Here is a 115,343-nt window from a genome sequence, read left to right as displayed (position 1 = left end):
TTCCGATAACCGGTAAACATCAGAGTCGAATTGTAAGGAGGCTTTATATGTTTGTTCGATTTCTTTTTTTACTTGCTGTTCAATTTCCTTTTTCAATGAATTCAATTTATTTTGATCAAGTATTTCATTTGTTTGAACGACTAATTTAACATTTATATCGAATTGCACCTTGTTATTTGTAACAACGGGGGTAATTTCTGGATGCACCTCGTCAACTGTTGTCGTTGTATATGGTTCTCTAGACTCCCCCCATTTAACAGTTACATCTGAACGTTTTGTTTTATCAGTGAGCCATTGTACACCGTTTATATCGTCCCCTAATAAATTGCCCTTAAAGCCAGAATCCCTATTTAGAATGCTGATGCCTTTAAATTTATAAACAGGATCTGGTCCATCTTCCTTCGACCAGTTTTCACTCATTTCAACAAACGGTATTTTTGCTTCATAGCTAGGTTCATTTAATTGAATCATGAGTTCACGAAATTGTATGGGCTGTACCCTGGATGATTGACTAAATGAACTGAGTGGATCTGAAAGCTTAGAGAGAGTAATGGATTTATTAATAATCGGTGTGATGAGCAAAACTTCGTCAAGAGGTGAATCTGACATATAAGCCCAAGTCGTATACCTCAATTCACGATATCTAATAAATGAATCTATAATGGGTTCAACTTTGTTTTCCTTTGCAATATTTTCAGAAAAAACAACATATCTTAAATGGCCTAAAAAAACGCGCTCATCCATCGATTGATACAAATTGAAAAAGGCTTCATCGAACGTCCGCCCTTTTGCAACTCCAACTTCTGCTTGAGTTGCATCAGGATTTGGCTGTTCGCTTTTGGCAATATTGGTAAAAGCAACGATTTGTGCATATATAACAAACTGTTCATCTTTATAATCCATTCCCAGTCCGTGAATATAATACATTCTCTCAGCTTGGTTGGTATCCCAACATCCAGAAAGTAATAGCAACAATGGAAAGAAGAGGAGCTTTTTCATTTTTTATTTTCCTTTTTTTTATCTTTTAAATTTAATAAATCTGATCTTTTATTGTTCGAATTTGGTGGTGGGCGGAAAAAGGACATCTTAAAATTACTCCAACTTAAATTAGCAGGTACACTCAAATAAGGCACACCAAAAACACGAATATTCGCTAGATAAACTAGACATATATATATCGATAAGAAAAATCCAAAAAGCCCAAAAATTGATGTAATAATAATAAATGCGATTCGCAGTATGCTTATAGTAGTAACCAAAGATTGATTGACAAGTGTAAACGTAGCAATTGTTGAAATTGCAATAATTACGATCATAGCGGGGCTCGTAATCCCTGCCCGAATGGCTGCATCCCCTATTATTAATCCACCAACAACACTAATAGTTCCACCTAATATACTTGGTAGGCGCAATCCAGCTTCGCGAAATAGTTCAAACATTAAGAGCATACCTAGCATTTCTAGAGCTGAAGGCAACGGTGAGCCGGTATTTGCTTGTACTACGGTTGCAAGCAATTGAATTGGCAACTGTTCTTGATGAAAAGTTGTTAAGGCAAGCCAAAAAGCAGGAAGTAAAAGTGAGATTAAAATGCTCCCTAGACGTAATAACCTTTCCAAGGAGGTGAAGATTGGCGGATAATCATTATCCTCTCCAGATTTGAGTAATAATAAAATATTAATGGGTGTGATCATTGCGTATGCAACGCCATCTACCAAAATGATATAGCGCCCTTTAGTAAGAGATTGCATCGCAAAGTCGGGTCGACCTGTCGTATCATTCAGCGGAACAAGATATGAAATTTTATTAAAGCTTTCAAGCAATAATTCACCACTTAGGATAACATCGGTTTCAACTGATGAAAGCTGCTGTTTTATTTGTTTTAATATAGATAAATCCGCAATGTCATTAAAATATAAAATCGCTACCTTTGTTTTGGAACGTGTTCCGATTGTCAATTTCTCTACAGATAACAAATTCGTTGGCAGTCGCTTGCGAATAAGTGCAATATTTACACCTAAATCTTCAATGAAATTATCACGGGGTCCCTTTATAAGTACTTCTAGATTAGTTTCTTCTGGACTTCGATTCGGCTTATTTTCAATATTACTGCATAACAAAATCTTTAAACTTTCAATATAAATAAGGATAAATCCACTAAATACATTCGTAACAGCCTCTTGTAAATCTTCAATTTTTTGTAGCTGTGGAAGATGCAACTTTTGCATTAAAATGGCTTCATCAAATTGATCCTTTTGATGGCAGACAACTTTTAATCTCGGTACGACTACTTCATTGAATAAATGATTATCCGTCATTGCCTCACAAGTTATAAGCATTACATTAGTCGCTGGAAATTCTAATGTTTGAAAGCGAATATCAGCACAATTATCAAATTGCTTTTTTAAGGTAGCTTGTTCAATCATCATTTCCCACCTTTCGCTTTGGTTTACGGTTTACTAATATAAAGAGAATAATTGAAAGTAAGAAAAAGAAAATTGTGGTGCTTATTAAAAAATATTGCCCCTTCCATTTACTAAATATACTGTCATCGAGTAAAAAAAGAGGTAGCGAAAGGAAGACGAAAATTGGCACAATATACTTCCATATTTCTTTCTTTTGTCCGGTGAAACCTATTAATTCAATCGCTATGAACAAGATAAAGCTAATTCGGACAAAGGCTCCTGTAAGCCACTGGTAAATCGAGAAAAAATCTACATGGTTAATATAACTGCCAATGGAAGCGATACGCCATTCTTCATAAGCTGGATAGCGCTGTTTTGCTGCTTCAACTGGTCCAAACTCCGCAATAGCTCCCATTAATGGTCCCATTGTTAACCCTAAAAGTAAAAGTAGCATAATTAACAAATGACTATATTTTAGCTTGGTTTTAAAGTGTTGCTGAATAAATAGCAACAAATAGATTTCTACAAAGCCTGAGGCAGGATATAGCATGGATGCAAAAACCGGTGTAAACCCATGCTCAAGAAAGGGCATTAACAATGAATAATCTTTTACCTGAATGTTAACAAAGGCAACAAAAAAACCGAGAACTACGACAACGAATAATACGATAACATTGACCATCGTTATCGTTAAGATGGAAGATGTAGCAAGTAAAAAACAAACAAATGTAAAGAAGAAAAATAGTAATAAAAAGGGTGTATTGATTAAAAAAGTTGTAGAAACCCACTGTAACGTTTCGTGCATCGTAATGGCAGCCATTAAAATTAGATAAAAAACGATGACATATATAAGAGCATTACCAAACCTTGGATATCTTTTTATTAAATATTGCCGAACAGATTCATCTTTTAATTTCTTTAATGTTAAAAGAGGGAGCAGTAACCAAGGAATAATTAATAGTGTTGCTATTAGTACCGATATCCATGCATCTCTACCTGCACCGTTAAGCAGGGAAGGGATGATTGTAACGTGATTTTTTAATCCGATAAATGTCATTGTTAAAAAAATAATATGTAAAAGACTGATAGAGCCAATTGATTTCATAAATTTTCCTCGCATTTTTTATACAGTAATAACCAATTGAACCAACTTTTATTCTGATGAATAAAAAGAGCACTAGCTATTTGCTAGTGCTCTTTTGGCTCGATTTTTACATAACTTAAAACTTTGCGATTGTCATCATACTTAAATGTTCGGATTTGGCTTTCACGATTCCGGCCACCGTTATCATGAATTGTTAAAAAAAGCTCTTCATCTTTAATTTCATAGCCAATCAACGGTACCCAATGATACTTGTAGAGAGGGTTATAATTTTTTAGGAACTGTCCGGTAAAGTACACATCAAACTTCATCGCAACCGGATTCCCCAAGCGTAATTGTTCAATTGCCTGGGTTAAAGTACATTCTTCGACACACCAATCATCTCCAAGAAGTCGACGTAAGTTTCTGATCATCCGCCATTTAAAAAGTCCAATTTTTGTTCCACCTAATAATTTATAAAATTCATTTACATCTTTTGTACGGATCGTCTCATCTTCGCATAAGTAATTCAAAATAACGTGTGCAGTCATCGGGCCGCATGCTGAGTTTTGATATTCAGGTCGGATGTCCGAACTATATTGTGACCTGCCATTAACATTTAATAATACCCGCATACTTAATACCTCCATTGTGTTATAAAATTATCATATACCCAATTTTAAAAAAAATAATCCTTAATGATTTGAAACTAAAAATAGTACAGCTCCGTCTAACGGTTACCAAAATAAAAAAAGGGGGGGATTATATGCAGCTTGAGCAATTTGTCAGAACACATGGCGAGGAATTACTTCGGCTTTCCTATACATATGTCAAAAATAAAGAAATGGCAGAAGATATTGTGCAAGATGTGCTTTTAAAAGCATATGAGCAGCAAGACAAATTTCGCGGTGATGCGAGTTATCGAACGTATCTATATCGTATGACAATTAATCGCAGCTATGATTATCTCCGCAGTTGGAGCTATAAAAATACTGTTTTAACGAATAAAATCCAGGAAATTTTCCAAGTAACCAAATCCACTGAACAACAAGTGTTCGAGCAAAACGATAATCGCCTATTAGGTAATGCAGTGCTCGATTTGCCAGTAAAGTACCGTGAAATTATTATTTTGTTTTATTACAAAGAGTTGAAGATTGATGAAATTGCAGAGCTCCTATCAATTTCAGATAATACCGTAAAAACAAGACTAAAGCGTGGACGTGAAAAGCTAAGAAAACAATTAGAAGGTGGTGAATGGGTTGACGAATTCTCAAGTGAAACGAGCAATAGATGAGACAATCGGGAACGAACCGCTGATGAATGAAGCATTTGTTCAAAAGGTGCTGGATGGCAAGAAACGGAGTAAAAAGAGAATGCCCTTCTTACAACCTGCCTTCATATTCCTACTTTTTTTACTTGTTGGAACAATACTCTACTTTATTCCACTGTCAGACGAACAATTAGCGGTGGACACAGAAGAAGAGGATGTGTATTTAGCAAAGCCTGAGCATTTAAAAGATATGTTTATTCAAAATCGTAAAGAGAGCAGAATCATGTATGTGTTTAATAATGGAACACTTCATTATAAGAGTGATACACGCATCTATTTAGAAAAGCCGAAATCAGAAAATGAAAAACCCTATTCGGGGGAATTAATCGAGGAAACGTATACAAATATTCAGATCGAAACAAAAGACAATCAATATTTCATTACCGGTGATGATAGCTTTAGCTGGACATTAACCCGTACCGCTCCACGTATTTTAGTAGATGAAAAGGGTAACGAATATATCATACCTTATGCATTTGAAAATAAGCCTCAACTCAGTGATGTTCTACTAGACGATGAGATTCAATCGTTGGGGATTTATAAGATTGGTGGTATTGGGACATATGCCTATATTTTAGAAAAAGATTTAGGAGAGATTACTGAATTATTCAGCCAAGCAACAGTGTATGAAGAGTTCATTGATTTAGAGAGATCGGAATATATGATCAATATTGAATATAAAAATGGTGAGAAAGGAAGACTGGAGCTTTGGTTAAAGGAGGGAAATAAAGAAGGCTTTGTAATAAAAAATGATGTAATCAATAATACATGGACAACATTTAAAATTCCTAAAGCATTAACAGACCATTTCTATCAATTAGCCGAGAAAATCAAATTAATTGATTCCAAATAAAAAACAAAAACTACCTCAACCTTTGGGGTAGTTTTCGTCTGTTTAAGTCTAGCTACATAAACCAACTGAAGTATTTTCATACTTCGCATCATCTAGCGCCTTTACCATAAAATGTGCAACGCTTGCTCTTGGAATCGTGCTTGATCCTTTCGGAACTGTATCAAACGCTTCTTTGTAATCTGTTTTTAAAGGGTCGTCTTTTAATCCCATTGGACGAGCAATAGTATAGACAACACCTTTTGATTTGTAATAGTTTAATGCTGCTCGGTGATCTGCCAAAGGATTTGCCAACATTTTCATCATCATTTTCCCCATAATACCCGGGATTTCACCATCGACACCTGCTGAAGCACAATAAACTAAACGCTTCACACCAGCTTTTTCCATTCCATCTGCAATGTTTTTGCCCATTGTTTCAAGCTCGTTTGATTTTTTCATACCTGTGCTTGAGCCTAAGCATGAAACGATTGCTTCATGGCCAACAATTGCATCTGCCACTTGCTGAGCTTTAAATGCATCGCCTTGGATAATGTTGACACCAGATGTTTTTAATTTTTCGGGTGTACGAACAAAAGCTGTAACACTATGTCCGGCTGCAACAGCCATTTCAACAAAATGCTGCCCGACGCCACCTGTAGCACCAAATACTATAATTTTCATGATTAATGTCCTCCTTTTAATGCTGCTGTTTGAATCTTAACGCCTTTCCACATAAATGTAAAAATAATCGTTAAAACTAAAATGATTAATCCTGCAATAAACGGATATAAAATATCTATGTCATATAACGCTCCTGCAAGAAGAGGACCCATAATATTTCCAATACTCATATAAGCATTGTTCATACCCATTGCAAAACCTTGCTCATTACCCGCCATTTTTGAAATTAATGTCGTTAATACAGGACGCAAAATTGATGTCGCAAGGAATATTAATAACGAAATTGCAAAAAACATTGTGTAGCTTCCTGCAATTATAGAAAGGAAAAATCCAGAAGCTGTGACAATTAAAAATAACTTCAGTACATTTACTTCCCCAATTGACTTTACAAGTCGATCGACAACGAATAGTTGCATAATAACACCGATTAATCCAGTTGAAGTAATCATAAAGGCAATCTCTTGTGGGGTTGCACCAAATTTATCGTCGACATACAGACCAAGAACGGTTTCGTATGACATTAAGCCGAAGCTCATAATCAGTGTAATAACTAATGGAATGAAGAAAGGCTTTTTAACTGATAAAATAATATCTTTTATCATTGATTGATTGTTATCGATAAGCTGAGGAGTTGCTGTTTCTACAACCTCTTCCAAGCTTTCTTTAAGCGTAAAGTATGATACTACAAATGCTAAAAGACCGACGATTGCGGATACTAGAAGCGGCGTTTTTAAACCGAAATCCGCTAAAAATCCACCGATACCAGGACCAATAACTATACCAAGAGACATCGAAGCAGAGATAAAGCTATTTCCCTTTGCACGCTGATCCATCGTCGTAATATCTGCAACATATGCATAAATTGCCGGAATTAAAAATGCACAACCAATCCCACCAATTGCGCGTGATAAGTAAAGGAGCCAAATAGAATCGGCGAAGTAAAAAAGAAACATCGAGATTGCTAATGTTAGTAGTCCGATATTAATAAGCGGGCGACGACCATATTTATCTGCCCATTTCCCTCCAATTGGCGATACTAAAAATTGTGCAAATGCAAAAATGGCAATAATTAATCCTGCAGCTGTTCCGCCTTGCCCAATTTCTTTTAAATAAGAGGGGATAATCGGAATAATAATTCCAAAGCTCCCAACAGCAATAAACATGTTAAGCATAAGTAACGCCAATTTTTTTCTTTGATCTGAAGTCATAAAAATTCCTTTCTTACTATTAAATTCTGCCCGGCGAAATTAAAAAAATCCATAAAAAAATCCGTGAAATCCGCCGAGGCATATTTTCTACCAACTCACGTTGAATAAGAAAATTTTCACGTACTCAATTGTAATCGGAAAACTACATTCTGACTAGGTATTTACTTAAAAATAAGATGAACCAAAAGCATGTAAACTTTTGGATTCATCTTAAAAGAACTACTAAGCCTGTGCGTTTAGAAATTCTTCAACTTGTGCCGGTGATTTAGCATTAGCACTATGCAAGTGAGCTAACTTTTCACCATCTTTGAAGATTAGTAGTGATGGGATCCCCATTACTTGATATTTCTCTGCTAAGTCCGGGAAGTTGTCACGGTTAATTGAATACCAATCATATTGATTATATTCTGCAATAATAGGATTGATGAACATATCCATACGTGTGCAATCCGGGCACCAGCCGGCAAAGAATTTAATGATTACCGGTTTTTCTTTACTTGTTAGTTCTGTAAATTGTTCAATTGTTGTAATTTCTTGCATATTAATCACGCTCCTTATAGCACATTGTACACGAAACAAGTAGATTACGAAAAGTAATTTAACTTAAGATACGTTCTTACTCTCAATAAAAATATAAGAATAATAATTTTATTTAAAATTGTGAGAAAATTATTGCGTAAATTATCAAAATAATCTACACTAAGGACAGAAAAGCTGTTTGAAGTTTTTTTTTCATTTCAAAATGAATGACTGTTCATTCAAGGGAGAAGGGGGAAGTGCTCGTGTCTTACAAAATTCAAAAAGTAGCGGTTTTAGGTTCAGGGGTGATGGGGTCAGGTATTGCAGCTCATTTAGCAAATATCGGGATTCCTACTTTATTATTGGACATCGCACCACGTGAACTTACAAAAGATGAAGAGGCAAAAGGTCTAACACTTGATTCAAAAGCTGTAAAAAATCGTTTTGCTAATTCAGCGATGCAAAAATTACTAAAGCAAAAACCAGCACCACTTTCAGCGAAAAAAAATCTAGCATTAATTACACCGGGGAACTTTGAAGATGATCTAGAGAAACTGAAAGATGTGGACTGGGTTATCGAAGTTATCGTAGAAAAATTAGATATTAAAAAAGGATTATTTGAAAAGATTGACGCTGTGCGTAAGCCGGGGACAATCGTTTCATCAAATACATCAGGGGTAAGCATTAACGCAATGGCAGAAGGGCGCTCAGAAGATTTCCAAGAACACTTCCTTGGGACACATTTCTTTAACCCGCCACGTTATTTGAAATTATTGGAGGTTATTCCGGCAAACACTACAAAGCCGGAAGTTGTAAACTTCATGAAATCGTTCGGTGAGGATGTATTAGGTAAAGGTGTTGTAATTGCGAAAGACACACCAAACTTCATTGCCAACCGTATCGGTACATACGGTCTAATCGTTACGATGAATGAAATGGTAGCGCGCAATTATTCAGTAGGAGAAGTAGATTCAGTGACTGGTCCTATAATCGGACGTCCAAAATCTGCGACATTCCGTACATTGGATGTAGTAGGTCTTGATACATTTGCACATGTTGCAAAAAATGTATATGACCAAACGACAGGTGCTGAGCAAGCAGTATTTGAAGAGTCACCAATTTTAAAGAAAATGGTTTCGAATGGTTGGTTAGGCGCAAAATCCGGCCAAGGCTTCTTCAAAAAAGAAGGAAAAGAAATCTTACAATTAAATTTATCTACATTTGAATATGAGCCAAATAAAAAGCTTGTTGCACCATCTCTTGAAATGGCAAAGCAGGCAAAAGGACCGGGCGGCAAATTAAAAGTATTAATTTATGCGCAAGACCGCGTAGGCGAATTATTGTGGAATTCATTTGCACCAACATTACTTTACTCAGCGCAGTTAATGGGCGAGATTGCAGATGATATCGTAGCAATCGATAATGCGATGAAGTGGGGCTTCGGTTGGGCACAAGGTCCATTTGAAATGTGGGATGCAATCGGTGTTGAAAAATCTGTAGCAAAAATGAAAGAAGAAGGTCGTGAAATTCCAGAGTTCGTGAGCGGATTACTCGATCAAGGCTTCTCTACATTCTATACAGAAATCGATGGCGATTTAGCATACTACGACGGTACGGAGTATGTAAAAGTACCAGTAAATGAAAAGGCAATTGATTTAAAACGCTACAAGAAAAAGCATGGCGTTATTAAATCAAATTCAGGTGCAAGTTTAATAGATTTAGGTGATGGAATTGCATTACTGGAATTCCACTCAAAATCAAACGCAATTGGCCTGGATATTGTACAGATGATTAACTATTCGGTTGATGAAGTTGAAAAGAACTTTAAAGGTCTTGTTATCGGTAACCAAGGTAAAAACTTCTGTGTAGGAGCAAACCTTGCAATGATTTTAATGGAAGCACAGGACGATAATATTTTTGAACTTGATTTTGTTATTAAATCATTCCAGCAGGCAATGCGCCGTATTAAATACTCAACAAAACCTGTTGTTGCGGCACCATTCCAAATGGCATTAGGCGGTGGTGCAGAAGTATGTTTACCAGCTGCACATATTCAGGCGTCGGCAGAAACATATATGGGTCTTGTAGAAGTAGGCGTCGGGTTAATCCCAGGCGGCGGTGGTAACTTAGGACTTTATGAAAAATTCATTAAGGGCTTACCTCAAGGTGTAGAAGTAGACTACCAGCATATTGCTAATAAAGTATTTGAAACAATTGCAATGGCAAAAGTTTCGACATCTGGGGAAGAAGCGCGTGAAAACAATTTCCTAAACTTCGCAGATGGAATTTCTGTTAACCCGGATCATTTAATCTATGATGCGAAACAAGCAGCACTAGCATTAGCTGAAGCGGGCTATACACCTCCTGTGAAAAGAAAAGTAAAAGTAGTCGGTGCGCCAGGTTATGCAACGTTACTATTAGGTGCACAAGGAATGTTCGATTCTGGCTACATTACAGAGCACGATCTTAAAATCGCTAAAAAGTTGGCATATGTCATCGCAGGCGGCAAAGTCCCATACGGAACTGAAGTGTCAGAAGAGTATTTATTAAACTTGGAAAAACAAGCATTCCTAGAACTAGTAGCAGACCAAAAGTCACAAATGCGTATGCAACACATGCTAGTAAAAGGAAAGCCGTTACGTAACTAAATAAAACCACTATTTTAAAAGCGAGGAACTTTGTTTCAAGAATTGAGTTAATTGGAGTGGAGGTTCGACTCCAGCGGGAAAAGCGTGACGCCTGAGACTACAGGCTCAGGCCACGCCCGCGGAAAGCGTAACCGGAACGGAAATTAAACGGACCATATTCGAAACGAATATTTACTTTCAATACTTTACTAGCGAGTAGCTTACTGTTACATGCTAGCTAATCACAAGGGGGAAACATCATTATGCGTGAAGCCGTTATCGTTGCAGGAGCACGAACACCAATTGGACGTGCGAAAAAAGGAACTTTGGCAAATACTAGACCCGATGACTTTGGTGCAGTAGTAGTAAAAGAAACGTTAAAACGTGCGGGCTATGAAGGTCCAATAGACGATTTAATTATGGGATGTGCAATGCCTGAAGCAGAGCAAGGAATGAACGTTGCCCGCTTAGTAGGAGCATTGGCAGGTCTACCAGATACAACACCAGCTTTAACAGTAAATCGCTTCTGTTCATCAGGATTACAAACAATCGCATATGCAGCTGAGCGTATTATGCTTGGCCATTCAAAGGCAATCGTTGCAGGCGGTACGGAATCGATGAGTATGATTCCGATGACAGGCAATACTGTGCGCTTAAATCCTAAGTTAGCTGAAGATGCACCGCAATATTATATCGGAATGGGGCACACAGCTGAGGAAGTGGCAAATCGCTACAATGTAACTCGCGAAGACCAGGATGCTTTTGCTGTACGCTCACATGAGTTAGCTGAAAAAGCGATTAAAGAAGGTAAATTCAAAGATGAAATCGTACCGGTAGAAGTTACAGAGTACTATGTCGATGAAAACAATCAATTAAAAGAAAAGACAATAATTTTTGATACAGATGAAGGGGTTCGTCCAGGAACTTCAGTTGAAACGCTAGCAAAATTACGTCCGGCTTTCAATGTAAAAGGTTCTGTAACAGCGGGGAATGCTTCACAAACTTCTGACGGTGCAGCAGCAGTATTAGTAATGGATCGTGAAGAAGCAGAAAAACAAGGGATGAAGCCACTTGCTAAGTTTTTAGGTTTCGCTGTTGGCGGAGTTCCACCGGAAGTAATGGGTATCGGACCAATCGTAGCAGTACCAAAAGCATTGGAAATTGCAGGAATAACTCAAGACCAAGTAGATCTGTGGGAAATTAATGAAGCGTTCGCATCACAATCAATTCAGGTAGTACGTGAATTAGGGATCGACATTGATAAAGTGAATGTTAACGGTGGTGCGATTGCATTAGGTCATCCGCTTGGAGCAACAGGTGCAATCCTAACAGTAAAACTGATTAACGAACTAAAACGTCGCGGCGGAAAATATGGTGTTGTAACGATGTGTATTGGCGGCGGAATGGGTGCAGCAGGGGTATTTGAAGTTCTTTAATTGTCTGGGGAAATAATAAGGTGTTGTTTGTAGTGAAGGTTCGACTCCAGCGGGAAAAGCACGACGCCTGAGACTACAGGCTCAGGCCGTGCCCGCGGAAAGCGTAACCGAAACGGAAAACAACGCAATAAAATCACAAAGGAAACTAGGGAGGAATTTATTATGGTACAAACAACAAACATTATTAAAGGTGGCGGCTTCTTAATCGAAGATGTGGATATTAATCGAGTAATTACGCCAGAAGATTTCACAGACGAGCAAAAAATGATTGCTCAAACAACTTCTGAATATGTAACAAACGAAGTATTACCAGTTGTTGAAAACTTAGAGCATCACGAATTCGACCACTCAGTACGTTTATTAAAAACAGCGGGCGAACTAGGTTTACTTGCAGCTGACGTACCAGAAGAATACGAAGGTCTTGGCTTAGACAAAATTTCTTCGGCATTAATCGCTGAAAAAATGTCTCCAGCAGGCGGGTTCTCAATTACTCACGGTGCACATGTTGGTATCGGTTCGTTACCAATCGTATTATTCGGTAACCATGAGCAAAAAACTCAGTATTTACCGAAGTTAGCTTCAGGAGAGTTAATTGCAGCATATGCATTAACAGAGCCAGGTTCAGGTTCTGACGCATTAGGTGCAAAAACAACTGCAAAATTAAATGAAGCAGGTACACACTATGTATTAAATGGTGAAAAACAATGGATTACAAATGCAGGCTTTGCAGATGTATTTGTTGTATACGCTAAAATCGATGGTGATAAATTTACAGCTTTCATCGTTGAACGTTCATACCCTGGAGTTTCTGTTGGTCCTGAAGAAAAGAAAATGGGGATTAAATCTTCTTCTACTCGTACGTTAATTTTAGAAGACGCGCAAGTACCGGTAGAAAACTTACTAGGTGAAGTAGGACGCGGTCATATTATCGCATTCAACATCTTAAATATTGGACGTTATAAATTAGGGGTAGGTACAGTAGGTGCATCTAAACGTGCATTTGAATTAGCAGTAGCTTATACAAACCAACGTCAACAATTCAAAACTAAATTATCAGATTTCAACTTAACAAAAGAAAAGATTGCATCAATGGCTTCTCACATTTATGCATCAGAATCTTTAAACTATCGTACAGTTGGTTACTTTGAAGATCGCTTGAACCAATTATCAGACGAAGAGCAAAAAGACGGTAAAGCAATAGCTGGAGCGATCGCTGAGTATGCTATTGAGTGCTCGATCGCAAAAGTATTCGGTTCTGAAACTTTGGATTACGTAGCAGACGAAGCAGTTCAATTACACGGTGGCTACGGATTTATGGCTGAGTACGAAGTAGAGCGTATTTACCGCGACTCTCGTATTAACCGTATTTTCGAAGGTACAAATGAAATTAACCGTATGATCGTGCCAGGCACATTCATGAAAAAAGCGCTAAAAGGTGAATTACCACTATTACAAGTAGCGCAGGAATTACAAAATGAACTACTAATGCTTATGCCGGAAGAAATCGGTAATGAAGCATTAGAGCAAGAAAAATATTTAGTGAAAAACGCGAAGAAAATCGCTGTACTTGCAGCTGGTGCTGCAGCACAACGTTTCGGTGCTAAATTAGATGCGGAGCAGGAAGTGCTTGTTAACATTGCTAATATTGCGAACCAATTATATGCAATGGAATCAGCAGTAATCCGTACACAAAAAGCAATTGAGCGTGACGGAGAAGAAAAAGCGGCACAAAAGATTCTTTACACACAAATTTTCTGCCAGGAAGCATTTGCAGAAATCGAAAAAGAAGCAAAAGAAACATTAATCGCTTCAGTTGAAGGTGATGATGCACGTATGATCTTATCGGCATTACGTAAATTAACGCGCAACAACCCTTATAACTTAATTCCGAAAAAACGTGAAGCAGCAGCGAAATTAATCGACGCTGAAAAATATGTAGTATAATAAATAGAATGAAATCGGATGCAGGGCCCGCATCCGATTTTTTTATGTTTTAGGTAAATGAATTTTCTAATTTAAATCGGAAGTTCTAATAAGAGTTGCACTTCTTCTAAAATATCTTTAAAAGTTTCAAATAAATGAATGATTTCTTCTAAAAAGCATTCAATATGTTCTAATATCATCACAAATCTTCTAATATAAAATTAATTAAGAATATAACCCCCGCAATGCAATTCCAATTTTGATTTGTTTTTCTATATCCGTTACAATAAGGGAAAATGAATGGTAAAGAGGAGTTCTTTTATGACAGTGAAATTTATCCAATACCCAAAATGTACTACATGCAAAAAAGCACAGAAATGGCTAGATGAAAATGGTATTCAATATGAAAATATTAACATCGTTGAAGAAACGCCTTCTAAAGAGCAACTTAAAGCGTATTATGAAGCTAGTGGGTTGCCTTTAAAGAAATTCTTTAATACTTCAGGTATGAAATATCGTGAGCTGGAACTAAAAGACAAATTGCCTTCGATGTCTGATGATGAGCAATTAGAGCTATTAGCTTCAGATGGTATGTTAATCAAGCGTCCAATAGTGACAGATGGCAAAAAATTAACATTAGGTTTTAAGGAGTCTGACTTCTCAGAATCGTGGAAATAAACCGGTATTCACGTTGTATTTCCGAACGAAATATGGCAAAATGAAGTTGAATGTACTACATAATAACTGGAGGTTTTTTAATGAGCACACCTAAAGAGTTACTTTATTCAAAAGAGCATGAGTGGGTTAAAGTTGAAGACGGCAAAGCAACAATCGGAATTACAGATTTTGCACAAGCTGAATTAGGGGACATCGTGTTTGTGGAGTTACCGGAAGTAGGCGATGAAGTTTCAAAGGATCAGCCATTCGGTAGTGTAGAATCTGTTAAAACTGTTTCGGAACTTTATGCTCCAATCTCAGGTAAAGTTGTTGCGATTAACGAAGAACTTTTAGACAACCCAGAATACGTAAATGAATCTCCTTACGGTACAGCTTGGATGATTACGGTTGAAGTAACGAACGACGAAGAAGTTAAAGAATTAATGGATGCAGATGCTTATACTGCATTAATTGAACAATAAATGTTTCAACACCAAAGCCTATTAGTTAAAGGTTTTGGTGTTTTTTTGCTATTGTATAGATAGCCGTAATTGATGAAAGGAAGCGTATCTCTATGGGAAAATGCATTGTAGTTGAAGGACGGGCCGATAAAATGAGGTTAATTCCTTTATTGGCTGAAGAAGTCACGATAATTTGTACTAATGGAACAATAAGTGAAGTCAATTTAATCGAATTACTAGAAGACTATGAGCATTATGAAATTGTGACAATGTTTGATGCAGACAAAAATGGTGAAAAGTTAAGAAAACTAATGAACCGGGCATTTCCTGAAGTAACTCAGCTAATTATACCTCGAGAATATGTAGAGGTAGAAAAGACTCCCAAACTAATTTTACGGAACTTATTAATACAAGCAAAATTTTTAATAAAAGAAGGATGACTTAAATATGGAACAATGGTCAAGAGAGCAGTGGGAACAAAATATACAACAATATGATCAAACCGCATTTTTCCTATACACCCCAATGTGCGGTACTTGTGAACTTTCGGAAAGAATGCTGAAAGTAGTTGAGAAATTACTACCAGATTTACCACTAGGTATGGCAAATATCAATTATATTGAGGGGTTGGCCAACGATTTGAAAATCGAAAGCGTACCTTGTTTAATTGTTTCTGACAATGGAAAAGTGTCAAAAAAGTTATATGCATTTAAATCCGTACCATTTTTGTATGAAATATTAAAAAAGTAATTGACGTCTTCTCTTTAGCATGATAAAGTAACAGACATAATAATAAAACTTAATAACGTTGCTCTTATAAAGAGAGGTGGAGGGAAGTGCCCTATGAAGCCCGGCAACCAGCATTTTATGCAAAGGTGCCAATTCACACAAAGTTTAAACTTTGAAAGATGAGAGAACGGTTTACCGTATAAATTTTTATGTGAAACCTTTCTACTTGTCGTGAGTAGGAAGGTTTTTTTGGTGTAATTTTATTTTCGAAGATGCGAAAAAAACACTAAAAACATTATATTGAAATTACAGGTAGGTTATTTCAAGAGAAGGGGTACGACGCATGATTGATATACAAAATATCACGAAAGTATATAACACAAAAAACGGTGAGCTTACAGCGGTAGACAATGTTAGCTTATCGATTGAAAAAGGAGAAATATACGGTATTATCGGCTACAGTGGTGCTGGTAAAAGTACAATGATCCGCCTATTAAATGGTCTGGAAAAACCTTCAACAGGTTCAGTTATTGTAGGTGGACAGGATATTTCTAAAGCATCAGGGGCAAAGTTAAGAGAAGCACGCCAAAAAATTAGTATGATATTTCAGCACTTTAATTTACTTTGGTCGCGCACAGTCGAAGAAAATATTGCATTTCCTCTTGAAATCGCTGGTGTTTCCAAATCTCAGCGTGCCAAACGAGTGGAAGAGCTGATTGAACTAGTAGGTCTAAAAGGAAGAGGAAAAGCCTATCCATCACAACTTTCAGGTGGTCAAAAACAACGTGTCGGCATAGCCCGCGCATTAGCGAACAACCCGGAAGTTCTTCTATGTGATGAAGCCACTTCAGCACTTGATCCAGAGACGACGGATTCTATTTTAGAGCTATTACTGGATATTAATAAAAAGATCGGCTTAACAATTGTACTGATTACACATGAAATGCATGTTATTCGCAAAATCTGTAACCGTGTGGCTGTTATGGAAGCAGGAAAAGTAGTGGAACAGGGAGATGTTCTGCAGGTCTTCCAACACCCACAAGCGCCGATTACCAAAAATTTCGTTTCGCAAGCTTCTGGAGAAACGCAGGAAATGCAGGCGTCACTAGAGCAAATTTTAGCCAATTACCCAGCAGGAAAAATTGCCAAATTAACATTTGCGGAGGCAACGACAGAACAGCCGGTAATATCTCAGATGATTAAGCAATTTGACATAGTCGTTAATATCGTTCACGGGAAAATATCCAATACAACAGCCGGTTCATTCGGTACGCTATTTATTCATATCGATGGTGAGCAACACGAAGTAGAGAAGGCATTAAACTTCTTAACAATGCAGGAAATTCAAACGGAGGTGATTGAGCATGCTTAATCAATTATTTCCGAACGTTGACTGGGGTAAAATGCTCGACGCAACATATGAAACTGTTTATATGACAGCTGTAGCGACGGTCATTACATTCATCCTCGGAATTCTAATAGGAATTGTATTGTTTTTAACAAGTGACAACCAGTTATGGGCAAATAAAGTCGTTCACTTTTTGACTGGGTCGCTCGTAAATATTTTCCGTTCGATTCCATTTATCGTATTAATTATTTTATTAATACCGTTTACAAAGTTTTTACTTGGAACGATTCGTGGTGCCAATGCAGCATTACCAGCACTTATTATCGGTGCGGCACCATTTTATGCACGCATGGTATTAATCGCACTAAGAGAAATTGATAAAGGTGTTATCGAAGCAGCCCGTTCAATGGGAGCTAAAACATCAACTATTATTTGGAAAGTGTTAATTCCGGAAAGCTTACCTGCATTAATTTCCGGTATAACAGTAACAGCAGTAGCATTAGTAGGCTATACAGCAATGGCTGGTATTATCGGTGCAGGCGGCTTAGGGAATTTAGCGTTCCTTGATGGATTCCAGCGTAATCGTACTGATGTCACGCTTATGGCGACAGTTTTAATTTTAGTTGTAGTATTTATCATTCAATATATTGGTGACTTTATTACAGTAAAAGTGGACAAACGATAGTTCGTGACTTACAGGTCATAATTATATAAGCCAAAGTTTTTTGAGCAATAATAAACGCAATCTTGAAAGAGTGCGCGTTTATACATTTAATTTACAGAATATAAAAATTGTTCGGTTAATAATGGCTAAAAATTACAAATAGAGAATAGGGGTAAAACAGATGAAAAAATTATTATCAGGCATTATTTTAGGAGCTTCAGTATTAGCATTAGCAGCATGTGGTGGAGATGAAGATACATTAAAAGTAGGCGCGTCAAATACGCCGCACGCGGTAATCTTAGAAAAAGTAAAACCAATTTTAGAGGAGCAAGGCATTGAGCTGGAGATTGCTACATACACAGATTATGTCCTTCCAAACCAAGATTTAGAAAACGGTGATATCGACGCTAACTACTTCCAACATATCCCTTATTTCGAAGCTCAAAAAGCAGATTTCGATTATGACTTTGCAAATGCAGGCGGTATTCACATCGAGCCAATCGGTGTTTACTCTAAAAAATACAAATCTTTAGAAGAGCTTCCTGAAGGGGCGACAATTTTACTGTCAAACTCTGTAGCAGACCATGGACGTATGCTTTCATTGCTTGAAACACAAGGTTTAATTACATTAGCAGATGGTATTGATAAAACAAAAGCAGAAACAAAAGACATTGTAGATAATCCGAAAAACTTTGTATTTGATGCAAACACTGCAGCAGAACTATTAGTGCAAATGTATGAAAATGAAGAAGGCGATGCAGTGTTAATTAACTCGAACTTCGCAATTGATAATGGAATTAACCCATTGGAAGATTCAATCGCAATCGAGTCAAGTGAATCACCATATGTAAACATTATTGCTGTGAATTCTGGTGAAGAGGATTCTAAAGAGATTAAAGCATTAGTAGAAGCATTACGTTCAAAAGAAATTCAAGACTTTATCCTTGAAGAATGGGGCGGCTCTGTAGTACCTGTTTCAGGTGAATAAAATACTTGGAGTTGCTTAATTAGGCAGTCATTGCAAAGAGATTAGCTGAGAGGATTCTCAACTAATCTCTTTTTTTATTGGAATCTTGTTAAACGTGAGTAAAATTTAGACACAAAATCTACAAATACTTTTTCAGATGGGGCGAGGTCACGGGTCGATGGTGCAATTATGCCGACTGTCCGTCTTATGGATGGGATTGCAATAGGTACTTTTACTGTCATACGAGGTGTGGAATCGTATAAAGAGCTTTCTGGTAAAAGCGTAACACCAATTCCAGCTGCTACAAGTCCTTTTAAAGCATCCATATCTTCTCCTTCAGAAGTAATTGTTGGCATAAAACCTACAGAGCGACAAGCGTCGACTGCTACTTTATTTAATATATATCCTTCTGGGAAAAGAACAAATTGATCACTTCGTAAATCGACTAAATTAATTTTATCCCTTTTAGCCAATGGATGTGTTGCGGGTAGTAATGCATGAATACTTTCGCTAAATAAAACCGTCGTATTGATTGATTCGTCTTTAGGGGGTAAAGGGCCGAGTAACGCTAAATTAAGTTCCCGATTTTTAACGGCTTCGATTAAATATTTATAAGAACCTTGGCGTAAATGGAAAGCGATATCCGGATATTCTTTTTTGAATGCGGAAATGACTGATGGTAATACATAGCTTGCTAGACTAGTTGGAAAACCAACTTTAATCACCCCTTTTGCCGGGTCTAGGTATTCTTCCACTTGTTTAGCAGCAAAGTCAATGGCCTTTAGTGCAGTAATGCTGTGTTCCAAAAAAGTTTTACCAATCGGTGTCAGTTTGACGTTACGTCCAATACGCTCGAAAAGTGCCGCTCCAAGCTCTTCTTCCAAATTGGCAATTTGCCTGCTGATTGCAGACTGGGCAACATGTAGATGCTCTGCTGCCTCTGAAATATGTTCTCGTTCTGCTACCTCGACAAAGTAACGTAATTGTCTTAATTCCACTAATCCCACCCCATTCATCTAAAAAATAGATTGTTTATATCCAAACTATATATTGTTTATATTATTTCGAAAACTTTAAAATGTAAATACGTTATTGAAAGAATGAGGGGGAATTAATATGAGTTTTCACCAGTTGCCAGGAGCACAAGGTTTATATAATCCACAGTTTGAACATGACGCGTGTGGTATCGGAATGTACGCTAACATAAAAGGGAAACCATCACATACGATTGTAAAAAAAGGTTTAGAAATGTTATGTCGTTTAGAACACCGTGCTGGACGTGGCGGGGACGGTAAGACAGGCGACGGAGCAGGGTTAATGGTACAAATTCCACACGACTTCTTTAAATTAAATTGTCCGGAAATTAATTTACCTGAAAAAGGAGCTTACGGTGTAGGGCAAATTTTCTTTACGAACGATGAAATCGAACGTAAGAAAATTGAACAAAAAATGAACGAATTAATTCAGCAAGAAGGCCAGGAACTTATCGGCTGGCGAACTGCTCCCATCAATAAAGAAAATTTAAGTGAAATTGCAAAATCTACTGCACCGGTTGTTCGACAAGTATTTATAAAAGCTCATTCACAAAATCAGCAAATATTTGAACGGAAATTATATGTTATTCGTAAACAATTGGAACATTGGGCGGTAGAGCAAGGCTTTGAGCTTTATATCCCTAGTCTTTCAAGTCAGACAATGGTTTTTAAAGGTTTACTAGCTCCAGAGGAAGTAAGCGAATTTTATATTGACTTACAAAATGAAAGCTTTGTTTCTGCTTTAGCGCTTGTCCATTCTCGATATTCGACTAATACATTCCCATCATGGAAACGCGCGCACCCTAATCGTTACATCATTCATAATGGTGAGATTAACACATTGCGTGGGAATATTAACTGGATGCGAGCACGTGAGCAACAATTTGTATCACAGGTTTTTGGAGAGGATCTACAGAAGCTGTTACCAATTATCGATGCAACAGGTTCAGATTCTTCCATGCTTGATAATGCATTCGAATTTTTAGTATTAGCAGGACGTTCACCGGCAGAGGCAGCAATGATGATGATTCCTGAGCCGTGGACGGAAAATCCACGCATTGAAGAAAATCGTAAAGCATTTTATCAATATCATTCCAGCTTAATGGAACCTTGGGATGGTCCGACAGCCATTTGTTTCACAGATGGTAAACAAATTGGAGCGATATTAGATCGAAATGGCTTACGTCCAGGAAGACTATATGTAACAAAAGATGATCATGTTATTTTCTCTTCTGAAACTGGGGTTGTGGATTATGCAGAAGAAGATATTTTATATAAAGACCGTTTAAGCCCTGGACGTATGTTGTTAATCGACTTAGAGCAGGGGAAAATCATTTCGGATGAAGAACTGAAGTCTCAAATGGCAGCAGCGAAACCGTATGCTGCATGGTTAAAAGAAAACATGATAGAGCTTAAAGCGAAAGATGAAAAAATTGTTGAATTAAATGACATCACTTTACGTCAAAAGATTCATGGATATACTTTTGAAGATGTTCAAAAATATATTGTACCGCTTGCTAAAGAAGGAAAAGATCCGCTTGGTTCGATGGGGAATGATTCACCGCTAGCTGTATTATCAGATCGACCACAATCATTATTCAACTATTTTAAACAGCTCTTTGCACAAGTTACCAATCCGCCAATCGATTCCATTCGAGAGCATGTAGTAACTTCTACGATGACTCTATTAGGTGCGGAAGGAGATTTATTGCATCCGAACGAACAAAATGCAAAGCGTATTTTCCTAGAAACACCAGTGCTATCGACTGCAGAGTACGAGCTGCTTTTAAACAATGAAGAAGAAGCATTTAAAGTAGCTGAAATATCGCTTAAATTTACGGAAAATTTAGAAAGCGAGCTCAATCGTATAAAAACAGAAGCAGAAGCGGCAATTTTCGGTGGGCGAACAATTATTGTGTTATCGGATTATGTGGAAGATGCGAAACAATTAACAATACCAGTATTGTTAGCAGCTAGTACTATCCACCAATATTTGATTCGCATCGGGCTTCGAACAAAAGCAAGTATTGTAGTAAATAGTGCGGAAGTTCGTGAAGTGCATCATTTTGCAGCATTGATTGGATTCGGTGTTGATGCGATCCATCCATATTTAGCTTATGCAACAATTGAAGAAGCCATTGAAAATGAACACTTAACAATTCCGTTTGAAAAAGCAATGCAGAAGTTCCGAAAAGGCGCGGCAGAAGGTGTCGTAAAAGTAATGTCCAAAATGGGTATCTCAACGGTGCAATCATATCGCGGTGCTCAAATTTTTGAAGCAGTAGGAATCTCAAAAGCTGTAATTGATGAATATTTCACAGGAACTGCTTCCCAAATCGATGGTATTGATTTAGCAACAATTGGTGAAGAGGCTAAACGCCGTCATGAAGCAGCACTGCAATCGATGACAGATCAGCTGCAATCAGGTTCTGATTTCCAATGGCGAGCAGATGGTGAACATCATGCGTTTAATCCAAAAACAATTCATACGCTGCAATGGGCAACAAGAAAAAATGATTACGGTCTATATCGTATGTATGCAGAAATGGCTAATGAAGAGCGAATCGGGTTTTTACGTAACTTATTTGACTTCAAAAAAGCAGAACGTCGACTTCCGATTGAAGAAGTGGAATCTGTTGATTCGATAGTTAAAAGGTTCAAATCGGGTGCGATGTCATATGGTTCACTATCAAAAGAGGCACATGAAACGTTAGCGATTGCGATGAATCGTTTAGGGGCACGCTCGAATTCTGGAGAAGGTGGAGAGGATCCAGCGCGTTACAAACTAGATGCAAATGGCGATAACCGTCGTTCAAGCATTAAACAAATTGCATCGGGACGATTTGGAGTCAAATCACATTACTTAGTAAACGCTGATGAATTGCAGATTAAAATGGCGCAAGGTGCAAAACCAGGAGAAGGCGGTCAGTTGCCTGGTAATAAAGTTTATCCTTGGGTAGCAGAAGTACGCGGATCGACTCCAGGGGTAGGGTTAATTTCTCCACCACCTCACCATGATATTTATTCAATTGAAGATATGGCAGAGCTTATTCACGATCTGAAAAACGCTAACCGCTACGCTAGAATCTCAGTGAAGCTTGTAGCAAAAGCAGGCGTTGGTACAATAGCGGCCGGTGTGGCAAAGGGTGCAGCGGACGTTATTGTAATTTCAGGCTATGACGGAGGAACAGGTGCTTCGCCAAAAACTTCGATTAAACATACAGGTTTGCCGTGGGAGCTAGGTCTGGCTGAAGCACATCAGACATTAATGCTAAACGGATTAAGAGATCGTGTAACGTTAGAAACAGATGGGAAGCTAATGACAGGTAAGGATGTCATAATGGCGGCATTGCTTGGGGCAGAGGAATATGGCTTTGCAACAGCACCATTAATCGTATTAGGCTGTGTTATGATGCGTGCTTGCCATTTGGATACTTGTCCAGTAGGAGTAGCAACACAAAATCCGGAACTACGTGCTAAATTTATGGGGAATGCAGATCATGTTGTAAACTATATGCGCTTTGTAGCAGAGGAAATGCGTGAATACATGAGTATTTTAGGCTTCCGAACTGTAGAAGAAATGGTTGGACGTACTGATGTTCTTCAAATTTCTGAACGTACGGCAAATCATTGGAAAGCAAGTCAATTGGATTTATCCGCATTGTTGCATCAAATGCAAGGTACGCGTACAAAGCAGCAACAACAAAATCATCAAATTGAAGAAAGCTTTGATATGCGCGAATTATTACCAAAGGTCACAAAGGCAATTGAAGAAAAAGAGCGCATAGAATTAAGTTATCCAATTAAAAATACAGACCGAGTAATGGGTACAATTGTCGGTAGTGAAATATCAAGAAAATATGGTGAAGCTGGGCTGCCTTTAAACACTATTAATTTAACATTTACAGGGCATGCTGGCCAAAGTTTCGGTGCCTTTACTCCACGTGGTATGGCAATGAGAGTAGTAGGGGATGTCAACGACTACTTTGGGAAAGGTCTATCGGGAGGTAAAGTAGTAGCAATTGCTCCAATTAAAGGGGAACAAGAGAAAAACGTCATTGCAGGGAATGTTTGCTTATACGGTGCAACAAGCGGGCAGGCATTCATTAACGGGCAAGCAGGGCATCGCTTCGGTGTTCGTAACTCCGGTGCACAGATCGTGGTTGAAGGAATAGGCGACCATGGCTGTGAGTATATGACTGGCGGCAAGATTATCGTATTGGGTGATGTAGGCCAAAACTTTGGTGCTGGGATGTCAGGAGGTATAGGCTACATTTTGCCGAGTGACGAGGAGAAATTTAAAGCGCAGTGCAATATGGAAATGATTCAATTCGAAAAACTTTCGGATGCTACTGAAATCGAATCGGTTCGTCAACTCATTATTCAGCATTTAGAGGAGACAGACAGCTCTTATGCACTTGATGTTTTAGCGAAGTGGGAGCAATTCTTTCCTCTATTTGTAAAAGTTGTGCCAGTGGATTATAAAGAAATGCTGGAAAAAATCGATGAGTATAAGTTAAATGGATTAACATATGACAATGCCGCAATGCAAGCCTTTGTGGAAGTAACAGGAAGTCAAAAAAAGCTTGTGAGTTCGAAATAACAGGAGGGTTCTAGCATGGGGAAAGCAACTGGATTTATGGAATTTAAGCGTGAAAAAGTACAGGAACAAGCACCACTAGAGCGCATCTCGAGTTGGAGCGAATATGCAAGCAAACTACCAGATGAAAAGCTTCAAACTCAAGGGGCTCGTTGTATGGATTGTGGTACGCCATTTTGCCATATGGGAATTGAAATTCGAGGTACGGCTGCAGGGTGTCCGATTTTTAATGTCATCCCGGAGTGGAATGATTTAGTTTATAAAGGGCAATGGAGAGAAGCACTGGATCGTCTTCATATGACGAATAACTTCCCGGAATTTACAGGGCGGGTTTGCCCTGCTCCATGTGAAGGGTCGTGTACATTAGCCATTACAGACCCTGCCGTTGCGATTAAATCAATAGAGCGCACTATTATTGATAAAGGTTTTGAGAATGGCTGGATTACACCGCGTATTCCAAAGGTACGTTCTGATTTTAAAGTGGCAATTGTTGGATCAGGCCCCGCTGGCTTGGCTGCAGCAGATCAGCTTAATCAGCTAGGGCATTCTGTAACGGTATTTGAACGTTCGGATCGCTTCGGTGGACTTTTAATGTACGGTATTCCAAACATGAAACTTGAAAAAGAAGTAATTGAGCGCCGTATTGACTTGTTGGCATCGGAAGGCATTTGCTTCGTAGCAAATACAGAAGTTGGGAAAGATATTACGAAAGAGCAATTACAGGCCGACTATGATGCTGTAATTTTATGTACAGGTGCACAAAAGCAGCGTTCGCTTCATATGGAAGGCAGCGATGCTGGTAACATCCACTTAGCAATGGATTATTTAACAGATGTAACGAAAAGTTTATTGGATTCAAATTTTGCGGATAATAAAGCACTGAATGTAGAAGGTAAGGACGTTATCGTTATCGGTGGCGGAGATACAGGTGCAGACTGTGTAGCAACTGCATTGCGCCAAAATTGCCGCTCAGTTTACCAATTCGGGAAACATCCTCAACAGGCGAAAGTTCGTACAGATGATACAATGTGGCCGAAAGACCCTAATATTTACACGTTGGACTATGCATACGCAGAAGCAGACGCCAAATTTGGTCGTGACCCACGTGAATATTGCATTCAAACAACAAAAATTGTTAAAGATGCAGCTGGAAATGTAAAAGAACTCCATACAATTCAAATGGAGAAGATTTTAGGAGAAGATGGTTTCCATTACTTTAAAGAGCTGCCGGGAACAGAGAAAGTGTGGCCGGCACAGCATGTATTTGTAGCAATAGGTTTTGAAGGGGCAGAAAAGGAAACGCCAGAACATTTCGGTGTGGAATTTACGAATAACCGGATTCGCGCATCCATTAAAGATTACGAAACGAATCTACCGGGAGTATTTGCTGCCGGTGATGCCCGCCGTGGTCAAAGTCTTGTTGTTTGGGCGATTAAAGAAGGACGCGGTGTTGCTGCAAGTGTTGATTATTATTTAAATGAATTAGTAGTAACAAGTTAATATAATTATATCAACACCATTTTCTTTTAAGAGAATGGTGTTTTAATTTATTAAATAAAGGGTATGGTAGCGCCCGGTAATAAGTGAAATTGATTCTCAATTAGTGTTTAGCTATTGAAAAAATATAAAGCATAATTATTACTGTTTAAATAGTAGAAACAAACTGCACTAAAGCGTTTTAATAGATTGATAAGTATTTTTTAATTAAAATCATTCTAAACTATTTGCAACACACATTCATTTCGGGTAAGATTGGTTATGAACTTAATTTAGCATACAAAAAGTATGCAAATGAATATTTGGAGGTAATTTAATGGCAACTTTAGAAATTAAAGATCTTCACGTTGAAATCGACGGAAAAGAGATTTTAAAAGGTGTAAACTTAACAATCAACACAAACGAAATCCATGCAATCATGGGTCCGAACGGTACAGGTAAATCTACATTAGCTTCAGCAATTATGGGGCACCCAAAATATGAAGTAACTTCAGGTGAAATCATCCTTGATGGCGAAAACGTATTGGAAATGGAAGTTGATGAGCGCGCACAAGCAGGTTTATTCCTTGCTATGCAATATCCTTCAGAAATTCCTGGTGTAACAAATGCGGACTTCTTACGTTCAGCAATTAACGCGCGTCGTGAAGAAGGACAAGAAATTTCATTAATGAAATTCATCCGTGAATTAGATAAAACAATGGAATTTTTAGAAATGCCGGAAGAAATGTCACAACGTTATTTAAACGAAGGCTTCTCTGGCGGTGAGAAAAAACGTAACGAAATTCTGCAAATGATGATGATCAAACCAACATTCGGTATTTTAGATGAAATCGATTCTGGTTTAGATATCGATGCATTAAAAGTAGTTTCAAAAGGTATTAACGAAATGCGCGGCGAAGGTTTCGGCTGCTTAATGATCACTCACTATCAACGTTTATTAAACTACATCACACCTGACCATGTTCACGTAATGATGCAAGGTAAAGTCGTGAAATCTGGTGGTGCTGAATTAGCTCAACGTTTAGAAGCAGAAGGTTATGAGTGGATTAAAGCAGAACTAGGTATTCAAGATACTGAAGCAGTAACAGAAGAAGCATAATTAAGGAGGACGACAAAGATGACGGTTGAAACAAAATTAGCGTTATCAGTAGAAGAAGTACGCTCGTTCTCGCAAAATAACGCTGAACCAGCAGCATTTACTGATTTCCGTGTAAATGCAATGGAAAAAGCTGCTGAGCTTGACTTACCAAAACCAGACAGAACGAATATTAAAAAGTGGAACTTCATTGATTTCGCAAACCATACAGTAGAAAGCGCACCATTCACTTCATTGGAAGAACTGCCTGCAGAAGTGAAGTCAGTCGTAGATACTGAAACACAAGAAAATTTATATATCCAACGCAACAATACGCCAGCGTTTGTAAAATTATCGGAAGAACTAAAAAACAAAGGTGTTATTTTCACAGATATTCAAACAGCAATCCGTGACCATAAAGATTTAGTAGAAAAATACTTTATGACAACTGCTGTAAAAGTGGACGAGCACAAACTAACTGCCTACCATGCAGCACTAGTTAACGGTGGTATTTTCGTATATGTTCCACGTAATGTTGTAATCGAAGAACCGCTTCAAGTTGTATTTTTAAATGACAATGCAGAAACATCATTATTTAACCACGTATTAATAGTGGCAGAAGAATCTTCAGCTGTAACTTATGTTGAAACTTATATTTCTACATTTGATGAAGCACATGGTCAAGTAAACGTTGTAACGGAAGTAATCGCAAAAGATAATGCACAAGTTACATTCGGTGCAGTAGATAACTTGGCACATGGTTATACTGCTTATGTAAATCGCCGTGGACATGCACTGCGCGATGCAAAAATTGACTGGGCATTAGGTTTAATGACGAACTCAGACACAATTTATGAAAATACAACAAATTTAATTGGTGATAACTCTACTTCAGATTTCAAAATGGTAACTGTAGGTAGCGGAGATCAAAAACTTAACTTTACAACTTTAATCCGTCAATGGGGTAAAAATTCCGATGGTCAAATTTTAAAACACGGTGTAATGAAAGATAAGGCACAATCAATATTTAACGGTATTGGTCACATCATGCATGGTGGTACGAAAGCAAATGCAGAGCAGGAATCTCGTGTATTAATGCTTTCTGAAGGAGCACGCGGTGATGCAAACCCGATTCTTTTAATCGATGAAGACGATGTAACAGCAGGACACGCAGCATCTGTTGGACGTGTTGACCCAACGCAACTTTACTACCTAATGAGCCGCGGTATTTCTAAACAAGAAGCAGAGCGCCTTGTAATTCATGGATTCCTTGCGCCAGTTGTTGCTCAATTGCCAATCGAAGGCGTTAAAAAACAGCTGACGGAGGTTATCGAAAGGAAAGTTCGATAATGATACCAAAAGAAATAAAAAGTTATTTTCCGATATTAAACCAGGAAGTTAATGGACATCCATTAGTTTATTTAGACAGTGCGGCTACATCTCAAAAGCCAATTCAAGTAATTGAAGCAGTGTCGAATTATTATAACTTGGATAATTCGAATGTTCACCGTGGTGTGCATACACTTGGAAACCGTGCAACAGATTCTTATGAAGGTGCACGTGAAAAAGTTCGTAAGTTCATTAATGCCAGTTCAACACAGGAAGTTATTTTTACGCGTGGTACTACTACAGCCCTTAATACAGTTGCCTCAGGTTATGGTCGTCAAAATGTTAAAGAAGGTGATGAAATTGTCATTACGTACATGGAACACCATTCAAACATTATTCCATGGCAACAGCTAGCAAAAGAAAAAGGGGCCGTATTAAAATATCTTAACCTTGAACCAGACGGTACAATTTCACTGGAAAAAGTACGTGAAATCATTACACCAAAAACAAAAATTGTTTCAATGATGTATGTTTCAAACGTATTAGGTACGATTAACCCGATTAAAGAGATTGCACGTATTGCACATGAAAATGGTGCTATTATGGTAGCTGATTTAGCACAGGCAGCACCGCATTTAAAGATAGATGTACAAGATTTAGATGTGGACTTTGCAGGTTTTTCAGGTCATAAAATGTGTGCTCCTACTGGAATTGGGGTACTATATGGAAAAAAAGCGCTTCTTGAAGAAATGGAACCAGTAGAGTTTGGTGGCGAAATGATTGATTTCGTAGGTTTAGAAGAATCGACTTGGAAAGAGTTACCGTGGAAATTCGAAGGTGGTACACCGATTATTGCAGGAGCAATTGGTCTGGGTGCTGCAATCGACTTCTTGGAAGAAATTGGTTTAGACAACATCGCAGCACACGAACATAAATTAGCAGGCTATGCGATGGATCAATTAGATACAATTGATGGTCTACAGATTTTTGGTCCACGTGACCCGATGAAACGTTGCGGACTTGTTACATTTAATCTTGACGATGTCCATCCTCATGATGTGGCGACAGTGCTTGATATGAGTGGTATTGCAGTTCGAGCGGGACATCATTGCGCCCAACCTTTAATGAAATGGCTTCAAGTATCAGCAACAGCACGAGCAAGCTTCTACATGTACAATGATGAAGAAGATGTTGATCGTTTAGTTGCAGGATTGCGCTCAGCGAAGGAGTATTTTGGCGATGTCTTTTAATAATTTAGATCAACTATATCGTTCCGTAATTATGGATCACTATAAAAACCCTCGTAACAAAGGGGCACTTGAAGAAAACAGTGTGACAATCGATATGAATAACCCAACTTGCGGTGACCGTATCCATTTAACACTGAAGCTAAACGATGGTATCGTAGAAGATGCGAAGTTTGATGGAGAAGGATGTTCAATCTCTATGTCTTCAGCATCAATGATGACACAAATCGTAAAAGGCAAAAAGTTAGATGAAGCTTTAGAATTAGCAGACATTTTCTCGAAAATGATGCTTGGCGAAGACTTCGATGATGAAAAATATGATCTTGGGGATGTGGAAGCACTACAAGGTGTTGCTAAATTCCCGGCACGTATTAAATGCGCTACATTAGCTTGGAAAGCGATGGAAAAAGGCGTAAATAACGAAAATAAATAATTTAAGTAGGCTAAAGTGCTTGTACAGCATTTTAGCACTTCTCATATTTATCCAGGTCAAAGCGCTAGCTGTTGTTCGGACGTTTCGATTCCTTCCTGCGTGTGCGAGCACACTTGTCAGGACTCTCCAACGTCCGTCACAGCTAAACGAGCGCTTGGACACTTTTAGTTAATGAACGGAGGAGACAACATGGCTAAAAAAATGCCTGAAATCGGCGATTACAAGTATGGCTTCCATGATAAGGACGTATCAATTTTCCGTTCTGAACGTGGACTTACAGCAGATATCGTTCGTGAAATCTCAAGTATGAAGGAAGAGCCACAGTGGATGCTTGACTACCGCTTAAAAGCTCTCGAAAAATTTTATGAAATGCCAATGCCTCAATGGGGCGGTGACCTAGCGTCATTAAACTTCGATGAAATTACGTATTACGTAAAACCATCTGAAGCAACAGAACGTTCTTGGGATGAAGTACCTGAAGAAATCAAAGCAACATTTGATAAATTAGGTATCCCGGAAGCTGAACAAAAATATCTTGCAGGTGTATCTGCTCAGTATGAATCTGAAGTAGTTTACCATAACATGAAGCAAGACCTTACAGATATGGGGATTATCTTCAAAGATACAGACTCAGCGTTAAAAGAAAACGAAGAAATCTTCAAAAAACACTGGGGTACAGTAATCCCTTATACAGATAACAAATTCGCAGCATTAAACTCTGCAGTTTGGTCTGGTGGTTCATTTATTTATATGCCTAAAGGCGTTAAATTAGATACACCACTACAAGCATACTTCCGTATTAACTCTGAAAACATGGGTCAATTCGAACGTACGCTAATCATCGTAGACGAAGATGCATCTGTACACTACGTAGAAGGTTGTACAGCGCCTGTTTACACAACAAACTCTCTACACTCGGCTGTAGTAGAAATCATCGTTAAAAAGAACGCTTACTGCCGTTATACAACGATTCAAAACTGGGCAAACAACGTATATAACCTTGTTACAAAACGTACAGTTGTTGAAGAGAACGGTACGATGGAATGGATCGACGGTAACATCGGTTCTAAATTAACAATGAAATACCCTGCTTGTATCCTTAAAGGTGAAGGCGCACGTGGTATGACACTTTCAATTGCTATTGCAGGTAAAGGTCAACATCAACACGCTGGAGCTAAAATGATTCACTTGGCACCAAACACATCTTCAACAATCGTATCTAAATCGATTGCTAAGCAAGGTGGTAAAGTAACTTATTTAGGCCAAGTTAGATTCGGTAAAAACGCAACAGGTGCTCGTTCAAACATCGAGTGTGACACGTTGATTATGGATAACCAATCAACTTCTGATACAATTCCATACAACGAAATCTTAAATGATAACGTATCTTTAGAGCACGAAGCGAAAGTTTCTAAAGTATCTGAAGAACAATTATTCTACCTAATGAGCCGTGGTATTTCTGAAGAAGAAGCGACAGAAATGATCGTAATGGGCTTCATCGAGCCATTCACAAAAGAATTACCAATGGAATATGCAGTAGAAATGAACCGCCTAATCAAGTTCGAAATGGAAGGTTCTATCGGATAATACAATGTAAGCATTTGCCTCCTAACCAATTGGGGGCAAATGCTTTTTTTTGGAATTTAGATAGAGAAATTCATTGAATTAGTAATAAAAATCGAAATCGCATTACTAAAAGCAAAATTGTGTTGAATTCGTGAAGAAAAAAAGTGCTTTTACGAGAATTTATTAATTAAATACTTGGCTGCCGTTTACAATAATTGTATTAGATGGAATAATGGAAATGTAGATTATATATAAAAGGAGCGAGCTATAATGGAAAACTTATTCTGGCCAATTACTTTAGGGGTACCTGCTGTAGTGTTAGTCGTAGCAGTAGCTGTTATATTTTGGGCATTAGGACAAAAAAAGAACAACAAACTTTGGAAAAACGAAGAGCACGAAGGTATAATCAAATAATTTAAAAATGCTTCAAACGGATAATACTTATCGTTTGAAGCATTTTTCTATTTGAGGTTGGAAATAAAGTTTTCAATTTCTTCCTGGGTTTTACGATCTTTGCTCACAAAACGCCCAAGTTCAATTCCATTTTCATAAGCTAAAAAACTAGGAATCCCGATAATACCTAAATCGATGCATAGATCTAAAAACTTATCGCGGTCAACTTTAACGAATTTGTAATTTGAAAACTTTTCAACTACTTCCGGCATAAACGGATCAATAAAACGACAATCGCCACACCAGTCAGCTGTAAATTCAAAAACGACGGCCGAGCTACTTTTAAATTGCTCAAATTCCTCGATTGATTGTAAAATATGCATAAACTGAACCTCCCTTTTCTACTATTATGGTAGGAATTAAATCATTTTGCAATGTATCAATATATATGATCAATATGTTGTACAATACAATAAATTAAAGAGGTGAATTGAAATGATTTCAATTGGCTTAACTGGTTGGGGCGATCACCCAGATGTCTATAGTAAAGTGACGGCAGCAAAAGATAAATTATTTGATTATAGTGGGCATTTTCCGGTTGTAGAGTTGGACACCTCCTTTTATGCAATACCGTCAGTAGAGAATGTAGAAAAATGGTGCAAAGATACACCTGATAATTTTAAATTCGTTATTAAGGCATATCAAGGGATGACAGGTCATCTACGGGACGAATTACCGTTCGAAACGAGAAATGATATGTTTAATGCATTTAGAAAATGTGCCGATACATTTAAAAGGCATGGAAAGCTGGCGATGGTGCTTGTACAGTTTCCACCATGGTTTGACTGTCAAAGAAAAAATGTACAATATATTCGCTATATAAAACAACAACTAATAGATTATCCAATTGCGATTGAGTTTCGCAATCAAACTTGGTTTAGTCCCCAAACGAAAGAAAAGACACTTCAATTTTTAAAAGAACATCAATTTATCCATACTGTTTGTGATGAACCGCAAGCGGGAAGTGGTTCAGTACCTTTTGTACCTGTTGCTACAGACAATAAAGTGCTTCTTAGAATACATGGTCGAAATGTACATGGCTGGCGTAATATTGGGCACGGGGAAAATTGGAGAAAAGTTCGATTTTTGTATGATTACAATGAGGAAGAATTGCAGAAACTTGCGGAAGACATAAAAGATTTAGAGGCACAGTCAGAGCATGTTTATGTTTTATTTAATAATAATTCCGGTGGACATGCAGCAAAAAATGCAAAACGGATGCAACAAATCTTACAGATTGAATTTGGTGGTCTTGCACCAAAACAGCTAGGATTTTTTGAAGATTAAAAGAGAGCGGGGGAGCAAAAATGCGAGAAATAATTCATTTTTTTCATACGAATGATTTGCATAGTCATTTTACGTATTGGAAGCGCAGTCAATCGTTTATACAGATGCAACGCAAAATGCTGTCCGATCGAGGGGAAACAAGCTTTTTAGTGGACTTAGGCGATCATCTAGACCGTTCTAATTTGTATACAGAAGCAACATTGGGTAAAGGCAATATTAAAATGCTGAATGAGGCGCAATACGATGTTGTAACAATAGGGAATAATGAAGGAATCACGCTTCCTTACAATGTCCTTTATCATTTATACGATGATGCTGAATTTGAAGTAGTGGTCGGCAATCTTTACTCGCAATTTGAAGAGAATCCAAGGTGGATGAAGCCTTATACTATTTTAACAACAAGGTATGGCACAAAAATTGCAGTAATTGCGGCGACAGCTCAGTTTGACCTATTTTATAAGGAACTTGGTTGGGAAGTGACAACACCTCGTGCAGAGCTTATAAAATTGGCTTTTAAATTAAAAAAACAAGCAGATATCATTATCTGTATGTCCCATTTAGGAATTACAGAAGATGAGTTGTTAGCACAGGAATGTCCGATTATTGATGTAATCTTTGGCTCGCATACACATCATGTATTTGAACAGGGGAGCCTAGAAAATAATGTCCTTTTAACAGGGGGCGGTAAATTTGGTCAATATACGGGGCAGTTAGAGATAGAGTATGACCATGCCACACGGACATTAACCGAAAAGAAGGATCGCCTGTATGAAAATGCTCTTTTACCTGAAGTTGAAAATGAAGGGGAATGGTTAATCCAATTGCAAAAGGAAGCCAAGCTCCTACTGGATAAACCTGTATTTACATTAACAAAATCGTATAATAAAGAATGGTTTCACCGCTCTCAATTATCCGATTTATTTGCAGAATGTATGTACGATTATACAGGAGCAGATTGTGTCATGTTTAATGCAGGAATTTTCGTTGACAAATTGCGAAAAGGACTAATTTCTACATATGATATTCACAAAATTCTGCCTCATCCGATAAATATATGTGTCATTCAAATAACTGGTAGTGAATTAAAAGAAATATTCCTTCAATCTGAAAATGAAGAGTGGTCTCGCCTTGAATTAAAAGGACTAGGCTTTAGAGGAATTATCTTCGGGAAAATATTGAATTATGGCATTGAAATTACGAAGCAACGAGAATTGTTCATTAATGGTCATCTCATGGAACCTGATAAGGTATATCGATTAGCTACGTTGGATTTATTTACGTTTGGCTATTTTTTTCCTAGTTTTAAATATGCGAAGAAGGAATATTACTTACCGGATTTTATAAGAGATGTATTTAAAAACTACTGTATGAAGAAATTTCAGTGAAAATTTATATATTTCTCCCCCATTAAACGTGAATATGAAATGTACGTAATTTTAGATTGGAGAAATTAAACAAATGCGATTAATATCGATTAATGTTTTGAGAGAAGGTATGGTAGTAGGGAGGACTATATGGAATGAAGCCGGACATCCACTCCTCCATAAAGATGTAACTGTAACAAAAGGGATTGTTGAAAGGCTACGACAACTTAATGTTCAATACTTATATATAGATGACAGCCTTTCAAAAGGAATAGAAATAGAGGAAACAGTTGAACCGAAGAAGCGTATTGAAGCAGTAAAAAATATGACAAAAGCATTTGAACATGTAAAACAGGCCAAACCAAATCAGGCCTCGTTTGTACTCGATCAGCAATCTAAAGTAATCGGCTTAATAGTAGATGATATTATGAATTCTATTATCAATACTGATGATGTATTAATGGTGCTGACAGATGCCTATTTATATGATGAATACATTTATCAGCACTCCTTTCAAGTAGCAATGTATTCGATAGCCATTGCAAAAGAGATGGGTTACACTTATGAAGATATTCGATTGATTGGAATTGGGGCACTTTTGCATGATGTTGGGAAATTGCTTATTCCTATTGAGATACTATTAAAGCCAGGTAAATTAACGGATAGTGAGTATGAAGAGATAAAGCGTCACGCTCAATATGGATTTGACATATTGCGTAACCTGCACAGTCTGTCTTTACTTGTAGCGCATTGTGCGTTTCAACATCATGAGCGAATTGATGGGAGTGGCTATCCACGAGGGATAGTGGACCATGAAATTCATCCATTTGCGAAGATAATAGCAGTTGCAGACGTATTTGATGCATTGACATCTAATCGAGTGTATCGAAACAAAATGCTGCCGACAGAAGCAATTGCCATCATCGTTAAAGATGATGGGATAAAATTTGATACAAAGGTAGTGGAGGCTTTTAAAAGAAGCATAATTCATTATTCGAACGGAACCATTGTATTGCTGACAGATGGACGACGTGGAATTGTATCAAAGCAAAACTTAATCGACGTAACCCGTCCGTGGATTCGGGTTTTCGAAGAAGATGATAAGTTGTTGGGTGCTACATATGAAATATGCTTGAGTGATTACCCGGAAATCTACATAAAAAATATTGAAACAGAATTTGCTGTATATGTTGAATAAAAAATCCTCCTTCTCATATTTTAAGAGAAGGAGGATTTATTTGCGTTTTCGTAAAAGAAAGTGGAGGTCAAATTCAAAACCAAAGTCAAAGTCATATGGCAGAAAAAAAGGTAGAATGCATAACATTGTTACGATAGTTGTCGTAAGTATTGTTGGAATGGTTTGTATTAGTATATATGTATTAAATGAAAGATTAATGCCGACATATTTGCAATATGCCGAAGTACAGACATATAAAGTTGCCTCGTATGTCGTAAGTAAAGCGATCAATTCAAGAACGTCAAGTGTTCTCGATGTGAATGATATTATTGTAGATTTACCGACTCAATCAACAGATATGATTACGACAAAATTTAATACGGAAATTATTAACCAAGTGCGCGCAGAAACAACGGCATTAGTAAAGGAATATTTAGAGCAAGCAGAAAATGGGGATTTATCGCATTTGCCGAATTTGGAAAATGTCGAATATGATGTGGGGAAGATGGAGGCTGGAGACGGAATTGTATTTTTTGTGCCATTAGGGCAGGCTCTTAATGTTCCTATAATTGGGAATCTAGGACCAAAAATACCTATACGTTTTCACATTATTGGGAATGTACATAGCAATGTTGAAAACACTGTTAGTGAATTTGGAATAAATAATGCTATTGTAGAAGTGAATTTATTTATTGAAGTAAACGTTCAGATAATTGTCCCATTTGCAAGTAAATCTGCATCCGTAGAGCAGAAAATCCCAGTTGCCATCGGTTTAGTACGAGGAACCGTTCCTCATATTTACAGCGCGGGTGAAGGTGCACAACCTTCTATAGAAGTACCTATCCCTTACGATTAACCCTAATTTTGAAAAGTTGCAATTATAAGAATAGTGTGTTGTTGGAAAGTATTTAATATGGTAATCTGACATCATAACAACGTAGTAGTTGAGTGAGGGGAGTAAGTGAAATGACATCTTGTAAACCAACTAATCTGAAGGAAGAACATGTACGTAAGCCGGAATGGTTAAAAATTAAGCTGAATACGAATGATGAGTATAAGGCATTAAAAAAGTTAATGCGGGACAACAATTTGCATACTGTATGTGAAGAAGCACGCTGTCCGAATATTCATGAGTGCTGGGGTGAGCGCCGTACAGCTACAATGATGATTCTTGGCTCTGTATGTACACGTGCCTGTCGCTTCTGTGCAGTTAAAACCGGATTACCAAATGAATTAGATTTGGCAGAACCAGAGCGCGTAGCAGATTCAGTTGCATTAATGAACTTAAAACACGTAGTAATTACCATGGTAGCCCGGGATGATTTAAAAGATGGCGGTGCTGAAGTTTTGGCGGAAACGGTTCGCGCGATTCGTCATAAAAGTCCATTAACTTCAGTGGAAGTGCTGCCTTCTGATTTAGGTGGTCGAGAAGAAAGTCTACGCTTACTTATGGATGCAAAACCTGATATTTTAAATCACAATATTGAAACGGTACGTAGCTTAACACCACGTGTACGTGCGAAGGCAACCTATGATCGGTCATTGGAATTTTTACGTAAAGCAAAAGAGATGCAGCCAAATATACCGACAAAGTCATCATTAATGATCGGCTTAGGGGAAACGATTGAAGAAATTTATGAAGTAATGGATGACCTGCGTGCAAACAACGTAGATATTATGACGATTGGGCAATATTTACAGCCGACAAAAAAACATTTGCCTGTAAAGAAGTATTACTCTCCAATCGAATTTGGCAAGCTACGTAAAATTGCCATGGAAAAAGGCTTCAGTCATTGTGAAGCAGGTCCGTTAGTCCGCAGTAGCTACCATGCAGACGAGCAAGTAAATGCTGCTGCAAACCATAAAGTAGAGATCTGATGAGTTTGCTGTCTTTTTGAAATTTTATAGTGAATATTGCTTTCATGGTCAATATTCATTAACATGGAAATAAGATAGGTGGTGTCTAGTTTGATTATTGCGGAAGGTTATACTTATGAATTGATTGAAAATGTGCGGGAAGGGTTTCAGGAAGAAGCATTTCTGACGCGTTATTCAGATATTTTAACGAAATATGATTATATTGTTGGTGACTGGGGTTATGGGCAGTTACGTTTAAAAGGTTTTTTTGATGATAAAAATCAAAAATCAACATTTGACACAAAAATCAGCACAATCCAAGATTATTTATACGAATATTGTAATTTCGGCTGTGCATATTTTATTGTTCAAAAAACCGGTCGCGCAACAGAAGTGAAAAAAGAGCAAGAAACAGAACCAATTGTAGATGAAAAGCTTGCGGAAGTAACTGAATAAATGAAAAACGAGGAGACGTTTTAATACGTTTCCTCGTTTTTTTTAGCTTAATAGCTCACGTAAATATTCACGCAAATCTTCAGTATCAGCTTCAGTACGGTTATAAACATGCTCTAAATAACCTGGTTCCTCTACATCATCAGCTCCGATAATAGCAAATCTTCCAAACTGAATATCTAGCACGAGAACCTTCCCAAAAAAGCGACTGCTTTGTAAAATCGCTAAATCATAACGTTGCGATTTACCGGCAAAACTAACAAAGCGCGTTTTTGTGTCTTCTACATCATCATATAAGAAAAATCGTTCCATTTTGTTTTGAACCCCTTCCATCTCTAAAGAATATGGTACTATATAAGGGAAAACACTATCAACTTTTATTGATTGAATGGAGGCTTTATCTATGTACTTCGTAGATAGAAATAAAATTACAAACAACTTATCACATTTAGATGAATTAATATCAATTTTTGAATCAACGGACAACTGGTTAGGCGATGAAATTCATAAACTTGCTTTACAGCGTATCGGCCATAATGTGATGGAAGCGATGATGGACGTTGGGAACCTTGTAATCGATGGCTTCATTATGCGTGATCCAGGCAGCTATGAAGACATTATTGATATCTTCGTTGATGAAAAAGTAATTACGCCTGAAATGGATGCACCACTAAAAGCAGTAGTGGGATTACGTAAAATGATTGTCCGTGAATTTATCGCAGTAGATAATGAAGAAATATTAACAGTGTTAACTTCAAATTTAAGTGCGTTAAAACAATTCTCAAGTAAAGTTGAAGATTATTTATTAAATGAGTTAGGTCCAGTTTCAGCATTTTTACCTGAGGACCATGCATAATGTTAGCTTATAAAGCGTACTGCTTTGATTTGGATGGAACAGTTTACCGCGGTAAAATGGGCATCGAATCTGCAGTGCAATTTATCCATCATCTTCAAAGACAGGGAATTGAGCCATATTATTTAACGAATAACTCGTCAAAAACGCGGGAAACATTACAGCAACTGCTAAAAAGTGTAGGTATTGAAGCACCACTTCATCATATATATTCGAGTTCATTAGCAACAGCAAAGTACGTTGCAACCATCTGCAAAAATAATAAGGTGAATGTCGTTGGGGAAGCAGGTATTCGTACAGCTTTACTTGAAGAAGGATTAGAAATAACGGAGGAACAAAGCGATGTACTTGTAATGGGCATTGACCGCCAAATAAGTTATGAAAAGCTTGTTAAGGCAAGTGCCTATATCCAAAATGGTGCAAAGTTAATCGGGACAAATGAAGATATCAAATTTCCAAATGAAAATGGTTTTGCACCTGGCAATGGTTCGTTTGTTCATTTAGTTGGCAATGTGGCTGGGGTAACACCGTTATTTATCGGAAAACCTTCACCAGTAATGCTTCAAATCATTGCGGACGAGCATCAATTTAAGAAAGAAGAAATGGTTATGATAGGCGACAATTATGACACCGATATTTTATGTGGCATACATTTTGGTTGTGAAACAATTCATGTCAATACGGGTGTAACGCCTACAGAAATTGTAAAACAACAGGCACAGCTACCCACTTATTGTGTAGAGAATTTAATTGAGCTATTAAAATAACAAAAAGAAATCCGGTGTGGGTAGTTTACCACATCGGATTTTCTTCGATATATTCATAAATGCGCTTCGTCAGTTCTTCTGGTGTATCCGCCTCGACTAAATCACCATTTACAACCGCATAAAAGCATTGTGCACATTTTGTACAATAGCTTAAGCAACCATATTCCAAAACATCTATATCAGGGTCTTGTTCTAATTGTTCATATGTTTGTTGTGCACCATTTGCTAAGTTACTAATACAAAATTCGACTAATGGATTTAACATATCGTCACCTCACTATTAGTCATGCTACTTTGTTTTTTTATTAACGTCAATTGCTCTGTTTCATAATATATTGCTATGTGAATTAATTCACAAAAACTAATTTAATATATTGTGAAATTTATCACAAACAGTTATAATGTTTATGGAAAGTTTGTGAACAAAACTATTCTTCGTACAGTAAGCGTTCTATTTCGTACTGAATGAAGGTAGAGCTTCTGACAGGCGTTGGAGATTTATATAGATTTTTTTGGGGTAAACTAGAAAAAAACAGACACAATTACGCGTAGGTGTAATTGATTAATTACAGAATATGAGGGAAATTGCTATGCAGAAATTAGTATTATTAGGTGGCGGATATGGAAATATGCGAATTTTGCTTCGTTTATTACCAGGCTTACCGGCAGATGTAGAAATTACATTGGTGGATCGTACACCTTTCCATAGTTTGAAAACAGAATTTTACGCACTTGCAGCGGGTACTTCTACAGATAAAGAAATTCGTGTTGCGTTTCCAGAGCATGAGCGGTTAAATCGTGTGTATGGTGAAGTTGTTCGTATTGATCGTGAAGATAAAAAAGTATATTTGGAAGATGGACAGGAACTGGCATATGACCAGCTTGTTATCGGTTTAGGCTGTGTTGATAAATATCATGGTGTCCCAGGCGCTGATGAATTCACATATAGTATTCAAACTATCGCAAAATCACGCAAAACATTTGAAAAGGTTTGCGGTTTAGCTCCTGGCTCAACTGTAGCAATTATCGGTGCAGGACTTTCAGGAATTGAGCTTGCAAGTGAATTACGCGAAAGTCGCTCAGATTTAAAAATTAAATTATTTGACCGTTCGCACCGTATTTTACGAGACTTCCCAGAAAAGTTAAGTGAATACATTAAATCATGGTTCGAAAAACATAATGTTGAAGTAATTGCTGAATCTAATATTACACGTGTAGAAGAAGGTCGTCTTTACAATCACGATGAAGTTATTGAAGCGGATGTAATTGTTTGGACTGCAGGTGTACAACCTGTAAAAATCGTTCGTGAATTGGATGTAGAAAAAGATAAATTTAATCGCCCAATCATTACAGACCATTACCATGTAGTTGGCGATGAGGATGTATACGTAGTAGGAGATTGTGCTTCTTCTCATTTACCTCCAACAGCCCAATTAGCCGAGGAACAAGGTGAGCGTATTGTAAAAGTACTAAAAATGCGCTGGAAAGGCGAGCCACTACCGGAAAAGCTTTCAGAAATCAAAATGAAGGGCTTTATGGGCTCCCTGGGTAAGAAGCAAGGCTTTGTTCATTTAGCTGATACAACGGTAACAGGACGTATTGCACGCCTAATGAAGTCAGGTCTTCTTTGGTATTATAAACGTCAAAACGATAATTAATAATAAAAATGCCTCTCTAGCAAAATTATGCTAAAGAGGCATTTCCTTACTCGCCACTTGGCTCAAAGCCTGCTGCTTCAAGTGCTGCAAATACAGGTTTAATTTGTACATAACCTTCTCCGACAACTTCATCATTTACTAAAACCAGTGGATAGAAAAATTCATCTTCTTGTATGCGATTTGCATAATCTTGATCACGCTCGTTATCAATTGTACCTTCAATGTCGATATAACGAATCGTAAACGGTTGTTCTGGATATTTACGTGAGATTGCAGCTTGAAGCCATTCGTATGTATCTTTAGAAGAAGGTGCGTTCACACAGCTCGCACAAATGATATTTGCGCCGAAAACTTCAATAATTGGCTGAGATTGTGACATGGGAATTCCAACCTTTCGCTATTCAATAATGGATTTTTTTGCTCCTTCACATTATAATGATTTTAATGAAGGGAGTCGAGCAAAATGACAGAAACAGAACAATATGCACAAGTACAGGAAGTTTTAGATAAATTACGCCCGTTTTTATTACGCGATGGCGGAGACTGTGAATTAGTTGATATTGAAGAAGGTATCGTAAAGCTGCGTTTACTAGGCGCATGCGGTAGCTGCCCAAGTTCTACAATTACGTTAAAAGCAGGTATCGAACGTGCACTATTAGAAGAAGTGCCTGGTATTGTTGAAGTAGAGCAGGTATTCTAATTAATGGTATTATCCTTTAGATTAAGGGGTATTCCATTTTGCGGAAAATAGCAAAATAGCATGAGCTGCCTTAAATTTAAATTTAAGGCAGCTCTATATTTTTTTTATAGGGGCATTTTTTCACGTTCTTCTCGGATCAATTCCCATTGCTCCTTGGCCATCTCTATAAGTTTTGCTTCGCCACCTACACGCTGACTTTCGATAACGCGTGAAAAGAAGCGAGTTGCATTTTGATAGTCGTTGATTCGACGTGATAATTCAGCAATCATATACATAATACGTATGGAAGACATTTGTGTACCTGAAAAATCTTCCGTCGAGAAGCTTTCCATATAAAAATCACGTGCCATTTTAAGAAAGCGTTGTTCTTGCCCAGTATTATTGATGGAGCGGTATAACCATGCAAGTCGTAGGGTCAAACCAGATATAATAACAAATTTTTCTTTTTTAATAGTTGCACATAATAAAGCAAGTTTATATGCCTGGATGGCATCGAAAACCGTACGCTCACTTTTAAAATTGTGTGGTATCCAATTATTAGAAATTTGAATAGTGATTTGTTCTTTGACACCCGGGGCAAAATATTGATTGAAGTCTTCCGTAAAGGAAAATCCACAATGCTGACAAACGAATACATTATAGTATAATGCGTTGACTTGATTATCTGCATATATTGGGTGAAAATCGGATTCGGTATGGTCAACTTTTATGGATTTTGAACGCACTTTTAATGTAGGGAATTTTTTTTTGCAATTTAAGCATTCAACATCTTTTTCATAGTATGGGGAAATTATCATAGGTCACATACCTCTCGCATAAATAATAACTATATTATAGCAAGGGAATTACAGGAATAGTGATAAATTAACTGAATTATTATGAATTTTTTTAGGTATTTTATCCTCCAGTAATAAAAGTGCTGTAGTAAAATACTTGGACTAGGCAGTTTTGTTGTCAGATACGTTTTACAATTGATATGATAAGTAAAGAAAGTAGGTGACTGAAATGGCAAGTGAAAAACAAGTAATTATATTAACAGAAGCGGCCTCATTTCAAGTCAAAGAAATGATGGTCCAAAACGAAGAGGAAAATGCGAGCTTGCGTGTAGCCGTAAAAGGCGGGGGCTGCAGTGGTCTTTCATATGGTATGGCATTTGAGCAAACAGTTAATGAAGACGACTTCGTTGACAACCAATACGGGATTCAAATTATCGTATCTAAAGAAGATGCGGGTATTTTACAGGATACTAAAATTGATTTTAAACAATCATTAATGGGCGGCGGTTTCACAATCGACAACCCGAACGCACTTGCTTCATGCGGATGCGGCACAAGCTTTAAAGCGGCTGCACGTCCAGCAGTAGAGCAACCATGTGAATAATGGATTGTTGTATAGGATTGTAAATAACAGCGGAAATTGATATGTACACAATCCCCAAAGAGTGTAAACACAACCCCAAAATGATGTATTAAGGGTTGTAAATACCAAGCCTTTTTGATTTGTATGTTGCAAAAACATAACAAATTGAGGAGGCTTTTTTGTATGGTTTTGAAGAAGAAAAAACGAACAGCAGTAGGGAAAATGGCTATGGAGAAGGACTACCCTAAGATTACATTTGAACAGGCGATTGACCTTGTAACGTCAGCTAAAAGAGCGGAAGGTTTACGTCCTAGAACTTTAAAAGATTATCAAAAGGATTGGGGATATTTTGTAAAATGGATTAAGGAGAATTATGAAATTGAAATGGTTGATGAACTAACACCTCAGATTTTTCGAGATTATATCAATTACCTTAAGTATGATGTTAAAAAGTATGAAGGGCATAAATTCATTAAAGAGGAACAAGGGGTAGGACTTGCTGATACAACTATCAATATTCGCCTACGAGTGTACAAAGCTATGTTTAATCATTTAGAACGTGAGGGATTAATAGCGATTAACCCAATGGAGTCTGTGAGGCTGTTGAAGCAGGATTTAGACCTTACAAACTGTTTTACCGATGAAGAAGTTAAAGAACTATTTAAACAGCCTGAGAAGCGAGATTATGTGGGCTTTCGAGACTATGTAGCGATGACAATTCTTTTAGATTGTGGTATTAGAGCGAATGAGCTACTAAGCTTGAGAGCGGTTGATATAGACTTTCAAACACGCTTCATAACGCTCAAGGCAGAGGTCAACAAGAACCGCAAGCCTCGTATTGTACCAATGTCAGGACATACAGTAAAGTTGCTCATACAGCTTATTGGAGAGAATAAGAAGCACTTTACAACAGATAGAATCTTTTTATCTCAGTGGGGAGAACCACTAGGTCAGAACCATTTCAATAAACGCTTAAAATTTTATGCAGAGAAAGCAGGAATCAAAGATAAGAAGGTTACAGCTCACGTTTATCGTCACACTTGGGCTAAGAATATGACGCTTAATGGTTGTGATTCATTCACTCTACAAAAGATGGGTGGATGGAGCGACATACGTACAATGCGTAGGTACATTCAGATGGACACAGATGACTTGCGTAAGACCCATGACAGTTTTTCGCCTGTGATGAATTTGTTGAATAAGAAGCAGTAGTTACTATGGAGCTAGAGAAATATTCTAGCTTCTTTTTATTTAGTGGCGGTTTACATGGGTAGGTGCTTTCAGTAGGTAAAACAAACGAAAAAGGTACATGTTGGTGGCAAATTTGGACAAGGTGGCTATATTCCATAGGTATATCCATAGAAAATGCCACTTCTGACGTGAAAATCTAATGTGCTATCGACTTTTACTTTGTTTTTAGTGGGTACTGAAGAAAGTTTAGTTTTGTTTCAGTAGGTAACGGAAAATCATTGGTATCATTGGGTTTCCACTGTATTAGATAAATGCAAAATATATTAATAACCCTTTTGGAATAGAGTGAAAGGAAACAACGCATATAAGAAAATTTCATGATAGAGTTTTCAAATAAGTATGTTATGTGAGTTAGTAAACCATTTACATATTTAAAAATTAGCGTTTTTAGAACAAAAATTCAAAATACCCCCGAATCAAAATCATATATAAAAGACTTAAGAATTTAATATATATTTTGATTCAGGGGTAGATTTAAAGGGAGAGAAAATAATGCAGACAGATACAGTGTTAATTACAGAAAAAGAGCTTATTGAACTAACAGTGACCTATGGTTACAGTGGTTCAGAATTAACGAACCCACATTTTTTAGAGAAAGGTTTCTTAAAACAAAATGGTACTTATAAATCATTCCTCAAAAAGGTTGAATCAATATGTGAATCGTGGGTTCGCTTGAGAAAAAAGAAAGGTCAACCTGTAATGTATGAGATTACAAACCTTTATGAAGAAGCACTACCTCTAGAAGATAATCGAAGTAACAATGGTAAGAAGTGGACAGAAGAAGATTTGATAATGCAAGATTATATTCATTTTGTCTTATCACTTGGAGAGGTAAATGATGAATTTCCTCGTTCCTTAAACTCGTGGGCAAAGTTGTTTGGACTTCCTACCTTAGAGGAAATAGATGAAATAGTTTCTGAAGAGGTTTTTGATGGATTGTATAAAGAAAAAGAGCTTTTGAAAATAATTGAAAAGTTTAAAAATACTATTTATCAAAGAAATAAAGAAGTAGTTTCTAATTCTTTTAGAGAGTTGGAAAAGCAAAATAAAATACAGGTTATTAAACGCCCTATATTTGTCTTACTAGGTGGTACATTTTCTTATCCATCTGAGGAAGAATATTCTGATGTTGAAAAAGAGAGAGCCAAGATTTTAGGTTCTCGAAATGTTAGCTTGAGGGATTTCTTTTTCAAACCTACAAATGAAAAAGTTATTGAAGCAAAGGTAGAAGTCGACGAAATGCTTAGAACTAGAGGGCTTATACTTTTTTATAGAGGTTATCAAATTAATGATAAACAGTCTGTCAGTTATGAAAATGCTTTAGGTGTACAACAATTTTTAAAAGCATATTCAGATAGATTAGTTCAACTAACTCTACAAAGAGAAAATAACCCCAATTATCAAGTGAATTTTGTTGAAAAAAGATTCTATATTTACAATACCTTAATTCTCTTGAGAGAGTTAGATTATGAGATAGATGGAACGCTAATTTCTAAGTATGAACCTACCAAAGATGATATTGTATCTCTAAAGGATTCCAAAAGGGATTATGTGATTGCTGAAAGAGAGTTGTATCACATGCAATTTGCGTTTTCTAATAGAGTCAAAGATGAAGAAATAGGGACATGGGGATTTAAAGTGATGTATGTAACAGAGAGCAAGCTTAAATCTTGGAATTGTAGTTAATAACAATTAGCGAAAAAGAATCATCGAGCAAAACGCTGAGGTTATTCAGTACCAATAAGGTATGGTTGAACAGCAATCAGGTATGACAAGCTGTGAGATAAATCGAGGTAGGCAATAACCCACTTCACTTCATTTCAGTGACGCTGAGGACAGTTCTGAGAGTCACATAGTACCTATAACCAAATGACCCTGTTATATTTTTTTACGATACGATAACGTTTGACCATTTCGATTCAATTTGAAGTGGTCTTTCTTTTTGTCCGAGTAATCGCTGCTTTTAAGTCAGATAACAGAATCAATCATTTACAGTAGCAAGAGCAACAAACAGTATAATTATTAGGGAATCATTGGAGCATGATGATAGGGGATACGATAACTCACAGCAATCGAAAGGGAGGGGAACAACTCATGATTTGTTTTGCTTTCGATTGCGAGTGAAGGTTATTTAGAAGTCAAAATAGATTCAACTTGATTCAAGATAACATCGTGGTTTTCAATTTTATCGTAGATAGCCGGGTTGAAAAGCTGTGGATTAGGACTGTTTGCAAAAATAACTTCAATATCATCAATAGACGTAAAGTCCTTATCGAGAGTTACAAGTTTTGCACCTAATAAGTATGTACTACTAATAATGAAAGCATCTCCTGTATGAAGGGTATACTTAATTGAGAAGTCTAAGGCAAAAGCTGTTGTATCAAATGTAGTATCTACATGTTCAGTTAAAGCCAAAACAGTATCTACTTTTTCCTTAGCAAGCCTATTGTACTTTTGTACCAAGCCTTTTTCAGAAGTTTTTGGTAAGTTACCCCAATTTCCTTTAGCTTGTTTTTTTGAATATCTTCCCTCATTAACCATATCAGTAGCATAAAGAATCTTAGCTATTGTGAATTGAAGTTCTTTTACAACTGTGGCGGAAATGTAAAGTCCACAATCTGAGTTAATAGCATGTACAAGAAAGTTTTTTACTACTTTGTGATATGGTTCACTCTCAATGATAAGAGCTACTAAAAAGTTAGTATCTAAAAAAAGAACGTCATCAGTTGTTAAAGTGATGACGTTGTCAAAGAAATTATTTGTGGTAGTCATGGTCAGTCTTACCTCGTAATTCATTTACTGTTTCAACGGCATCTACTTCATAGGGTGTTTTGATAGAGCCTGCTAAAGAAGATAATAATTCTATTCTCTTTTGTTGACGGGATGATAGTGCTTTCTTTTTATTAGGCCTTTTTGGCGGTGTAAGAAGCATATTTTTTCCACTCCCCTTATTCATAGTATATGCACCTCCTTACCAACAGATTACCCTTTTTTTAAAAAAGTATTCTTAGTACAGATGCATACTTGTAAAATAATGTACCATTAATGTTACTTAATGTAAATATTTAACTGTGTCAAGAAAAATAATTCTAGCAAGTAGTTTAGGAACATCAAGTAGGGCGCTTTAGTGTCAAAACTTTTAAGTATTGACACCGAAGAGGGGACACTGTAATATCAAAGTATCAAACGGTGTCATAACTAAGTGTCGAAAGTTATTAAGGAACGGGGGTACAAAATGACGATATATGGATATGCTAGGGTGTCAACAAAAGGACAAGACCTTGAAGTACAGATTAAAGCTTTACATAATGAGAATGTTGAAACCATCTATCAAGAAAAGTTCACAGGTGTAACCGTCAACCCAAATTGAACATTTTTTGCTCATTAAGGATGAACACTTTTTATTCGTTAAAAATCTTTTGCTGATGTTTTAAACGATGACTTTCGTTGTTCATATGAATAACCTCGACTCGATGTAACAGCCGATCCAAAATAGCTGTCATCATTCCCTGATTGTCCACTAATTCTGTCCATTCTTCTGGACTTCGATTCGATGTTAAAATGAGTGAACTTTGCTCGTACAGCTGGTGCACGAGTTGAAAGAATAACGTTGCTTCGCGTTGATCTAAAGCCATATACATCACATCATCTATAATAATTAAATCTGACGCCCGCAAACGTTTTAATTGGATTTGTGAGCGATGCGTAAACTCCTCCGTTTTCAGTAACTGAATTAGTTCACCCATTGTAATAAAATAGACTTGAAAGCCTCCTTGTATTGCCTCAATGCCTAAGCCTACGGCCAGTAATGTTTTACCTGCACCAGGTGGTCCTAAAAGAATTAAATTATAACTTTGTTCTAACCATTGAAACTCTTGCAGCTGCTTCATTTGACGCTCTGTAATCGCTGTTTGTTCTTCTAGTTGAAACATATGCAAGGGTTTATGATAAGGAAATCGCGCCCAAGCCAAGCGTTTCTCTATGCTCTTTTCTTCACGTCTTCTAAGCTCTAATGTTGTTAATTCCTCAAGGAATTCTAAATAAGTCCATGATACTTGTTCAGCTTGACGGAGAAGCTCAGGGAGCCCCTCAGCCGTTTCTGCTAAACGTAATTGTTTAAAAGCTTGTTGAATATCTACCACACTTTTGCTCATTTTATTTACCTCCCATACGATGAATGTATTCTTTTAAATCTCTCGTTTGAACAGCTATTTTTAGAGATTCTTTTGATTCTTTTACAACAGTTGTGGGTTGCTCTGGTTCGATTTTTGTCCGCTTAAAATAGGCAACAACGTCTCGAAACTCATTTGCACTATATAACTTTTCTTGAATACATTTATCAATCGCTGCTGGAATCCATTCTGGACTCTCTTTCGCAACCTTTTGGAACAGTAATAATTGATCTCTACGATAACGACCGTATGTATGGCAAACATCTTCAATATATTGCTCAGCATCTTCATAAGGAAATAATGTAAGCACTTTTCGTTGTAATTGATCGAGCGATGTGGAGCGATCACGTCCATGATTTAAATTTTTTATAAGTTTTCCTTTTTCTAAACTAATTGTGTGTTCCGCAAGAATTTCTCCAGTATGCGGTGCTAAAATTTTTAGTTTCTGCCCTTGGGGCACTAAATGTATGATTGGATATTTCGTATAAGTCCCCAATGGAACCGAATATCGATTTGATGCGTACCGAACTGTATTGTCCTTGTTCACATTCCTTGTTATAATTTCTGTATGGTTGCTTTCTATTATAGAAAGCGGTGTAGAGACTTTTCTTAAGTGTTGCTTTTCCAGGAGAAACACTTCGAAAGGTCTTTTTTTTGTTGTATTGTGCACTTTATAATTACCTGTACGTTCTAACCATTTCAAAGACCGATGGTTCCAATCTTCAAGTGTTGTATAGATGCGATTTTTAGCGAAATTATACTTAATGTATTTTACAACGTTTTCTATTTTCCCTTTAGACTCAGGGTCTGCTTTTCGACAGAGGTATACTTTAAACTTACGGTCTTTGACATACTGCTGAAAATCCTTCGTTAAAATGAGATCGCCGGCATTTTCACTTACCGCAATTAAATTATCTTGATCATAAACAATTTCATCTGTCACACCTTCGTAAAACTGAAAAGCCTTTTCATGGCAACCAATGGTGTCCCTTGTTGTAAAAGGACGATCTAACCAAAGGACATATTTATGACGAGAATGTGCTAAAACAAAGGCGATAAAATATAATTTTACTTCTTTGCCATCTGTTGTTTTTTGAATCGTTTGTCCCCAATCTACCTGTAATTGTTTGCCTGGTGGTTGTTCAATTACCGCTTCGTATTCTCGAGGTTCGTCTATCTTTTCAATTTGATAAATCTCACGTATTTCATTTACATAGCGTCTTACAGTACTTTCTCCAACATTAATTGATGGAAACTGCTCCTGCAGCCAATCTAAAATTTGTGCACCCGTTAAACTAGGATACTCACGTAACCAATTCACAATCCAATCCCGGTATTCATCTAGCTTTTTCTTTCGACCAGTATGACTAAATTCAATTACTGCATCTTCAAATGACATATCTAAATATTTATACACAGTATTACGTGAAATTTTAAGTCGTTTAGCAATCTGTGCAATTCTTAAACGACGTTTTCGTAATTGATGGATTTCAATATGTAACACAAGCTTCTCCTCCATTGGGACAGCCTCCTTATAAACTGATATTTCCAGTTTACAGGAAACTATTATTTAGATGAAAAGTGTTCATTTGAAATGAGCAAAAACTGTTAAGTTTATTTTAGCGGTTACAACAGGTACGTCTACAGACAGACCAAAGTTACAGGAACTGCTAGAAGTATTACAAGTTGGGGATAAACTTGTTGTAACTAAACTAGACAGACTAGCACGTAATACTAAAGAAGGTATTGAGCTGATTGAACAACTGTTTGAGAAGGATATTAAGGTGCATGTGCTGAATGTAGGCTTATTGGAGAACACGAGCATGGGGCGGTTCTTCTTAACCACGTTACTAGCTGTTGCTGAAATGGAACGTAACATGATTGTAGAACGCACACAGGAAGGGAAGGCGATAGCGAAACTGAATCCCGACTTCAAGGAAGGTAGACCTAAGAAATACAATCAGTATCAATTAGATGAAGCCATGAAACTACTTGAAACAATGTCGTTTGCTCAAGTAGAGAAAGAAATGGCACGTAGAGGTACGAAGATTAGTATGAGCACATTGAAGCGTGAAAGTAAGAAGCGTAAAGCTGAGAAACTATCAAAGGAAGTTTAAGGATTTTGAAAGCAGGAGCATGTCAGTGTTGATATGTTCCTTTTTGTGCTTTAACTAAGTACAGTATAATATAGGTATTAATGGAAAGGGGTACAATGTATGAAGCAGGTGCAGACCTAGCGACAATTGCTAAAATCATAAGAATCTTGAAACAATAAATAAGCATTATCAATCAAAGAATGATGGTATGAAAGAGATAACTGTAAAAGGATGAACTAATTTTTCCTTAATACCTTAACGGTCATTAAATTGTACATAAATAGAAGAGTTTTGAAAGGAAATAAAGAGCTTCAAAAAAAGAAGCTCTTCAACGTATGTTGTATGTTACTCATTCATTATTCTCTCTTCTCGTGTCTGACATTCACAACAATTACCATCGTAAATGGCAGTACTCATATCTGACCATGAGACTAAATTACTGCACCAATCGTTAGGACACTTTGGCAAATATACATCATTTTTAAGCATATCGAGGGCTATTGCTTTTAATTGTAATTCTGTTAAAGCTCCAATACCCTGTGTTATTGCTAGTTTAGCAGAGCCAATTGCTGCTTCATGGGCAAGGTTGCCATCTTCAAGTAATTCTTTTAGGTAGTTTAAAAGACCATGACTATAATCTTGCAGTCCTTCGTAATCTTCATAATCATCTTTTAATCTTTGAACTAATGAATCTACTTCAACAGAGTTAATCATATGTGTCCTCCCTTCACTTTTATAGTAAATATTTTAACCAATAATTTACAATGAGTCTAATAATAACACAAGGTAAAATCATCATTTTACATTGGTCATGTGAAAAGCTAACAGAGCAGCCTGTGAGGTCACAACAAGACTTCTCAGCTCTCCTAGGAAGCTCTGAATAACCTTAATCATGTTTTGATATAACGTGTCATAGCACTTGTAGGGAAGTTGGATGACCTATGAGTTTTGATGCAGGGTTAGCCCTAGTTTCCGATATTTAGATGATTGTTATTTGTAATAATAGTCTACCTATAATGTTTATTATTTTATAGGGGTTCATTAATTTATAATAAATGGTAAAATATTTAAAATAAAGTATATTAAGGAGATGCGTAAAAATGCATAGTCAAGAGTTTAGAGAAAAACAATTACCGCTGTGGGAGGAAATGATAACTAGTCTTTTTGAAGGTAATACTCCATTACAAAAGGTTTGGTCAGACCGTCAAGAGATAATAGAAGTACTAGATTATGTGGGTACGCACAAAGCTCTTAATCACACTTTTTTGCCTGAAAGTGGTGGATTAGATTTAAAGGGATGTGGTATTTCTAATGAGTCACAATGTATTGAAATGGACTTAGGTGTAGTGTATATAATCAAACCGAAGAAGCTTACTTTTCAATGGTTTGAAGAAGCTGATTACGAATGGGCTTATTTTATGTTAGAAGCTGACACATTAGATGTAACGGGAGTATATGAAAACCTATCTTTTAAAAGTGAAGAACTAGTAGAGATTGAAAAAGGCAAATATATTTCTAGAAATCACTGGGATTCTAATGAGTACAATGGAAGAAGGTTGCCTGAAGAAGCAAGGTTGGTAGTGAGATACACTTCAGGTCAGTTTGCCATTTTTTCTAAAGCTTCGAAGTATAATGGCGTTTCAAGTACCTATGATGGAAGGCATGATAAGGTAACTCCAATAGCATTTAAAAATTATATTGAAGAAATAGTAAATCGATTAAATCTTAAAAAATAGAGGAAGCTGTAATAGAGAGCGAGTTTAGGAGGGAAAGAAAGATGGAACTAGATTTCGCAACATTAGGCACCAAATTCGCAACTTTAGTCGCTCGTAATAGTGTGCCTGTGATAATGGATAGGGTAAAAGTAGCTAAAGAAGCAAAAGAAGATAGCGAAACAATCAATAGATTAGAAGAAATAATTAGTGAGTTGATATCCGAAAAAAACGAATTAATACAAATGGTTCAACTATATGAAGAACAACTAATAACTCAAAAGATTTCAGATGATGAAATTGATTATATTTCAAATAGTCTATTACCTATATTAGAGCAGTTTGTAGCTAATGATGACGGTCAGCAAGCAGCAACTACAGAAAAAGCTATAGAAGCAATTAAACCAATAATATCAAAAGAGACATTCTTAATTCTTCAAATGCTTGGATTTAACTTTAAGCAAGCAATCGGAGAGCCGCTTACACAATTACTTAGAGCCTTGATATCATCAAAAATTCCTATGGATGGAAGTAATCAACACGAGGTAATTAAACTTCAACAAGAAGCATACTTAGAAGAACTAAAAATTTATAATGACGAAAAAGCTTTTGAAAGAATGAGATTAGTTAGAACAGGTCAACTATGATAATTTTCTTGTTTTAGTCAAATGAACGCTATTGAGCGCATACAGTCAGCATGTGCTTTAAAGCAGCTAGTGAATAAGTGGAACAACAAAGCGAGATAGCCCCAAGGTCTGTCTCGTTTTTTTTTTTGTGTAGCTAAAACAGATAATGTCATCTGAGAACGTCCTGTGAGCGTTCATACGTTGTCAATGTTGAACTGTCTGCCAATTGAGTTTTAGGAGCATTTACAAATCTTGTAGTGGACATTAGGGGGCGTGGTTTCCGATATTGAGGTAGAGTGTCTTGGAATCGATAGGTGACCTGTTACAGCCACACGAATTAAAATAGTTCACGAAACGATAAAATGTAGAGTTTAAATATAAGTTTGGGTATAATTGAAACCGTAACATACACAATCATAGAGGTACGGGATACACAATCCACCCTGTGATTTACAACCCCTGAAAATAATGATAAACGTTGATATAACAACATTTCACATAATCTAGGTGCAGGCGGCGGTTTCACAATCGACAACCCGAACGCACTTGCTTCATGCGGATGCGGCACAAGCTTTAAAGCGGCTGCACGTCCAGCAGTAGAGCAACCATGTGAATAATAATTAAAATGACTAAGTCTTTAGCAAGAAATGCTAAAGGCTTTTTTGAATTCTTATATCTCCTATAACGGTACTATGTTTTAGTGTATACTTTTGTATTATTATAAAGTTTGAATTATTATAATAATAAAACCATACTGCTAGGGGGCAATGAGGTGAGTGTATTAGAGTTATTGGATAAGCTGGATCAAATCGAAATTTTATATGAGCCGATCTATAGTGCAGATGGACATCGCGTAATTGCATACGAAGTAATTGGTCAAGTAGAAAGCGAAAATAAGATAATTAATATCGAAAAATTCACATACGAAAAAGATGTGCCTGCGGATATTAGAGCAGAAATTGAGCTATTATTTGTCCGGAAAACTTTACAGGCAGTTGCACATTTAATCGATGATTTTGGTTTATATATTCCTTGTAACCCTGAGTTGCTTATGCTAGATTTTGGAGAAAACTATTTTTCAATGTTAAAAGAAATAGTTGTAGAATCGAATTTATCGAATATTACACTTGTAATGACCGAGCATAAATTTGATGGGGAGACCAACCAACTCCAACATCTAATCCGTTATATAAAGACATACGGCGTAAAAATTGCATTTGCAGATGTCGGGTCTCAAACGCAGCTTGAAAATATTATGTTGCTCGAGCCATCCATTTTAAAATTGAATGTAGGTCAGCTAAATTATAATTTGTGGGGTGCTCAAAATCACGCATTCTCTACGATCCGTACTCTTGCTGTTAAGATGGGTACTCAATTATTAATTGAAAATATCGAAACAGTATACCAATTACAGCATGGATGGAAAAACGGGGCACGTTACTATAAAGGACCTTATTTACAACTCCCACTGAAGGAATTACATGCACGTGATTCATTAAAAGAGCGTTTCCGCAAAGAATGTGAGCAATTTATCGCTACAGAGAAGAAGCAGCTTCTACATAAATATGACGAAATGAAGCGGCTTGAGCGAGTAATCTGTACAATTGTGGAACAGTTAAATCCTACAAGTATGCAAAACGAAAAATTATTGGAGTTGGCAAAAGCTCTGGAAGATTGTGCATTCCGACTTTATATTTGTGATAACAATGGTTTCCAAACATCACCGAATATAAGTTGGAAAGATGGTAAGTGGGAAATGCATCAAGAAACAATAGGGAAAAACTGGAGCTGGAGACCATATTTCCTATTGAACATTATTAAAATGACAAAAGATAACCAGGGAGAATTGTCAGGTGTATATAGCGATATTGAAACAGGTGAGCTAACGCGTACCTACTCGATGGCAATTGCCAATGAAGAATTTTTATTTATTGATATCAAATATGACTATTTATATGAGCATAATATCGTTAATTAATAGAGTACTATTTACTGATTTGTTTGAAATAACCAATAAAAAACGCTACTATTAAAAGTAGTAATTTCGTAAAAAAATAGCACATTCTAGCGTACAGAAAATAGAATTATTCTAGTACTTGCGCTAGTACATTAAAATTAAGGGGGGTTTTGATTGGTGAAAAGACCGACAATTTTAGTATTAGGTGCAGGTTATGGTGGATTAACTACTATTGTTAATCTACAAAAGCTTGTCAATGCAAATGAGGCAGAAATCATTTTAGTAAACAAAAATGACTACCATTATGAAACGACATGGTTGCATGAAGTTGGGGCAGGTACGATTTCTCCTGACAAAGCGCGCTATCCTATTTCAAAAGTAATTAATCATAACGTAACCTTTGTAAAAGCTAATGTTGGAAGCATCGATGTCAATACAAAATTGGTCGGTACTTCTGCCGGTGATTTTTCGTACGATTATCTAGTCATTGGATTAGGGTTTGAAGGTGAGACATTCGGTATACCTGGATTGAAAGAGCATGCTTTATCATTAACCAATATTAATACAGCACGCCAAGTCCGCGAGCATATCGAATATCAGTTTGCTTCATGGACTTTGGATGAAGTAAAAGACGATAGCAAATTAACAATCATCGTCGGTGGTGCAGGCTTTACAGGAATCGAATTTTTGGGAGAACTGGGTAACCGCATCCCTGAGCTTTGTAAAGAATTTGATATACCTCAAGAAAAAGTACGTTTACTCTGTGTCGAGGCAGCATCGACAGTATTACCAGGATTTGATCCGGAATTAGTCGATTATGCGAAAGCACAATTATCAAAAAAAGGCGTAGAGTTTTCGATTGGTACACCAATTGTTGAAGCAACAGCAGAAGGTGTTAAAATTAGAAAAGATGAAGAGGATTTTGAATTTATTAAAGCAGGGACTGTCGTATGGGCAGCTGGAATACGCGGAAATGCTTTAGTGGAATCAAGTGGTCTCGAGTCCAATCGGGCGCGTATTGCAGTTCGTGAAGATATGCGCGCACCAGGCTTTGATGATGTATTTATCGTAGGGGATTGTGCATTTCTTCTAAATGAAGAGGCGGGGCGTCCTTATCCGCCAACTGCGCAGATTGCGATGCAGCAAGGTGTTACTATTGCAAAAAATATTAAACATTTAATTAATGAAGAGCCGACAGAAGTATTTGTATACGATGATAAAGGTGCTGTATGTTCATTAGGGCATGAAGATGCTATTGGGACTGCATTTGATCGTAAATTTACTGGTAAGCCAGCCTCTGCATTAAAAAAAGTAGTTGATGACCGTGCACTGTATTTAGTTGGTGGTGTAGGCTTAACACTGAAAAAAGGGAAATTTAAATTTTTATAATCTAACTTCAAACTTGCAAACGAGTGTGCAACACTTCTTTTGCAAGTTTTTTTATCAGCATAACAAGGGGGATTTCTATTATGAAAAAGGACAGAGGGAAAGTATGGCTTGGAGTTGCTGCCATTGTTGAGAACCAAGCGGGGGAATGGCTGCTTGTAAAAAAGACTTATGGTGGACTTAAAGGGGTTTGGTCACTGCCAGCTGGCTTTGTACAGGAAGCAGAAACGGTAACAGCTGCAACTACGCGTGAAGTTTTGGAGGAGACAGGTATCATTTGCAAAGTAAAGGGGTTGGCAGGATTTCGCTCAGGTGTGATATTAAATGATATTAGCGATAATATGGCTATTTTTCATTGCGAGCCAATTGATAATAATCAACAGTTTGTATTGCAGGAAAAAGAAATTATCGAAGCCTGCTGGATGGCACCAACAGATATCGTACAGCATGAATTATCTTCCGTCATGTTGAGGGAAATGGCGCATCAGCAAGTTGTTAGTCATATTCATCCAATCATCGAAGATATTAATCCCGGAGATGTATTTGGCTATAGCGAATATCATTTATTTTTCAAGAAATAATAACTGCTAAAATAAAAATACTATTAACTTTATGGAGAAGTATTGACAATTTTAATCTCCTGTTCATTATTTTGGATGTTGAATTGAAAGTACCCACTATATCATGTAAAATTATGAGAGATTATTGGGGGTATACATAACATGAATGATGTTTCATTAGTACAGTTAATCATTTCGATTGTTTTATTTTTTGTCATGTTTTTCGGAATCGGATTTTTATTGAATATGTTATTGCGTATGACATGGTTAATGGCCATTGTTTATCCGATTGTCGTAATTTTTATTATTGATGAAGTTAGCTTTTTGGATTATATCTTTAAACCTAGTATGGCATTTTCTGCACTAGTAGATAAAGTTCAGGCATTACAGCTCGTAGATATTTTAATTTTAGCGGGTGGCTTCGGAGGTGCAATAGTAGCTGGATTTGTTATGATTGCTCTTCGAAAGGCCGGTTATCGAATGTTTTAAAAATAAAAAATGGATCTGTTAAAGGTAATCTAATCTTTTAACAGATCCATTTTTTATAAACCTTGAACACTATACCACACAACTGCAAGCACTATTCCCGCAAGTCCCCCGATAAATACTTCGCTTTTTTTATGACCTAATAACGTTTTTAAATCTTCTATTTTTTCCTGTTCATTCATTTCAGGCCAACGCTTGATTTCATCGAAAAATAACTGAAGGTCATGTCGGATTTCGTTTAAAACTGCTGCATGTTGTCCAGCTTGAAAACGTACATGGCTCGCATCATACATTACAATGCCAGCTAACATTGCAGCAACAGCAAAAGTTACAGAATCAAAACCTGCTTCTATACCAACTGCAGTGGCGATGCTCGTTACAGCAGCAGAGTGGGAACTTGGCATCCCCCCTGTAGAAGTTAATAAGCTCCAGTCGAACTTTCTAGTAACAATAAAATTTATCGGAACTTTTAATATTTGTGCAAAAACAATTGCGAAAATCCCGAGCCAAAGTGGCGTATTTTGCAGAAGTTCGATAATTACACCCACTTTCTCATAATTGCTGTAATTATACCATTTTTCCTATGTTGGATTAAAATTAAACTCACAGAAAAATAAAAAAATTGTTTCTTTCGTTACCCGAATTAACTGATTTTGTATATAATAAAACTATACATTAGGAGGTTTTAAAAATATGAATATTGAAGTGATGGCAAAAACATTTGAAACACAAACTTCGGAAACATTAATTATCGGTGTTCAAAAGCACCGTGAGCAAATGAAAAATTGGTCATCTTTTAGTGATTTCTTTGGAGAGACAATTGATACATGGCTTCATACTGGAGAAATTTCAACAGAGTCTAAAACAATTACGAAATTGCCGTTTTCAGGAAACCATTCATCACTTAAGCGTATTTATTTTGTTGGTCTAGGTGAGCGTAAACATATGACAGCAGATGAACTACGTGAAGCATTTGCAACAGTAGGTAAAGAATTAAAGAATGCAAAAGTAAGTGATGTTGCAATTTGGGTAGAGTCATTTACTACGGATCAATTAGAAGAAACAGAAGTCGCATATTTAGCTGGAGAAGGGTTAAATTTAGGCTACTATTCAACACTAAGCTATAAAACATCTTCAAATGAACCAAACACATACTTAGATCAGGTTCAATTTGTAACAGAGGCCAAGATAGAAGATGTTGTAGAAAACTTCGAGGTTGGAAAAGTATATGCAGATGCTGTAAATGAAGCGCGTACTTTGATTAACTTACCGCCGAATTTACTTACAGCAACAGATTTAGCTGATTATGCAACAGAGCTTGCTAATATTTATGATTTAGAAGTGGAAATTTTAAATAAAGCACAGCTTGAGGAATTAGGTATGGGCGGTATTTTATCTGTCAACAAAGGTTCTGTAGAAGAGCCGCGTTTAATCACGATTAAATACCAGGGCAAACCAGAGTGGGAAGACGTGATTGGTTTTGTCGGCAAAGGTGTTACATACGACACGGGCGGTTATTCTTTAAAACCTCGTGATGGTATGGTTGGTATGAAAGGTGATATGGGTGGTGCTGCAGCAGTACTTGGTGCGATGCGCATTATTGGTGAAACACGGCCAAAGCAAAATGTAGTGGCAGTAATTGGCTCTACAGATAATATGGTGTCTGGAGAAGCCTTTAAACCTGATGATGTAATTACAATGTACAATGGGAAAACGGTTGAAGTACTCAATACAGATGCTGAAGGTCGTTTAGTACTGGCAGATGCCATGACATATGCTAAACAGCAAGGTGCCAACTACTTAATCGATGTTGCAACTTTAACAGGCGGAGTAATTGTTGCACTTGGAAAAGATAAAACTGGTGCTTTAACAAATAACGAGGAATTTTTCGAAGAGTTTATGGAGGCGGCGATTGAAACAGGCGAGTTTGTTTGGCGTTTACCATTAACAGAAAGCGATAAAAAGCGTATTCGAAAGTCAGAAGTCGCGGATTTAAACAACTCACCAGGTCGTGATGGACATATGATTTTTGGTGGCGGCTTTGTTGGAGAATTTGCTGAAGGAACGCCATGGATTCACCTTGATATCGCAGGTACATCGGATGCAGGTGCACCACATGCTTTAGGGCCAAAAGGTGGAACAGGAGTCATGGTGCGTACATTAGCAACATTAGTAGAGCTACGCGATAATTAATATATTTGAGAAGATGTCTTGTAAGTATAAAACTTATGGGACATCTTTTTATTTTTAGGCAATTGACCAATGGCTCTATAAATTATGAATACACTATTTATAAGGGAGGAGGACATAAACATGGTTAATCGTAACCCATATTTTAATTCAGGGTTTGTATATCCATTTGGTGTTCCGTTTTTAGGTAGTTTTCTAGGAGGCTTTTTAGGGGGGTCACTTAATAACAATTACTCACCTAATTACCCACCATACGGGCCGTATCCACCAAATTATCCGCCGAATTACTACTATCCACCTTATAATTACCCACCATACCGACGACGTTATTGGTAAATAGGAGATAATTATAGGTAAAGACATACTTGCTCGTAACAGTATTGTTAGCTATGATGTAAGAATGAAATATTACGATTTTTGAGGGAAATGAATTTATGAAAAACCCATATTTATATGGATACTTACCATTAATAACAATCATTTTATTTAGTTTTTCATTCAGTATGTTTGCTATATCTGAATCTTTACAATTACTTCACGCAATTGGTGTATACAACGGTATGCGTGAGTTTTTATCGGATTTAGAATTGCGTTTCGTACTACTAATAGTATTTGCATTATTATTTTTTATGCTATTTTCAGCATTGAAGCTTATTGGTGAAACAATTCATGAGCTTGGAATGTTATTTTTCTCAAAAGATAAAGAGGGGCAAACAATTCATGCAGCGCGTGGAGGATATGTTATCTTCTTTTTCGGAGCATTTACTTCTATCATCGGATTTCAATCGTTACTTATTTTAGTCATTGTTTTTTTAATAACAGTATTTTGTTATTTTATTTACAATGTCTATAAAGTGAGTCAGTATATGTCCATTACAGGTGTGATTGGGTTAATTTTCTTTGAAATAATTACTTGGTCAATAGTAGTGGTGTTAGTCATCTATGCGATTGTGAAGCTTTACAATGGAATACTTGCGGGCTTGCCATTTGCATAAAATAAAAAAAGCTTGTTAACATTTTAGCGGGGGAGGTGCGCTATACATTAGTTAACAAGCTTTTTTATTATGTTTGGCTATGTAGTTTTGCGGTTACTACATACTTAATCTGTTATTGCATTAAATATAGAAAAGTGAATTTTTGAACTTTCAATTGACTCCATTGAGCGAGGTCTATCATAGCCGACCCAAATAGCCGTTGTATAATCATTCGTTAGCCCTGCCATCCAGTAATCTTTAAATGCATTTGTCGTACCTGTTTTTGCCCCGATATACTCTGAAGAACTATAAAGACCTCGTGCAGTACCACTTGTTACAGTCGCATTTAATAAATCACGCATCGTTTTAGTCGTTGTTGCAGACCAAATTTCCTCACGATCACGAGACCAGCTATATAGCACGTTTCCTGTTAAGTCTGTTACTTTTCGGATACTGCGTACAGGCGAGTAGAAGCCATCGATAAAACTAGAATAGGCATCGGCCATTTCAAGTGATGTTACCCCATAAGTTAATCCACCCAATGCCGCAGCAAAAGTCCGATCTTTATCCACTATTGATTGAAAGCCGAATTGATCTATATAAGAAAAAGCTGTATCGACTCCAACCGTATTAAAAATTCGGAGTGCACTTGTGTTAATACTATTTTTGAAAGCTGTTTCAACAGTTACATTGTTATACCAAATACGGCCGTAATTTTCTGGACAAAAGTTGCCAATACAATAAGGACCACCATTTATACTCGAATATTTCGTACCAGTAGTCGTTTCAAAATAAGGTGCAAATACACTAATCGGTTTAAATGCAGAGCCTGGCTGTCTAGGTGCTTGGTAAGCGCGGTGTAAATCGTGCTTTTTATAATCTTTGCCTCCAAAAATACTGATAACTTCCCGTGTTTCGTTGTCAATAACAGTGGCACTTGCCTGTAAATCGGAATTAGGTAAAATCCGATTGATAGCAATTTCATCTTGACGCTGTTTTTCCGGTTGAAGTGCTGTATATACGTTAATACCTTGACGTAAAATTAAATCAATTTTCTTTTGAAGCTCTAATTGCAAGAATTCCTTCTCCATTTTATCCGAAGTCTTGTCAATAAGTTCACGATAGCCAGTTTGATCAGCGATAAGCCATTTGAGCTCCTGCAAAACGAATGTGCTGTAACTAGGATACTGTTGTGTCTTTTGTTTTACTTCCAATTGGATGCTTTCTTCTTTATAGGCAATCGCTTCTGTTGCAGTAATAGCACCATGTTCCATGAGCTTATCGATTAATCTTTCTTGGCGATTTTTTGTGTTTTCAAAATGTTGAATAGGATCGTATAAGGTCGGGCTATTAGGGATTGCTGCGATAAAGGCCATCTCAGCAACCGAAAGCTTCGTTAATGGGCGATTAAAATAATAGGTTGCTGCAGCTCCAATTCCATATACTTGATTGCTAAAATACATTTCATTTAAATACATTTCAAAAATCTCATCTTTTGAATAAGTCTTTTCTATTTCATAGGCATAAAAAAGCTCCATTAATTTACGTTCGTACGTTTTGTCTGTAGACAAATAGCGCATTCTTACTAACTGTTGCGTAATGGTAGAACCACCCTGCTGAATGGACTGTTCGGACGTATTAGCTATAAAAGCCCGAGCAATGGCACTTACGTCAAAACCAATATGATTGTAAAAGTTTTCATCTTCACTATATATGAATAGCTGTTTCACTATTTCAGGTATTTCATTTAAGGGAAGGGGTTGTGACCATTCTATATATTCTTCGCTGAAAATCACCTTATTTGCATCATATAAATTGACGGGAAAGGTTGAGACAACTTCAGGAAGCTCAATAGACTCCGCAATTTGTTGTTCATATTGCTTAGCTTCTCCTATTTCGACCCATACTTCACTACCAATTAATAGGAGTAAGGGGATGCTACATAAAATGACTATGTAGCCGAATATTTGTTTCATCTTTTAATCGGCCCCCATATGTTGTTTTCTAAAAAAGAATACCATATTCATATGGATTTAAGCATGGTTTTTTAAGAGCTCCTTCATATTTTGCTCAGGGAGCTTCTTTAAAATGGACATGACAATAAACGCGATTAAAAATAATAAGCTAGTCGAATAGAATACCGAATGGATACCACCGATACTAGCAACTACTCCACCTAGTACTGGTCCTAATATATTGCCAAGGAAACGGAAGCTTTGGTTATAGCCCATAATTTCCCCTTGAACCTCAACCGGAGCTTCCCTACGAATAAGGGCAGAAGTGATTGGAATAAGCCCACCCGAAACAATTCCGAATAAAAAGCGCAATCCAATTAACTGCCATAACTCTGTTACAAATGCTTGGGGAATGATGATAATTACAGCAACGATTAATAAATAAGATAATATTCTTTCATAGCCGTAATGGTCACTCAATTTCCCCCAAAACCTGGCAAAGCATATGTTTCCGAGTCCTGCAGCACTAAAAGTAATTCCCGCAAGCAATGCGACTTCCTGCGAAGGGGTAAGTTCTGAAACATATAGCGACAGCAAAGGTTGAATACTGAAATTTCCGATTTGGATTAATGTCGTTACAAGCATGACATTTATAATTAATCGATGATGGAAAATCGCCCAAATAACATTCTTGCTGGCGTAAATTGCATTTTTCGTTTTCCGTATAATGGTCGGTTCGTGAATACCTACTATAATAATTATTGCCGCAATTCCAATAGCAACTGCAGTAATAATAAATGTATATTTAAAACCGAATGTATCGGCCATTACTCCACCTAAAACAGGACCAAACAATGTCCCACCGACGCTGCCCATTTGCAGAGTACCTAATGTTTTTCCAGCCACTTCTTTTGGCGTATGTCTACTTATAAAGGCGATAGAGGTTGGAATAAAACCAGTGACGACACCCATAGCTAATCTTAATACGAAAAACTGCTCAACATTTTGGACGTAACCCATTAAAAAAATACTTGTTGCTACACCTATGCAGTTAATAATCATAATTGGTTTGTATCCGTATTTGTCAGCTATTCTTCCCCATATAGGAGACATTAAAAATGCTGTAACAAATGTCGCAGCAAAGATTAAACCAGCCCACGTTTGAACATAGTCGTCTGAAAAATCCCCTAACGTATCAATATATAAAGACAAAAACGGCATAATCATCGTAGCGGCCGCTGCAACTATAAAGTTTGCTACTAAAATGATGATGAAATTATGTCTCATATTTTTCAAATTAATCACATTCTTCCATAATATTTGTAATATAGTATAACTTATTTCGGAATACGAAGGAAGTCCCTCGCATGTTATTAGCTTAAAATAACAGAGTTATGGTAAACTGAAACTTGGTAGAAAAGGGGAAGTTCGGTTCTATTACCTATACCCAACCATTCCATAATTTATTTAAAGGAGAGACAAAAATGTTTCCACAATTAACGAAAGAATTAAATCCAGGCGAAGTAATGGTAGAAATGAAAACAACGATGGGCTCAATCAAAATTAAATTATTCCCGGAGCACGCACCAAAAACAGTTGAAAACTTTTTAGGTCACGCGAAATCAGGTTATTATAACGGTATTATTTTCCACCGTGTCATTCCAAAGTTCATGATTCAAGGTGGCGACCCTACTGGTACAGGTATGGGCGGAGAGTCAATTTGGGGCGGTACATTCGAAGATGAGTGTGTTCCTGAATTATTAAATATCCGTGGTGCTTTATCTATGGCCAATGCTGGTCCAGGCACAAACGGTTCTCAATTCTTCATCGTACAAGCACCACAAGTGGAAGTATCTATGCTAAAACAAATGGAAGTACGCGGTTGGTCGAAGGAAGATGTAGAAGTATACAAGAAAAACGGTGGTACGCCATGGTTGGATGGTAAACATACTGTATTCGGACAAGTAGTGGAAGGTATGGATGTTGTTGACAATATTACGAACGTTGACCGAAATATGCACGATAAACCAAAAGAAGATGTTAAGATTGAGTCAATCACTGTAATTGACTAATTTTTAAAGGAAGTGTGAGCACTTGAACCAATTTTTAATGAATTTCTCTGGTGGCTTTTTATATTTCCCGGAAGACAAATCACTTTATCTTCCTGCTGCAATTGAATTCGCGATTTTACTGATTATTGTTTTTGCTACATTCCGTTTTATTCGTCGTATCGCTGCTCGCCAAGCTGCACAAGCAAAAGTTTTAGAAGAACGCGCATTAAAGGAACGTAATGAGCGGATGGCTAAAGAACAGGCATTGGAACAGTTACAAAAACAATAATCGAAATGTAGAAGGGGCTATCCGAAAAGAATTTTCTGGATAGCCCCTTTTTTGCTATTTAAATGTTTGCAAAGTTTTTTTAATGCCTTCAACGCCAACTTTTAACGTATCAAATGGACATGCAACATTGATTCGTAAAAAGCCTCGACCAGCTTCCGTGTATTTCGTACCGGGATCTAGAGCAACTTGTCCGATTGTTAGAAGTCGATTCATTATTTCTTTTTCCTCAATGCCAGTTGCGCGGTAGTCGATCCACATTAAATAGGTTGCATCAGGAATTTTTACATTAATTCCTTCAATTGCATTTAATTCTTTTGCAACATATTCCATATTATTTTTTAAGTATAAAAGCAATTCATCTAACCATTGGCCACCATCATTATAGACAGCTTTTACAGCGGTGCTTGCAAAAGTATTTAAGCCAAGATTTCCATGTGCCTGTGAATTTTTTCCGAGAGCTGTAAATAACTCTTTATTTGGCGCAACAATCATTGCAGCATGAATACCAGCTATATTAAATGTTTTAGTAGGCGCAATACAAGTAATGATTTTTGCTTCAGCAGCATTTGGCAATGTAAAAATAGGTGTATAGGCTTTCTGAATTAAAATGTCTGCATGAATTTCATCGGATAATAAATAAACATCATATTGAATACATAAAGCGACAAGCTGTTCAAGTTCTTTACGCTCCCAAACAATCCCTGCTGGATTATGGGGATTACATAAAATAAACATTTTAACACCAGTACGGAAAACTTCTTCTAGTGTTTCAAAATTAATTGTGTAAATGCCATTTTCTTCTGTTAAGTCGCAAGTCACGACTTCCCGCATCTGGTCTTTAGGGACATTGAAGAATGGGGGATATGCCGGAGTAGACATGGCGATTTTGTCTCCAACTTCTGTGAATGTCTCGATTATCGTAGCAATTGCTGGTACTACACCAGGTTGGAATAGGATGGTAGATGGATCAATGTTCCACTGATGACGTGTTTCATACCATTTAACGATTGCAGCCTTTACTTCATCACTCGCAAATGTATAGCCAAATATAGGATGCTCCAATCGTTCTTTTATAGCCTGAGTCATAGCAGGGGGAGGGGGAAAGTCCATATCAGCTACCCACATTGGTAAAAGATTCGAAGTATCCTCTAAATTGTATACAGCACTCATCATATCCCATTTAATTGAATCGGAATTACGGCGAGCGTGAATTTCGTTAAAAATAGACATTATAATCCTCTTTTCTATAGAAATTATTTTTACTTATGTTATTATACTAACTATTATAAGAGAGTAATAGGGTGAGGGAAATGGATAATATTGAAATGAATCAAAAGTGTGTTCATATATTACAAAATTGGGATCCATTCGGATTTGGTATTCATAGCTATGATACGGAGACAGCCGATGTTGTAGCCGCATTACAAGGGATAGATGATCCAACAGAGCTAGGGAAAGTAATTCAGAAAGTTTATGAGTATTCATTTGAACAATGGATTCCTTTTGAACGCTGTGTAGCTATTGCGTATAAATTACTTGCGGTAAAATTTGAAGCCAAATGCATCATTTAAAAAAAAGCGAGCGACCTTTAACTAAGGCCGCTCGCTTTTATATTTAAGCCATCCATTAAATTTGATACTGGTACTTCCAAAATCGTCGATAATAATAATATTGTTTGCGTCGAAGGGATCTGGTCACCTTTTTCATAGGCTGTCAGCTTTTCAATGCCTACTTGTGTCTTTTTTGAAAGGTCTTCAATGGATAAGCTTTTTTCTAGACGCAATATTTTTAACTGTTCATGAAGCTTTAATTTCACTTGGTGCACATCCTTCCAATATATTCTTTTTACTTATTATAATATGTAGAACTATTTATGAAATCCCCTGTTTATGACAAAAATAAAAACTTGTTCAAAATTTCAATTTGAACAAGTTTTTAAAATTAACTAAAGAACACTTTATTAATAAAGATGGCTACGATGGATATTGGTGCTAAATAGCGTACGATGAATAGCCAAACATTATATAAAATTGGCGATGCCTGAATTTCCTCACGTGAAATTTTCTTAGAATAATGGTATCCGGCAAAAATTGAAGTTAAAAGGGCACCAATTGGCATTAGTATTGCACTTGTTACATAATCCACAAAGTCAAAAATAGAACGATCAAAAATTGAAACGTCCGACAAAATACCAAATGATAAAGCACTTGGAATACCAACGATAAAAATAATGGCAGCTAATAACGAAGATGCCTTTTTACGTTGTGCAGTTTTTTCACGTATGCCAATAGAAACAACTACTTCTAATAAGGCAATGGAAGAAGTGACAGTGGCAAAGAGCAATAAGATGAAAAAGACAAGCAGTAAAAAACTACCGAACGGCAATTGCTCAAACACTGCAGGAATCATAATGAAGACTAATCCAGGACCTTCTGTAGGAGAAAAGCCAAGTGCAAAAACGGCTGGGAAAATTACAAGACCCGCCAATAATGATATCGCAATGTTCAATGTAGCAACATTTATAGCCGAAGTTACAATTTTCTCTTTTCTAGATAGATAAGAGGCATAAGTAATCATCGCGGCAACGCCAATACTTAGTGAAAAGAAGGCCTGTCCTAAAGCTAAAATCAATGTCTCTCCATTTAAATAGGACCAATCAGGAATAAACATGAATTTTACACCTTCAAAGGCACCTTCTAATGTAATCGAACGGATAAACAGCAAGATGAAAAAAATGAACAATATCGGCATCATCCATTTACTCGCCGATTCGATTCCATTTTTAATGCCGGCTTGGACGATAACTAAAGTCAAAATCATAAAGCATGCCTGTGCAAATAGGACTTCCATTGGATTTGAAATAATATCCGTAAATAATGCGCCAAAGTCATTCCCTTGACCGGTAAGGGAAAATGTAGTTGCTCTGACAATATAGCTCAATATCCAACCACCAACGACACTATAAAACGATAGGATGAGTCCACATGCAACTAGCCCGATCCATCCAATCATAAACCAAGGCTTTCCCGGTGCCTGTTCTTTAAAAGAGGTAATCGGATCTTTTTGACCTCTTCGTCCAATCATAAACTCAGCAATTAAAATCGGTAACCCGATTAAAATTGTACATAATACGAATAATAAAATAAAAACACTACCACCATTTGTTCCCGCCATATAAGGGAACTTCCATATTGCTCCAAGACCGATTGCGCTACCTGCAGCAGCTAATATAAATCCAATCTTAGATGTAAATTGATCTCTAGATGACAAAAGACAACCTCCTCATGTGTATGCAAATAAACATTTTACAATAATATTCGCAAATTTTGCAAAAAAGATTTAGTGAAATGATAAATTTCATGCAACAAATAATAAAATAATTTTATTTATTGGTTTTTTATTATAATTATTGATAGAAAAACGCTAGATTAATACGATTCTTTGTTACTGTAAGCTTCATATGTTATAATTTAACATGACATTTACGTATATACGAAAAGAAGGTAGGAACAAAGTATGGCAAAAAAAATTGAAGTGGGTGACGTGTTAACCGGTAAAGTAACAGGAATACAACCATACGGAGCTTTTGTTGCTTTAGATGAATTTACGCAAGGGCTTGTGCATATTTCTGAAATCACATATGGTTTTGTGAAAGATGTAAGTGAATTTTTATCCGTTGGTGATGAAATACAAGTAAAGGTTTTAGATGTAGATACAGATCAAAAAAAAATAAGCTTATCTATTCGTGAACTTCAAGAAGTGCCCTTTCATCGGAAAAGGGATATGCAACCTCGCCGTTCTTTACAAGATCGGGTAGATGAAGTAGATGCAGATGGTTTTCAAATTTTAAAGGAAAAATTAAAGGACTGGATTGAACAATCCGGACATTAAACAGCACACCTCGTTATATAAATAGATAATGAGGTGTGTTTTTATTTGAGGAAAATAGGTTAACTAAGTATAAACATGGTTTAAAAAGTACTTTTTTTCATAAATTATTATAGAAATAATAAAAGTCCATAAAATGTGACGAAATATTTAACAAACTCTGAATGAAGTATGTTACAATGTTGGCGGAAAGACACAAATACAATAATTTTAAAGAGGCGAATAATATAATGGCTGAAAATTTAAACTTATTCACATCTACTCAAGAAGTAATTCATGAGGCATTAAATAAACTAGGCTATGATGAGGCAATGTATGAATTACTAAAGGAACCTGTCCGTATGTTAACAGTAAGAATTCCTGTGAAAATGGACGATGGTACGACTAAAGTATTCACTGGTTACCGTGCACAACATAATGATGCAGTTGGTCCTACAAAGGGCGGAGTACGTTTCCACCCGATGGTTTCGGAGGAAGAAGTGAAAGCGCTTTCTATGTGGATGACATTGAAATGTGGAATTGTCGACCTTCCTTATGGTGGAGGTAAAGGTGGCGTTATTTGCGATCCTCGTGAAATGTCAATGGGGGAAATCGAACGCTTGAGTCGTGGTTATGTACGTGCCATTAGCCAAGTAGTAGGTCCTACTAAAGACATTCCAGCTCCAGACGTTTTTACAAATGCTCAAATTATGGCTTGGATGATGGATGAGTATAGCCGTATGGATGAATTTAACTCGCCAGGATTTATTACAGGTAAACCAATTGTTCTTGGAGGCTCACAAGGGCGCGATCGCGCAACTGCTGAAGGTGTAACGATTGTAATCGAGGAAGCAGCAAAAAAACGCGGGATTGAAATTAAAGGTGCACGTGTTGTTATTCAAGGCTTCGGGAATGCTGGGAGTTTCTTAGCGAAATTCATGAGCGATTTAGGGGCAAAGGTAATCGGAATTTCAGATGCTCACGGTGCATTACATGATCCTAATGGTTTGGATATTGACTATTTATTGGACCGACGTGATTCGTTCGGTACCGTAACAACACTATTTGAGAACACTATTTCAAATAAGGAACTATTGGAATTAGACTGCGATATTTTAGTGCCGGCTGCAATTGAAAATCAAATTACAGCAGACAATGCACATAATATTAAAGCGAACATCGTTGTAGAAGCGGCAAATGGTCCAACTACTGCAGAAGCTACTAAGATTTTAACAGACCGTGGCATCCTGCTAGTTCCAGATGTATTAGCCTCTGCTGGCGGTGTAACAGTATCCTACTTTGAATGGGTTCAAAATAATATGGGTTATTATTGGACTGAAGAAGAGGTCCGTGAGAAATTATATGCAAAAATGGTTACAGCGTTTGATAATGTATATACAACAGCTCAAAACCGCAATATTAATATGCGTTTAGCGGCCTACATGGTAGGGGTACGCCGTACTGCCGAGGCTTCTCGCTTCCGTGGATGGGTATAATCGTTATAAAATTAAGTCTCACTCCCAATGTGGAGTGAGGCTTTTTTCAAAAATAGGGGGAATTATTGGTGAACAACTTTTCATTTTACAATCCGGTAAAAATACACTTTGGTGAGGGAAGTATCGAAAACTTACGTATGGAACTTCCACAATACGGGAAAAACATTTTAATCGTATATGGCGGCGGAAGTATTAAAGCTAATGGTGTTTACGATTCAATCATGTCAATTTTGAATGATTTGGATATGAATGTATTTGAACTATCAGGTGTTGAACCGAATCCACGTGTAGAAACGGCAAGAAAAGGAATTGAAATTTGTAAGCAACATAATGTTGATATCGTTTTGGCAGTAGGTGGCGGTTCGGTTATTGACTGCTCGAAATTAATTGCGGCAGGAGCCAAAGTCGAAGAAGATGCATGGGATATTGTAACGAAGAAAGTATTGGCATTGGAAGCATTACCTTTGGCAACTGTTTTAACGTTAGCGGCAACAGCATCAGAAATGAATTCAGGATCGGTTATTACTAATTTGGAGACAAAAGAAAAGTACGGATGGGGCAGCCCTGCTGTGTTCCCTAAGTTTTCGATTTTAGATCCTTCCTATACATTTACGGTGCCAGCAAATCAAACAGTAAATGGTGTTGTGGATACGATGTCACATATCCTTGAGCAATATTTTAACAATGCGACAAACACACCGATTACAGATGAAATGAGTGAAGGGATTTTACGTACCTTAATTGATGTTGCTCCTAAAGCTTTAGAGGATCCATTCAATTATGAACACCGTGAAACATTAATGCTTGCAGGAACGATTGGCTTAAATGGATTCTTATCACTAGGTTCACGTGGTGACTGGGCGACACATAATATTGAACATGCTGTTTCAGCTTATTATGATATCGCACATGCAAGTGGCTTAGCGATAATTTTCCCTAATTGGATGAAGCATAATTTACACGTCAATCCCGCACGATTTGCAAAGTTGGCTATCAACGTATTCAATATTGATGCAACAGGTAAAAGTGATGAGCAGGTTGCGATGGAAGGAATCGAGGCATTATCAGCATTTTGGACATCTATTGGTGCACCAAACCGCTTAGCAGATTTTGAAATCGATGCAAGTCATTTTGAAGGAATGGTTGAGCATTGCCTAGTATATGGTCCATTCGGAAACTTCAATAAGCTTGAAGCAGAGGACGTTCGAAAAATTCTGGAAATGTCTTTATAACAATATAAAAGGGAAGCTGGTCTGCTTTTGGACCAGCTTCCCTTTAATTATGAAGATTAATTAAATCATCCCTTTTTCGTTTTCAGGCTTTGTGACAGTATGTTTCCATGCACGTTCTCCATCATCTTCATCGAAGGCCATTGTCACCTTTGTAACACCTTTTTGATTTAATAGCAGGGTAGTTAAATAATCACGTACATCATCTAAATATGCGAGCGATAGACTAGGGTCTGTTTCCGCAATTAATTCCACATGCAAAAATTCACCCTCTTTTATTACTTCCAGTCGTGCAATATCCTTTACGTGAGGATCTTCCATTACTAAGTTACCGATATGAACAAGCATTTCCTCATCTGTTTCACCGATAGCTCCACGTGCATTATCCAAAAATACACGACCTACTACATAAAACATCATTAAACCAATGATAATAGATACAATTCCTTCTAATCGGTAGAAGTCTGTAAAGTAGGCGATGACAATAGCTGAAAAAGCAAGAAGGTTTCCTGATGTTGCCACTAAGTCTTCCATCCAAACAAGCTTTGTAGCAGGCTTTGCACGTTTCAAATACTTAGCAGACTGAATGATTGCAATCCCTTTACGCTCTACCCCAACTTCATGCAATACTTCTTTTGCGGCCTTGTTTAAAACGAATAATTCCAATACGAACCCGATTGTTAATACACCAAGTGCAATAGCTACGCCTGAAGATTCTGTAGCAGGATGCATGAAGTGATGCCAACCTTCTTTAATGGTCTCATAAGAAAGAATAGCAACAATTAAAACAGCTCCTAAGCACACTAAGTTAACAATACGCCCGTATCCGTTGGGGAATCTTGGAGTTGGAGCTTTTTTCGACAGCGCGGAACCGATAAATACGAAAAATTGGTTTGCAGCATCCCCAAATGAGTGCATCATTTCTGCGAACATGGCGACATTGCCAGTGAAGAAGAACGCAACCCCTTTTATAATGCCTAAAAATGAATTGACAAAAGCGGCGATTAAGGATGGCTTATTACCACCTTTTATTAACTTAAATAATTCTCCCATACGTTTTCCTCCATTTAATCTAAGTATTCAATTTTAATATTTTGAACAAATTTAAGCTTTCTTAGTCGGTTATATAACTCAATTGTATGATTTGTTTCAATAGTTGAAAATCTAATATCAATTTCGTGCAATATTTTTTCGGTGTTAGATACATCTCGAATGCTTACATTTTCAACGTACATATCATATTTCTTCATATACTCCATCAAATCATTTATATTATCTGCCTGTTCGGTAATAACCATTAATGAAACTTCCCGCATCCTTAATCTTTTAGGACCGAATTTCATAAGTAAAGGGGCGAGAAGCTCGATTCCTAATACGACGATCATTACTGTAATAAAGGCTTCAATATAAAAGTTTGCACCAACAGCAATACCAATGGCTGCCGCACCCCAAATCATAGCTGCTGTTGTAAGACCTGTAATACTATCATTACCCTTACGTAAAATAACACCTGCACCTAAAAAACCTATCCCGCTAACAATTTGAGCAGCTAATCGGAGAGGATCCATTGTAATGTTGATGTCATCTCGTGCAGGTGTTGAATAGGCAGTTTCGATTGATATAATTGTTAGTAAGCAGCTAAATGTAGCAATAACTAAACTTGTCTTTAAACCGACTGGCTTCTTTTTTAATTCCCTCTCTATTCCAATAATTAAACTTAGTGTTGCCGCAATTGATAATTTTAATAAAACTTCTATAGTAAAATTATCAGTACTTAACCATTCCATGACGCGTTTATCTCCTTTCTATAGAATAGATCGAAAAAAGATCATTTATGAGGTATAGTTTGTAAGGTTAGTTATCGTAAAAATATCGGATGCTAAACTATTTATATAGAAAGAAGGCATGTTTGTGGAAAGACCACCAATTCATCCGTATATCCCAATTATGATAGGTGTAATTTCTGTTTCCCTTTCTGCAATCTTTGTAAAACTGGCTAGTGCAGACTCGGGTGTTATTGCATTTTATCGTATGTTGTTTTCAATCATAATTATGCTACCGTGGTTTTTAATGAAATATAGCCACGAAATCAAAATGCTAACAAAACGGGATTGGTTCTTTTCTTCAATAGCAGGAATTTTTTTAGCATTTCATTTTATCTTATGGTTTGAGTCACTAAACTACACTTCCGTTGCAAGCTCTACTGTTTTGGTTACAATGCAACCTTTATTCGCTTTTATCGGAACCTACTTGTTTTTTAAAGAGAAGATTACATTAAAGACGCTTGTGGCAGGTACTATAGCAATTTTAGGAAGTGTTCTGATTAGTTGGGGAGACTTCCGAATTAGCGGTTCAGCACTTTATGGTGATATTTTAGCTTTAATTGCCTGTGCATTAGTAACCGGATATTTATTGTTTGGTCAAGATGTTAGAAAGAGACTGTCACTTGTAACTTATACAATGGTCGTTTATTCAGTAAGTACGATTACATTATTCTTTTATATTATTGTAAAAGGAGAATCATTCGGTCCTTACCCGGCGATTGATTGGATGTGGTTTTTATTGTTGGCGATTATTCCTAATTTATTAGGGCATAATCTTTTTAACTGGTCATTAAAGTGGGTGAGTACGAACGTGATTTCTATTGCGATTTTGTTTGAACCTGTTGGAGCAGCAATATTGGCACTATTTATCTTTAATGAGTATTTGACAGCCTATCAATTAGTGGGTGGTTTAATCGTAATATTGGGCATAATGTTATTTGTTGTTGATGTGAAAAAGATTTTTAGAAAAAAAGCTTGATTTTATACATCCTTTTAAGGTATATTATTAATTGTCCTTAAGAGGATGGTTACTTCAAAAGTATTTCACAATAATTATTGACTTCGGATTTTAAATGAAATATAATAATTCGAGTCGGTGAGTTACTGAGAAATATATTGTAAATGTTATTGACATAATAACTTTAAGATGGTAATCTTGAGAAGTTCCTTTTCGGAGCTATATGAACCTTGAAAACTGAACAAGCAACGTTAATGAAACAAGCTTCTTAAATGAAGCAAACAATAGATTTCAACTTTTAATTAAGTTGAATCGCTAGCAAAGCAAATGAGCTTTCAAACTACTTTTATGGAGAGTTTGATCCTGGCTCAGGACGAACGCTGGCGGCGTGCCTAATACATGCAAGTCGAGCGGATGATGAGAGAAGCTTGCTTCTCTCTGATTTAGCGGCGGACGGGTGAGTAACACGTGGGTAACCTACCTTATAGATTGGGATAACTCCGGGAAACCGGGGCTAATACCGAATAATACTTTTAAACACATGTTTGAAAGTTGAAAGACGGTTTCGGCTGTCACTATAAGATGGACCCGCGGCGCATTAGCTAGTTGGTGAGGTAACGGCTCACCAAGGCAACGATGCGTAGCCGACCTGAGAGGGTGATCGGCCACACTGGGACTGAGACACGGCCCAGACTCCTACGGGAGGCAGCAGTAGGGAATCTTCCACAATGGACGAAAGTCTGATGGAGCAACGCCGCGTGAGTGAAGAAGGATTTCGGTTCGTAAAACTCTGTTGCAAGGGAAGAACAAGTAGCGTAGTAACTGGCGCTACCTTGACGGTACCTTGTTAGAAAGCCACGGCTAACTACGTGCCAGCAGCCGCGGTAATACGTAGGTGGCAAGCGTTGTCCGGAATTATTGGGCGTAAAGCGCGCGCAGGTGGTTCCTTAAGTCTGATGTGAAAGCCCCCGGCTCAACCGGGGAGGGTCATTGGAAACTGGGGAACTTGAGTGCAGAAGAGGATAGTGGAATTCCAAGTGTAGCGGTGAAATGCGTAGAGATTTGGAGGAACACCAGTGGCGAAGGCGACTGTCTGGTCTGTAACTGACACTGAGGCGCGAAAGCGTGGGGAGCAAACAGGATTAGATACCCTGGTAGTCCACGCCGTAAACGATGAGTGCTAAGTGTTGGGGGGTTTCCGCCCCTCAGTGCTGCAGCTAACGCATTAAGCACTCCGCCTGGGGAGTACGGTCGCAAGACTGAAACTCAAAGGAATTGACGGGGGCCCGCACAAGCGGTGGAGCATGTGGTTTAATTCGAAGCAACGCGAAGAACCTTACCAGGTCTTGACATCCCGGTGACCACTATGGAGACATAGTTTCCCCTTCGGGGGCAACGGTGACAGGTGGTGCATGGTTGTCGTCAGCTCGTGTCGTGAGATGTTGGGTTAAGTCCCGCAACGAGCGCAACCCTTATTCTTAGTTGCCATCATTCAGTTGGGCACTCTAAGGAGACTGCCGGTGATAAACCGGAGGAAGGTGGGGATGACGTCAAATCATCATGCCCCTTATGACCTGGGCTACACACGTGCTACAATGGACGATACAAACGGTTGCCAACCCGCGAGGGGGAGCTAATCCGATAAAATCGTTCTCAGTTCGGATTGTAGGCTGCAACTCGCCTACATGAAGCCGGAATCGCTAGTAATCGCGGATCAGCATGCCGCGGTGAATACGTTCCCGGGCCTTGTACACACCGCCCGTCACACCACGAGAGTTTGTAACACCCGAAGTCGGTGAGGTAACCTTTATGGAGCCAGCCGCCGAAGGTGGGATAGATGATTGGGGTGAAGTCGTAACAAGGTAGCCGTATCGGAAGGTGCGGCTGGATCACCTCCTTTCTAAGGATTATTTCGGAATCATTCCCTTGGGGAATGAAACATTAACGTTTGCTGTTCAGTTTTGAAGGTTCATTCTTAATTGAATGAGATACTTCAAAACCTTGTTGGTTTAATTCATCTCGTATGATTGAACCGCATTTCGTTCTTTGAAAACTGGATAAAACGACATTGAAAGCAATAAAACAAATTTCTATTTTATAGAAATGTAACAAGTCAAGCAATTGACGTGTAAACTTAAATCTTAGATTTTATCTAAGTGTTAACTTTTGGTTAAGTTAATAAGGGCGCACGGTGGATGCCTTGGCACTAGGAGTCGATGAAGGACGGCACTAACACCGATATGCCTCGGGGAGCTGTAAGTAAGCTTTGATCCGGGGATTTCCGAATGGGGGAACCCACTATCTTTAATCGGATAGTATCTACACGTGAATACATAGCGTGATGAGGACAGACGCAGGGAACTGAAACATCTAAGTACCTGCAGGAACAGAAAGAAAATTCGATTCCCTGAGTAGCGGCGAGCGAAACGGGAAGAGCCCAAACCAAAGAGCTTGCTCTTTGGGGTTGTAGGACACTCTATACGGAGTTACAAAAGAATGAGTTAGACGAAGCGACTTGGAAAGGTCCGCGAAACAAGGTAAAAGCCCTGTAGTCAAAAGTTCATTCCCTCCAGAGTGTATCCTGAGTACGGCGGAACACGTGAAATTCCGTCGGAATCCGGGAGGACCATCTCCCAAGGCTAAATACTACCTAGTGACCGATAGTGAACCAGTACCGTGAGGGAAAGGTGAAAAGCACCCCGGAAGGGGAGTGAAATAGATCCTGAAACCGTGTGCCTACAAGTAGTTAGAGCCCGTTAATGGGTGATAGCGTGCCTTTTGTAGAATGAACCGGCGAGTTACGATTACGTGCGAGGTTAAGTTGAGAAGACGGAGCCGCAGCGAAAGCGAGTCTGAATAGGGCGAATTAGTACGTGGTCGTAGACCCGAAACCAGGTGATCTACCCATGTCCAGGGTGAAGGTGAGGTAACACTCACTGGAGGCCCGAACCCACGCACGTTGAAAAGTGCGGGGATGAGGTGTGGGTAGCGGAGAAATTCCAATCGAACCTGGAGATAGCTGGTTCTCTCCGAAATAGCTTTAGGGCTAGCCTCGTGATTGAGAATACCGGAGGTAGAGCACTGTTTGGACTAGGGGGGCATCTCGCTTTACCGAATTCAGACAAACTCCGAATGCCGGATATTTATACACGGGAGTCAGACTGCGAGTGATAAGATCCGTAGTCAAGAGGGAAACAGCCCAGACCACCAGCTAAGGTCCCCAAGTAATCGTTAAGTGGAAAAGGATGTGGCGTTGCTTAGACAACCAGGATGTTGGCTTAGAAGCAGCCATCATTTAAAGAGTGCGTAATAGCTCACTGGTCGAGTGACGCTGCGCCGAAAATGTATCGGGGCTAAACGATTCACCGAAGCTGTGGATGCATACTTTGAGTATGCGTGGTAGGAGAGCGTTCTAATAGCGTTGAAGTCAGACCGGAAGGACTGGTGGAGCGATTAGAAGTGAGAATGCCGGTATGAGTAGCGAAACATGGGTGAGAATCCCATGCACCGTATGACTAAGGTTTCCTGAGGAAGGCTCGTCCGCTCAGGGTTAGTCGGGACCTAAGCCGAGGCCGATAGGCGTAGGCGATGGACAACAGGTTGATATTCCTGTACCACCTCCTCACCGTTTGAGAAATGGGGGGACGCAGTAGGATAGGGTAAGCACGCCGTTGGTTGCGCGTGTTCAAGCAGTAAGGCGTGTATGTAGGCAAATCCGCATACTATAACGTTGAGCTGTGATGACGAGCTCTTTAGAGCGAAGTTCCTGATTTCACACTGCCAAGAAAAGCCTCTATCGAGGTGAGAGGTGCCCGTACCGCAAACCGACACAGGTAGTCGAGGAGAGAATCCTAAGGTGTGCGAGAGAACTCTCGTTAAGGAACTCGGCAAAATGACCCCGTAACTTCGGGAGAAGGGGTGCTTCTTTGGGTGCATAGCCTAGAGAAGCCGCAGTGAATAGGCCCAGGCGACTGTTTAGCAAAAACACAGGTCTCTGCAAAACCGTAAGGTGACGTATAGGGGCTGACGCCTGCCCGGTGCTGGAAGGTTAAGAGGAGCGGTTAGCGCAAGCGAAGCTGTGAATTGAAGCCCCAGTAAACGGCGGCCGTAACTATAACGGTCCTAAGGTAGCGAAATTCCTTGTCGGGTAAGTTCCGACCCGCACGAAAGGCGTAACGATCTGGGCACTGTCTCAACGAGAGACTCGGTGAAATTATAGTACCTGTGAAGATGCAGGTTACCCGCGACAGGACGGAAAGACCCCGTGGAGCTTTACTGTAGCCTGATATTGAATTTTGGTACAACTTGTACAGGATAGGTAGGAGCCAGAGATCCCGGAGCGCCAGCTTCGGAGGAGGCGTCGGTGGGATACTACCCTGGTTGTATTGAACTTCTAACCCATGCCCCTTAGCGGGGTAGGAGACAGTGTCAGGCGGACAGTTTGACTGGGGCGGTCGCCTCCTAAAGAGTAACGGAGGCGCCCAAAGGTTCCCTCAGAATGGTTGGAAATCATTCGAAGAGTGTAAAGGCATAAGGGAGCTTGACTGCGAGACCTACAAGTCGAGCAGGGTCGAAAGACGGGCTTAGTGATCCGGTGGTTCCGCATGGAAGGGCCATCGCTCAACGGATAAAAGCTACCCCGGGGATAACAGGCTTATCTCCCCCAAGAGTCCACATCGACGGGGAGGTTTGGCACCTCGATGTCGGCTCATCGCATCCTGGGGCTGTAGTCGGTCCCAAGGGTTGGGCTGTTCGCCCATTAAAGCGGTACGCGAGCTGGGTTCAGAACGTCGTGAGACAGTTCGGTCCCTATCCGTCGTGGGCGTAGGAAATTTGAGAGGAGCTGTCCTTAGTACGAGAGGACCGGGATGGACACACCGCTGGTGTACCAGTTGTCTTGCCAAAGGCATCGCTGGGTAGCTATGTGTGGACGGGATAAGTGCTGAAAGCATCTAAGCATGAAGCCCCCCTCAAGATGAGATTTCCCATTACGCAAGTAAGTAAGACCCCTGAAAGACGATCAGGTAGATAGGTTCGAGGTGGAAGTGCGGTGACGCATGTAGCTGACGAATACTAATCGGTCGAGGACTTAACCACATTTTATTGCACAATTCAATGAAACGTTTATCCAGTTTTGAAAGAATGAATATTTTTTCTAAGGGTTTCAAGACACAAGCTGGTCGAGGAAACGACTGAGTGATTGAAGGAGCGTACTTAAGTATGTGACTGAAAGAGCGAGGGAAGTTGACGAAGGATAGCGCCGTGTATTGGAAGCCGAAAATAGTGAAGTGATGATGGCAAAGAGGTCACACCCGTTCCCATACCGAACACGGAAGTTAAGCTCTTTAGCGCCGATGGTAGTTGGGGGCTTCCCCCTGTGAGAGTAGGACGTCGCTTCGCAAAAATATGGAGGATTAGCTCAGCTGGGAGAGCACCTGCCTTACAAGCAGGGGGTCGGCGGTTCGAGCCCGTCATCCTCCACCATTTCTAAATGCCGGTGTAGCTCAGTTGGTAGAGCAACTGACTTGTAATCAGTAGGTCGAGGGTTCGACTCCTTTCGCCGGCACCATTTAGAGAGCCATTAGCTCAGTTGGTAGAGCATCTGACTTTTAATCAGAGGGTCGAAGGTTCGAGTCCTTCATGGCTCACCAGTTTTATATTGTCTGCTGCGGGTGTGGCGGAATTGGCAGACGCACTAGACTTAGGATCTAGCGCCGCAAGGCGTGGGGGTTCGACTCCCTTCACCCGCACCATTTTAATTTTATATACTGTCAGAGTAAAAATATCTTATGCATTTTGCGGAAGTAGTTCAGTGGTAGAACACCACCTTGCCAAGGTGGGGGTCGCGAGTTCGAACCTCGTCTTCCGCTCCAAAAATGCCGGGGTGGCGGAACTGGCAGACGCACAGGACTTAAAATCCTGCGGTGAGTGATCACCGTGCCGGTTCGATTCCGGCCCTCGGCACCATCTTTACAATATAATTTGCGCCCGTAGCTCAATTGGATAGAGCGTCTGACTACGGATCAGAAGGTTGTGGGTTCGACTCCTGCCGGGCGCGCCAAATTTCGGAATGTAGCTCAGCTTGGTAGAGCACTTGGTTTGGGACCAAGGGGTCGTAGGTTCGAATCCTGTCATTCCGACCATTATTTATGGGGCCTTAGCTCAGCTGGGAGAGCGCCTGCCTTGCACGCAGGAGGTCAGCGGTTCGATCCCGCTAGGCTCCACCATAAATATGTAACCAATAAAGATCCTGGCGGTGTAGCTCAGCTGGCTAGAGCATTCGGTTCATACCCGAAAGGTCGTGGGTTCGACTCCCTCCGCCGCTATCTTAAGGACCTTTAGCTCAGTTGGTTAGAGCAGACGGCTCATAACCGTCCGGTCACAGGTTCGAGTCCTGTAAGGTCCACCAGTTAAATCAATAGTTATTATGGAGGTATACCCAAGTCTGGCTGAAGGGATCGGTCTTGAAAACCGACAGGCGGGTAACACCGCGCGGGGGTTCGAATCCCTCTACCTCCTCCATTTATTTGCTGGGTAACTAAAACAGGGTTAAAGAAAATAGTATTATCGCGGGGTGGAGCAGTGGTAGCTCGTCGGGCTCATAACCCGAAGGTCACAGGTTCAAGTCCTGTCCCCGCAACCAAATGGTCCCGTGGTGTAGCGGTTAACATGCCTGCCTGTCACGCAGGAGATCGCCGGTTCGATCCCGGTCGGGACCGCCATTTGTGGGTTTGTAGCTCAGTTGGTAGAGCATTAGATTGAAGCTCTAAGTGTCGGCGGTTCGATTCCGTCCAAACCCACCATTTATGCGGGTGTAGTTTAGTGGTAAAACCTCAGCCTTCCAAGCTGATGTTGTCGGTTCGATTCCGATCACCCGCTCCAGTTTTTTAAATAAGGGCCTATAGCTCAGCTGGTTAGAGCGCACGCCTGATAAGCGTGAGGTCGATGGTTCGAGTCCATTTAGGCCCACCAAATAATTTATTATTCCGAAGTAGCTCAGTTGGTAGAGCATCCGGCTGTTAACCGGCAGGTCGCAGGTTCGAGTCCTGCCTTCGGAGCCATTTTATATTATGGGGACATACTCAAGAGGCTGAAGAGGCGCCCCTGCTAAGGGTGTAGGTCGCGTAAGCGGCGCGAGGGTTCAAATCCCTCTGTCTCCGCCATCGGCCCGTTGGTCAAGTGGTTAAGACACCGCCCTTTCACGGCGGTAACACGGGTTCGAATCCCGTACGGGTCATACATAAGAAGAGAAAAAAACGCTAAGTACTTAGAAAAGTACTTAGCGTTTTTTGTATATTTTAATAATATGTTTCTATAATAGTAAGAAGAGACAAATGAATAAACATAGTATAAATCCGGTTGTATAACTGCTTATTCGAATTAACAATGTTCTAGAAAACTTTTATTGTATATTTATAGATAAACCTTCCAACAAAGTGTTTGATGTATTCTCCCTCGTTATAATGCAGAAATAACACCATTGGAGCTTTTCTAAAAGCAGGCGAATATAAAAACTTTTGTAGGGGTGAGTTGATAAAAAATCTACTCACCGTATATTACATTAATACATTTTAATTTTTAAAATGTATAGTTAATAGTAGTTAAAATTCTATATAATTTTAAATTTTATTATTCAAAAATAATACTCATAATATACAAATATGATTTATATTTATAAAAAATAAAAACAACTATTGAAAAAAAGGAGAAAAAATATTAAAATTTCGTTATGCTAAGTAATCGGTTTTATTAGAAATTGAGACAAGTTATTGTAAACATAGAAAAAAATATTATTTTTGAAAAAAGTTTTAAAAAGAGTATTGCATTATTTCGAGAATACTGATATTATAAATCTTGTCCTTAAGAGAAAGGACAAACATTACATAAACTAAAAGATGAATATCCCATGGAGGATTAGCTCAGCTGGGAGAGCACCTGCCTTACAAGCAGGGGGTCGGCGGTTCGAGCCCGTCATCCTCCACCATTTCTAAATGCCGGTGTAGCTCAGTTGGTAGAGCAACTGACTTGTAATCAGTAGGTCGAGGGTTCGACTCCTTTCGCCGGCACCATTTAGAGAGCCATTAGCTCAGTTGGTAGAGCATCTGACTTTTAATCAGAGGGTCGAAGGTTCGAGTCCTTCATGGCTCACCAGTTTTATATTGTCTGCTGCGGGTGTGGCGGAATTGGCAGACGCACTAGACTTAGGATCTAGCGCCGCAAGGCGTGGGGGTTCGACTCCCTTCACCCGCACCATTTTAATTTTATATACTGTCAGAGTAAAAATATCTTATGCATTTTGCGGAAGTAGTTCAGTGGTAGAACACCACCTTGCCAAGGTGGGGGTCGCGAGTTCGAACCTCGTCTTCCGCTCCAAAAAATGCCGGGGTGGCGGAACTGGCAGACGCACAGGACTTAAAATCCTGCGGTGAGTGATCACCGTGCCGGTTCGATTCCGGCCCTCGGCACCATCTTTACAATATAATTTGCGCCCGTAGCTCAATTGGATAGAGCGTCTGACTACGGATCAGAAGGTTGTGGGTTCGACTCCTGCCGGGCGCGCCAAATTTCGGAATGTAGCTCAGCTTGGTAGAGCACTTGGTTTGGGACCAAGGGGTCGTAGGTTCGAATCCTGTCATTCCGACCATTATTTATGGGGCCTTAGCTCAGCTGGGAGAGCGCCTGCCTTGCACGCAGGAGGTCAGCGGTTCGATCCCGCTAGGCTCCACCATAAATATGTAACCAATAAAGATCCTGGCGGTGTAGCTCAGCTGGCTAGAGCATTCGGTTCATACCCGAAAGGTCGTGGGTTCGACTCCCTCCGCCGCTATCTTAAGGACCTTTAGCTCAGTTGGTTAGAGCAGACGGCTCATAACCGTCCGGTCACAGGTTCGAGTCCTGTAAGGTCCACCAGTTAAATCAATAGTTATTATGGAGGTATACCCAAGTCTGGCTGAAGGGATCGGTCTTGAAAACCGACAGGCGGGTAACACCGCGCGGGGGTTCGAATCCCTCTACCTCCTCCATTTATTTGCTGGGTAACTAAAACAGGGTTAAAGAAAATAGTATTATCGCGGGGTGGAGCAGTGGTAGCTCGTCGGGCTCATAACCCGAAGGTCACAGGTTCAAGTCCTGTCCCCGCAACCAAATGGTCCCGTGGTGTAGCGGTTAACATGCCTGCCTGTCACGCAGGAGATCGCCGGTTCGATCCCGGTCGGGACCGCCATTTGTGGGTTTGTAGCTCAGTTGGTAGAGCATTAGATTGAAGCTCTAAGTGTCGGCGGTTCGATTCCGTCCAAACCCACCATTTATGCGGGTGTAGTTTAGTGGTAAAACCTCAGCCTTCCAAGCTGATGTTGTCGGTTCGATTCCGATCACCCGCTCCAGTTTTTTAAATAAGGGCCTATAGCTCAGCTGGTTAGAGCGCACGCCTGATAAGCGTGAGGTCGATGGTTCGAGTCCATTTAGGCCCACCAAATAATTTATTATTCCGAAGTAGCTCAGTTGGTAGAGCATCCGGCTGTTAACCGGCAGGTCGCAGGTTCGAGTCCTGCCTTCGGAGCCATTTTATATTATGGGGACATACTCAAGAGGCTGAAGAGGCGCCCCTGCTAAGGGTGTAGGTCGCGTAAGCGGCGCGAGGGTTCAAATCCCTCTGTCTCCGCCATCGGCCCGTTGGTCAAGTGGTTAAGACACCGCCCTTTCACGGCGGTAACACGGGTTCGAATCCCGTACGGGTCATACATAAGAAGAGAAAAAAGCTAAGTACTGTTACACGTACTTAGCTTTTTTGTATATAAGGGGATGATGATTTGACAGAGCTTTTAAAAATATTTGATAAAAATTATAAAGAAATAGGTTTTAAACACCGTGAAATAATTCATGAAAGAGGATATTGGCATGAAGTATTCCATTGTTGGGTTATTGAAAAATTAACGCAGAGTGGCATATTTACTTTCAACTGAGAAGTAAATATAAAAAAGATTACCCAGGCCAATACGATATTACTGCTGCAGGTCATTTACTTTCTACAGAAACTGTTGAAGATGGAGTGCGAGAACTTGAAGAGGAAATAGGTATTACCGCTAAGTTTCCCCAATTAAAATCATTGGGAGTAATTCCATATAGTATCGAAAATGAATTAATAAAAGATAATGAGTTTGCCAATATTTTTGTTTTTGAGTTGGTAGGAGGGTTTGAGCAGTTTTCCATTCAACGTGAAGAAGTTGATGGAATGTATCGTGCTAAATGGGAACATTTTATGCAATTGGCTCAAGGAGAAGTGAAGGAGATCGAAGTGACAGTATTTCGCTATGAAAATGATGTTAAATTTTTTGAAATGAAAAATATTAATTTAAAACAAATGTCTACATTACCGCAAATGTACTTGAGTGAGTTAATTTCAAGATTAAAAAATTTTTTGGAAGCATCCTAAATGATTAGGAATGCTTCTTTTTTTTAGTGTAATATCGATTGATATATTTTGTTTTCAAAAATCATCCTTTCACAATTATATTTAAAATAAAAATTCAATTTATAACAAATTTTCATTGACCTTTACGTTACGTCATCCTTTATAGTACTTAATAAGAGGTGATGGCATGCTAATAAATGAGTTGGCAAAGTTATCAGGTGTAAGTGCACGAACATTAAGGTACTATGATGAAATTGATTTGTTAAAGCCTTCAGTGGTCGAGCAAAATGGTTATAGAAAATATAATCAATCTGATATTGATCGACTTCAACAAATTCTGTTTTATCGGGAGCTAGATTTTAAGCTAGAAGAGATTAAAAATTTATTAAACGATCCAAATTTTGAAGTAAAAGAAGTGTTAAAAAAACAATACGGGCTTTTACAAAAAAAGAGAAATTATCTCGATAATTTACTTGAGACAATAAATCAAACAATCAATATGTTGGAAGGGGATATTAAAATGACAAATGAAGAGAAGTTTAAAGTGTTCAAAAATAAATTAGTGGAAGAAAACGAACAAAACTACGGGCAGGAAATTCGTAAAAAATATGGTGAGGAACAAGTTGAAGCAAGCTACGGCAAACTGAAAAATATGTCAGAAGAACAATATGAAGCTATGCAGCAATTAGAGAAGCAGTTGTTTGAACGCTTAAAAGAAGCGATGGAACAAGGAGATACTACTTCAGCAATTGCTATGGAGGTTGCAGAGCTTCATAAACGTTGGTTAAGCTTTTCTTGGGCAAAATATACGAAAGAAGCGCATCTAGGATTAGCACAAATGTATATATACGATGAGCGCTTTATTTCCTATTATGATCAACAGGTTGGTAAAGGTGCTACTCTATTTTTGCATGATGCAATTAGTGCATATACAGCGATTAAATAAACCGAGAATGTTTTAGAAATCCTCATTTAGGTAATATTTAATTACCAGATAAAAGGGGGATTTAATATGAATAGCGATCAATTACAACAATTACGTCACACATTAGAGGATGAGCTTGCGACATTAGAGCAGTTTATCAATGAAGAACTGCCTGTTGAAGAAACAGAGTTATCCGCGATTGATAATCATCCAGCTGATGCAGCTACGGATTTGACAACAGTTATAACGGAACTTACGTTAAATGAATTGAAGGAAGAAGAAATCGAGAGAATTAAAACCGCATTAACTGCAATGGATGAGGGTACATATGGAAAATGCGCTGTATGTGGTGAAAACATTCCATTTGAACGTTTAGAAGCGATTCCTACAGCTTTAACATGTGTTGATCATGCAGAAAAAGAAAATGTGGAATAATAAAAGAGGCATGTTGGTGACAACATGCCTCTCTTACATTTAAAGAAAATATGAAAGCAGTAAACCAATCGCCAAAAGGAAACCAAAAATAGTGTTCGTTTGTGCAGTAAACTTCATAGCAGGCATTACTTCTAAAGGCTTTTCTTTAGCACGGAATAGTTTAATGGAATCGATTGGCTTTTTCGCACTTAATAATACAAGTAAAGCCCATGGTGTTAAATGACCAAGAAAAACGAGACCTACTATCCAAATATAAGATACAACAAAAAATGCAGCAAGTATCGTTACGGCGTTATGACGGCCGACCAATATAGCCATCGTTTTGCGACCGCCTTCGGTATCTCCTACTATGTCACGGATGTTATTGGAAAGCATAATCGCCCCCACTAAAATCATACTAGGAACTGAGATTAACACTGCATCGAGTGTTACTTCCCCTGTTTGAATATAGAAGGCGATTAAAATAATACCCATCCCCATCACAGCTCCGGAAACTAACTCCCCAAAAGGTGAATATGCAATCGGATATGGACCACCTGTATACAAGTAGCCAATAAGCATGCAAACAAGACCAACAGCTACTAACCACCACGAAGTCATCGCACATATGTATATGCCTAGAAGCATTGCCACTCCATAAAAGCTTAGCGCAATCATCATAATTGTCTTTGGTGCTACACCGTGCCGGACAATTGTACCCCCAATGCCGACTGAATTTTCATTATCCAGTCCAAGCTTATAATCATAATATTCATTGAACATATTTGTAGCTGCCTGAATGAGCATACTAGCGATAAGCATTGCAAAAAACAATCCAAAATGAATTGTTTCACGGTCAATTGCAAGTGCCATTGAAGTACCTAGTAATACTGGTACAAATGAAGCTGTTAATGTATGGGGACGCGTTAAATGCCACCAAACTTTAAACCCTTTGTCCGCTTCAACGACTTTTGTCATAAAAAACGCTCCTTACTAAATACAATTATCTAAACTATTGTAAAGCAATTACAACAAAAAGAACAGAGTGAAGCATGAATACATGTAACGATTGCTTGAAAAATGGTATGATAGGAGAGGTATTATTTAAAGAACGAACGCAAATAAATTGAGCAAATTATAAAAATTTTAGCACGTATTAAAAAACGTGGTAATTGCATCATACTTAGTGAATTTGCAACATGACGGAGGGAATTTTCATGCAACACAAGTGGTACAACGCCACTGAAATCGAAGTAGGCTTAAATTCAAAACAAATTTTTTATATAGAAACAATCGAAGTAAGTCGTTTATCCGCTTTAGCTTTTTTTGCAGCGGGTGAAAAGAAATATAAAGGAAAACGCAATTACTGGCAAAATCGTGAAAAAACTTTCACGTTGGTCGGTTTAGGTCATGCATACACAATAGAAAATAATGCATCCGACTCCCGTTTTGATTTAGTTGAGCAACATTGGAAAAAGCTAACTAGTCAAATTGTGCAAGAAGATCAGCACCTACAGCCTATTCTTTTTGGTGGTTTCACATTTGACCCACAAAATGAAGTATCAGCAGAATGGACAAACTTCCCGCAAAGCTATTTTACAGTAGCAACCCATCAGTTAGTCATTCGAAATGATAAAGCGTATGTAACAATTAACTATATTACAGATGAAGCAAATAGCGCCAAGACTTTTGAGGCATTGCGTAAAGAGCGTGATGAGCTAATTCATGCGGCACAAGTAAAGGAAGTTAAAACATATGCAAAGCCGACGATGACCAGCTATATGGAGCCATTTAAGGAAGACTATTTAAATTCCATTCACAAAGTGACAAGTTTAATAAAAGATAACGAAGCGCAGAAGGTAGTAATTGCGCGTTCTTTAGCATTGCAATTTAAGGAAGCGATTACATCGCCGCAAATTTTATCGCATGTTGTTCATGAGCAACCGGAAAGTTATCTATTTGGCTTAGAGCACGGTGATTTATTATTTTATGGTGCATCTCCAGAACGTTTAGTAAAAGTCGAAAATGGACGAGCTTATTCTTCTTGTGTTGCGGGGTCAATAAAGCGTGGATCAACAGCAGAAGCTGATGAAGCGTTGGGACAAAGCCTACTAAATGATTTGAAAAACCTTGGTGAACATCATTATGTCGTTGAAATGATTACTGACACATTTGAAAAAAATTGTACTGAGGTTAAAGTGCCTCATGGACCGAAGCTTTTGAAAATCAGAGATATTCAGCATTTATATACTCCTGTTGAAGGAAATTTAAATAAAGACGCAACGATTTTACAGTTGGTGAAACATTTACATCCAACTCCAGCATTAGGTGGTGTGCCTCGTGAACAGGCGATGAAAATGATCCGCGCGTATGAGCCGATGAATCGAGGGCTTTATGCAGCACCTATTGGTTGGATTGATGCAGATGGAAATGGGGAATTCGCTGTAGCAATTCGTTCTGCTGCTTTAGTACAGGACAAGGCATACTTATATGCCGGCGGTGGGATTGTAGCAGATTCAGAAGCGCAATCGGAATATGAAGAGACGCTCGTGAAATTCCGTCCGATGCTACGGGCGCTTGGAGGTAAATTACATGAATGAGCGTGAAATATTATCAAATTATGTATATCAAATTGTATCGGCTTTAGTAGCCTCTGGTGTAGAGAAAGTCGTTATTAGTCCAGGCTCTCGCTCTACTCCGCTTGCATATGCATTTGCTTCAACAAAGGAGCTCGAGATGCATCGACAAGTGGATGAGCGCGCAGCTGCTTTTTATGCACTTGGTTTAGCTAAAGCTACGGCAAAACCTGTTGTATTATTATGTACATCAGGTACGGCAGCTGCAAACTACTACCCGGCAATTGTGGAAGCGAAATATGCAAGGGTGCCTTTAATCATTTTAACAGCTGATCGTCCACACGAATTAAGAGAAGTGGGTGCACCACAAACAATCAATCAAGTACGACTTTACGGTGAAAACGTAAAGTGGTCAGCTGAATTCCCAATTCCAGACAATGCGCCCCAAACGTTGCCATTTATTGAGCGTCATACTGTCCGCGCAGTAAATATTGCAATAACTGCTCCATTTGGACCGGTACATTTGAATATTCCATTTCGTGAACCATTAATAATCGATTTTAAAGAAGAACTGCCGAAGTCCAGCTATGTAAAAAGCTATACAAACGAGCTTACACCTTCAAAGCAAGCGATCACTGAGTTCACACATATTTTGGAACGAACAACAAATGGAATGATAATTATAGGTGAATTGCCATTAGGGACAGATACCAATCATTTATGGAATTTTATACGTGAGGTAAAGTGGCCGGTAATGATTGAAAGCTTATCGAATCTACGTGCAGAAGTACCTGAAGATTGCCAAGTGTATGCAATTTCTACATATGATGCCTTGATGAAAAATGAGCGTTTCAAACAAAATGTCCGTCCGCAAACGGTTATTCGTTTCGGAGCACAGCCAGTATCAAAATTTCTAATGCAATTTATCGTCCAAGCAAATCCGCAAAACTACATTATTATCGATGAGGACCCAATGTATAGAGATTCTACACATATGTCCACGCACTTTATTCATGCGCTTCCAGGGGAATGGCTAGGTGAAATTGGGCTACAGCATTCTGAAGCTGAAATCGAATATGTTCAGTTTTGGAAAATGGCCGATTTACTCGCATCGGATGTCATAGAAAAATATAGTGATTATGCTGACGACGAAGGGGCAATGGTACAATCACTGCTTGCAAATATTGAGGAAGAAGCTGACATATTCGTAAGTAGCAGTATGCCAATTCGTGATATAGATACTTTTTTACTTTCAACTAATCGATCAGTTCAAATTTTCGCAAACCGAGGGGCCAATGGAATTGATGGGGTGACATCTACTGCACTTGGCTTTAGCAATGGTCGTAAAATGCGTAAAACCTATTTACTGATTGGAGATTTAGCGTTCCTGCACGATACAAATGCATTCATTGCAAGCCGTTATCAGAACTGTGATCTCACAGTCATCGTAATGAATAATGATGGCGGTGGAATATTCTCATATTTACCACAGTCAAAAGTAGAGGCACACTATGAGGATTTATTCGGTACACCTACTGAGTTAACATTCGAGCAGGTTGCTAGTATGTACAATATGGAATACGAAAAAGCAAATACAAAAGCTGAACTTATCAATACATTGGCAACAAATAAACAAGCCTCTTTAAAACTAATTGAGGTGTTTACTGATCGCGAAGAAAATGTAAAGCAGCATCGTCTATTGTGGACACGTATAAACGAGGTGATTGAACAGTGGCTCGATTCGCTATAAAAGGTTTAGATGTGTATGTGGAACAATGGAATGAGGATGCGAAACAAACAATCGTTCTATTGCATGGTTTTACCGGGAGTACGAAAACATGGCATAGAGTGATAGCGAATTTGCCAACAAACATTCGTTGTATTGCGGTAGATTTAATCGGCCATGGACAGACAGCTGCGCCATTAACAGAAAATCAATATTCCATGATATTTCAGATCGAGCTACTGCACGAATTATTTCGTATTTTGAATCTTAAAAATTTCGTGTTATTAGGTTATTCGATGGGAGGACGTGTGGCTTTAAGTTATGCAGTCCGGTTTCCTTCCCAATTGACTCGTCTAATATTGGAAAGTGCTTCTCCTGGTTTAGTGGGGGAACAGCAGCGGAAAATGCGGAAAATTGCTGACGAACAGCTTGCAGAGAAAATTGTAGCAAACGGGGTTGAATCTTTCGTAAATAAGTGGGAAGACATTCCTCTTTTTGCCTCGCAAAAGCTTTTGCCTGCGGAGGTGCAGCAGGAGATAAGAAAAGAGCGAGTACAACAGTGTGAGATTGGGCTTGCAAATAGTTTGCGCGGTATGGGAACAGGAGTAATGCCCGAACTTTGGGGAAAGCCTCTCGCTACATTACCGATACCTGTTACTTTAATAACAGGCGCTTTAGATGAAAAATTTGTACATTTAAACAACGAAATGCAAAAACAAATTGTAAAAGCTAATCACATCATAATTCCAGCAGTTGGACACGCAATTCATGTGGAAAATCCAACAAAGTTTGCTACAATAGTAAAGGAAACGATTTCATAATCAATTTAGGAGGCAATATATATGACAAAGCAACGTCTATGGACATCTTTACATACTTATGAAGATATTAAGTATGAATTCTATAACGGTATCGCAAAAATTACGATTAACCGTCCGGAAGTTCGTAATGCATTCCGTCCAAAAACTACAGCGGAACTAATTGACGCATTTACACGTGCACGCGATAACGAAAAAGTTGGCGTAATCATCCTAACAGGTGAAGGAGAGCATGCATTCTGCTCAGGCGGTGACCAAAAAGTACGCGGCCACGGTGGTTATGTAGGTGATGATAATATACCTCGCTTAAATGTTTTGGATTTACAAACATTAATTCGTAAAATTCCTAAACCAGTTGTAGCAATGGTTGCTGGTTATGCAATTGGTGGCGGTCACGTATTACATGTAGTATGTGATTTAACAATTGCTGCTGAAAATGCACGATTCGGACAAACAGGTCCTAAAGTCGGCTCATTCGATGCTGGCTACGGTTCAGGTTACTTAGCGCGTATCGTAGGACATAAAAAAGCTCGTGAAATTTGGTACTTATGCCGTCAGTACGATGCACAAGAAGCACTTGATATGGGCTTAGTAAACACTGTTGTGCCATATGAGCAGTTAGAAGATGAAACGGTTAAATGGTGTGAAGAGATGCTTGAAATGTCTCCAACAGCATTACGCTTCTTAAAAGCTGCCATGAATGCAGATACAGACGGTTTAGCTGGTATCCAGCAACTTGCTGGTGACGCTACACTTCTTTACTATACTACTGAGGAAGCTAAAGAAGGTCGCGATGCATTTAAAGAGAAACGTAAACCAGACTTCGGTCAATTCCCTCGTTTCCCTTGATTTGTTCATATAATAATTCAAAAGGGATGTCCGAAAATGGACATCCCTTTTCTTTACGATAGGAGGAAAAATGGATGCAGCCAAACTGGATCAAGCAACGTGCCTATTTAACACCAAATCGCGTTGCACTTAGCTATGGTGATCAAGAATGGACCTTTAATGAGCTCTATCTACAGTCTGTTCAGTTAGCTTATAAATTGAATACACTTCATTTAACAAATGGAAAACGGGTAGCCATTTTAGCTCCATCTACACCGGATTTAGTTGAACTGCTATATGCTTGTATGCAGGCACAGTGTGAAGTGGTTTTACTAAACGGCAGATTAGCGAAGAAAGAACTTGCATATCAAATAGAGGATGCAGAAGTTGATGTGATTCTAGTTGCCAATGAGGACCTTGCTAAACTTCCTGAAGATACCCGTATCATTACATTTTCTAAGCTTTATCAAACGTCTGAATCAGAATATAACATTTCAGCACATTGGGATGAAGATTTCGCCCTCACAATCATGTATACATCTGGTACAACAGGCTTTCCGAAAGGAGTCTGTCAAACGGTTTCAAATCATAGTTCAAGCGCAATTAGTTCTGCACTAAATATAGGTATTTCAGAGAAGGATACATGGCTTTGTACTGTTCCGATTTTTCATATAAGTGGTTTTTCAATTTTAGTCCGGTCATTACTATACGGGATGAAAATACGTTTATATGAAAAATTCGATGCTAAAAAATGTGCACAGGAAATTATTAAAGGTACAGTGACGAAAATGTCAGTCGTAGCAGTTATGTTGGAAAATATATTGTCTGAAATGGAACGCATTGGTCAAAAAGCTCATCCCGTATTTTCTACGATGTTAGCAGGTGGTGGTCCGGTGCCAATCGGTTATTTACAACGAGCAGAAAAATTAAATTTGCGTGTAGCACAAACATACGGTATGACGGAAACCGCGTCCCAAACTGCTACATTAGCAAATGAAGATGCTATGACACATATCGGTTCTGCAGGAAAACCATTGTTTTTTAATGACATAAAAATTGATGCTAAAGATGGAGAGCGAGTTGGAGAAATACTAATACGCGGACCACATGTCACGCCAAAATATATTGGTCAGTTTAAACATAAACCAACAACAATTGATGGCTGGCTACATACAGGGGATGTTGGCTATTTGGATGAAGAAGGCTATTTGTATGTAGTGGACCGTCGAAGTGATTTGATTATCTCAGGTGGCGAAAATATATATCCTGCCGAAATCGAAAATGTTTTACTCGCACATCCTAACGTAAAGGAAGCAGGGGTTTGCGGGATGGATCATGACATATGGGGACAGGTGCCTGTAGCATTTATCGTATTGAAAGAAAACATATCTGAACAGAATATAATAGATTTTTGTGAGATGAATTTAGCGAATTATAAAGTACCTAAACAAGTTCATATTGTTGCTAACTTACCTCGAAGCGGATCCAACAAGCTATTAAGAAGAAATTTGCTTCAATTACTGGATGATATATGAGGGCACTAAAAAAATGGTCCCAGCATTTTAACCAATTGCTGGGACCATTTATATTATTTTGATAATGCTTGTTTTAATACTTCAATATTCTTTCGCATTAATGAGAAGTAATCTTCGTTATTTTGAACATCTTCTTTTGTAAGCACGCTCAAATTATGCAAAGTTAACGTTTTTGCGTTCACTTCTTTTTGAATCACTTCAGTTAAGTTTGAGGAAACATTTTGCTCAAAGAAAATATATTCAATGCCTTCTTTATTAGCTAAGTCCACAATTGTCGTCAATTCTTTTTGTGATGGTTCACTTTGCGAATTTAAACCTGCTACAGGTACTTGATTAAATCCATAATGTCCGGCAATATAGCCAAACGCTGCATGTGAGACGAAGAACGTTTTTTTAGTAGTAGCACTAGCCATTTCTTCAAATTCAGAATGCAGTGTATCTAAATCTGCTACTAATTGTTCGTAGTTTTCATTGAAAGTTGCTTCATGTTCAGGTAAAGCCTTAGTTAACTCTTCTTTAATCGTTAAGGCTAACTGTTGCGAAATAATAGGGGATAGCCAAACATGTGCATCATGATCGGTATGAGCATGATCTTTATCACCTTCAGCCTCTTCATCATGATCGTGATTATGACCGTGATCATCGTGTTCTGTAGTAGCTTCCGCATGTGTATGACCAGTCGAAATATGCAATTGCTCTTCTGTTACACCATCAGCAGTTGCAACTAATTTAACATCTTCATTTTCCAATGTCTTTTTGGCTTTTTCAACAAAGCCCTCTAGCCCAAGTCCGATAAAGAAAAATAAATCAGAATCCGCTAAAGCCATCATATCCTTTTGCGTTGGTTCAAATGAGTGCTCGTTTGCACCTGCAGGATAAATAGAAGCCACATCTACAAATTCGCCGCCAATACGTTCTGTGAAGTATTGCAATGGATAAACTGTCGTATAGATGGATAGAGTATCATTATTCGATTGAGTATTGTCTGTTTCGGCAGGTGATTCATTATCTTTGCTGCAGGCAGTTAATAACAGAATAAATGTAAGCATTGAAATAATAGAAAGCCATTTTTTCATTATAGTAAATCTCCTTAAATAGTAACAATTACGATTTGTGTTTTTGAACATTTTCAATCATACAATACTAAAAGAAAAAAAACAATATAAAAAGCCTTCGAATATTATTTTCTTTTCGAAGGCCATTTTTCAGGTACCGGATCAAAACCTCCCGGATGAAGTGGCTGACATTTTAAAATACGTATTATGGTCATGATTAGTCCTTTAAAAGCGCCATGTTTCTGAACTGCTTCAATACCATAGCTCGAACAAGTCGGATGGAATCGGCACGATGGGGGCTTCATAGGAGAAATATATTTTTGATAAACTCGTATTAGCCCAATAAATATCCTTTTCATAACTATTTTTGCTCTCCATTTTTAAAGGTATTGGTTGGTTTTGCATCAATCGTTTGCTTTAATGATACTTTGTTTTTTCGAGCAAGTAAAATTATGGAGAACGCAAAAATCCCCATAATGGTAATGATGATAATTAATACGATTGGTAAGCTCATTTTTTCACCTCAACTAATTTAACCGGCACAGTAAATTTACACCCTAACCGGTTCATTCCTTACTATTGTACATGAAAAAGCGCGGCTAAATTTGAATAATCGTCGAATTTATAAGGTTTTAACAAGTGGAGGAACGGTTATAATATAATTAGAAGTGGAAAATCTTTATCTTTTCACTATAATTCAGGATTAAAACTTCATTTTGAAGTTTTAAATATAAAATTATGAGGTGAAGGTTTATGGCGAAGAAACAATTAAACACACATTTAAACGATTTAGTAGCAACATGGTCGGTAATGTACACAAAGTTACATAACTACCACTGGTATGTAAATGGACCGTCTTTCTTTACATTACACACAAAATTTGAAGAATTATACAATGAAGTAACACTTAATCTAGATGAAATTGCCGAACGTATTTTAACAAAGGGCGGCAAGCCTGTGGCAACATTAAAAGAGCATTTAGATATCTCTTTAATTAAAGAAGCATCTGGTAAAGAAGAAACGCAGGAAATGGTATCTATTTTAATCGAGGACTTTAACACGATTATGGATGCACTGGAAAAAGCGATGGAAGCAGCATCTGAAGAAGGCGATGACCGTACAGAAGATATGCTGAATGCGCAATACCAAAGCTTAGAGAAGCATACTTGGATGTTAAATGCATATTTAGGTAACTAGTTTTGATGAAGCGACTCCAATATTGGGGTCGTTTTTATGTATAAATCATTTTCCTATAGCTCACCTTAAGTATGAGGTGAGTAAATTGGAAAAAAATAATGTATATGTATCTGTCGCTAATTTAACATGTAATTTGTATCCGGGATCATCCTATGAATTTGTATTGAAAATGGATCCGCATAAAGCACGTGTATTTGCAAAGCTCTTCGATCAAATGCAGTCACTCGAAGCTTCGAATGCCTTTCGAGCGCATATGCCCTTCATCCCTTATCATTTAGATAGATTGAATCATGAAATAGACCATCGTTTAAAAAAGGTCTATGCACTTATACATGAATTTGGAGATGAAGATGCGAAAAAATTTGTAGAGCAATTGCCGTATTTTAATCATTAACTACTCGCTTTTATTGAATGAGAGACATCTGTTCGCTAAACTAGGAATAGGAGTTGAGCGAAAATGTTTAGATTTATTGATGAGAATGGATTACCGGTAGATTTAAGATTTGATGAAGGTCCTTTTGAAATAGAGCCTAAGCATGTCCTGGCTCTTGTACAATACGAGGGGAAATGGTTGTGCACAATACATCATCGACGTGGCGTAGAGTTTCCTGGAGGAAAGCAGGAGCCCGGTGAAACATTAGTGCAGGCAGCTATCCGAGAAGTATATGAGGAAGCCAATGTAATAATAGATGATGTTAAATGGTTCGCCTACTATATTGTTCATGATACTATTCCATTTTGTAAGGCAGTTTTTACAGCAAAAGTAAAAGATATCGAACCCTTTGTAGGAGACTTTGAAACAGAAGGCATTTTATGGTTAACGGAAGAGGAACTTTGGCAACAGCCCAATTTAAGCTTTTATATGCGAGATGCAGGTATGAAAAAGATGCTGCAGGAAGTGAATAATTATGAACGCAAATGGTGAAATTTTATCAATGCATCAATATCCCTCTCCGAATCCGCATATCCGTTTAGATGAAGTGACATATTGGTCTCAAGGATTGCGTGTAAAGGGGTTGCTGGCGCGTCCTAAAGTACAGGGGCAGTATGAAGCCCTTTTATATTTACGTGGTGGACTACAATCAATCGGTATGGTTAGACCTGCCCGTATCGCCCAGTTTGCAATGCATGGATTTATCGTGTTTGCACCCTATTATCGTGGAAATCGTGGGGGAGAAGGAAAAGACGAATTTGCGGGGCAAGACCGGTATGATGCAGTTTTTGGTGTAGAAGTACTGAAACAATTTACCCCTGTTAAAAAAGTAAATTTGTTTGGTTTTTCTCGAGGAGGCTTAATGGCGTTGTGGACAGCAATATTACGTGATGATGTAAAATCTGTCGTAACATGGGCTGGTGTCTCAGATGCAACAGCGACCTATTGGGATCGAATCGACATGCGTCGTGGATTAAAAAGAATAGTGGGAGGTACTCCTAATAAAGTACCAGAAAACTATGAAAGCCGTACGCCTTTATACAATATTGAAAACGTTCAATCACCAGTATTAATTATACATGGGGCAGAAGATCAACATGTTAATATTGAACATGCCTATCAATTGGAGCGTTATATGAAAGATAAAGGCAAACAAGTTGAGACATGGTATTCATCTAGGCTGAAACATCATTACCCGCCAAATCTGAATAGAGAAACAGTAAAAAAAATTAGCGAATGGATGAAACAACAATAAATTAAAAAAGGGATGCAGTGTGAAAATACTCTGCATCCCTTTTACTATGATATATTTTTAAGTTTGACGTCGTAGTATTAGTGCGGACTATATCGTCAAACAATATGTCGAGTTCATCATTAGTAGATTATACTAATGGACCGCCTTTTTTCACGATAGCTTCATCAACATCAGCGAATTTTGTGAAGTTGTTTTTAAATAGCTCTGCAAGTTCAGTAGCCTTTTTATCGTATGCAGCAGTATCAGCCCATGCAGCACGTGGATTTAATACGCTAGAAGGTACTCCTTCAATAGCTACAGGAATATTTAAACCAAATACTCCATCTTGTGTCGTTTCAACATTGTCTAATTCACCGTTAATGGCAGCGCGTACCATTGTACGAGTATAAGCAAGTTTCATACGGCTACCTACACCGTATTCTCCTCCTGTCCAACCTGTGTTCACTAAGAACACTTGTGAACCATGCTCGTCAATTTTCTTACCTAATTGATCTGCATAGACTGTTGCAGGAAGTGGAAGGAATGGTGAACCGAAGCATGTAGAGAACACTGGCTCTGGCTCAGTGACACCACGCTCTGTACCTGCTAATTTTGAAGTGAAGCCACTTAGGAAGTGGTACATCGCTTGCTCCTTCGTTAATTTTGAAATAGGAGGTAGTACGCCAAACGCGTCCGCTGTTAAGAAGACAATTGTGTTTGGGTGACCTGCTACTGATGGTAATACAATGTTATCAATATAATCGATTGGATATGCAACACGAGTATTTTCTGTTAAAGATCCATCGTCGTAGTCACAAATGCGTGATTCTGAATCAACCGCTACATTTTCCAATACAGAACCGAAGCGGATTGCATTGTAAATTTCCGGCTCATTTTCAGCAGAGAGGTTAATTGTTTTTGCGTAGCATCCACCCTCAATGTTGAAAACACCATTATCAGACCAACCGTGTTCATCATCCCCGATTAATTTGCGGTCGCAATCCGCTGATAAAGTTGTTTTACCAGTTCCTGATAAACCGAAGAACAGGGCAACGTCGCCTTTTTCGCCAACGTTAGCTGAGCAGTGCATTGGGAAAATACCTTGTTCAGGCAACAAATAGTTCATAATCCCGAAAATTGATTTTTTCATTTCGCCAGCATATTCAGTACCACCGATTAAGATGATTTTCTTTTCAATTGATGTTATAATAAATGTTTCCGAACCAGTTCCATCTACTTCAGGATCTGCTTTAAAGTTTGGAGCAGAAACAATTGTAAAGTCAGCAACATGTGCAGCTAATTCTTCTGCTGTAGGACGGATGAATAATTGATGACAGAATAGGTTATGCCAAGCATATTCGTTAATTACTTTAATCGATAATTGAGAGTCTTTGTCAGCACCCGCAAAACCGTTGAATACAAATAATTCATCGCGTTCTTTTAGGTAGTTTACAACTTTGACATAAAGCTTATCAAATACTTCTGAAGAGATAGGACGGTTAACTTTACCCCAATCAATTTTATCTTTAGAGTTTTCCTCTTCAACGATATATTTATCTTTAGGTGATCGACCAGTATATTTACCTGTTTCAGCACGTAATGCGCCATCAACAGTTAACATTGCTTCTCCACGTGATGTAGCTTTTTCAACTAATTGTGGAACAGATAATTGAGTTTTGATGTTTTCCCCGTTTAAAAGTTCTTTCAGCTCGTTAGCAATTTCTACCGAATTCATCTATTAAATACCATCCTTTTTTATAGTATTCCCTTATAGTAGGGGAGTTGTTATTAATTCAAAAATAGTATAACACATTGAAGGATATAATCTATACTAATTATGAATTATTTTTTTGTGGAATTTTTAACTGTTTAAAATCAGACAAAATTTATTGACAGCACTAATTTTTTTATGTAGGATGTGTAATTGAACGGATACTCTTATCCCGAGCTGGTGGAGGGGCAGGCCCTATGAAACCCGGCAACCTGCGTATATTTTATACGTGTTGGTGCCAACCTGATGCAAGGGCAAAATTTCCCTTGAACGATAAGAGTGAAAGGTAACGAAACGTAATATCCTTTCCTCACGTGTGATGAACACGGTTATGAGTGAAAGGATTTTTTTATTTGAATTTACAATTTCGTATTGAGCGAAAATTATATAGTTACAGCCTTTCAGACCCTCGTGTTAAAGCAAATAAAGCTTGACGTTAATAATGCTATTATGCCACGGTGTAAGACGCAATATAACGGACATGGGTAATGAGTACCGTATCAATAAAAACAATTGCCAAAGTGAATTAGGAGGAAATGACATGAAAAATCGTCGACTGTTTACATCAGAAAGTGTAACGGAAGGACATCCAGATAAAATTTGCGATCAAATTTCGGATGCCATTTTAGACGCAATTTTAGCAGCAGATCCAAATGCACGTGTAGCTTGTGAAACTACGGTAACAACAGGCTTAGTATTAGTATCTGGTGAAATTACAACTTCTACTTATGTAGATATGAAAGGTATTATCCGTGATACGGTAGCAGAGATTGGCTATACGCGCGGAAAATATGGTTTTGACGCAGAAAACTTAGCTGTACTTGTTGCAGTTGGTGAACAATCACCGGATATTGCACAAGGTGTAGATCAGGCGTTAGAAGCGCGCGAAGGTTCAATGACAGAAGATCAATTAGAATCAATCGGTGCTGGAGACCAAGGTTTAATGTTCGGCTACGCATGTAACGAAACACCGGAACTTATGCCGATGCCTATTTCTTTAGCTCACAAATTAGCTCGTCGTTTAACAGAAGTACGTAAATCAGGAGAATTGGAATATTTACGTCCGGATGGTAAAACACAAGTAACAATCGAATATGATGAAAACAATGAGCCTGTTCGTGTGGATACAATCGTTATTTCAACACAGCATGATGAAGAAGCGACATTGGAGCAAATTCAAACGGATATTAAAGAACATGTTATTAAACCAGTAGTTCCTTCTGAGTTATTAGATGAAGCAACTAAATATTTTATTAATCCAACAGGTCGTTTTGTAATTGGTGGTCCAAAAGGAGATGCTGGTCTAACAGGTCGTAAAATTATCGTAGATACGTACGGTGGTTACGCACGTCACGGTGGTGGTGCATTCTCTGGTAAGGATGCAACGAAAGTGGACCGTTCAGCAGCATATGCAGCTCGTTATGTTGCAAAAAACATCGTTGCTGCAGGCTTAGCGGATCGTGCTGAAGTTCAATTGGCTTATGCAATCGGTGTTGCACAACCAGTATCAATTGCGGTAGATACATTCGGAACTGGTAAAGTAGAATCTTCCAAAATCGTAGAATGGGTTCGAGAGCTATTTGATTTACGCCCAGCAGGAATTATTAAAATGTTGGATTTACGCCGTCCAATCTATAAACAAACAGCAGCATATGGACACTTCGGTCGTACTGACATCAATGTACCATGGGAAAATACAGATAAAGCGGCAGAACTTAAAGAAAAAGCCGGAATTTAAAGAAGGAAGGAGCGTTCAGTCAAATGGACGGCTCCTTTTCTGTTATTATGGAGAATAATATACTTCCTTCCTTTATATTGTAAATAATTGGATTGATAGCGAAATGTTATTTCTGTAATGATTTGTAGTATTGTCCCTTCGCTACGTATTCATTAATTATGCGATCCATATCTGCCCGGTCCTCTGCATTTACTTCACGTACAACTTTTGCTGGGCGCCCCATAGCAAGTGAATTGGGAGGAATTACTTTTCCAGGTGGTACGAGACTACCTGCACCAATAAATGCTCCTTCGCCTATTTCTGCACCATCCAAAATGATGGAACCCATGCCGATTAAAGCACGTTTTCTTATTGTACAGCTATGTAATGTTACTTGATGACCTACTGTAACTTCATCTTCAATAATGAGTGGAGCTGCAGGGCTTTGGTGAAGACAACTTAAATCCTGAATACTAACACGATCTCCAATGATTGTTTTATTCACATCGCCGCGTATGACTGTATTAAACCAAATGGAAGTATTTTCCCCTATTGTCACATCGCCTGTAATTGTTGCATAATCAGCAATGTAGGCAGTTGGGTGAATAGTTGGTGATTTATCTTTATAAGGGTATATCATGTTCAATTCCTCATTTCTTTTATAGAATGTATAAGAGCTATTGTAATCGTATCAAATCACTATTAATTTTCAATTAACATCTTTTAACTTTATATAATAAATTATAGCAGACTGTTTTAAGTAAGGAGGATTGACCATGTGGAAATGGGAAACAGAGCAGCAGCCAAAAGCCGTAGTCGTTATTCTTCATAGTGCATATGAACAGCATCGGTGGTACGCATGGTTAATCGAAAAATTCAGAAGTGCTCGCTTTCATGTAGTAATGGGGGATTTACCTGGGCATGGTGAACAAGGAAAGTATGCAAGATATCATGATGAAAATTTTGAAGAATACTATAATTATACAAAAGTGTTATTAAAAGTTGCCCTAGAATATAATTTGCCTCTATTTATTGTAGGCAATGGATTAGGTGCATCTATAGCAACATACGTACTTCAGAAAAATAAAATAGAATGCGCAGGTGTAGTCCTAACATCGCCGTGGCTTCATTTTAAATTAGCACCGGGAAAATTATCCAATGCATTATCAAGCTTTAGTGCAATAACATCGAATGTGAAATTAAAACATGAATTGAGCATACAATATTTCACACGTAATACGGATGTATTAATGGAGTTAAAGGAGCAGTTACCGTTAAATAGTATGGTGACTGTTAAATGGTATCGGGATTGGCAACATATGACGCGAACAATCCGTGATCCTGAAAATAAATTCCCTGATATTCCACTGTTACTAATGACCGGGGAAAATGATAAAATAACGGATATTAGTACTTCTAAAAGGTGGCTGATGGAACAAACTCTTTCAGAATTCCACTATAAACAATGGAATGGATGCCTGCATAGTTTGTTTTTTGAAGTGGAACGTGAGGATGTTTTCCGATACACAATTGATTTTATTAATAATGTCTTAAGAGACCTTGGTTATATAGTAGAATAATGAAAAACCTAACAAAATTCGACTTTTGTTAGGTTTTTTTTAAAATTTCAGTAAAAAATATATCGAAATTTTAGAATATTTGTAATATACTAAATTTCTAATTAATACAATAGTTCAACAAGGGGGTAAAATATGGATTTTATTAATGATTTTGTAGGATGGGCCAATAATATTCTATGGGGTCCAGTAATGATTTACGGTATTTTAATTGTAGGCTTGTTCTTTTCAATCCTTACAAAATTTGCACAAGTCCGGTTAATTGGAGACATGTTCAAGTTAATGTTTAAAGGACAAAAGTCAGAGGCAGGTGTTTCTTCCTTCCAAGCATTGGCCATTGCTTTATCGGGGCGTGTCGGTACAGGTAATATTGTGGGTACAGCTACAGCTATTGCTTTTGGTGGTCCCGGTGCGGTGTTCTGGATGTGGGTTACAGCATTTATTGGAGCATCTACAGCCTATATGGAATCGACATTGGCGCAAATCTATAAAGAAAAGAAAGATGGACAGTATCGTGGTGGTCCGGCCTTTTACATTGAGAAGACAACAGGTATTCGTGCCTTAGGGGTTATTTTTGCGATTGCTATGATTGCTTCTGTTGCATTTTTAATGCCGGGTGTTCAGGCAAATGCCATTTCAGGTGCGGTAGATAATGCATTTGGAATTGAACCTTGGATCACTGGTTTAGTTACAATTATTTTATTAGCGGTTATTATCTTCGGTGGTGTTAAGCGTATTGCAAGTGCTGCGCAAATTTTAGTACCATTCATGGCATTAGCTTATTTGTTAGTAGCGGGTATTATTATTATTATGAATATTACAGCTGTGCCTGAAGTATTAGCTTTAATTTTCCGCAGTGCCTTTGCAACAGATGCTGTATTTGGCGGTATGATCGGGAGTGCGATTTTCTGGGGTGTTAAACGAGCAATCTACTCAAACGAAGCTGGTCAAGGTACAGGGCCACATCCGGCTGCAGCAGCAGAAGTATCACATCCGGCAAAACAAGGTTTAGTACAGGCAGCATCAGTTTATATCGATACATTACTAGTATGTTCTGCAACAGCATTGATGATTTTATTCATGGGTACATATAACGTACATGATGGTAGCCAAGACGGTCCATTAATCGAAGCGAAAATGGATGAGACGATTACTTATTCAGGCTTTACCCAAGCAGCGGTAAATGAGGCGTTCCCAGCATTAAATAACTTTGGTTCTGGGTTTGTAGCAGTTTCATTATTCTTCTTCGCCTTCACTACACTAATGGCTTACTACTACATTGCGGAAACAAATGTTTCGTATATGCTGAACGGAAATGCCAGAAGGATAGGGATTTTCCTAATGAAGTTCGTATTATTAGCTTCAGCATTTTACGGCACAGTTAAAACATCTGATTTAGCTTGGGCATTTGGTGACGTAGGACTTGGTTTAACAGTTTGGATTAATGTTATTTTACTACTATTCATCATGAAACCAGCGCTCATTGCATTGAAAGACTATGAGCAACAGAAAAAAGAAGGAAAAGACCCGGTGTTTGACCCAATAAAACTCGGTATTAAAAATGCAGATTTCTGGGAGACATATAAGAAGGAAGATAAATAGAAAAACAGGCTGGGACATAAGTAGAATTTTCTTTGTAAAAGGAAAATAGTCTTATTAAGAAATTGCTATTATTTGGATTGATTGGAGTGAAGGGGCGACTCCTGGGGGAACAGCACGACGCCTGAGACTACAGGCTCAGGCCGTGCCCCCGGAAAGCGTCCCCGTAACGGAAATCAATTCTGGCAGAAGCAGAAAAACATCTATTTTTTCTTTGAAAAAATAGATGTTTTTCGTTTTGTCCCAGGCTCTTTTATATATGAAAAACTAATTAAGTGAACAAATGATTATTTAAACTCTCTTTTTTTCGCGCAAAAATAAAGTTGTAATGCATCAAATTGTTCTGCTGAAAAATCCTTTTGTCCACGTATATATTTTTCATATAAATTGTAATAACAAATTGTTAAATACTCATCGTTATGATGGTTTTTGAAAGGTGTGTAATGCTGGGGAACTGTAATGCCTGCAAAATAGCGCTCCATTTTATCCATAGTACGAATTGTAATATTACGTGCCTGCATTTCTTTCAGTACAATTTGTGTGTAAATAAACAAATCCTCTTTCGGGTAATCATATACATAATTAATTAATATATGGTTATCTTCCTTAGCAAAGATACTATTTAATTCCCGCCATTGGGCAAGCAATTGGCTTTTCGGGATAAATGGGATGAGCTCGGTGTGCCATAAACGCATAATATTCACCTCATTACTAGATAAAAAAGAGCTAAGAAAACTTAGCCCTCTTTCGGAAATTCTTTTACTTTTTCCAAAGCAATAATAAATGGTGGGTCATTTTTTTGATTCATAAATTCATAGCGCAAAACATGTACATGCTTTTGAGGTAAATTACTAACAAATTCAATTACTTCGTTACGTTCATCTTTGCCGCCTTCATGTCCATAATATACAACTAATACAATAACTCCACCAATTTTTAATAATGTTAGAAGACTTTCGATTGCCTGAATTGTTGTATTAGGCCGGGTAATAATTTCATGATTACTGCCAGGTAAGTAGCCTAGATTAAAGATGGCTGCAGCAACAGGTTTATTTATATATTTGGCTACATTTTCATGCCCGTCCTTTAATACAATTGCCCGGTGTTCAAGTGCGTTGTCGAGTAGACGGTGTAGTGTGGCATCAACCGCTTCCTTTTGCACATCAAACGCATACACATAGCCATTGTCCCCTACAAGGTTTGCTAAAAAAAGTGTGTCATGTCCATTGCCTGCTGTTGCGTCTACGGCAATTTCACCTTCTGAGACCGATTTTTTCAATAAAGTTTGAGCATATTGAATAACACGTTCTAATATCATTTTGCGATTTCCGCCTTATAGTACTTTCCTTGATACGAGCCACGTCTTTCCAACTCTGCATCTATTCCATTAAGTACTTCCCATTTGTTTACAGACCACATTGGACCAATCATTAAATCAATCGGACCATCGCCTGTTATACGGTGGACAATCATTTCAGGTGGAAGAATTTCAAGCTGATCTGCTACAAGCTGAACATATGCATCTTTTTCCATAAACTCCAGCATACCTTTTTCGTATTGCTTCACAAGAGGTGTCCCTTTTAAAAGATGGAGTAAATGGATTTTGATACCTTGTACATCCAGTTTTGCCACTTCACGAGCTGTTTCCATCATCATATCGTAATCCTCTAAAGGTAATCCGTTAATAATATGTGTTACAACACGTATGCCGTGCTTGCGCAGTTTATTAAGACCTTCTACATATGTCGCATAATCATGTGCGCGGTTAATTAAGTTGGCTGTTTTTTCATGGACTGTCTGTAATCCCAATTCTACCCATAAATAAGTGCGCTCATTTAATTCAGCTAAATATTCTACGACATCATCCGGTAGGCAATCTGGACGTGTTGCGATAGAAAGACCCATAACTCCTTCACAAGCGAGTGCTGCTTCGAATTTCTCTTTTAAAACTTCGAGTGGTGCATGAGTATTTGTATAAGCTTGGAAGTAAGCCATCGTTAAGCCGTCTTTCCATTTGTTCTCCATTTTAGCTTTGATTTTTTCGAATTGTACAGGGATTGGATCTACTTTACTACCTGCAAAGTCACCTGAACCTGCAGCAGAACAAAACGTACAGCCACCAAAAGCGACCGTACCGTCACGGTTTGGGCAATCGAAGCCAGCATCTAATGCGACTTTATATACTTTCTTTCCAAATTCATTTCGTAAATAGCGATTCCATGTATAATAACGTTTCCCGTCTGACGGGAAAGGAAAATTTGTTTCAGTCATTCGTTGTTCACTCCTCTAACGTATTATTCTAACATGGACAGATCCTAATAGAAAATTTTTTTCTTGTACATTTTTATGCGAAAGAATACACTTGTTATTTGAGCAAATGTTGAAGGAGGAAATTCAGTGCCGAAACAAGTCTGGTTTTTAATTATAGGCACATTCGTAAATACGGTCGGGAATTCATTTTTATGGCCTTTAAATAGCATATATATTCATGATCATTTAGGGAAATCATTGACTACAGCGGGCATTGTTTTGATGCTCAATTCATTGGCGGGTGTTTTTGGTAATCTAGTAGGTGGATATTTATTCGATAGATTAGGTGGCTATAAAGCAATTTTGATAGGGGTAGTACTTAATTTATTTTCAATTTCGCTTCTCACTATTTGGCATGATTGGCCACAATACATTATATTTTTGGCGATGATGGGCTTTAGTGGGGGAATAGTGTATCCGGCTATTTACGCTATCGCAGGAAGTGCCTGGCCTGAAGGTGGTCGCAAAGCTTTTAATGCGATCTTCTTGGCAAATAACGTTGGAGTTGCCATTGGACCAGCATTAGCAGGTCTAGTCGCAGATATAAAATTTGATTATGTATTTAGTGCGAATCTATTTTTCTATGCGTTATTTTTCGTACTTGTCATAACTACGTATAAGCGTTTTGATGATAATAGAATCATAACTAAGTCCATATCGAGTGATGAGGGTAAACAAAGAAGTAAAGCACCTATTATCGCAATCGGGATTTTAAGTATATCTCTAGTAGTATGTTGGTTAAGCTATTCACAATGGAGTGCAACAATTTCTTCTTATACGCAAGGATTGGGAATGAGCCTGTCTCAATATAGCTTACTATGGACAATCAACGGCTTTATGATTGTAGCAATCCAACCAATTATTAAACCGCTTGTCACTCGATGGGAAAATAAAATAAAGCATCAATTAACACTAGGTTTAGTACTTATGTCGATCTCATTTGGTGTCGTTTATTTTGCGCAGGATTTTAAAATGTTTGCTGCGGCTATGGTTATTTTAACATTCGGTGAAGTATTCTTTACACCGATCATCCCGATGATTGCCAACAAGTTGGCACCACAAGGGCAAGAAGGATTTTATCAAGGGCTAGTAAACAGTGCAACGACAATCGGACGAATGATTGGACCTGTATTTGGTGGTTTAATGGTCGACGTATATGGTATGCAAATGTTAATGATGATTTTATCGATTCTTATTCTTTTAGCTATTATTCCGTGTCTGCTATATGATCGAGCATTAAGAAAAGTACAATCATAAAACAGCCACTTGTACTTTTGTGTAGAATTAGTTAAAATGAATGAAATAATATTTTGACTGTGATGAGGAATAGTAGATGGTCTCACTTTATAGAGAGCTAGCGGGTGGTGGAAGCTAGTAAGTGTCAAATTGAACTCGCCTCGGAGTTTGCTTTAGTGAAATTGTAGTAGCTAAGGCCGTGTATTCGCGTTAAGAAATGAAGCTGAGTGCTGTGTCACTAATTTGGGTGGTACCGCGGGAGTAAAAATTACCTCTCGTCCCTTCTTATCATAAGATGGGACGGGATTTTTTTATTTTTTAAATATTCTGTTAAATCATGGATAATACGCCTACAATACATAAACCACAGCAAGAATGTGTTTAAAGGAGGAGTTATTGTGAGTTTTAATCATCAACAGATTGAGAAAAAGTGGCAAGCGTTTTGGGAAGAAAATAAAACATTCAAAACGGAAAATGAAGTGGATAAACCAAAATTTTATGCTTTGGATATGTTCCCATATCCATCAGGTGCCGGTCTACACGTAGGACACCCTGAGGGTTATACAGCGACAGATATTTTATCTCGTTTTAAACGTATGCAAGGTTATAATGTTCTTCATCCAATGGGTTGGGATGCATTTGGTTTACCAGCAGAGCAATACGCATTAGATACGGGGAATGACCCTGCTGAATTTACGGCAAAAAACATTGCAACATTTAAACGTCAAATTAATGAACTAGGTTTCTCTTATGACTGGGACCGTGAAATTAATACAACAGATCCATCTTATTACAAATGGACACAATGGATTTTCACAAAATTAGTGGAAATGGATTTAGCGTATGTTGATGAAGTTGCCGTGAATTGGTGTGAAGCTTTAGGTACAGTTCTTGCAAACGAAGAAGTAATCGACGGACTTTCTGAGCGCGGTGGTCACCCAGTAGTACGTCGTCCGATGCGACAATGGGTACTGCGCATTACGAAATACGCAGACCGTCTAGTTGATGATTTAGTCGATGTTGATTGGCCAGAATCGATTAAAGAAATGCAACGTAACTGGATTGGTCGTTCTGAAGGAGCTCAAGTGAAATTCACAGTGGCTGGTTCAGACAAAGGATTCGAAGTATTTACTACACGCCCTGATACTTTATTCGGTGCTACTTATTGTGTATTGGCACCAGAGCATAAACTAGTAGCTGAAATAACTACTCCAGAGCAACGTGCAGCGGTAGAAGCGTACTTAGAAAAAGTATCATTAAAATCTGACCTTGAGCGTACTGATTTAGCAAAAGAAAAAACAGGTGTATTCACTGGTGCTTATGCAGTAAATCCAATCAACGGCAAAGAAGTGCCAATTTGGATTGCAGATTATGTATTATCAACATATGGTACAGGTGCAATTATGGCGGTTCCAGCACATGATGAGCGTGACTACGAATTCGCAAAAGAGTTTAATTTAGAAATCGTTCAAGTGCTTGAAGGTGGAGATATCGAAAACGAGGCATTCGTCGGCGATGGTGCACATATTAACTCTGAATTCCTAAACGGTTTAAATAAAGAAGATGGTATTAAGGCAGCGATTGATTGGTTAGTGGAAAATGGCGTAGGGGAAAAGAAAATCACTTACCGTCTACGTGACTGGTTATTCAGCCGCCAACGCTATTGGGGCGAGCCAATCCCAGTAATTCATTGGGAAGATGGCACAATGACAACAATTCCTGTAGAAGAGCTGCCACTAGAATTACCGAAAACAACAAATATCCGCCCTTCAGGTACAGGGGAATCACCACTGGCAAATATTGAAGAATGGGTAAATGTAGTTGATCCTGTAACAGGTAAAAAAGGTCGCCGTGAAACGAATACAATGCCTCAATGGGCAGGTTCTTCATGGTACTTCTTACGCTATATCGATCCGAAAAACGATCAGGCACTTGCAGATCCTGAATTACTAAAGCGCTGGTTACCAGTTGATATTTATATCGGTGGTGCAGAGCATGCTGTACTTCACTTACTGTACGCGCGCTTCTGGCATAAAGTTCTTTACGATTTAGGTGTAGTGCATACGAAGGAGCCATTCCAAAAATTATTCAACCAAGGGATGATTTTAGGTGAAGGTAACGAAAAGATGTCGAAATCAAAAGGGAATGTTGTAAATCCGGACGATATTATTGAGTCACATGGTGCAGATACATTACGTTTATATGAAATGTTCATGGGTCCATTAGAAGCATCTGTAGCATGGAGCACAAACGGTCTTGATGGTGCCCGTCGTTTCTTAGATCGCATTTGGCGTCTATTTGTAACAGAAGAAGGAAAACTTGCAGCTAAAATTCAAGAATCTAATGACACAACATTGGAAAAAGTATATCACCAAACTGTGAAAAAAGTGACGGATGACTATGAAGGCATTCGCTTCAACACAGCTATTTCACAAATGATGGTATTCATTAATGATTGCTACAAAGCGGAAGTAATTCCTGTTGAATATGCAAAAGGGTTCGTCAAACTATTATCACCAATCGCACCACATATCGCGGAAGAACTTTGGACAATTTTAGGACATGAAGACACAATCACGTATGCTACATGGCCAACATATGACGAAGCAAAACTAGTAGATGACGAAATCGAAGTAGTTGTTCAAGTATTAGGTAAAGTACGTGCGAAAGTAACGGTAGCAAAAGATATCTCAAAAGAAGACTTGGAAAAAGTGGCTTTAGCCGATAGCAAAGTACAAGAATTCATTGAAGGAAAAACAGTTGTTAAAGTTATTGTTATTCCAGGGAAATTAGTCAATATCGTAATTAAATAAATATTAAAATGAAAAAGTCTGCTCGCATTTTGAGCAGACTTTTTTAATGGATTATAGTTGATGGTGGAACACCGAATCTTTCCAAAAGATAATGAAAATCAAAATTGTCTTTATTGTCACCTATTAAATCAATTAAATACTTTTCAATTTTGCTTTGCGGCATTTCATACATATTTGGTAAATATGACAATAATAGCGTATCTGTATTGCCGTTCGTAATGAAACAGGTTTTAGAAAAGTTTTGTGTATCAAGCTTTGTTAAGATCATTTCCAGACTGGAATGCACCGGCATAACATGAGGCGATATCCGATTATTATGAATTAAGCCTATAAATACTTTGAAAAAATAATCACTTTGAACATGGTCATCAATTAGAATTAAAACATGATCATGATATGAATCGTTTTCAATCAGTTCATCGACTTTTTGCTCCATTAATTGTTCCATATACGCCACTACTTGATCATATTTTGTATTAGAAATAGCTTTTTGCATCTTCAGTAAATTCAAAATCTGATAAACAGGTATAAATATTTTAGTGAAATATTCTTCTATAGTAAAATTATCTACAATTTTTAAATAAGTTTTTTTTGCATTTTCAACATTTGCACTCACTAACTCATTATAAAATAGATTTAATAGTTCGATTTTATCCTCTGATTGATAGGAAACCATTTTTAAAATTGTAATATCATTGTTTATAGAAATATGTAAAGAAGTATTCGTTTTCATACATTTAACTCTTGGTGAAGTGGGGAACTGTGGATTTGCCTTTTGGACAAGTGCATTATGGCCATTTGATAATAAGACAATCGAATTCTCAGGGTAAATGCCAATAAAATCAACAAATTCAGTTAAAAGTATACTATTATACTTTTCTTCATCTCTATAAAGTAAACTAAATGCATCTGCAGCACGCATTGCATCACGGTATGGTCGTTTCATTGTAATCGCTGAATACACATCGATTATTTGCAAAAGTTCGAGCTCTGCCTTGAAATTTATTTGCATACTCTCCGGATAACCTTCACCATTTCTACGTTCATGATGGGATTTAGCCAAATAGGACAAATCAGATAAACCTATTTGTTTAAGAATTGCCTCTCCATATAAAGTATGTGTTTTCATCAAGTCAAATTCCTTTGCAGTAAGACGACCAGGTTTTTGAAGGAGTTGCTGTGGTATCTTTAACTTTCCGATATCATGCAACAAGTACCCTAGAGCTAGCTTTTCTACTTGTTCAATTTTTAAGTGGCGAGCAAATAGCGTTCCAATAATAAAAACATCGATACTGTGTAAATAGGAATGATAATCCCATTTTTTCAATTGGGACAAGCAGTATTTATTCGCAGAATTAGATAAAATATCTTCTAAAATATCTTGTAAATAATCAATATTCCCTTCTTCTTTTAAAAGTTGACCGTATCGAATTTCAATATCGAGTTCCGCTAAAATAGCGTAAAAGTTAAATTCATCCTCGTTCCCGCTTAAAGAGCTATCTGAAAAATTAATGAGGGTATCTTCCATTAATATTGGGAATTCAAAGGAATTTGCACATTTTTCTTTATAATAAATGGAAAGGTATTTTATGCTTTTCTTTTTTAGTAATTCCAGAGCTTTTGCTGTTAAAATACTGTCTTTTTTCATGAACAATGTACGGTTAATAAAAACATCATCTGCAAGAACATCACCCGGTTCTACATCTTGGATTAAAAGCTTTTCGATATTTGGCATTAGTTACACCTCCTATAAGTGATTTAATTTATACAATATAATTATTATTATATGGTAAAGTTCTGAATATTTGGATATTTATTTATAGAATATTTCAAAAAAATTAATATATAAGTACTTAATCTTTTTTAAAAACATGGCAGAAACATAGTATAAAAGGTTTATGATATATTCACAGTAGAAATGGGTTAATCACAATATCGTTAAATAAATTTTAAAAAATTTGAAACTTATTCCAAAAAAATTACGACTATAAAGAAAAAGAGAAAGGGGTGGGGCAGTGTCGGAACATTTAGAAGAAGTAATGGATGCCTATGGGGAATATTGCATACGTGTTGCCTATTTATATGTGAAAGATTGGACAGCAGCAGAGGAAATTGTACAAGATACGTTTTTAGCATATTACAAACAGCAAGAGCGGTTTGAAGGTCGTTCCTCGCTAAAAACCTATTTAGTGAAAATTACGATACATAAAAGTCATGACTATTTAAGAAGTTGGAAACGCAAGATGGCACATGTTCTCCCAAAAAGACTTGCTACTCCCTCCATTGAACAGGTGAAAATTCAAGAAGAGGAACAATTCGAACTTGTAGCGGCATTACTGCAACTCCCTGTTAAATATAGAGAGGTACTTATTTTATATTATTATGATGATTATAAAATCAAAGAAATGTCGGAGCTTTTACAACTGAGTGAGAATACTGTTAAAACGAGGCTTATACGCGGTCGTGAAAAGTTAAAGCCGTTATTAGTAAATATTGAATGGGAGGTGCTGCTAAATGACGAAATGGAAGGGTGAAATAGACCGCTACATTGGAGAGGAGCAAAAATTTACTCCCGAAATGAAAAATAGAATATTGCGTAAAGCATCGAAAAAATCGTTTAACTGGCGCTATGCGTTTACAGCAGTTTCGTTTTGTGCTGTTGTATTAATTCTTCTGCTAGCAGGCCCTAGTCAAGTGGAGCCTCCTGTTCAAAGTGCCACACCGTTTGAACAGCTGATTGAAGAAGCTACGGTGGAAGAGTTCTATATAAGCTCGAAATATAGCCAAAGAGATCAATTTTTTGCACGTGATTCAAGCTATTATACACAAGTTCATGCATTCAAAAAGGATATTGATGTGCAAAATATGAATATGCTTTTACATGATATGAAGCTAATCGAACGACCTTACAGCTATGGTTTAGGAAAAGATGTGCTTGTTGTAATGTCCAATGGTGAGCAGTTAAAGCTGAAAATTGCGAAGTATGACGGATGGTATGTCGTTGAAGATGTGCATACAAAACTATTTTATAAATTAGAAGATACATCTGCAGTAAATTATTCATTGTGGGATAAAAAAATGGATGATGCGGGCTTTGGTTTTATGGAGATAGTGATACTGGGTGGAGTAATGATCGCAATAGCCTATTTATTAAAATCTGTATTAAAAATACCAAAGCAAAAACAAGAAGAGAAGCGAAACTGGAAAGGGACAGTGATTTTCATTGCAATTGTTATTCCACTGCAATTCTCTGCTCATTATTTGCGAGAAAATGAGTATTTAATGCATAAAAGTATCCTGTTTTTTATATTAGCAAGTGGGTTGCTAGTAGGATCTTATCAATTTGATAAGTTGATAAAGACGAAAAATCAACAAATTTATGAATGGATTGGGATGGGGTTATTGGCTGTATTTTTATGGGTAATCATCACATTCGGTTAAGGGGGGACTCAGATGAAACGATTATTATGGATGGCACTAATTTTTCTGCTTGCAGGGTGCAGTGCAGATATGAGTGCAAAGGAGCCTTATCCTGTGGAAAAAGATTATCCTTTTAATGAGCGCCTTGTACAAGAAGTTCCGAATAATATTATGCTAAAAACTTATCCATCGAGCAATGAGATCAAAATTAATTTTGTTACTACTTATGAACAGGCGGCTTTTCTAAAGAGAAACGAATCGTATATTACATTTGAAACGATTGGAAATAATTTTAAACTGCCTAAAGCAAGTTTAGTAATTAGGGAACGTTTTGAAATAGAAGATTTAGTATATTATGCGATGAAAATTCATGTAAGAGCAACGAAAGCTGAATTAGAGGGAATTCCACAGTCTTTTTCACAACTGGAAGTGAAGTTGGAAGGTGTACCTCTTATGACTTTAAACATCGGCAATGTTTCATTTAGTGAGGAAGCAACGAGATATTCAGAAGATGTACCTGCCGAAGAACTGAAAGAGGCCGCACTATTGTTGCATGAAGGGCAAAAATAACTATGTTGCCAAAACATTTTCTATGTAATACTAGAATAGTAAATGACATCATTTAACGATTTATGAAGAAAGAAGTGTAGCAATATGGCACAAGCCGAGCATTCCGTACAAATTCCAGTGAGCCAAGAAACAGTATGGGCTTTCGTTAGTAAAATTGAGAAATGGGCAGTGTTGGTACCTGCTTATAAAGAGCATAAGGAAGTGGATTCACAAACTTCTCACTGGACATTCGAAGGGAATTTTAAAGGGTTAACGAAAAAAGTAGCGCTGGAAATAAAAATTATAGAAATGAACGAGCCATCTCAAATTAAATTTGAAATTAAAGGTCTTTCAGATAATTTTAAAGGCGGCGGTGAATTTACAGCGGAGCCTAGAGATGGTGGTACATATATGACATGTAAGGTGGACGTTACAGCAGGCGGACTTTCCGGAGCGGTATTAAATCCAGCTATAAAAGTATTGTTACCAAAAGTGACAACACGTCTAACTGAAAAAATCGCTCGTCACATACAAGCATAAAAAATCG

At 38.0% G+C, this 115,343-nt stretch carries 107 protein-coding genes, 40 tRNA genes, 3 rRNA genes, 3 pseudogenes, 2 riboswitches and 1 other annotated feature (1 of these 156 running past the window's edge); of the genes and pseudogenes, 117 read left to right on the top strand and 36 right to left on the bottom strand.

Features of this window, described 5'->3' with window-relative positions:
- From MKY13_RS15300 to MKY13_RS15285, 4 genes are all read right to left on the bottom strand, one after another.
- Positions 1–999, bottom strand: the 5' portion of a protein-coding gene (locus MKY13_RS15300) for a Ger(x)C family spore germination protein (RefSeq protein ID WP_339213641.1). 135 nt of this gene lie to the left of the window's left edge; only the first 999 of its 1,134 coding nucleotides appear in the window; its start codon is at positions 997–999; its stop codon lies beyond the left edge, outside the window.
- Entirely contained in the window at positions 996–2,423 is a 1,428-nt protein-coding gene (locus MKY13_RS15295) for a spore germination protein (RefSeq protein ID WP_339216954.1), read from the bottom strand. The genes MKY13_RS15300 and MKY13_RS15295 overlap by 4 nt, the downstream gene beginning before the upstream one ends.
- Positions 2,416–3,507, bottom strand: coding sequence for an endospore germination permease (locus MKY13_RS15290; RefSeq protein WP_339213639.1), 1,092 nt, complete (start codon positions 3,505–3,507; stop codon positions 2,416–2,418). The genes MKY13_RS15295 and MKY13_RS15290 overlap by 8 nt, the downstream gene beginning before the upstream one ends.
- Positions 3,508–3,590: 83 nt before the next feature.
- Positions 3,591–4,118: a hypothetical protein gene (locus MKY13_RS15285; RefSeq protein ID WP_339213636.1), complete on the bottom strand. Its 528-nt coding sequence runs from the start codon at positions 4,116–4,118 to the stop codon at positions 3,591–3,593.
- Between the two features lie 131 nt (positions 4,119–4,249).
- On the opposite strand from MKY13_RS15285, the gene MKY13_RS15280 reads away from it, so the two are divergent.
- Both MKY13_RS15280 and MKY13_RS15275 read left to right on the top strand, forming a co-directional pair.
- Positions 4,250–4,777, top strand: a complete 528-nt coding sequence (locus MKY13_RS15280) for a sigma-70 family RNA polymerase sigma factor (RefSeq protein WP_339213634.1) — start codon at positions 4,250–4,252, stop codon at positions 4,775–4,777.
- The gene (locus MKY13_RS15275; RefSeq protein ID WP_339213632.1) at positions 4,743–5,666 is read left to right on the top strand and encodes a hypothetical protein; all 924 of its coding nucleotides are present in this window, start codon (positions 4,743–4,745) and stop codon (positions 5,664–5,666) included. The genes MKY13_RS15280 and MKY13_RS15275 overlap by 35 nt, the downstream gene beginning before the upstream one ends.
- Positions 5,667–5,714: 48 nt before the next feature.
- Here MKY13_RS15275 and MKY13_RS15270 read toward each other — a convergent pair whose 3' ends face one another.
- The 3 genes from MKY13_RS15270 to MKY13_RS15260 form a co-directional block, all read right to left on the bottom strand.
- Positions 5,715–6,326 (bottom strand): NAD(P)-binding oxidoreductase, encoded by a 612-nt coding sequence (locus MKY13_RS15270; protein WP_339213630.1) that lies wholly within the window; start codon positions 6,324–6,326, stop codon positions 5,715–5,717.
- A 2-nt stretch (positions 6,327–6,328) separates the two neighbouring features.
- A complete protein-coding gene (locus MKY13_RS15265) occupies positions 6,329–7,534 on the bottom strand; it encodes an MFS transporter (protein WP_339213628.1) in 1,206 nt (401 codons plus the stop codon).
- 222 nt (positions 7,535–7,756) lie between these two features.
- Positions 7,757–8,074: a thioredoxin family protein gene (locus MKY13_RS15260; RefSeq protein ID WP_339213626.1), complete on the bottom strand. Its 318-nt coding sequence runs from the start codon at positions 8,072–8,074 to the stop codon at positions 7,757–7,759.
- Positions 8,075–8,316: 242 nt separating this feature from the next.
- On the opposite strand from MKY13_RS15260, the gene MKY13_RS15255 reads away from it, so the two are divergent.
- The 10 genes from MKY13_RS15255 to MKY13_RS15210 all read left to right on the top strand — a co-directional run bounded on the left by MKY13_RS15255 (position 8,317) and on the right by MKY13_RS15210 (position 18,886).
- On the top strand, positions 8,317–10,701 hold the full coding sequence (locus MKY13_RS15255; RefSeq protein ID WP_339213624.1) for a 3-hydroxyacyl-CoA dehydrogenase/enoyl-CoA hydratase family protein: 2,385 nt from the start codon (positions 8,317–8,319) through the stop codon (positions 10,699–10,701).
- A 242-nt stretch (positions 10,702–10,943) separates the two neighbouring features.
- Positions 10,944–12,116: an acetyl-CoA C-acetyltransferase gene (locus tag MKY13_RS15250; RefSeq protein WP_191699822.1), complete on the top strand. Its 1,173-nt coding sequence runs from the start codon at positions 10,944–10,946 to the stop codon at positions 12,114–12,116.
- A 162-nt stretch (positions 12,117–12,278) separates the two neighbouring features.
- Positions 12,279–14,060: an acyl-CoA dehydrogenase family protein gene (locus tag MKY13_RS15245; protein ID WP_339213622.1), complete on the top strand. Its 1,782-nt coding sequence runs from the start codon at positions 12,279–12,281 to the stop codon at positions 14,058–14,060.
- Positions 14,061–14,360: 300 nt separating this feature from the next.
- Complete coding sequence (locus tag MKY13_RS15240) at positions 14,361–14,717, top strand: arsenate reductase family protein (protein WP_191699824.1); 357 nt, start codon at positions 14,361–14,363, stop codon at positions 14,715–14,717.
- Positions 14,718–14,797: 80 nt separating this feature from the next.
- Positions 14,798–15,178, top strand: a complete 381-nt coding sequence (gene gcvH, locus MKY13_RS15235) for a glycine cleavage system protein GcvH (protein ID WP_191699825.1) — start codon at positions 14,798–14,800, stop codon at positions 15,176–15,178.
- 92 nt (positions 15,179–15,270) lie between these two features.
- Complete coding sequence (locus tag MKY13_RS15230) at positions 15,271–15,597, top strand: toprim domain-containing protein (RefSeq protein ID WP_339213620.1); 327 nt, start codon at positions 15,271–15,273, stop codon at positions 15,595–15,597.
- A 7-nt stretch (positions 15,598–15,604) separates the two neighbouring features.
- Entirely contained in the window at positions 15,605–15,907 is a 303-nt protein-coding gene (locus tag MKY13_RS15225; RefSeq protein WP_339213618.1) for a thioredoxin family protein, read from the top strand.
- A gap of 61 nt (positions 15,908–15,968) precedes the next feature.
- Positions 15,969–16,072, top strand: a riboswitch (SAM riboswitch).
- Between the two features lie 157 nt (positions 16,073–16,229).
- Positions 16,230–17,258, top strand: coding sequence for a methionine ABC transporter ATP-binding protein (locus MKY13_RS15220; protein WP_191699828.1), 1,029 nt, complete (start codon positions 16,230–16,232; stop codon positions 17,256–17,258).
- Positions 17,251–17,919, top strand: coding sequence for a methionine ABC transporter permease (locus MKY13_RS15215; RefSeq protein WP_191699829.1), 669 nt, complete (start codon positions 17,251–17,253; stop codon positions 17,917–17,919). The genes MKY13_RS15220 and MKY13_RS15215 overlap by 8 nt, the downstream gene beginning before the upstream one ends.
- Before the next feature lie 160 nt (positions 17,920–18,079).
- The gene (locus MKY13_RS15210; protein WP_339213615.1) at positions 18,080–18,886 is read left to right on the top strand and encodes a MetQ/NlpA family ABC transporter substrate-binding protein; all 807 of its coding nucleotides are present in this window, start codon (positions 18,080–18,082) and stop codon (positions 18,884–18,886) included.
- A 74-nt stretch (positions 18,887–18,960) separates the two neighbouring features.
- On the opposite strand, the gene MKY13_RS15205 is transcribed toward MKY13_RS15210, so the two are convergent.
- Positions 18,961–19,863 carry a LysR family transcriptional regulator gene (locus tag MKY13_RS15205; RefSeq protein ID WP_191699831.1) on the bottom strand — a complete coding sequence of 301 codons (903 nt, stop codon included), beginning with the start codon at positions 19,861–19,863 and terminating at the stop codon, positions 18,961–18,963.
- A gap of 118 nt (positions 19,864–19,981) precedes the next feature.
- Between MKY13_RS15205 and gltB the strand changes: the two genes are divergently transcribed.
- From gltB to MKY13_RS15165, 8 genes are all read left to right on the top strand, one after another.
- On the top strand, positions 19,982–24,502 hold the full coding sequence (gene gltB, locus MKY13_RS15200) for a glutamate synthase large subunit (protein WP_339213612.1): 4,521 nt from the start codon (positions 19,982–19,984) through the stop codon (positions 24,500–24,502).
- A gap of 15 nt (positions 24,503–24,517) precedes the next feature.
- Entirely contained in the window at positions 24,518–25,999 is a 1,482-nt protein-coding gene (gene gltD / locus MKY13_RS15195; protein WP_339213610.1) for a glutamate synthase small subunit, read from the top strand.
- Between the two features lie 313 nt (positions 26,000–26,312).
- The gene (sufC, locus tag MKY13_RS15190) at positions 26,313–27,095 is read left to right on the top strand and encodes a Fe-S cluster assembly ATPase SufC (protein ID WP_191699834.1); all 783 of its coding nucleotides are present in this window, start codon (positions 26,313–26,315) and stop codon (positions 27,093–27,095) included.
- An 18-nt stretch (positions 27,096–27,113) separates the two neighbouring features.
- Positions 27,114–28,421: a Fe-S cluster assembly protein SufD gene (sufD, locus tag MKY13_RS15185; protein WP_339213607.1), complete on the top strand. Its 1,308-nt coding sequence runs from the start codon at positions 27,114–27,116 to the stop codon at positions 28,419–28,421.
- Positions 28,421–29,650: a cysteine desulfurase gene (locus MKY13_RS15180; RefSeq protein ID WP_191699836.1), complete on the top strand. Its 1,230-nt coding sequence runs from the start codon at positions 28,421–28,423 to the stop codon at positions 29,648–29,650. The genes sufD and MKY13_RS15180 overlap by 1 nt, the downstream gene beginning before the upstream one ends.
- On the top strand, positions 29,640–30,080 hold the full coding sequence (gene sufU / locus MKY13_RS15175) for a Fe-S cluster assembly sulfur transfer protein SufU (protein ID WP_191699837.1): 441 nt from the start codon (positions 29,640–29,642) through the stop codon (positions 30,078–30,080). The genes MKY13_RS15180 and sufU overlap by 11 nt, the downstream gene beginning before the upstream one ends.
- Positions 30,081–30,269: 189 nt before the next feature.
- Positions 30,270–31,667 carry a Fe-S cluster assembly protein SufB gene (gene sufB / locus MKY13_RS15170; RefSeq protein WP_191699838.1) on the top strand — a complete coding sequence of 466 codons (1,398 nt, stop codon included), beginning with the start codon at positions 30,270–30,272 and terminating at the stop codon, positions 31,665–31,667.
- A gap of 249 nt (positions 31,668–31,916) precedes the next feature.
- A complete protein-coding gene (locus MKY13_RS15165) occupies positions 31,917–32,060 on the top strand; it encodes a hypothetical protein (protein WP_191699839.1) in 144 nt (47 codons plus the stop codon).
- A 47-nt stretch (positions 32,061–32,107) separates the two neighbouring features.
- Here the strand turns inward: MKY13_RS15165 and MKY13_RS15160 are convergent, their stop codons facing one another.
- A complete protein-coding gene (locus MKY13_RS15160) occupies positions 32,108–32,422 on the bottom strand; it encodes a thioredoxin family protein (protein WP_339213603.1) in 315 nt (104 codons plus the stop codon).
- Between the two features lie 112 nt (positions 32,423–32,534).
- On the opposite strand from MKY13_RS15160, the gene MKY13_RS15155 reads away from it, so the two are divergent.
- The 6 genes from MKY13_RS15155 (at position 32,535) to MKY13_RS15130 (ending at position 38,240) form a co-directional block, all read left to right on the top strand.
- On the top strand, positions 32,535–33,386 hold the full coding sequence (locus MKY13_RS15155) for a DUF72 domain-containing protein (protein ID WP_339213601.1): 852 nt from the start codon (positions 32,535–32,537) through the stop codon (positions 33,384–33,386).
- A gap of 20 nt (positions 33,387–33,406) precedes the next feature.
- Positions 33,407–34,771 (top strand): bifunctional UDP-sugar hydrolase/5'-nucleotidase, encoded by a 1,365-nt coding sequence (locus tag MKY13_RS15150; RefSeq protein WP_339213599.1) that lies wholly within the window; start codon positions 33,407–33,409, stop codon positions 34,769–34,771.
- Between the two features lie 73 nt (positions 34,772–34,844).
- Positions 34,845–35,948, top strand: coding sequence for an HD-GYP domain-containing protein (locus MKY13_RS15145; RefSeq protein ID WP_339213597.1), 1,104 nt, complete (start codon positions 34,845–34,847; stop codon positions 35,946–35,948).
- Positions 35,949–36,063: 115 nt separating this feature from the next.
- The gene (gene yunB, locus MKY13_RS15140; protein ID WP_191699895.1) at positions 36,064–36,783 is read left to right on the top strand and encodes a sporulation protein YunB; all 720 of its coding nucleotides are present in this window, start codon (positions 36,064–36,066) and stop codon (positions 36,781–36,783) included.
- A gap of 110 nt (positions 36,784–36,893) precedes the next feature.
- Entirely contained in the window at positions 36,894–37,805 is a 912-nt protein-coding gene (gene lipA, locus MKY13_RS15135; RefSeq protein WP_339213594.1) for a lipoyl synthase, read from the top strand.
- Between the two features lie 90 nt (positions 37,806–37,895).
- Positions 37,896–38,240, top strand: coding sequence for a YutD family protein (locus MKY13_RS15130; protein ID WP_339213592.1), 345 nt, complete (start codon positions 37,896–37,898; stop codon positions 38,238–38,240).
- Between the two features lie 42 nt (positions 38,241–38,282).
- Here the strand turns inward: MKY13_RS15130 and MKY13_RS15125 are convergent, their stop codons facing one another.
- Positions 38,283–38,549 (bottom strand): DUF3055 domain-containing protein, encoded by a 267-nt coding sequence (locus tag MKY13_RS15125; protein WP_191699846.1) that lies wholly within the window; start codon positions 38,547–38,549, stop codon positions 38,283–38,285.
- Between the two features lie 91 nt (positions 38,550–38,640).
- Between MKY13_RS15125 and MKY13_RS15120 the strand changes: the two genes are divergently transcribed.
- Positions 38,641–39,093, top strand: coding sequence for a DUF86 domain-containing protein (locus MKY13_RS15120; protein ID WP_191699847.1), 453 nt, complete (start codon positions 38,641–38,643; stop codon positions 39,091–39,093).
- Positions 39,093–39,857 (top strand): TIGR01457 family HAD-type hydrolase, encoded by a 765-nt coding sequence (locus MKY13_RS15115; RefSeq protein WP_339213591.1) that lies wholly within the window; start codon positions 39,093–39,095, stop codon positions 39,855–39,857. Before MKY13_RS15120 ends, MKY13_RS15115 begins: the two co-directional genes overlap by 1 nt.
- 25 nt (positions 39,858–39,882) lie before the next feature.
- Here MKY13_RS15115 and MKY13_RS15110 read toward each other — a convergent pair whose 3' ends face one another.
- Positions 39,883–40,122: a YuzB family protein gene (locus MKY13_RS15110; RefSeq protein ID WP_191699849.1), complete on the bottom strand. Its 240-nt coding sequence runs from the start codon at positions 40,120–40,122 to the stop codon at positions 39,883–39,885.
- A gap of 325 nt (positions 40,123–40,447) precedes the next feature.
- Between MKY13_RS15110 and MKY13_RS15105 the strand changes: the two genes are divergently transcribed.
- Positions 40,448–41,515: an NAD(P)/FAD-dependent oxidoreductase gene (locus MKY13_RS15105; RefSeq protein WP_191699850.1), complete on the top strand. Its 1,068-nt coding sequence runs from the start codon at positions 40,448–40,450 to the stop codon at positions 41,513–41,515.
- A 46-nt stretch (positions 41,516–41,561) separates the two neighbouring features.
- Here the strand turns inward: MKY13_RS15105 and MKY13_RS15100 are convergent, their stop codons facing one another.
- The gene (locus tag MKY13_RS15100) at positions 41,562–41,894 is read right to left on the bottom strand and encodes a YuzD family protein (protein WP_339213589.1); all 333 of its coding nucleotides are present in this window, start codon (positions 41,892–41,894) and stop codon (positions 41,562–41,564) included.
- On the opposite strand from MKY13_RS15100, the pseudogene MKY13_RS15095 reads away from it, so the two are divergent.
- Positions 41,893–42,215 (top strand): annotated as a pseudogene (locus MKY13_RS15095) (NifU family protein). The gene MKY13_RS15100 and the pseudogene MKY13_RS15095 sit on opposite strands and share 2 nt — an antisense overlap.
- 104 nt (positions 42,216–42,319) lie before the next feature.
- Here MKY13_RS15095 and MKY13_RS15090 read toward each other — a convergent pair.
- Positions 42,320–43,012: a DUF2225 domain-containing protein gene (locus MKY13_RS15090; protein ID WP_339213587.1), complete on the bottom strand. Its 693-nt coding sequence runs from the start codon at positions 43,010–43,012 to the stop codon at positions 42,320–42,322.
- A 208-nt stretch (positions 43,013–43,220) separates the two neighbouring features.
- Between MKY13_RS15090 and MKY13_RS15085 the strand changes: the two genes are divergently transcribed.
- From MKY13_RS15085 to MKY13_RS15075, 3 genes are all read left to right on the top strand, one after another.
- Positions 43,221–43,595, top strand: a complete 375-nt coding sequence (locus tag MKY13_RS15085) for an iron-sulfur cluster assembly accessory protein (RefSeq protein ID WP_191699853.1) — start codon at positions 43,221–43,223, stop codon at positions 43,593–43,595.
- A gap of 162 nt (positions 43,596–43,757) precedes the next feature.
- Positions 43,758–44,786, top strand: coding sequence for a tyrosine-type recombinase/integrase (locus MKY13_RS15080; protein WP_339213584.1), 1,029 nt, complete (start codon positions 43,758–43,760; stop codon positions 44,784–44,786).
- 531 nt (positions 44,787–45,317) lie between these two features.
- Complete coding sequence (locus tag MKY13_RS15075; protein ID WP_339213582.1) at positions 45,318–46,511, top strand: hypothetical protein; 1,194 nt, start codon at positions 45,318–45,320, stop codon at positions 46,509–46,511.
- Positions 46,512–46,952: 441 nt separating this feature from the next.
- Here the strand turns inward: MKY13_RS15075 and MKY13_RS15070 are convergent, their stop codons facing one another.
- Entirely contained in the window at positions 46,953–47,597 is a 645-nt protein-coding gene (locus MKY13_RS15070; protein WP_339213580.1) for a type II toxin-antitoxin system VapC family toxin, read from the bottom strand.
- A complete protein-coding gene (locus tag MKY13_RS15065; RefSeq protein WP_339213578.1) occupies positions 47,581–47,781 on the bottom strand; it encodes a hypothetical protein in 201 nt (66 codons plus the stop codon). Before MKY13_RS15065 ends, MKY13_RS15070 begins: the two co-directional genes overlap by 17 nt.
- Positions 47,782–48,060: 279 nt before the next feature.
- Here MKY13_RS15065 and MKY13_RS15060 point away from each other — a divergent pair.
- Positions 48,061–48,174: pseudogene (locus MKY13_RS15060) on the top strand (recombinase family protein); the annotation flags it as partial.
- 52 nt (positions 48,175–48,226) lie between these two features.
- Here the strand turns inward: MKY13_RS15060 and istB are convergent.
- Together istB and istA are read right to left on the bottom strand one after the other, a co-directional pair.
- A complete protein-coding gene (gene istB, locus MKY13_RS15055) occupies positions 48,227–48,979 on the bottom strand; it encodes an IS21-like element helper ATPase IstB (protein ID WP_191701900.1) in 753 nt (250 codons plus the stop codon).
- A 1-nt stretch (position 48,980) separates the two neighbouring features.
- Complete coding sequence (gene istA, locus MKY13_RS15050; RefSeq protein WP_318245237.1) at positions 48,981–50,501, bottom strand: IS21 family transposase; 1,521 nt, start codon at positions 50,499–50,501, stop codon at positions 48,981–48,983.
- Between the two features lie 112 nt (positions 50,502–50,613).
- Between istA and MKY13_RS15045 the strand changes: the two genes are divergently transcribed.
- Complete coding sequence (locus MKY13_RS15045) at positions 50,614–51,114, top strand: recombinase family protein (RefSeq protein ID WP_339216952.1); 501 nt, start codon at positions 50,614–50,616, stop codon at positions 51,112–51,114.
- A gap of 324 nt (positions 51,115–51,438) precedes the next feature.
- Here MKY13_RS15045 and MKY13_RS15040 read toward each other — a convergent pair whose 3' ends face one another.
- The gene (locus tag MKY13_RS15040) at positions 51,439–51,807 is read right to left on the bottom strand and encodes a hypothetical protein (RefSeq protein WP_339213576.1); all 369 of its coding nucleotides are present in this window, start codon (positions 51,805–51,807) and stop codon (positions 51,439–51,441) included.
- Positions 51,808–52,193: 386 nt separating this feature from the next.
- On the opposite strand from MKY13_RS15040, the gene MKY13_RS15035 reads away from it, so the two are divergent.
- The 7 genes and pseudogenes from MKY13_RS15035 to MKY13_RS15005 all read left to right on the top strand — a co-directional run bounded on the left by MKY13_RS15035 (position 52,194) and on the right by MKY13_RS15005 (position 57,823).
- On the top strand, positions 52,194–52,829 hold the full coding sequence (locus MKY13_RS15035) for a serine/threonine protein kinase (RefSeq protein ID WP_339213574.1): 636 nt from the start codon (positions 52,194–52,196) through the stop codon (positions 52,827–52,829).
- A gap of 41 nt (positions 52,830–52,870) precedes the next feature.
- Positions 52,871–53,452 carry a hypothetical protein gene (locus MKY13_RS15030; RefSeq protein ID WP_339213572.1) on the top strand — a complete coding sequence of 194 codons (582 nt, stop codon included), beginning with the start codon at positions 52,871–52,873 and terminating at the stop codon, positions 53,450–53,452.
- Between the two features lie 491 nt (positions 53,453–53,943).
- Positions 53,944–54,048 (top strand): annotated as a pseudogene (locus MKY13_RS15025) (iron-sulfur cluster assembly accessory protein); the annotation flags it as partial.
- Positions 54,049–54,203: 155 nt separating this feature from the next.
- Entirely contained in the window at positions 54,204–55,409 is a 1,206-nt protein-coding gene (locus MKY13_RS15020) for an EAL-associated domain-containing protein (protein WP_339213570.1), read from the top strand.
- A gap of 156 nt (positions 55,410–55,565) precedes the next feature.
- Positions 55,566–56,777: an NAD(P)/FAD-dependent oxidoreductase gene (locus MKY13_RS15015; RefSeq protein ID WP_339216950.1), complete on the top strand. Its 1,212-nt coding sequence runs from the start codon at positions 55,566–55,568 to the stop codon at positions 56,775–56,777.
- A gap of 80 nt (positions 56,778–56,857) precedes the next feature.
- Positions 56,858–57,355, top strand: coding sequence for an NUDIX hydrolase (locus MKY13_RS15010; RefSeq protein WP_339213568.1), 498 nt, complete (start codon positions 56,858–56,860; stop codon positions 57,353–57,355).
- 141 nt (positions 57,356–57,496) lie between these two features.
- On the top strand, positions 57,497–57,823 hold the full coding sequence (locus MKY13_RS15005) for a YuiB family protein (RefSeq protein ID WP_191699857.1): 327 nt from the start codon (positions 57,497–57,499) through the stop codon (positions 57,821–57,823).
- A 53-nt stretch (positions 57,824–57,876) separates the two neighbouring features.
- Here the strand turns inward: MKY13_RS15005 and MKY13_RS15000 are convergent, their stop codons facing one another.
- Complete coding sequence (locus MKY13_RS15000) at positions 57,877–58,368, bottom strand: divergent PAP2 family protein (RefSeq protein ID WP_318245194.1); 492 nt, start codon at positions 58,366–58,368, stop codon at positions 57,877–57,879.
- A 145-nt stretch (positions 58,369–58,513) separates the two neighbouring features.
- On the opposite strand from MKY13_RS15000, the gene MKY13_RS14995 reads away from it, so the two are divergent.
- The 3 genes from MKY13_RS14995 (at position 58,514) to MKY13_RS14985 (ending at position 61,005) form a co-directional block, all read left to right on the top strand.
- A complete protein-coding gene (locus MKY13_RS14995) occupies positions 58,514–60,013 on the top strand; it encodes a leucyl aminopeptidase (RefSeq protein ID WP_339213565.1) in 1,500 nt (499 codons plus the stop codon).
- 120 nt (positions 60,014–60,133) lie between these two features.
- Complete coding sequence (locus MKY13_RS14990; RefSeq protein ID WP_191699859.1) at positions 60,134–60,346, top strand: hypothetical protein; 213 nt, start codon at positions 60,134–60,136, stop codon at positions 60,344–60,346.
- A gap of 98 nt (positions 60,347–60,444) precedes the next feature.
- A complete protein-coding gene (locus MKY13_RS14985; protein WP_339213563.1) occupies positions 60,445–61,005 on the top strand; it encodes a YufK family protein in 561 nt (186 codons plus the stop codon).
- A 104-nt stretch (positions 61,006–61,109) separates the two neighbouring features.
- On the opposite strand, the gene MKY13_RS14980 is transcribed toward MKY13_RS14985, so the two are convergent.
- Positions 61,110–62,960: a transglycosylase domain-containing protein gene (locus MKY13_RS14980; protein WP_339213561.1), complete on the bottom strand. Its 1,851-nt coding sequence runs from the start codon at positions 62,958–62,960 to the stop codon at positions 61,110–61,112.
- Between the two features lie 57 nt (positions 62,961–63,017).
- The gene (locus MKY13_RS14975) at positions 63,018–64,235 is read right to left on the bottom strand and encodes an MFS transporter (protein WP_339213559.1); all 1,218 of its coding nucleotides are present in this window, start codon (positions 64,233–64,235) and stop codon (positions 63,018–63,020) included.
- A gap of 188 nt (positions 64,236–64,423) precedes the next feature.
- On the opposite strand from MKY13_RS14975, the gene MKY13_RS14970 reads away from it, so the two are divergent.
- Together MKY13_RS14970 and MKY13_RS14965 are read left to right on the top strand one after the other, a co-directional pair.
- Positions 64,424–65,011 carry a peptidylprolyl isomerase gene (locus MKY13_RS14970; RefSeq protein ID WP_191699863.1) on the top strand — a complete coding sequence of 196 codons (588 nt, stop codon included), beginning with the start codon at positions 64,424–64,426 and terminating at the stop codon, positions 65,009–65,011.
- A 22-nt stretch (positions 65,012–65,033) separates the two neighbouring features.
- Positions 65,034–65,279 (top strand): hypothetical protein, encoded by a 246-nt coding sequence (locus tag MKY13_RS14965; protein ID WP_318245195.1) that lies wholly within the window; start codon positions 65,034–65,036, stop codon positions 65,277–65,279.
- A 54-nt stretch (positions 65,280–65,333) separates the two neighbouring features.
- Here MKY13_RS14965 and MKY13_RS14960 read toward each other — a convergent pair whose 3' ends face one another.
- Positions 65,334–66,509: a MalY/PatB family protein gene (locus MKY13_RS14960; RefSeq protein WP_339213555.1), complete on the bottom strand. Its 1,176-nt coding sequence runs from the start codon at positions 66,507–66,509 to the stop codon at positions 65,334–65,336.
- An 80-nt stretch (positions 66,510–66,589) separates the two neighbouring features.
- On the opposite strand from MKY13_RS14960, the gene MKY13_RS14955 reads away from it, so the two are divergent.
- Complete coding sequence (locus MKY13_RS14955) at positions 66,590–66,850, top strand: DUF1871 family protein (RefSeq protein ID WP_191699865.1); 261 nt, start codon at positions 66,590–66,592, stop codon at positions 66,848–66,850.
- 17 nt (positions 66,851–66,867) lie between these two features.
- On the opposite strand, the gene MKY13_RS14950 is transcribed toward MKY13_RS14955, so the two are convergent.
- The gene (locus tag MKY13_RS14950; protein WP_191699866.1) at positions 66,868–67,095 is read right to left on the bottom strand and encodes a helix-turn-helix transcriptional regulator; all 228 of its coding nucleotides are present in this window, start codon (positions 67,093–67,095) and stop codon (positions 66,868–66,870) included.
- A gap of 125 nt (positions 67,096–67,220) precedes the next feature.
- Entirely contained in the window at positions 67,221–68,549 is a 1,329-nt protein-coding gene (locus tag MKY13_RS14945; RefSeq protein WP_191699867.1) for a sodium-dependent transporter, read from the bottom strand.
- A gap of 246 nt (positions 68,550–68,795) precedes the next feature.
- Between MKY13_RS14945 and yugI the strand changes: the two genes are divergently transcribed.
- From yugI to MKY13_RS14930, 3 genes are all read left to right on the top strand, one after another.
- A complete protein-coding gene (gene yugI, locus MKY13_RS14940) occupies positions 68,796–69,170 on the top strand; it encodes a S1 domain-containing post-transcriptional regulator GSP13 (RefSeq protein WP_191699868.1) in 375 nt (124 codons plus the stop codon).
- 227 nt (positions 69,171–69,397) lie between these two features.
- Positions 69,398–70,642 (top strand): Glu/Leu/Phe/Val dehydrogenase, encoded by a 1,245-nt coding sequence (locus tag MKY13_RS14935; RefSeq protein WP_191699869.1) that lies wholly within the window; start codon positions 69,398–69,400, stop codon positions 70,640–70,642.
- Positions 70,643–70,710: 68 nt separating this feature from the next.
- Positions 70,711–71,874, top strand: a complete 1,164-nt coding sequence (locus tag MKY13_RS14930) for an iron-containing alcohol dehydrogenase (protein WP_339213551.1) — start codon at positions 70,711–70,713, stop codon at positions 71,872–71,874.
- A gap of 60 nt (positions 71,875–71,934) precedes the next feature.
- Here the strand turns inward: MKY13_RS14930 and MKY13_RS14925 are convergent, their stop codons facing one another.
- Together MKY13_RS14925 and MKY13_RS14920 are read right to left on the bottom strand one after the other, a co-directional pair.
- On the bottom strand, positions 71,935–72,924 hold the full coding sequence (locus MKY13_RS14925) for a cation diffusion facilitator family transporter (RefSeq protein WP_339213549.1): 990 nt from the start codon (positions 72,922–72,924) through the stop codon (positions 71,935–71,937).
- A 14-nt stretch (positions 72,925–72,938) separates the two neighbouring features.
- A complete protein-coding gene (locus MKY13_RS14920; protein WP_191699872.1) occupies positions 72,939–73,658 on the bottom strand; it encodes an MgtC/SapB family protein in 720 nt (239 codons plus the stop codon).
- A gap of 124 nt (positions 73,659–73,782) precedes the next feature.
- Between MKY13_RS14920 and MKY13_RS14915 the strand changes: the two genes are divergently transcribed.
- The 48 genes from MKY13_RS14915 (at position 73,783) to MKY13_RS14680 (ending at position 86,423) form a co-directional block, all read left to right on the top strand.
- Positions 73,783–74,673 carry a DMT family transporter gene (locus tag MKY13_RS14915; RefSeq protein WP_339213547.1) on the top strand — a complete coding sequence of 297 codons (891 nt, stop codon included), beginning with the start codon at positions 73,783–73,785 and terminating at the stop codon, positions 74,671–74,673.
- Between the two features lie 324 nt (positions 74,674–74,997).
- A 16S ribosomal RNA gene (locus MKY13_RS14910) occupies positions 74,998–76,552 on the top strand.
- Between the two features lie 268 nt (positions 76,553–76,820).
- Positions 76,821–79,749 (top strand): 23S ribosomal RNA (locus tag MKY13_RS14905).
- A 187-nt stretch (positions 79,750–79,936) separates the two neighbouring features.
- Positions 79,937–80,052: ribosomal RNA gene (rrf, locus tag MKY13_RS14900) — 5S ribosomal RNA — on the top strand.
- Together the 16S, 23S and 5S rRNA genes with 20 tRNA genes alongside form the textbook arrangement of a ribosomal RNA operon.
- An 8-nt stretch (positions 80,053–80,060) precedes the next feature.
- A tRNA-Val gene (locus MKY13_RS14895) sits at positions 80,061–80,136 on the top strand.
- Between the two features lie 9 nt (positions 80,137–80,145).
- Positions 80,146–80,221 (top strand) — tRNA-Thr (locus tag MKY13_RS14890).
- 6 nt (positions 80,222–80,227) lie between these two features.
- Positions 80,228–80,303: transfer RNA gene (locus tag MKY13_RS14885), tRNA-Lys, on the top strand.
- A gap of 17 nt (positions 80,304–80,320) precedes the next feature.
- Positions 80,321–80,405, top strand: a tRNA-Leu gene (locus MKY13_RS14880).
- A gap of 45 nt (positions 80,406–80,450) precedes the next feature.
- Positions 80,451–80,525 (top strand) — tRNA-Gly (locus MKY13_RS14875).
- Between the two features lie 5 nt (positions 80,526–80,530).
- A tRNA-Leu gene (locus MKY13_RS14870) sits at positions 80,531–80,619 on the top strand.
- A gap of 17 nt (positions 80,620–80,636) precedes the next feature.
- Positions 80,637–80,713, top strand: a tRNA-Arg gene (locus tag MKY13_RS14865).
- 5 nt (positions 80,714–80,718) lie between these two features.
- Positions 80,719–80,795: transfer RNA gene (locus MKY13_RS14860), tRNA-Pro, on the top strand.
- Positions 80,796–80,803: 8 nt separating this feature from the next.
- A tRNA-Ala gene (locus tag MKY13_RS14855) sits at positions 80,804–80,879 on the top strand.
- A gap of 25 nt (positions 80,880–80,904) precedes the next feature.
- Positions 80,905–80,978 (top strand) — tRNA-Met (locus MKY13_RS14850).
- Positions 80,979–80,984: 6 nt separating this feature from the next.
- Positions 80,985–81,061 (top strand) — tRNA-Ile (locus tag MKY13_RS14845).
- A 20-nt stretch (positions 81,062–81,081) separates the two neighbouring features.
- Positions 81,082–81,174, top strand: a tRNA-Ser gene (locus MKY13_RS14840).
- A 46-nt stretch (positions 81,175–81,220) separates the two neighbouring features.
- Positions 81,221–81,295: transfer RNA gene (locus tag MKY13_RS14835), tRNA-Met, on the top strand.
- A 3-nt stretch (positions 81,296–81,298) separates the two neighbouring features.
- Positions 81,299–81,374: transfer RNA gene (locus MKY13_RS14830), tRNA-Asp, on the top strand.
- 5 nt (positions 81,375–81,379) lie between these two features.
- Positions 81,380–81,455: transfer RNA gene (locus tag MKY13_RS14825), tRNA-Phe, on the top strand.
- A gap of 5 nt (positions 81,456–81,460) precedes the next feature.
- Positions 81,461–81,534, top strand: a tRNA-Gly gene (locus MKY13_RS14820).
- A 13-nt stretch (positions 81,535–81,547) separates the two neighbouring features.
- Positions 81,548–81,624, top strand: a tRNA-Ile gene (locus MKY13_RS14815).
- Positions 81,625–81,637: 13 nt separating this feature from the next.
- Positions 81,638–81,713, top strand: a tRNA-Asn gene (locus MKY13_RS14810).
- A gap of 11 nt (positions 81,714–81,724) precedes the next feature.
- Positions 81,725–81,815 (top strand) — tRNA-Ser (locus MKY13_RS14805).
- Positions 81,816–81,817: 2 nt separating this feature from the next.
- A tRNA-Glu gene (locus tag MKY13_RS14800) sits at positions 81,818–81,889 on the top strand.
- A gap of 671 nt (positions 81,890–82,560) precedes the next feature.
- A tRNA-Val gene (locus MKY13_RS14795) sits at positions 82,561–82,636 on the top strand.
- A gap of 9 nt (positions 82,637–82,645) precedes the next feature.
- Positions 82,646–82,721 (top strand) — tRNA-Thr (locus MKY13_RS14790).
- Positions 82,722–82,727: 6 nt separating this feature from the next.
- A tRNA-Lys gene (locus MKY13_RS14785) sits at positions 82,728–82,803 on the top strand.
- A 17-nt stretch (positions 82,804–82,820) separates the two neighbouring features.
- Positions 82,821–82,905 (top strand) — tRNA-Leu (locus MKY13_RS14780).
- Positions 82,906–82,950: 45 nt separating this feature from the next.
- Positions 82,951–83,025 (top strand) — tRNA-Gly (locus MKY13_RS14775).
- Positions 83,026–83,031: 6 nt separating this feature from the next.
- Positions 83,032–83,120 (top strand) — tRNA-Leu (locus tag MKY13_RS14770).
- A gap of 17 nt (positions 83,121–83,137) precedes the next feature.
- A tRNA-Arg gene (locus tag MKY13_RS14765) sits at positions 83,138–83,214 on the top strand.
- 5 nt (positions 83,215–83,219) lie between these two features.
- A tRNA-Pro gene (locus MKY13_RS14760) sits at positions 83,220–83,296 on the top strand.
- A gap of 8 nt (positions 83,297–83,304) precedes the next feature.
- Positions 83,305–83,380, top strand: a tRNA-Ala gene (locus tag MKY13_RS14755).
- Positions 83,381–83,405: 25 nt separating this feature from the next.
- A tRNA-Met gene (locus tag MKY13_RS14750) sits at positions 83,406–83,479 on the top strand.
- Positions 83,480–83,485: 6 nt separating this feature from the next.
- A tRNA-Ile gene (locus tag MKY13_RS14745) sits at positions 83,486–83,562 on the top strand.
- Positions 83,563–83,582: 20 nt separating this feature from the next.
- Positions 83,583–83,675 (top strand) — tRNA-Ser (locus tag MKY13_RS14740).
- Positions 83,676–83,721: 46 nt separating this feature from the next.
- Positions 83,722–83,796 (top strand) — tRNA-Met (locus MKY13_RS14735).
- 3 nt (positions 83,797–83,799) lie between these two features.
- Positions 83,800–83,875 (top strand) — tRNA-Asp (locus MKY13_RS14730).
- A gap of 5 nt (positions 83,876–83,880) precedes the next feature.
- Positions 83,881–83,956 (top strand) — tRNA-Phe (locus tag MKY13_RS14725).
- A 5-nt stretch (positions 83,957–83,961) separates the two neighbouring features.
- A tRNA-Gly gene (locus MKY13_RS14720) sits at positions 83,962–84,035 on the top strand.
- Between the two features lie 13 nt (positions 84,036–84,048).
- A tRNA-Ile gene (locus MKY13_RS14715) sits at positions 84,049–84,125 on the top strand.
- Positions 84,126–84,138: 13 nt separating this feature from the next.
- Positions 84,139–84,214: transfer RNA gene (locus MKY13_RS14710), tRNA-Asn, on the top strand.
- Between the two features lie 11 nt (positions 84,215–84,225).
- Positions 84,226–84,316, top strand: a tRNA-Ser gene (locus MKY13_RS14705).
- A gap of 2 nt (positions 84,317–84,318) precedes the next feature.
- Positions 84,319–84,390 (top strand) — tRNA-Glu (locus MKY13_RS14700).
- A gap of 71 nt (positions 84,391–84,461) precedes the next feature.
- Entirely contained in the window at positions 84,462–84,614 is a 153-nt protein-coding gene (locus MKY13_RS14695) for a hypothetical protein (RefSeq protein ID WP_339213545.1), read from the top strand.
- Entirely contained in the window at positions 84,581–85,084 is a 504-nt protein-coding gene (locus MKY13_RS14690; protein WP_339216948.1) for an NUDIX domain-containing protein, read from the top strand. Before MKY13_RS14695 ends, MKY13_RS14690 begins: the two co-directional genes overlap by 34 nt.
- Before the next feature lie 166 nt (positions 85,085–85,250).
- Positions 85,251–86,009: a MerR family transcriptional regulator gene (locus MKY13_RS14685; protein WP_191700664.1), complete on the top strand. Its 759-nt coding sequence runs from the start codon at positions 85,251–85,253 to the stop codon at positions 86,007–86,009.
- Positions 86,010–86,075: 66 nt separating this feature from the next.
- Complete coding sequence (locus tag MKY13_RS14680; protein ID WP_191700663.1) at positions 86,076–86,423, top strand: TraR/DksA C4-type zinc finger protein; 348 nt, start codon at positions 86,076–86,078, stop codon at positions 86,421–86,423.
- A gap of 39 nt (positions 86,424–86,462) precedes the next feature.
- On the opposite strand, the gene MKY13_RS14675 is transcribed toward MKY13_RS14680, so the two are convergent.
- Complete coding sequence (locus tag MKY13_RS14675) at positions 86,463–87,380, bottom strand: 1,4-dihydroxy-2-naphthoate polyprenyltransferase (RefSeq protein ID WP_339213542.1); 918 nt, start codon at positions 87,378–87,380, stop codon at positions 86,463–86,465.
- 239 nt (positions 87,381–87,619) lie between these two features.
- Here MKY13_RS14675 and MKY13_RS14670 point away from each other — a divergent pair, with 239 nt between their 5' ends.
- The 5 genes from MKY13_RS14670 to MKY13_RS14650 all read left to right on the top strand — a co-directional run bounded on the left by MKY13_RS14670 (position 87,620) and on the right by MKY13_RS14650 (position 93,885).
- Positions 87,620–89,002: an isochorismate synthase gene (locus tag MKY13_RS14670; RefSeq protein WP_339213540.1), complete on the top strand. Its 1,383-nt coding sequence runs from the start codon at positions 87,620–87,622 to the stop codon at positions 89,000–89,002.
- Positions 88,995–90,728 carry a 2-succinyl-5-enolpyruvyl-6-hydroxy-3-cyclohexene-1-carboxylic-acid synthase gene (gene menD, locus MKY13_RS14665; protein ID WP_339213538.1) on the top strand — a complete coding sequence of 578 codons (1,734 nt, stop codon included), beginning with the start codon at positions 88,995–88,997 and terminating at the stop codon, positions 90,726–90,728. The genes MKY13_RS14670 and menD overlap by 8 nt, the downstream gene beginning before the upstream one ends.
- Complete coding sequence (menH, locus tag MKY13_RS14660) at positions 90,710–91,525, top strand: 2-succinyl-6-hydroxy-2,4-cyclohexadiene-1-carboxylate synthase (protein WP_339213536.1); 816 nt, start codon at positions 90,710–90,712, stop codon at positions 91,523–91,525. The genes menD and menH overlap by 19 nt, the downstream gene beginning before the upstream one ends.
- 21 nt (positions 91,526–91,546) lie before the next feature.
- The gene (gene menB, locus MKY13_RS14655; protein WP_191700658.1) at positions 91,547–92,371 is read left to right on the top strand and encodes a 1,4-dihydroxy-2-naphthoyl-CoA synthase; all 825 of its coding nucleotides are present in this window, start codon (positions 91,547–91,549) and stop codon (positions 92,369–92,371) included.
- Positions 92,372–92,445: 74 nt separating this feature from the next.
- Entirely contained in the window at positions 92,446–93,885 is a 1,440-nt protein-coding gene (locus MKY13_RS14650; protein ID WP_339213534.1) for an o-succinylbenzoate--CoA ligase, read from the top strand.
- Between the two features lie 53 nt (positions 93,886–93,938).
- On the opposite strand, the gene MKY13_RS14645 is transcribed toward MKY13_RS14650, so the two are convergent.
- From MKY13_RS14645 to MKY13_RS14635, 3 genes are all read right to left on the bottom strand, one after another.
- On the bottom strand, positions 93,939–94,961 hold the full coding sequence (locus MKY13_RS14645) for a zinc ABC transporter substrate-binding protein (RefSeq protein WP_191700656.1): 1,023 nt from the start codon (positions 94,959–94,961) through the stop codon (positions 93,939–93,941).
- 104 nt (positions 94,962–95,065) lie between these two features.
- Positions 95,066–95,299: a membrane protein insertion efficiency factor YidD gene (yidD, locus tag MKY13_RS14640; RefSeq protein ID WP_191700655.1), complete on the bottom strand. Its 234-nt coding sequence runs from the start codon at positions 95,297–95,299 to the stop codon at positions 95,066–95,068.
- A gap of 2 nt (positions 95,300–95,301) precedes the next feature.
- The gene (locus MKY13_RS14635; RefSeq protein ID WP_191700654.1) at positions 95,302–95,454 is read right to left on the bottom strand and encodes a hypothetical protein; all 153 of its coding nucleotides are present in this window, start codon (positions 95,452–95,454) and stop codon (positions 95,302–95,304) included.
- Between the two features lie 239 nt (positions 95,455–95,693).
- Between MKY13_RS14635 and MKY13_RS14630 the strand changes: the two genes are divergently transcribed.
- The 4 genes from MKY13_RS14630 (at position 95,694) to MKY13_RS14615 (ending at position 97,825) form a co-directional block, all read left to right on the top strand.
- Positions 95,694–96,137, top strand: coding sequence for a DNA starvation/stationary phase protection protein (locus tag MKY13_RS14630; RefSeq protein ID WP_191700653.1), 444 nt, complete (start codon positions 95,694–95,696; stop codon positions 96,135–96,137).
- A 76-nt stretch (positions 96,138–96,213) separates the two neighbouring features.
- The gene (locus tag MKY13_RS14625; RefSeq protein WP_339213530.1) at positions 96,214–96,531 is read left to right on the top strand and encodes a transposase; all 318 of its coding nucleotides are present in this window, start codon (positions 96,214–96,216) and stop codon (positions 96,529–96,531) included.
- 63 nt (positions 96,532–96,594) lie between these two features.
- Positions 96,595–97,062, top strand: coding sequence for an NUDIX domain-containing protein (locus tag MKY13_RS14620; protein ID WP_339213528.1), 468 nt, complete (start codon positions 96,595–96,597; stop codon positions 97,060–97,062).
- Positions 97,046–97,825: a prolyl oligopeptidase family serine peptidase gene (locus MKY13_RS14615; protein WP_191700650.1), complete on the top strand. Its 780-nt coding sequence runs from the start codon at positions 97,046–97,048 to the stop codon at positions 97,823–97,825. Before MKY13_RS14620 ends, MKY13_RS14615 begins: the two co-directional genes overlap by 17 nt.
- 127 nt (positions 97,826–97,952) lie before the next feature.
- Here MKY13_RS14615 and pckA read toward each other — a convergent pair whose 3' ends face one another.
- A complete protein-coding gene (pckA, locus tag MKY13_RS14610; RefSeq protein ID WP_191700649.1) occupies positions 97,953–99,539 on the bottom strand; it encodes a phosphoenolpyruvate carboxykinase (ATP) in 1,587 nt (528 codons plus the stop codon).
- Positions 99,540–99,739: 200 nt separating this feature from the next.
- A riboswitch (SAM riboswitch) is annotated at positions 99,740–99,855 on the top strand.
- 261 nt (positions 99,856–100,116) lie between these two features.
- On the opposite strand from pckA, the gene metK reads away from it, so the two are divergent.
- Positions 100,117–101,313 (top strand): methionine adenosyltransferase, encoded by a 1,197-nt coding sequence (gene metK, locus MKY13_RS14605; RefSeq protein ID WP_191700648.1) that lies wholly within the window; start codon positions 100,117–100,119, stop codon positions 101,311–101,313.
- A 106-nt stretch (positions 101,314–101,419) separates the two neighbouring features.
- Here metK and MKY13_RS14600 read toward each other — a convergent pair whose 3' ends face one another.
- Entirely contained in the window at positions 101,420–101,932 is a 513-nt protein-coding gene (locus tag MKY13_RS14600; protein WP_191700647.1) for a gamma carbonic anhydrase family protein, read from the bottom strand.
- 136 nt (positions 101,933–102,068) lie between these two features.
- Here MKY13_RS14600 and MKY13_RS14595 point away from each other — a divergent pair, with 136 nt between their 5' ends.
- Positions 102,069–102,872 (top strand): alpha/beta hydrolase, encoded by an 804-nt coding sequence (locus tag MKY13_RS14595; protein ID WP_191700646.1) that lies wholly within the window; start codon positions 102,069–102,071, stop codon positions 102,870–102,872.
- Between the two features lie 132 nt (positions 102,873–103,004).
- Positions 103,005–104,471 (top strand): alanine/glycine:cation symporter family protein, encoded by a 1,467-nt coding sequence (locus MKY13_RS14590; RefSeq protein ID WP_191700645.1) that lies wholly within the window; start codon positions 103,005–103,007, stop codon positions 104,469–104,471.
- Positions 104,472–104,755: 284 nt separating this feature from the next.
- Here MKY13_RS14590 and MKY13_RS14585 read toward each other — a convergent pair whose 3' ends face one another.
- The 3 genes from MKY13_RS14585 to MKY13_RS14575 are packed head-to-tail and all read right to left on the bottom strand — an operon-like array spanning position 104,756 to position 106,739.
- Positions 104,756–105,163, bottom strand: coding sequence for a pyrimidine dimer DNA glycosylase/endonuclease V (locus tag MKY13_RS14585; RefSeq protein ID WP_191700644.1), 408 nt, complete (start codon positions 105,161–105,163; stop codon positions 104,756–104,758).
- Positions 105,164–105,204: 41 nt separating this feature from the next.
- Entirely contained in the window at positions 105,205–105,786 is a 582-nt protein-coding gene (locus MKY13_RS14580; protein WP_191700643.1) for a class I SAM-dependent methyltransferase, read from the bottom strand.
- Positions 105,783–106,739 (bottom strand): TIGR01212 family radical SAM protein, encoded by a 957-nt coding sequence (locus MKY13_RS14575; RefSeq protein WP_191700642.1) that lies wholly within the window; start codon positions 106,737–106,739, stop codon positions 105,783–105,785. The genes MKY13_RS14580 and MKY13_RS14575 overlap by 4 nt, the downstream gene beginning before the upstream one ends.
- A 126-nt stretch (positions 106,740–106,865) precedes the next feature.
- Between MKY13_RS14575 and MKY13_RS14570 the strand changes: the two genes are divergently transcribed.
- Together MKY13_RS14570 and leuS are read left to right on the top strand one after the other, a co-directional pair.
- Entirely contained in the window at positions 106,866–108,035 is a 1,170-nt protein-coding gene (locus tag MKY13_RS14570; protein WP_339213521.1) for an MFS transporter, read from the top strand.
- 50 nt (positions 108,036–108,085) lie between these two features.
- Positions 108,086–108,300: a binding site (T-box leader), on the top strand.
- A 112-nt stretch (positions 108,301–108,412) separates the two neighbouring features.
- Positions 108,413–110,827 carry a leucine--tRNA ligase gene (gene leuS / locus MKY13_RS14565; protein ID WP_339213519.1) on the top strand — a complete coding sequence of 805 codons (2,415 nt, stop codon included), beginning with the start codon at positions 108,413–108,415 and terminating at the stop codon, positions 110,825–110,827.
- 43 nt (positions 110,828–110,870) lie between these two features.
- Here leuS and MKY13_RS14560 read toward each other — a convergent pair whose 3' ends face one another.
- Positions 110,871–112,562 carry an HD domain-containing phosphohydrolase gene (locus tag MKY13_RS14560; protein WP_339213517.1) on the bottom strand — a complete coding sequence of 564 codons (1,692 nt, stop codon included), beginning with the start codon at positions 112,560–112,562 and terminating at the stop codon, positions 110,871–110,873.
- Positions 112,563–112,842: 280 nt separating this feature from the next.
- Here MKY13_RS14560 and MKY13_RS14555 point away from each other — a divergent pair, with 280 nt between their 5' ends.
- The 4 genes from MKY13_RS14555 to MKY13_RS14540 all read left to right on the top strand — a co-directional run bounded on the left by MKY13_RS14555 (position 112,843) and on the right by MKY13_RS14540 (position 115,336).
- The gene (locus tag MKY13_RS14555) at positions 112,843–113,361 is read left to right on the top strand and encodes a sigma-70 family RNA polymerase sigma factor (RefSeq protein WP_339213515.1); all 519 of its coding nucleotides are present in this window, start codon (positions 112,843–112,845) and stop codon (positions 113,359–113,361) included.
- Positions 113,342–114,268 carry a hypothetical protein gene (locus MKY13_RS14550; RefSeq protein ID WP_339213513.1) on the top strand — a complete coding sequence of 309 codons (927 nt, stop codon included), beginning with the start codon at positions 113,342–113,344 and terminating at the stop codon, positions 114,266–114,268. The genes MKY13_RS14555 and MKY13_RS14550 overlap by 20 nt, the downstream gene beginning before the upstream one ends.
- Positions 114,269–114,280: 12 nt before the next feature.
- A complete protein-coding gene (locus MKY13_RS14545) occupies positions 114,281–114,817 on the top strand; it encodes a hypothetical protein (RefSeq protein WP_339213511.1) in 537 nt (178 codons plus the stop codon).
- An 84-nt stretch (positions 114,818–114,901) separates the two neighbouring features.
- Positions 114,902–115,336 (top strand): SRPBCC family protein, encoded by a 435-nt coding sequence (locus MKY13_RS14540; protein ID WP_339213509.1) that lies wholly within the window; start codon positions 114,902–114,904, stop codon positions 115,334–115,336.
- The last annotated feature ends 7 nt before the right edge of the window (positions 115,337–115,343 follow it).

Source organism: Solibacillus sp. FSL W8-0372, from assembly GCF_037969735.1.
Taxonomy (GTDB): Bacteria; Bacillota; Bacilli; order Bacillales_A; family Planococcaceae; genus Solibacillus; species Solibacillus faecavium.
This window is presented reverse-complemented; position numbering and strand designations above follow the sequence as displayed.

Coding starts and splice junctions, on each gene's coding strand:
- MKY13_RS15295 (WP_339216954.1), bottom strand. CDS start 2,423: ATGATTGAACAAGCTACCTTAAAAAAGCAATTTGATAATTGTGCTGAT.
- MKY13_RS15290 (WP_339213639.1), bottom strand. CDS start 3,507: ATGAAATCAATTGGCTCTATCAGTCTTTTACATATTATTTTTTTAACA.
- MKY13_RS15285 (WP_339213636.1), bottom strand. CDS start 4,118: ATGCGGGTATTATTAAATGTTAATGGCAGGTCACAATATAGTTCGGAC.
- MKY13_RS15280 (WP_339213634.1), top strand. CDS start 4,250: ATGCAGCTTGAGCAATTTGTCAGAACACATGGCGAGGAATTACTTCGG.
- MKY13_RS15270 (WP_339213630.1), bottom strand. CDS start 6,326: ATGAAAATTATAGTATTTGGTGCTACAGGTGGCGTCGGGCAGCATTTT.
- MKY13_RS15265 (WP_339213628.1), bottom strand. CDS start 7,534: ATGACTTCAGATCAAAGAAAAAAATTGGCGTTACTTATGCTTAACATG.
- MKY13_RS15260 (WP_339213626.1), bottom strand. CDS start 8,074: ATGCAAGAAATTACAACAATTGAACAATTTACAGAACTAACAAGTAAA.
- MKY13_RS15250 (WP_191699822.1), top strand. CDS start 10,944: ATGCGTGAAGCCGTTATCGTTGCAGGAGCACGAACACCAATTGGACGT.
- MKY13_RS15245 (WP_339213622.1), top strand. CDS start 12,279: ATGGTACAAACAACAAACATTATTAAAGGTGGCGGCTTCTTAATCGAA.
- MKY13_RS15240 (WP_191699824.1), top strand. CDS start 14,361: ATGACAGTGAAATTTATCCAATACCCAAAATGTACTACATGCAAAAAA.
- gcvH (WP_191699825.1), top strand. CDS start 14,798: ATGAGCACACCTAAAGAGTTACTTTATTCAAAAGAGCATGAGTGGGTT.
- MKY13_RS15230 (WP_339213620.1), top strand. CDS start 15,271: ATGGGAAAATGCATTGTAGTTGAAGGACGGGCCGATAAAATGAGGTTA.
- MKY13_RS15225 (WP_339213618.1), top strand. CDS start 15,605: ATGGAACAATGGTCAAGAGAGCAGTGGGAACAAAATATACAACAATAT.
- MKY13_RS15220 (WP_191699828.1), top strand. CDS start 16,230: ATGATTGATATACAAAATATCACGAAAGTATATAACACAAAAAACGGT.
- MKY13_RS15215 (WP_191699829.1), top strand. CDS start 17,251: ATGCTTAATCAATTATTTCCGAACGTTGACTGGGGTAAAATGCTCGAC.
- MKY13_RS15210 (WP_339213615.1), top strand. CDS start 18,080: ATGAAAAAATTATTATCAGGCATTATTTTAGGAGCTTCAGTATTAGCA.
- gltB (WP_339213612.1), top strand. CDS start 19,982: ATGAGTTTTCACCAGTTGCCAGGAGCACAAGGTTTATATAATCCACAG.
- gltD (WP_339213610.1), top strand. CDS start 24,518: ATGGGGAAAGCAACTGGATTTATGGAATTTAAGCGTGAAAAAGTACAG.
- sufC (WP_191699834.1), top strand. CDS start 26,313: ATGGCAACTTTAGAAATTAAAGATCTTCACGTTGAAATCGACGGAAAA.
- sufD (WP_339213607.1), top strand. CDS start 27,114: ATGACGGTTGAAACAAAATTAGCGTTATCAGTAGAAGAAGTACGCTCG.
- MKY13_RS15180 (WP_191699836.1), top strand. CDS start 28,421: ATGATACCAAAAGAAATAAAAAGTTATTTTCCGATATTAAACCAGGAA.
- sufU (WP_191699837.1), top strand. CDS start 29,640: ATGTCTTTTAATAATTTAGATCAACTATATCGTTCCGTAATTATGGAT.
- sufB (WP_191699838.1), top strand. CDS start 30,270: ATGGCTAAAAAAATGCCTGAAATCGGCGATTACAAGTATGGCTTCCAT.
- MKY13_RS15165 (WP_191699839.1), top strand. CDS start 31,917: ATGGAAAACTTATTCTGGCCAATTACTTTAGGGGTACCTGCTGTAGTG.
- MKY13_RS15160 (WP_339213603.1), bottom strand. CDS start 32,422: ATGCATATTTTACAATCAATCGAGGAATTTGAGCAATTTAAAAGTAGC.
- MKY13_RS15155 (WP_339213601.1), top strand. CDS start 32,535: ATGATTTCAATTGGCTTAACTGGTTGGGGCGATCACCCAGATGTCTAT.
- MKY13_RS15150 (WP_339213599.1), top strand. CDS start 33,407: ATGCGAGAAATAATTCATTTTTTTCATACGAATGATTTGCATAGTCAT.
- MKY13_RS15145 (WP_339213597.1), top strand. CDS start 34,845: ATGCGATTAATATCGATTAATGTTTTGAGAGAAGGTATGGTAGTAGGG.
- yunB (WP_191699895.1), top strand. CDS start 36,064: ATGCATAACATTGTTACGATAGTTGTCGTAAGTATTGTTGGAATGGTT.
- lipA (WP_339213594.1), top strand. CDS start 36,894: ATGACATCTTGTAAACCAACTAATCTGAAGGAAGAACATGTACGTAAG.
- MKY13_RS15125 (WP_191699846.1), bottom strand. CDS start 38,549: ATGGAACGATTTTTCTTATATGATGATGTAGAAGACACAAAAACGCGC.
- MKY13_RS15120 (WP_191699847.1), top strand. CDS start 38,641: ATGTACTTCGTAGATAGAAATAAAATTACAAACAACTTATCACATTTA.
- MKY13_RS15115 (WP_339213591.1), top strand. CDS start 39,093: ATGTTAGCTTATAAAGCGTACTGCTTTGATTTGGATGGAACAGTTTAC.
- MKY13_RS15110 (WP_191699849.1), bottom strand. CDS start 40,122: ATGTTAAATCCATTAGTCGAATTTTGTATTAGTAACTTAGCAAATGGT.
- MKY13_RS15105 (WP_191699850.1), top strand. CDS start 40,448: ATGCAGAAATTAGTATTATTAGGTGGCGGATATGGAAATATGCGAATT.
- MKY13_RS15100 (WP_339213589.1), bottom strand. CDS start 41,894: ATGTCACAATCTCAGCCAATTATTGAAGTTTTCGGCGCAAATATCATT.
- MKY13_RS15090 (WP_339213587.1), bottom strand. CDS start 43,012: ATGATAATTTCCCCATACTATGAAAAAGATGTTGAATGCTTAAATTGC.
- MKY13_RS15085 (WP_191699853.1), top strand. CDS start 43,221: ATGGCAAGTGAAAAACAAGTAATTATATTAACAGAAGCGGCCTCATTT.
- MKY13_RS15080 (WP_339213584.1), top strand. CDS start 43,758: ATGGTTTTGAAGAAGAAAAAACGAACAGCAGTAGGGAAAATGGCTATG.
- MKY13_RS15075 (WP_339213582.1), top strand. CDS start 45,318: ATGCAGACAGATACAGTGTTAATTACAGAAAAAGAGCTTATTGAACTA.
- MKY13_RS15070 (WP_339213580.1), bottom strand. CDS start 47,597: ATGACTACCACAAATAATTTCTTTGACAACGTCATCACTTTAACAACT.
- MKY13_RS15065 (WP_339213578.1), bottom strand. CDS start 47,781: ATGAATAAGGGGAGTGGAAAAAATATGCTTCTTACACCGCCAAAAAGG.
- istB (WP_191701900.1), bottom strand. CDS start 48,979: ATGAGCAAAAGTGTGGTAGATATTCAACAAGCTTTTAAACAATTACGT.
- MKY13_RS15040 (WP_339213576.1), bottom strand. CDS start 51,807: ATGATTAACTCTGTTGAAGTAGATTCATTAGTTCAAAGATTAAAAGAT.
- MKY13_RS15035 (WP_339213574.1), top strand. CDS start 52,194: ATGCATAGTCAAGAGTTTAGAGAAAAACAATTACCGCTGTGGGAGGAA.
- MKY13_RS15030 (WP_339213572.1), top strand. CDS start 52,871: ATGGAACTAGATTTCGCAACATTAGGCACCAAATTCGCAACTTTAGTC.
- MKY13_RS15010 (WP_339213568.1), top strand. CDS start 56,858: ATGAAAAAGGACAGAGGGAAAGTATGGCTTGGAGTTGCTGCCATTGTT.
- MKY13_RS15005 (WP_191699857.1), top strand. CDS start 57,497: ATGAATGATGTTTCATTAGTACAGTTAATCATTTCGATTGTTTTATTT.
- MKY13_RS14995 (WP_339213565.1), top strand. CDS start 58,514: ATGAATATTGAAGTGATGGCAAAAACATTTGAAACACAAACTTCGGAA.
- MKY13_RS14990 (WP_191699859.1), top strand. CDS start 60,134: ATGGTTAATCGTAACCCATATTTTAATTCAGGGTTTGTATATCCATTT.
- MKY13_RS14985 (WP_339213563.1), top strand. CDS start 60,445: ATGAAAAACCCATATTTATATGGATACTTACCATTAATAACAATCATT.
- MKY13_RS14980 (WP_339213561.1), bottom strand. CDS start 62,960: ATGAAACAAATATTCGGCTACATAGTCATTTTATGTAGCATCCCCTTA.
- MKY13_RS14970 (WP_191699863.1), top strand. CDS start 64,424: ATGTTTCCACAATTAACGAAAGAATTAAATCCAGGCGAAGTAATGGTA.
- MKY13_RS14960 (WP_339213555.1), bottom strand. CDS start 66,509: ATGTCTATTTTTAACGAAATTCACGCTCGCCGTAATTCCGATTCAATT.
- MKY13_RS14955 (WP_191699865.1), top strand. CDS start 66,590: ATGGATAATATTGAAATGAATCAAAAGTGTGTTCATATATTACAAAAT.
- yugI (WP_191699868.1), top strand. CDS start 68,796: ATGGCAAAAAAAATTGAAGTGGGTGACGTGTTAACCGGTAAAGTAACA.
- MKY13_RS14935 (WP_191699869.1), top strand. CDS start 69,398: ATGGCTGAAAATTTAAACTTATTCACATCTACTCAAGAAGTAATTCAT.
- MKY13_RS14925 (WP_339213549.1), bottom strand. CDS start 72,924: ATGGGAGAATTATTTAAGTTAATAAAAGGTGGTAATAAGCCATCCTTA.
- MKY13_RS14920 (WP_191699872.1), bottom strand. CDS start 73,658: ATGGAATGGTTAAGTACTGATAATTTTACTATAGAAGTTTTATTAAAA.
- MKY13_RS14685 (WP_191700664.1), top strand. CDS start 85,251: ATGCTAATAAATGAGTTGGCAAAGTTATCAGGTGTAAGTGCACGAACA.
- MKY13_RS14680 (WP_191700663.1), top strand. CDS start 86,076: ATGAATAGCGATCAATTACAACAATTACGTCACACATTAGAGGATGAG.
- MKY13_RS14675 (WP_339213542.1), bottom strand. CDS start 87,380: ATGACAAAAGTCGTTGAAGCGGACAAAGGGTTTAAAGTTTGGTGGCAT.
- MKY13_RS14670 (WP_339213540.1), top strand. CDS start 87,620: ATGCAACACAAGTGGTACAACGCCACTGAAATCGAAGTAGGCTTAAAT.
- menD (WP_339213538.1), top strand. CDS start 88,995: ATGAATGAGCGTGAAATATTATCAAATTATGTATATCAAATTGTATCG.
- menB (WP_191700658.1), top strand. CDS start 91,547: ATGACAAAGCAACGTCTATGGACATCTTTACATACTTATGAAGATATT.
- MKY13_RS14650 (WP_339213534.1), top strand. CDS start 92,446: ATGCAGCCAAACTGGATCAAGCAACGTGCCTATTTAACACCAAATCGC.
- MKY13_RS14645 (WP_191700656.1), bottom strand. CDS start 94,961: ATGAAAAAATGGCTTTCTATTATTTCAATGCTTACATTTATTCTGTTA.
- yidD (WP_191700655.1), bottom strand. CDS start 95,299: ATGAAAAGGATATTTATTGGGCTAATACGAGTTTATCAAAAATATATT.
- MKY13_RS14635 (WP_191700654.1), bottom strand. CDS start 95,454: ATGAGCTTACCAATCGTATTAATTATCATCATTACCATTATGGGGATT.
- MKY13_RS14630 (WP_191700653.1), top strand. CDS start 95,694: ATGGCGAAGAAACAATTAAACACACATTTAAACGATTTAGTAGCAACA.
- MKY13_RS14620 (WP_339213528.1), top strand. CDS start 96,595: ATGTTTAGATTTATTGATGAGAATGGATTACCGGTAGATTTAAGATTT.
- MKY13_RS14615 (WP_191700650.1), top strand. CDS start 97,046: ATGAACGCAAATGGTGAAATTTTATCAATGCATCAATATCCCTCTCCG.
- pckA (WP_191700649.1), bottom strand. CDS start 99,539: ATGAATTCGGTAGAAATTGCTAACGAGCTGAAAGAACTTTTAAACGGG.
- metK (WP_191700648.1), top strand. CDS start 100,117: ATGAAAAATCGTCGACTGTTTACATCAGAAAGTGTAACGGAAGGACAT.
- MKY13_RS14600 (WP_191700647.1), bottom strand. CDS start 101,932: ATGATATACCCTTATAAAGATAAATCACCAACTATTCACCCAACTGCC.
- MKY13_RS14595 (WP_191700646.1), top strand. CDS start 102,069: ATGTGGAAATGGGAAACAGAGCAGCAGCCAAAAGCCGTAGTCGTTATT.
- MKY13_RS14590 (WP_191700645.1), top strand. CDS start 103,005: ATGGATTTTATTAATGATTTTGTAGGATGGGCCAATAATATTCTATGG.
- MKY13_RS14585 (WP_191700644.1), bottom strand. CDS start 105,163: ATGCGTTTATGGCACACCGAGCTCATCCCATTTATCCCGAAAAGCCAA.
- MKY13_RS14580 (WP_191700643.1), bottom strand. CDS start 105,786: ATGATATTAGAACGTGTTATTCAATATGCTCAAACTTTATTGAAAAAA.
- MKY13_RS14575 (WP_191700642.1), bottom strand. CDS start 106,739: ATGACTGAAACAAATTTTCCTTTCCCGTCAGACGGGAAACGTTATTAT.
- MKY13_RS14560 (WP_339213517.1), bottom strand. CDS start 112,562: ATGCCAAATATCGAAAAGCTTTTAATCCAAGATGTAGAACCGGGTGAT.
- MKY13_RS14550 (WP_339213513.1), top strand. CDS start 113,342: ATGACGAAATGGAAGGGTGAAATAGACCGCTACATTGGAGAGGAGCAA.
- MKY13_RS14545 (WP_339213511.1), top strand. CDS start 114,281: ATGAAACGATTATTATGGATGGCACTAATTTTTCTGCTTGCAGGGTGC.
- MKY13_RS14540 (WP_339213509.1), top strand. CDS start 114,902: ATGGCACAAGCCGAGCATTCCGTACAAATTCCAGTGAGCCAAGAAACA.